General features: G+C 71.2%; 121 protein-coding genes and 2 tRNA genes (1 of these 123 cut by a window edge). 56 read left to right on the top strand and 67 right to left on the bottom strand.

Annotated features, from left to right (window positions below; all coding sequences use genetic code 11):
- Both ACIGO6_RS16370 and ACIGO6_RS16365 read left to right on the top strand, forming a co-directional pair.
- Positions 1-357: the 3' portion of a phage tail protein gene (locus ACIGO6_RS16370; protein WP_399876154.1), read on the top strand. It extends 216 nt beyond the left edge of the window; 357 of the gene's 573 nt are visible here — the last part of the coding sequence; its start codon lies off the left edge, out of view; it ends in the stop codon at positions 355-357.
- Entirely contained in the window at positions 354-1,676 is a 1,323-nt protein-coding gene (locus ACIGO6_RS16365) for an NADase-type glycan-binding domain-containing protein (RefSeq protein WP_399876151.1), read from the top strand. The genes ACIGO6_RS16370 and ACIGO6_RS16365 overlap by 4 nt, the downstream gene beginning before the upstream one ends.
- Positions 1,677-1,743: 67 nt before the next feature.
- On the opposite strand, the gene ACIGO6_RS16360 is transcribed toward ACIGO6_RS16365, so the two are convergent.
- Positions 1,744-1,817 (bottom strand) — tRNA-Thr (locus ACIGO6_RS16360).
- A 219-nt stretch (positions 1,818-2,036) separates the two neighbouring features.
- Here ACIGO6_RS16360 and msiK point away from each other — a divergent pair.
- The 3 genes from msiK (at position 2,037) to ACIGO6_RS16345 (ending at position 4,632) form a co-directional block, all read left to right on the top strand.
- A complete protein-coding gene (msiK, locus tag ACIGO6_RS16355) occupies positions 2,037-3,173 on the top strand; it encodes a diacetylchitobiose ABC transporter ATP-binding protein MsiK (RefSeq protein ID WP_399876149.1) in 1,137 nt (378 codons plus the stop codon).
- Positions 3,174-3,396: 223 nt separating this feature from the next.
- Positions 3,397-3,852 carry a hypothetical protein gene (locus ACIGO6_RS16350; protein WP_399876998.1) on the top strand — a complete coding sequence of 152 codons (456 nt, stop codon included), beginning with the start codon at positions 3,397-3,399 and terminating at the stop codon, positions 3,850-3,852.
- 42 nt (positions 3,853-3,894) lie between these two features.
- Positions 3,895-4,632 (top strand): NDP-sugar synthase, encoded by a 738-nt coding sequence (locus ACIGO6_RS16345; RefSeq protein WP_399876147.1) that lies wholly within the window; start codon positions 3,895-3,897, stop codon positions 4,630-4,632.
- Positions 4,633-4,742: 110 nt separating this feature from the next.
- On the opposite strand, the gene ACIGO6_RS16340 is transcribed toward ACIGO6_RS16345, so the two are convergent.
- From ACIGO6_RS16340 to ACIGO6_RS16315, 6 genes are all read right to left on the bottom strand, one after another.
- A complete protein-coding gene (locus ACIGO6_RS16340) occupies positions 4,743-6,461 on the bottom strand; it encodes a DoxX family protein (protein ID WP_399876145.1) in 1,719 nt (572 codons plus the stop codon).
- Positions 6,462-6,593: 132 nt separating this feature from the next.
- Positions 6,594-7,535, bottom strand: a complete 942-nt coding sequence (gene rlmB, locus ACIGO6_RS16335; RefSeq protein WP_399876142.1) for a 23S rRNA (guanosine(2251)-2'-O)-methyltransferase RlmB — start codon at positions 7,533-7,535, stop codon at positions 6,594-6,596.
- Positions 7,536-7,669: 134 nt separating this feature from the next.
- The gene (cysS, locus tag ACIGO6_RS16330; RefSeq protein WP_399876140.1) at positions 7,670-9,070 is read right to left on the bottom strand and encodes a cysteine--tRNA ligase; all 1,401 of its coding nucleotides are present in this window, start codon (positions 9,068-9,070) and stop codon (positions 7,670-7,672) included.
- A gap of 143 nt (positions 9,071-9,213) precedes the next feature.
- Positions 9,214-9,735: a 2-C-methyl-D-erythritol 2,4-cyclodiphosphate synthase gene (gene ispF / locus ACIGO6_RS16325; protein WP_399876137.1), complete on the bottom strand. Its 522-nt coding sequence runs from the start codon at positions 9,733-9,735 to the stop codon at positions 9,214-9,216.
- Positions 9,725-10,501 (bottom strand): 2-C-methyl-D-erythritol 4-phosphate cytidylyltransferase, encoded by a 777-nt coding sequence (gene ispD, locus ACIGO6_RS16320; protein WP_399876135.1) that lies wholly within the window; start codon positions 10,499-10,501, stop codon positions 9,725-9,727. Before ispD ends, ispF begins: the two co-directional genes overlap by 11 nt.
- Before the next feature lie 261 nt (positions 10,502-10,762).
- Complete coding sequence (locus ACIGO6_RS16315) at positions 10,763-11,245, bottom strand: CarD family transcriptional regulator (protein ID WP_003953493.1); 483 nt, start codon at positions 11,243-11,245, stop codon at positions 10,763-10,765.
- Positions 11,246-11,878: 633 nt separating this feature from the next.
- Between ACIGO6_RS16315 and ACIGO6_RS16310 the strand changes: the two genes are divergently transcribed.
- A complete protein-coding gene (locus tag ACIGO6_RS16310) occupies positions 11,879-12,631 on the top strand; it encodes a DUF461 domain-containing protein (RefSeq protein ID WP_399876132.1) in 753 nt (250 codons plus the stop codon).
- A 93-nt stretch (positions 12,632-12,724) separates the two neighbouring features.
- Here the strand turns inward: ACIGO6_RS16310 and ACIGO6_RS16305 are convergent, their stop codons facing one another.
- On the bottom strand, positions 12,725-13,408 hold the full coding sequence (locus ACIGO6_RS16305; protein WP_399876129.1) for a response regulator: 684 nt from the start codon (positions 13,406-13,408) through the stop codon (positions 12,725-12,727).
- Complete coding sequence (locus ACIGO6_RS16300; protein ID WP_399876127.1) at positions 13,405-14,676, bottom strand: sensor histidine kinase; 1,272 nt, start codon at positions 14,674-14,676, stop codon at positions 13,405-13,407. Before ACIGO6_RS16300 ends, ACIGO6_RS16305 begins: the two co-directional genes overlap by 4 nt.
- 222 nt (positions 14,677-14,898) lie before the next feature.
- Between ACIGO6_RS16300 and phoU the strand changes: the two genes are divergently transcribed.
- From phoU to ACIGO6_RS16280, 4 genes are all read left to right on the top strand, one after another.
- Entirely contained in the window at positions 14,899-15,588 is a 690-nt protein-coding gene (gene phoU, locus ACIGO6_RS16295; protein WP_399876124.1) for a phosphate signaling complex protein PhoU, read from the top strand.
- 125 nt (positions 15,589-15,713) lie between these two features.
- Positions 15,714-15,869 carry a hypothetical protein gene (locus tag ACIGO6_RS16290; RefSeq protein WP_399876122.1) on the top strand — a complete coding sequence of 52 codons (156 nt, stop codon included), beginning with the start codon at positions 15,714-15,716 and terminating at the stop codon, positions 15,867-15,869.
- Between the two features lie 129 nt (positions 15,870-15,998).
- On the top strand, positions 15,999-16,247 hold the full coding sequence (locus ACIGO6_RS16285) for an SCO4226 family nickel-binding protein (protein ID WP_399876119.1): 249 nt from the start codon (positions 15,999-16,001) through the stop codon (positions 16,245-16,247).
- Between the two features lie 120 nt (positions 16,248-16,367).
- Complete coding sequence (locus ACIGO6_RS16280) at positions 16,368-16,712, top strand: SCO4225 family membrane protein (RefSeq protein ID WP_399876116.1); 345 nt, start codon at positions 16,368-16,370, stop codon at positions 16,710-16,712.
- Between the two features lie 40 nt (positions 16,713-16,752).
- On the opposite strand, the gene ACIGO6_RS16275 is transcribed toward ACIGO6_RS16280, so the two are convergent.
- The 3 genes from ACIGO6_RS16275 to ACIGO6_RS16265 form a co-directional block, all read right to left on the bottom strand.
- Positions 16,753-17,079, bottom strand: coding sequence for a GYD domain-containing protein (locus ACIGO6_RS16275; protein ID WP_399876113.1), 327 nt, complete (start codon positions 17,077-17,079; stop codon positions 16,753-16,755).
- An 87-nt stretch (positions 17,080-17,166) separates the two neighbouring features.
- A complete protein-coding gene (locus tag ACIGO6_RS16270; RefSeq protein ID WP_399876111.1) occupies positions 17,167-17,994 on the bottom strand; it encodes an alpha/beta fold hydrolase in 828 nt (275 codons plus the stop codon).
- Positions 17,995-18,038: 44 nt separating this feature from the next.
- Positions 18,039-19,424, bottom strand: a complete 1,386-nt coding sequence (locus tag ACIGO6_RS16265) for an FAD-binding oxidoreductase (protein WP_399876109.1) — start codon at positions 19,422-19,424, stop codon at positions 18,039-18,041.
- 296 nt (positions 19,425-19,720) lie between these two features.
- Between ACIGO6_RS16265 and ACIGO6_RS16260 the strand changes: the two genes are divergently transcribed.
- Complete coding sequence (locus tag ACIGO6_RS16260; protein ID WP_399876106.1) at positions 19,721-20,590, top strand: GyrI-like domain-containing protein; 870 nt, start codon at positions 19,721-19,723, stop codon at positions 20,588-20,590.
- A gap of 13 nt (positions 20,591-20,603) precedes the next feature.
- On the opposite strand, the gene ACIGO6_RS16255 is transcribed toward ACIGO6_RS16260, so the two are convergent.
- Positions 20,604-20,678: transfer RNA gene (locus tag ACIGO6_RS16255), tRNA-Trp, on the bottom strand.
- A 146-nt stretch (positions 20,679-20,824) separates the two neighbouring features.
- Here ACIGO6_RS16255 and ACIGO6_RS16250 point away from each other — a divergent pair.
- Positions 20,825-21,382, top strand: coding sequence for a DinB family protein (locus tag ACIGO6_RS16250; protein WP_399876103.1), 558 nt, complete (start codon positions 20,825-20,827; stop codon positions 21,380-21,382).
- A gap of 26 nt (positions 21,383-21,408) precedes the next feature.
- Here the strand turns inward: ACIGO6_RS16250 and ACIGO6_RS16245 are convergent, their stop codons facing one another.
- Positions 21,409-21,783, bottom strand: a complete 375-nt coding sequence (locus ACIGO6_RS16245) for a DUF1330 domain-containing protein (RefSeq protein WP_399876101.1) — start codon at positions 21,781-21,783, stop codon at positions 21,409-21,411.
- Positions 21,784-21,934: 151 nt separating this feature from the next.
- Positions 21,935-22,696 (bottom strand): phosphoglyceromutase, encoded by a 762-nt coding sequence (locus tag ACIGO6_RS16240; RefSeq protein WP_043381926.1) that lies wholly within the window; start codon positions 22,694-22,696, stop codon positions 21,935-21,937.
- 154 nt (positions 22,697-22,850) lie between these two features.
- Here ACIGO6_RS16240 and ACIGO6_RS16235 point away from each other — a divergent pair, with 154 nt between their 5' ends.
- Entirely contained in the window at positions 22,851-24,131 is a 1,281-nt protein-coding gene (locus ACIGO6_RS16235) for an MDR family MFS transporter (protein ID WP_399876098.1), read from the top strand.
- Between the two features lie 27 nt (positions 24,132-24,158).
- Here ACIGO6_RS16235 and ACIGO6_RS16230 read toward each other — a convergent pair whose 3' ends face one another.
- Positions 24,159-24,608 carry a DUF2000 family protein gene (locus ACIGO6_RS16230; RefSeq protein WP_399876095.1) on the bottom strand — a complete coding sequence of 150 codons (450 nt, stop codon included), beginning with the start codon at positions 24,606-24,608 and terminating at the stop codon, positions 24,159-24,161.
- Between the two features lie 49 nt (positions 24,609-24,657).
- Between ACIGO6_RS16230 and ACIGO6_RS16225 the strand changes: the two genes are divergently transcribed.
- On the top strand, positions 24,658-25,485 hold the full coding sequence (locus ACIGO6_RS16225) for an AraC family transcriptional regulator (RefSeq protein WP_399876092.1): 828 nt from the start codon (positions 24,658-24,660) through the stop codon (positions 25,483-25,485).
- A 27-nt stretch (positions 25,486-25,512) separates the two neighbouring features.
- Here ACIGO6_RS16225 and ACIGO6_RS16220 read toward each other — a convergent pair whose 3' ends face one another.
- Positions 25,513-26,016 (bottom strand): YbjN domain-containing protein, encoded by a 504-nt coding sequence (locus ACIGO6_RS16220; RefSeq protein ID WP_399876090.1) that lies wholly within the window; start codon positions 26,014-26,016, stop codon positions 25,513-25,515.
- Positions 26,009-27,382 carry a D-inositol-3-phosphate glycosyltransferase gene (gene mshA / locus ACIGO6_RS16215; protein ID WP_399876087.1) on the bottom strand — a complete coding sequence of 458 codons (1,374 nt, stop codon included), beginning with the start codon at positions 27,380-27,382 and terminating at the stop codon, positions 26,009-26,011. The genes ACIGO6_RS16220 and mshA overlap by 8 nt, the downstream gene beginning before the upstream one ends.
- A 270-nt stretch (positions 27,383-27,652) precedes the next feature.
- Between mshA and ACIGO6_RS16210 the strand changes: the two genes are divergently transcribed.
- The 3 genes from ACIGO6_RS16210 to ACIGO6_RS16200 all read left to right on the top strand — a co-directional run bounded on the left by ACIGO6_RS16210 (position 27,653) and on the right by ACIGO6_RS16200 (position 31,468).
- Positions 27,653-28,438: a class I SAM-dependent methyltransferase gene (locus ACIGO6_RS16210; RefSeq protein ID WP_399876085.1), complete on the top strand. Its 786-nt coding sequence runs from the start codon at positions 27,653-27,655 to the stop codon at positions 28,436-28,438.
- Between the two features lie 235 nt (positions 28,439-28,673).
- Entirely contained in the window at positions 28,674-29,780 is a 1,107-nt protein-coding gene (locus ACIGO6_RS16205; RefSeq protein ID WP_399876083.1) for an NlpC/P60 family protein, read from the top strand.
- A gap of 269 nt (positions 29,781-30,049) precedes the next feature.
- On the top strand, positions 30,050-31,468 hold the full coding sequence (locus ACIGO6_RS16200) for a PP2C family protein-serine/threonine phosphatase (protein WP_399876080.1): 1,419 nt from the start codon (positions 30,050-30,052) through the stop codon (positions 31,466-31,468).
- A gap of 60 nt (positions 31,469-31,528) precedes the next feature.
- On the opposite strand, the gene ACIGO6_RS16195 is transcribed toward ACIGO6_RS16200, so the two are convergent.
- From ACIGO6_RS16195 to ACIGO6_RS16180, 4 genes are all read right to left on the bottom strand, one after another.
- Positions 31,529-31,864, bottom strand: a complete 336-nt coding sequence (locus tag ACIGO6_RS16195; protein WP_399876077.1) for a DUF2516 family protein — start codon at positions 31,862-31,864, stop codon at positions 31,529-31,531.
- A gap of 116 nt (positions 31,865-31,980) precedes the next feature.
- Positions 31,981-32,586, bottom strand: coding sequence for a hypothetical protein (locus tag ACIGO6_RS16190; RefSeq protein ID WP_399876074.1), 606 nt, complete (start codon positions 32,584-32,586; stop codon positions 31,981-31,983).
- Positions 32,587-32,678: 92 nt separating this feature from the next.
- Entirely contained in the window at positions 32,679-33,164 is a 486-nt protein-coding gene (locus ACIGO6_RS16185; RefSeq protein ID WP_399876072.1) for a helix-turn-helix domain-containing protein, read from the bottom strand.
- A 147-nt stretch (positions 33,165-33,311) separates the two neighbouring features.
- Entirely contained in the window at positions 33,312-33,677 is a 366-nt protein-coding gene (locus tag ACIGO6_RS16180; protein ID WP_399876069.1) for a winged helix-turn-helix transcriptional regulator, read from the bottom strand.
- 60 nt (positions 33,678-33,737) lie between these two features.
- Here ACIGO6_RS16180 and ACIGO6_RS16175 point away from each other — a divergent pair, with 60 nt between their 5' ends.
- Complete coding sequence (locus tag ACIGO6_RS16175; RefSeq protein WP_399876066.1) at positions 33,738-34,631, top strand: NAD(P)-dependent oxidoreductase; 894 nt, start codon at positions 33,738-33,740, stop codon at positions 34,629-34,631.
- A gap of 16 nt (positions 34,632-34,647) precedes the next feature.
- On the opposite strand, the gene ACIGO6_RS16170 is transcribed toward ACIGO6_RS16175, so the two are convergent.
- Genes ACIGO6_RS16170 through ACIGO6_RS16160 form a run of 3 tightly spaced genes read right to left on the bottom strand, consistent with a single transcriptional unit; the run spans position 34,648 to position 38,470 of the window.
- Positions 34,648-36,702 (bottom strand): HelD family protein, encoded by a 2,055-nt coding sequence (locus ACIGO6_RS16170; RefSeq protein ID WP_399876063.1) that lies wholly within the window; start codon positions 36,700-36,702, stop codon positions 34,648-34,650.
- Positions 36,703-36,743: 41 nt separating this feature from the next.
- A complete protein-coding gene (locus ACIGO6_RS16165; RefSeq protein WP_399876060.1) occupies positions 36,744-37,376 on the bottom strand; it encodes a TetR/AcrR family transcriptional regulator in 633 nt (210 codons plus the stop codon).
- Between the two features lie 17 nt (positions 37,377-37,393).
- Positions 37,394-38,470 (bottom strand): phosphotransferase, encoded by a 1,077-nt coding sequence (locus ACIGO6_RS16160; RefSeq protein ID WP_399876057.1) that lies wholly within the window; start codon positions 38,468-38,470, stop codon positions 37,394-37,396.
- 113 nt (positions 38,471-38,583) lie between these two features.
- On the opposite strand from ACIGO6_RS16160, the gene ACIGO6_RS16155 reads away from it, so the two are divergent.
- A complete protein-coding gene (locus ACIGO6_RS16155) occupies positions 38,584-39,339 on the top strand; it encodes an HAD family hydrolase (RefSeq protein ID WP_399876056.1) in 756 nt (251 codons plus the stop codon).
- Positions 39,340-39,405: 66 nt separating this feature from the next.
- Here ACIGO6_RS16155 and ACIGO6_RS16150 read toward each other — a convergent pair whose 3' ends face one another.
- Positions 39,406-40,152: an HAD family hydrolase gene (locus ACIGO6_RS16150; protein ID WP_399876054.1), complete on the bottom strand. Its 747-nt coding sequence runs from the start codon at positions 40,150-40,152 to the stop codon at positions 39,406-39,408.
- The gene (locus tag ACIGO6_RS16145) at positions 40,149-41,033 is read right to left on the bottom strand and encodes a winged helix-turn-helix domain-containing protein (RefSeq protein ID WP_399876052.1); all 885 of its coding nucleotides are present in this window, start codon (positions 41,031-41,033) and stop codon (positions 40,149-40,151) included. The genes ACIGO6_RS16150 and ACIGO6_RS16145 overlap by 4 nt, the downstream gene beginning before the upstream one ends.
- A 147-nt stretch (positions 41,034-41,180) precedes the next feature.
- Here ACIGO6_RS16145 and ACIGO6_RS16140 point away from each other — a divergent pair, with 147 nt between their 5' ends.
- Complete coding sequence (locus ACIGO6_RS16140) at positions 41,181-41,369, top strand: hypothetical protein (protein ID WP_399876049.1); 189 nt, start codon at positions 41,181-41,183, stop codon at positions 41,367-41,369.
- A gap of 180 nt (positions 41,370-41,549) precedes the next feature.
- Entirely contained in the window at positions 41,550-41,735 is a 186-nt protein-coding gene (locus ACIGO6_RS16135) for a hypothetical protein (protein WP_399876047.1), read from the top strand.
- A gap of 171 nt (positions 41,736-41,906) precedes the next feature.
- Here the strand turns inward: ACIGO6_RS16135 and ACIGO6_RS16130 are convergent, their stop codons facing one another.
- The 3 genes from ACIGO6_RS16130 to ACIGO6_RS16120 form a co-directional block, all read right to left on the bottom strand.
- Positions 41,907-43,163: a GNAT family N-acetyltransferase gene (locus ACIGO6_RS16130; protein WP_399876044.1), complete on the bottom strand. Its 1,257-nt coding sequence runs from the start codon at positions 43,161-43,163 to the stop codon at positions 41,907-41,909.
- Positions 43,164-43,214: 51 nt separating this feature from the next.
- Positions 43,215-44,222 (bottom strand): asparaginase, encoded by a 1,008-nt coding sequence (locus ACIGO6_RS16125; RefSeq protein WP_399876041.1) that lies wholly within the window; start codon positions 44,220-44,222, stop codon positions 43,215-43,217.
- A gap of 91 nt (positions 44,223-44,313) precedes the next feature.
- A complete protein-coding gene (locus tag ACIGO6_RS16120; protein WP_399876039.1) occupies positions 44,314-44,931 on the bottom strand; it encodes an aerial mycelium formation protein in 618 nt (205 codons plus the stop codon).
- Positions 44,932-45,101: 170 nt separating this feature from the next.
- Between ACIGO6_RS16120 and dtd the strand changes: the two genes are divergently transcribed.
- Positions 45,102-45,527 (top strand): D-aminoacyl-tRNA deacylase, encoded by a 426-nt coding sequence (dtd, locus tag ACIGO6_RS16115; RefSeq protein WP_399876037.1) that lies wholly within the window; start codon positions 45,102-45,104, stop codon positions 45,525-45,527.
- 18 nt (positions 45,528-45,545) lie between these two features.
- On the opposite strand, the gene ACIGO6_RS16110 is transcribed toward dtd, so the two are convergent.
- Both ACIGO6_RS16110 and ACIGO6_RS16105 read right to left on the bottom strand, forming a co-directional pair.
- Positions 45,546-46,511, bottom strand: coding sequence for a YgfZ/GcvT domain-containing protein (locus ACIGO6_RS16110; RefSeq protein ID WP_399876034.1), 966 nt, complete (start codon positions 46,509-46,511; stop codon positions 45,546-45,548).
- A gap of 9 nt (positions 46,512-46,520) precedes the next feature.
- Positions 46,521-46,958, bottom strand: coding sequence for a Fur family transcriptional regulator (locus tag ACIGO6_RS16105; RefSeq protein ID WP_399876032.1), 438 nt, complete (start codon positions 46,956-46,958; stop codon positions 46,521-46,523).
- 117 nt (positions 46,959-47,075) lie between these two features.
- Here ACIGO6_RS16105 and ACIGO6_RS16100 point away from each other — a divergent pair, with 117 nt between their 5' ends.
- Together ACIGO6_RS16100 and ACIGO6_RS16095 are read left to right on the top strand one after the other, a co-directional pair.
- Positions 47,076-47,426, top strand: coding sequence for a DUF6247 family protein (locus ACIGO6_RS16100; protein ID WP_399876030.1), 351 nt, complete (start codon positions 47,076-47,078; stop codon positions 47,424-47,426).
- Positions 47,423-47,686 carry a hypothetical protein gene (locus ACIGO6_RS16095; protein ID WP_399876027.1) on the top strand — a complete coding sequence of 88 codons (264 nt, stop codon included), beginning with the start codon at positions 47,423-47,425 and terminating at the stop codon, positions 47,684-47,686. Before ACIGO6_RS16100 ends, ACIGO6_RS16095 begins: the two co-directional genes overlap by 4 nt.
- A gap of 16 nt (positions 47,687-47,702) precedes the next feature.
- On the opposite strand, the gene ACIGO6_RS16090 is transcribed toward ACIGO6_RS16095, so the two are convergent.
- The 3 genes from ACIGO6_RS16090 to ACIGO6_RS16080 form a co-directional block, all read right to left on the bottom strand.
- Entirely contained in the window at positions 47,703-48,278 is a 576-nt protein-coding gene (locus ACIGO6_RS16090; RefSeq protein WP_399876025.1) for an FABP family protein, read from the bottom strand.
- 172 nt (positions 48,279-48,450) lie between these two features.
- On the bottom strand, positions 48,451-48,744 hold the full coding sequence (locus ACIGO6_RS16085; RefSeq protein ID WP_399876023.1) for a DUF397 domain-containing protein: 294 nt from the start codon (positions 48,742-48,744) through the stop codon (positions 48,451-48,453).
- On the bottom strand, positions 48,726-49,565 hold the full coding sequence (locus ACIGO6_RS16080) for a helix-turn-helix domain-containing protein (RefSeq protein ID WP_399876020.1): 840 nt from the start codon (positions 49,563-49,565) through the stop codon (positions 48,726-48,728). Before ACIGO6_RS16080 ends, ACIGO6_RS16085 begins: the two co-directional genes overlap by 19 nt.
- A gap of 172 nt (positions 49,566-49,737) precedes the next feature.
- Between ACIGO6_RS16080 and ACIGO6_RS16075 the strand changes: the two genes are divergently transcribed.
- The 3 genes from ACIGO6_RS16075 to ACIGO6_RS16065 are packed head-to-tail and all read left to right on the top strand — an operon-like array spanning position 49,738 to position 50,794.
- Positions 49,738-50,160, top strand: coding sequence for a hypothetical protein (locus ACIGO6_RS16075; protein ID WP_399876017.1), 423 nt, complete (start codon positions 49,738-49,740; stop codon positions 50,158-50,160).
- Positions 50,157-50,402, top strand: coding sequence for a hypothetical protein (locus ACIGO6_RS16070; RefSeq protein WP_399876015.1), 246 nt, complete (start codon positions 50,157-50,159; stop codon positions 50,400-50,402). The genes ACIGO6_RS16075 and ACIGO6_RS16070 overlap by 4 nt, the downstream gene beginning before the upstream one ends.
- A 29-nt stretch (positions 50,403-50,431) precedes the next feature.
- The gene (locus tag ACIGO6_RS16065; RefSeq protein WP_164419527.1) at positions 50,432-50,794 is read left to right on the top strand and encodes a DsrE family protein; all 363 of its coding nucleotides are present in this window, start codon (positions 50,432-50,434) and stop codon (positions 50,792-50,794) included.
- An 18-nt stretch (positions 50,795-50,812) separates the two neighbouring features.
- Here ACIGO6_RS16065 and ACIGO6_RS16060 read toward each other — a convergent pair whose 3' ends face one another.
- From ACIGO6_RS16060 to ACIGO6_RS16040, 5 genes are all read right to left on the bottom strand, one after another.
- The gene (locus ACIGO6_RS16060; protein ID WP_399876011.1) at positions 50,813-51,688 is read right to left on the bottom strand and encodes a hypothetical protein; all 876 of its coding nucleotides are present in this window, start codon (positions 51,686-51,688) and stop codon (positions 50,813-50,815) included.
- On the bottom strand, positions 51,685-52,455 hold the full coding sequence (locus ACIGO6_RS16055) for a hypothetical protein (RefSeq protein WP_399876008.1): 771 nt from the start codon (positions 52,453-52,455) through the stop codon (positions 51,685-51,687). Before ACIGO6_RS16055 ends, ACIGO6_RS16060 begins: the two co-directional genes overlap by 4 nt.
- Positions 52,452-53,288: a hypothetical protein gene (locus ACIGO6_RS16050; protein ID WP_399876006.1), complete on the bottom strand. Its 837-nt coding sequence runs from the start codon at positions 53,286-53,288 to the stop codon at positions 52,452-52,454. The genes ACIGO6_RS16055 and ACIGO6_RS16050 overlap by 4 nt, the downstream gene beginning before the upstream one ends.
- 113 nt (positions 53,289-53,401) lie before the next feature.
- Positions 53,402-54,199 (bottom strand): glucose 1-dehydrogenase, encoded by a 798-nt coding sequence (locus ACIGO6_RS16045; RefSeq protein WP_399876003.1) that lies wholly within the window; start codon positions 54,197-54,199, stop codon positions 53,402-53,404.
- 25 nt (positions 54,200-54,224) lie between these two features.
- A complete protein-coding gene (locus tag ACIGO6_RS16040; protein ID WP_399876996.1) occupies positions 54,225-55,010 on the bottom strand; it encodes an SDR family NAD(P)-dependent oxidoreductase in 786 nt (261 codons plus the stop codon).
- 172 nt (positions 55,011-55,182) lie between these two features.
- Between ACIGO6_RS16040 and ACIGO6_RS16035 the strand changes: the two genes are divergently transcribed.
- Complete coding sequence (locus ACIGO6_RS16035; protein ID WP_399876000.1) at positions 55,183-55,818, top strand: TetR/AcrR family transcriptional regulator; 636 nt, start codon at positions 55,183-55,185, stop codon at positions 55,816-55,818.
- 25 nt (positions 55,819-55,843) lie between these two features.
- Here ACIGO6_RS16035 and ACIGO6_RS16030 read toward each other — a convergent pair whose 3' ends face one another.
- The 8 genes from ACIGO6_RS16030 to ACIGO6_RS15995 all read right to left on the bottom strand — a co-directional run bounded on the left by ACIGO6_RS16030 (position 55,844) and on the right by ACIGO6_RS15995 (position 61,093).
- Positions 55,844-56,119, bottom strand: a complete 276-nt coding sequence (locus ACIGO6_RS16030) for a DUF3099 domain-containing protein (protein ID WP_399875997.1) — start codon at positions 56,117-56,119, stop codon at positions 55,844-55,846.
- 115 nt (positions 56,120-56,234) lie between these two features.
- A complete protein-coding gene (locus ACIGO6_RS16025) occupies positions 56,235-56,522 on the bottom strand; it encodes a DUF1416 domain-containing protein (protein ID WP_006139129.1) in 288 nt (95 codons plus the stop codon).
- A 33-nt stretch (positions 56,523-56,555) separates the two neighbouring features.
- The gene (locus ACIGO6_RS16020) at positions 56,556-57,401 is read right to left on the bottom strand and encodes a sulfurtransferase (protein ID WP_399875994.1); all 846 of its coding nucleotides are present in this window, start codon (positions 57,399-57,401) and stop codon (positions 56,556-56,558) included.
- A gap of 126 nt (positions 57,402-57,527) precedes the next feature.
- The gene (locus ACIGO6_RS16015; protein ID WP_350310325.1) at positions 57,528-57,608 is read right to left on the bottom strand and encodes a putative leader peptide; all 81 of its coding nucleotides are present in this window, start codon (positions 57,606-57,608) and stop codon (positions 57,528-57,530) included.
- Positions 57,609-57,807: 199 nt separating this feature from the next.
- Positions 57,808-58,545 (bottom strand): DUF2993 domain-containing protein, encoded by a 738-nt coding sequence (locus tag ACIGO6_RS16010; protein WP_399875991.1) that lies wholly within the window; start codon positions 58,543-58,545, stop codon positions 57,808-57,810.
- 167 nt (positions 58,546-58,712) lie between these two features.
- Positions 58,713-59,924, bottom strand: a complete 1,212-nt coding sequence (locus ACIGO6_RS16005) for a hypothetical protein (RefSeq protein WP_399875988.1) — start codon at positions 59,922-59,924, stop codon at positions 58,713-58,715.
- Between the two features lie 3 nt (positions 59,925-59,927).
- Positions 59,928-60,182 (bottom strand): MoaD/ThiS family protein, encoded by a 255-nt coding sequence (locus ACIGO6_RS16000; RefSeq protein WP_053133327.1) that lies wholly within the window; start codon positions 60,180-60,182, stop codon positions 59,928-59,930.
- 62 nt (positions 60,183-60,244) lie between these two features.
- On the bottom strand, positions 60,245-61,093 hold the full coding sequence (locus ACIGO6_RS15995) for an alpha/beta hydrolase (RefSeq protein ID WP_399875985.1): 849 nt from the start codon (positions 61,091-61,093) through the stop codon (positions 60,245-60,247).
- Between the two features lie 235 nt (positions 61,094-61,328).
- Between ACIGO6_RS15995 and ACIGO6_RS15990 the strand changes: the two genes are divergently transcribed.
- From ACIGO6_RS15990 to ACIGO6_RS15970, 5 genes are all read left to right on the top strand, one after another.
- A complete protein-coding gene (locus tag ACIGO6_RS15990; protein ID WP_399875982.1) occupies positions 61,329-62,120 on the top strand; it encodes a response regulator transcription factor in 792 nt (263 codons plus the stop codon).
- A gap of 66 nt (positions 62,121-62,186) precedes the next feature.
- On the top strand, positions 62,187-63,185 hold the full coding sequence (locus ACIGO6_RS15985; RefSeq protein WP_399876993.1) for a LacI family DNA-binding transcriptional regulator: 999 nt from the start codon (positions 62,187-62,189) through the stop codon (positions 63,183-63,185).
- 115 nt (positions 63,186-63,300) lie between these two features.
- Positions 63,301-64,353 carry a S1C family serine protease gene (locus ACIGO6_RS15980; RefSeq protein WP_399875979.1) on the top strand — a complete coding sequence of 351 codons (1,053 nt, stop codon included), beginning with the start codon at positions 63,301-63,303 and terminating at the stop codon, positions 64,351-64,353.
- Positions 64,354-64,430: 77 nt separating this feature from the next.
- Complete coding sequence (locus tag ACIGO6_RS15975; RefSeq protein ID WP_399875977.1) at positions 64,431-65,165, top strand: response regulator transcription factor; 735 nt, start codon at positions 64,431-64,433, stop codon at positions 65,163-65,165.
- Complete coding sequence (locus ACIGO6_RS15970) at positions 65,162-66,613, top strand: sensor histidine kinase (RefSeq protein ID WP_399875974.1); 1,452 nt, start codon at positions 65,162-65,164, stop codon at positions 66,611-66,613. The genes ACIGO6_RS15975 and ACIGO6_RS15970 overlap by 4 nt, the downstream gene beginning before the upstream one ends.
- On the opposite strand, the gene ACIGO6_RS15965 is transcribed toward ACIGO6_RS15970, so the two are convergent.
- From ACIGO6_RS15965 to ACIGO6_RS15950, 4 genes are read right to left on the bottom strand one after another with little or no spacing between them, the layout of a single operon-like run.
- Positions 66,604-67,002 (bottom strand): hypothetical protein, encoded by a 399-nt coding sequence (locus ACIGO6_RS15965; protein WP_399875972.1) that lies wholly within the window; start codon positions 67,000-67,002, stop codon positions 66,604-66,606. The genes ACIGO6_RS15970 and ACIGO6_RS15965 overlap by 10 nt on opposite strands.
- Positions 66,999-67,286, bottom strand: coding sequence for a hypothetical protein (locus tag ACIGO6_RS15960; RefSeq protein WP_399875969.1), 288 nt, complete (start codon positions 67,284-67,286; stop codon positions 66,999-67,001). Before ACIGO6_RS15960 ends, ACIGO6_RS15965 begins: the two co-directional genes overlap by 4 nt.
- A 51-nt stretch (positions 67,287-67,337) precedes the next feature.
- Positions 67,338-67,538, bottom strand: a complete 201-nt coding sequence (locus ACIGO6_RS15955; RefSeq protein ID WP_399875966.1) for a DUF397 domain-containing protein — start codon at positions 67,536-67,538, stop codon at positions 67,338-67,340.
- On the bottom strand, positions 67,535-68,362 hold the full coding sequence (locus ACIGO6_RS15950) for a helix-turn-helix domain-containing protein (protein ID WP_399875963.1): 828 nt from the start codon (positions 68,360-68,362) through the stop codon (positions 67,535-67,537). Before ACIGO6_RS15950 ends, ACIGO6_RS15955 begins: the two co-directional genes overlap by 4 nt.
- Positions 68,363-68,489: 127 nt before the next feature.
- Here ACIGO6_RS15950 and ACIGO6_RS15945 point away from each other — a divergent pair, with 127 nt between their 5' ends.
- Both ACIGO6_RS15945 and ACIGO6_RS15940 read left to right on the top strand, forming a co-directional pair.
- Positions 68,490-68,807, top strand: a complete 318-nt coding sequence (locus tag ACIGO6_RS15945; RefSeq protein WP_399875960.1) for a hypothetical protein — start codon at positions 68,490-68,492, stop codon at positions 68,805-68,807.
- 35 nt (positions 68,808-68,842) lie between these two features.
- Positions 68,843-70,939, top strand: a complete 2,097-nt coding sequence (locus tag ACIGO6_RS15940) for a pectinesterase family protein (RefSeq protein WP_399875957.1) — start codon at positions 68,843-68,845, stop codon at positions 70,937-70,939.
- 71 nt (positions 70,940-71,010) lie between these two features.
- On the opposite strand, the gene ACIGO6_RS15935 is transcribed toward ACIGO6_RS15940, so the two are convergent.
- Positions 71,011-72,852 (bottom strand): bifunctional metallophosphatase/5'-nucleotidase, encoded by a 1,842-nt coding sequence (locus ACIGO6_RS15935; RefSeq protein WP_399875955.1) that lies wholly within the window; start codon positions 72,850-72,852, stop codon positions 71,011-71,013.
- A 179-nt stretch (positions 72,853-73,031) separates the two neighbouring features.
- Between ACIGO6_RS15935 and mshD the strand changes: the two genes are divergently transcribed.
- A complete protein-coding gene (mshD, locus tag ACIGO6_RS15930; protein WP_399875953.1) occupies positions 73,032-73,958 on the top strand; it encodes a mycothiol synthase in 927 nt (308 codons plus the stop codon).
- Between the two features lie 157 nt (positions 73,959-74,115).
- Here mshD and ACIGO6_RS15925 read toward each other — a convergent pair whose 3' ends face one another.
- The 5 genes from ACIGO6_RS15925 to ACIGO6_RS15905 are packed head-to-tail and all read right to left on the bottom strand — an operon-like array spanning position 74,116 to position 78,616.
- A complete protein-coding gene (locus ACIGO6_RS15925) occupies positions 74,116-74,796 on the bottom strand; it encodes an ABC transporter (RefSeq protein ID WP_399875951.1) in 681 nt (226 codons plus the stop codon).
- The gene (locus ACIGO6_RS15920; protein WP_399875948.1) at positions 74,784-76,310 is read right to left on the bottom strand and encodes an ABC transporter permease; all 1,527 of its coding nucleotides are present in this window, start codon (positions 76,308-76,310) and stop codon (positions 74,784-74,786) included. The genes ACIGO6_RS15925 and ACIGO6_RS15920 overlap by 13 nt, the downstream gene beginning before the upstream one ends.
- Entirely contained in the window at positions 76,307-77,173 is an 867-nt protein-coding gene (locus ACIGO6_RS15915; RefSeq protein WP_399875945.1) for an ABC transporter ATP-binding protein, read from the bottom strand. The genes ACIGO6_RS15920 and ACIGO6_RS15915 overlap by 4 nt, the downstream gene beginning before the upstream one ends.
- Before the next feature lie 43 nt (positions 77,174-77,216).
- Positions 77,217-78,077, bottom strand: a complete 861-nt coding sequence (locus ACIGO6_RS15910) for a zf-HC2 domain-containing protein (RefSeq protein ID WP_399875942.1) — start codon at positions 78,075-78,077, stop codon at positions 77,217-77,219.
- Positions 78,074-78,616: an RNA polymerase sigma factor gene (locus ACIGO6_RS15905; RefSeq protein ID WP_399875940.1), complete on the bottom strand. Its 543-nt coding sequence runs from the start codon at positions 78,614-78,616 to the stop codon at positions 78,074-78,076. Before ACIGO6_RS15905 ends, ACIGO6_RS15910 begins: the two co-directional genes overlap by 4 nt.
- A gap of 295 nt (positions 78,617-78,911) precedes the next feature.
- Between ACIGO6_RS15905 and ACIGO6_RS15900 the strand changes: the two genes are divergently transcribed.
- The 7 genes from ACIGO6_RS15900 (at position 78,912) to pstB (ending at position 87,608) form a co-directional block, all read left to right on the top strand.
- Entirely contained in the window at positions 78,912-81,152 is a 2,241-nt protein-coding gene (locus ACIGO6_RS15900; RefSeq protein ID WP_399875937.1) for an RNA degradosome polyphosphate kinase, read from the top strand.
- A complete protein-coding gene (locus tag ACIGO6_RS15895; RefSeq protein ID WP_399875936.1) occupies positions 81,133-82,410 on the top strand; it encodes a CHAD domain-containing protein in 1,278 nt (425 codons plus the stop codon). The genes ACIGO6_RS15900 and ACIGO6_RS15895 overlap by 20 nt, the downstream gene beginning before the upstream one ends.
- A gap of 50 nt (positions 82,411-82,460) precedes the next feature.
- Positions 82,461-82,907, top strand: a complete 447-nt coding sequence (locus ACIGO6_RS15890) for an NUDIX hydrolase (RefSeq protein ID WP_399875934.1) — start codon at positions 82,461-82,463, stop codon at positions 82,905-82,907.
- Between the two features lie 591 nt (positions 82,908-83,498).
- Positions 83,499-84,623 (top strand): phosphate ABC transporter substrate-binding protein PstS, encoded by a 1,125-nt coding sequence (gene pstS, locus ACIGO6_RS15885; protein ID WP_399875932.1) that lies wholly within the window; start codon positions 83,499-83,501, stop codon positions 84,621-84,623.
- A 104-nt stretch (positions 84,624-84,727) separates the two neighbouring features.
- Entirely contained in the window at positions 84,728-85,726 is a 999-nt protein-coding gene (gene pstC / locus ACIGO6_RS15880; RefSeq protein ID WP_399875931.1) for a phosphate ABC transporter permease subunit PstC, read from the top strand.
- Positions 85,723-86,778 carry a phosphate ABC transporter permease PstA gene (gene pstA, locus ACIGO6_RS15875; RefSeq protein WP_399875929.1) on the top strand — a complete coding sequence of 352 codons (1,056 nt, stop codon included), beginning with the start codon at positions 85,723-85,725 and terminating at the stop codon, positions 86,776-86,778. Before pstC ends, pstA begins: the two co-directional genes overlap by 4 nt.
- A 53-nt stretch (positions 86,779-86,831) precedes the next feature.
- Positions 86,832-87,608 carry a phosphate ABC transporter ATP-binding protein PstB gene (gene pstB / locus ACIGO6_RS15870; RefSeq protein ID WP_399875928.1) on the top strand — a complete coding sequence of 259 codons (777 nt, stop codon included), beginning with the start codon at positions 86,832-86,834 and terminating at the stop codon, positions 87,606-87,608.
- A 115-nt stretch (positions 87,609-87,723) separates the two neighbouring features.
- On the opposite strand, the gene pitH is transcribed toward pstB, so the two are convergent.
- Complete coding sequence (gene pitH, locus ACIGO6_RS15865) at positions 87,724-88,722, bottom strand: low-affinity phosphate transporter PitH (protein ID WP_399875926.1); 999 nt, start codon at positions 88,720-88,722, stop codon at positions 87,724-87,726.
- 7 nt (positions 88,723-88,729) lie between these two features.
- Entirely contained in the window at positions 88,730-89,350 is a 621-nt protein-coding gene (locus ACIGO6_RS15860; protein ID WP_399875924.1) for a DUF47 domain-containing protein, read from the bottom strand.
- Between the two features lie 242 nt (positions 89,351-89,592).
- Here ACIGO6_RS15860 and ACIGO6_RS15855 point away from each other — a divergent pair, with 242 nt between their 5' ends.
- On the top strand, positions 89,593-89,958 hold the full coding sequence (locus tag ACIGO6_RS15855; RefSeq protein ID WP_399875922.1) for a metal-sensitive transcriptional regulator: 366 nt from the start codon (positions 89,593-89,595) through the stop codon (positions 89,956-89,958).
- Here ACIGO6_RS15855 and ACIGO6_RS15850 read toward each other — a convergent pair.
- Positions 89,944-90,108, bottom strand: coding sequence for a hypothetical protein (locus ACIGO6_RS15850; RefSeq protein WP_399877045.1), 165 nt, complete (start codon positions 90,106-90,108; stop codon positions 89,944-89,946). The two genes, ACIGO6_RS15855 and ACIGO6_RS15850, sit on opposite strands and share 15 nt — an antisense overlap.
- Positions 90,109-90,185: 77 nt before the next feature.
- Positions 90,186-91,055 carry a hypothetical protein gene (locus ACIGO6_RS15845; RefSeq protein ID WP_399875920.1) on the bottom strand — a complete coding sequence of 290 codons (870 nt, stop codon included), beginning with the start codon at positions 91,053-91,055 and terminating at the stop codon, positions 90,186-90,188.
- Between the two features lie 92 nt (positions 91,056-91,147).
- On the opposite strand from ACIGO6_RS15845, the gene ACIGO6_RS15840 reads away from it, so the two are divergent.
- Complete coding sequence (locus ACIGO6_RS15840; RefSeq protein ID WP_399875919.1) at positions 91,148-91,315, top strand: hypothetical protein; 168 nt, start codon at positions 91,148-91,150, stop codon at positions 91,313-91,315.
- A gap of 174 nt (positions 91,316-91,489) precedes the next feature.
- On the opposite strand, the gene ACIGO6_RS15835 is transcribed toward ACIGO6_RS15840, so the two are convergent.
- Positions 91,490-92,194, bottom strand: a complete 705-nt coding sequence (locus ACIGO6_RS15835) for a phosphatase PAP2 family protein (protein ID WP_399875917.1) — start codon at positions 92,192-92,194, stop codon at positions 91,490-91,492.
- Between the two features lie 250 nt (positions 92,195-92,444).
- A complete protein-coding gene (locus tag ACIGO6_RS15830) occupies positions 92,445-93,464 on the bottom strand; it encodes an NlpC/P60 family protein (protein ID WP_399875916.1) in 1,020 nt (339 codons plus the stop codon).
- Positions 93,465-94,272: 808 nt separating this feature from the next.
- Here ACIGO6_RS15830 and ACIGO6_RS15825 point away from each other — a divergent pair.
- Positions 94,273-94,764, top strand: a complete 492-nt coding sequence (locus tag ACIGO6_RS15825; RefSeq protein ID WP_399875914.1) for a hypothetical protein — start codon at positions 94,273-94,275, stop codon at positions 94,762-94,764.
- A gap of 186 nt (positions 94,765-94,950) precedes the next feature.
- Here the strand turns inward: ACIGO6_RS15825 and ACIGO6_RS15820 are convergent, their stop codons facing one another.
- The gene (locus ACIGO6_RS15820; protein WP_399875913.1) at positions 94,951-95,649 is read right to left on the bottom strand and encodes a Uma2 family endonuclease; all 699 of its coding nucleotides are present in this window, start codon (positions 95,647-95,649) and stop codon (positions 94,951-94,953) included.
- Positions 95,650-95,767: 118 nt separating this feature from the next.
- Complete coding sequence (locus ACIGO6_RS15815; protein ID WP_399875912.1) at positions 95,768-96,211, bottom strand: ATP-binding protein; 444 nt, start codon at positions 96,209-96,211, stop codon at positions 95,768-95,770.
- Between the two features lie 192 nt (positions 96,212-96,403).
- Between ACIGO6_RS15815 and ACIGO6_RS15810 the strand changes: the two genes are divergently transcribed.
- From ACIGO6_RS15810 to ACIGO6_RS15775, 8 genes are all read left to right on the top strand, one after another.
- A complete protein-coding gene (locus ACIGO6_RS15810; protein ID WP_399875910.1) occupies positions 96,404-97,246 on the top strand; it encodes a helix-turn-helix domain-containing protein in 843 nt (280 codons plus the stop codon).
- A gap of 11 nt (positions 97,247-97,257) precedes the next feature.
- Positions 97,258-97,656, top strand: coding sequence for a DUF397 domain-containing protein (locus tag ACIGO6_RS15805; RefSeq protein WP_399875908.1), 399 nt, complete (start codon positions 97,258-97,260; stop codon positions 97,654-97,656).
- Between the two features lie 218 nt (positions 97,657-97,874).
- A complete protein-coding gene (locus tag ACIGO6_RS15800) occupies positions 97,875-98,183 on the top strand; it encodes a hypothetical protein (protein ID WP_190204669.1) in 309 nt (102 codons plus the stop codon).
- A 171-nt stretch (positions 98,184-98,354) separates the two neighbouring features.
- The gene (locus ACIGO6_RS15795; protein WP_399875906.1) at positions 98,355-99,167 is read left to right on the top strand and encodes a hypothetical protein; all 813 of its coding nucleotides are present in this window, start codon (positions 98,355-98,357) and stop codon (positions 99,165-99,167) included.
- A complete protein-coding gene (locus ACIGO6_RS15790) occupies positions 99,157-100,509 on the top strand; it encodes a hypothetical protein (protein ID WP_399875904.1) in 1,353 nt (450 codons plus the stop codon). The genes ACIGO6_RS15795 and ACIGO6_RS15790 overlap by 11 nt, the downstream gene beginning before the upstream one ends.
- Complete coding sequence (locus tag ACIGO6_RS15785) at positions 100,506-102,065, top strand: SCO6880 family protein (protein WP_399875902.1); 1,560 nt, start codon at positions 100,506-100,508, stop codon at positions 102,063-102,065. Before ACIGO6_RS15790 ends, ACIGO6_RS15785 begins: the two co-directional genes overlap by 4 nt.
- A 12-nt stretch (positions 102,066-102,077) precedes the next feature.
- Positions 102,078-103,490, top strand: a complete 1,413-nt coding sequence (locus tag ACIGO6_RS15780; RefSeq protein ID WP_399875900.1) for an ATP-binding protein — start codon at positions 102,078-102,080, stop codon at positions 103,488-103,490.
- A gap of 22 nt (positions 103,491-103,512) precedes the next feature.
- A complete protein-coding gene (locus tag ACIGO6_RS15775) occupies positions 103,513-105,015 on the top strand; it encodes a type IV secretory system conjugative DNA transfer family protein (protein WP_399875898.1) in 1,503 nt (500 codons plus the stop codon).
- A gap of 14 nt (positions 105,016-105,029) precedes the next feature.
- On the opposite strand, the gene ACIGO6_RS15770 is transcribed toward ACIGO6_RS15775, so the two are convergent.
- Positions 105,030-105,590, bottom strand: a complete 561-nt coding sequence (locus ACIGO6_RS15770) for a GNAT family N-acetyltransferase (RefSeq protein ID WP_399875896.1) — start codon at positions 105,588-105,590, stop codon at positions 105,030-105,032.
- A 94-nt stretch (positions 105,591-105,684) separates the two neighbouring features.
- Between ACIGO6_RS15770 and ACIGO6_RS15765 the strand changes: the two genes are divergently transcribed.
- Together ACIGO6_RS15765 and ACIGO6_RS15760 are read left to right on the top strand one after the other, a co-directional pair.
- A complete protein-coding gene (locus ACIGO6_RS15765; RefSeq protein ID WP_399875894.1) occupies positions 105,685-106,947 on the top strand; it encodes a sensor histidine kinase in 1,263 nt (420 codons plus the stop codon).
- Positions 106,944-107,606, top strand: a complete 663-nt coding sequence (locus tag ACIGO6_RS15760) for a response regulator (protein WP_399875893.1) — start codon at positions 106,944-106,946, stop codon at positions 107,604-107,606. Before ACIGO6_RS15765 ends, ACIGO6_RS15760 begins: the two co-directional genes overlap by 4 nt.
- The last annotated feature ends 95 nt before the right edge of the window (positions 107,607-107,701 follow it).

Genomic DNA, 107,701 nt, shown 5'->3' with positions numbered 1-107,701 from the left:
ACCTGGGTCGGCGCCGAAACCGACGGCACCGAACCCGAGGCCCGACTGCGCGCCGCCGTCGCCGCCGCCGCGAGCCTCCACCGCGTACGCGGCACCCGACAGGGCCTGTCCGAAGCGGTACGGCTCGCGTTCGGCGTCGAACCCGTCATCACCGAGAGCGGCGGCGCCACCTGGAACGCCCGCCCCCTCGGCCCCTTCCCCGGCACCCCCCGCCCCCGCCTCCACGTCACCCTCCGGCTGCCCGACCCGACCCCGGCCGACACCCACCGCCTGGACACCCTCGTCGCCGCCGCCCGCCCCGCCCACATGCCCTACACGGTCGAAGTGACCGCCTCCGAAAGGACCCCGGAGAGATGACCACGAAGAACTGCGCCGAGTGCGGAACCCGCGCGGAACCGGGCCAGTCCTTCTGCGACGCGTGCGGCGCCGTACTCGGCTGGGACCGCTCCAGCAGGCGCGACACGCCCGCCCCGGCGTCCTCCACCGACCAGGACCGCGGCTGGGACGCCTTCTCCCGCCCCGGCCCCGGCGGCACCGGCGTACCCCCCACCCGCACCACCCGCCCCACCCCGGACACCACCGACGAACACCCCGACACCACCGCACCAACCCCCCACGTACCCCACCAACGCGGCCCGGCGGACACGGACCCCAGCCACCCCGACGACTACGACACCGACGAGATCCCCCCCGTCACCGCGGCCACCCCCCCGCCGGAAACCCCCCGCACCACCGCACCCGGCCACCCGGACACCCCACCCCGCGACACCCTGTCCGACCGCGCCCGCTCCCTCCTCGTCCCCGTCGCCGACCCCGAGGCCGCGACCCCCGCACCACCCCCCACCGTCGCCCCCGTCCTGCCCGGCCGCCCCGACGCCGACCGCCCCCAGGTACGCGCCCCCGGCCAGCCCGCCGACACCGGCTTCGGCCCGCCCTGCCCCTGGTGCTCCACCCCCAACCGCCCCGACCGCCACTACTGCGCCCGCTGCGCCATGCCCCTGACCGGCGAACGCGGCGACCAGAGCCGCGCCCCCCTCCCCTGGTGGCGCCGCCTCTTCGGCGGCCGCCGCCGCGAGACCCCCTGGGCCGGCGACCGTCCCCGCCTGCGCCGCGTCTTCGACCGCATCGGCACCTGGATCACCGTCGTCGTGGTCGTCACCCTGGCCGTCCTCGGCTTCATGTACATCCCCGACGGCTACCAGGCCACCCGCGACCACTTCGCCAAGCGCGCCCCGGTCTCCCCGGACCAGATCACCGCCTCGCGCTCCTTCGCCGGCCACAAGCCACAGCTCGTCATCGACCAGCTCAGCAACACCTGGTGGGGCCCCGGCATCTCGGAGTCCGGCAAGGGCGAATGGATCGAGGTCACCTTCACCGAGCCGACCCGCCTGCTGGACGTCATCATCACGCCCGGCGTCTCCACCCGCACCAACCTGATCAAGGAATCGGCGCTCCCCCACCGCGTCAAGGCGACCATCACCATGAAGGACGGCACCACCAAGACCCGCGATCTCACCCTGGACCAGGGCGCCGGCGGCCAGCGCCGCCCGTTCCGGGTCGGCGAGGTCACCAAGGTCCGCTTCACCATCGAGTCGTCCCACGCAGCCTCCGCGAACAAGCAGGTGGCCATCGCAGAAATCGAATTCTTCGGCCCCTCCAGCGCAAACCGCACCTGACCGACACACCCGCCCCACACAAAACGGTCCCCGCCTGCCACAGGCGGGGACCGTTCTCACTTCCCGGAGCCCCCTGTCGGATTCGAACCGACGACCTACGCATTACAAGTGCGTTGCTCTGGCCATCTGAGCTAAGGAGGCACTCGCGCGCTGCGCGCGCGGAGGCTGCTCCACTGTACACAGAGCCGGTGAACGATGGGGTTCGAAAATTTCGGCGAAGTTCACAGCTCCGCAGGTACTGACAGATCAGGTGAACGCCAGGTACCGTCCTGCCCAGCTTCACTCGTGTGGACTACACCACCACCTTCCTACAACGGATCGTCCGGCACGTTCCTGCCGGTAGAAGGGGGCCCATTCACCATGGCCACTGTTACGTTCGACAAGGCGACCCGCATCTACCCGGGTTCCACGAAGCCCGCCGTCGACGGTCTCGACATCGCGATCGAGGACGGCGAGTTCCTCGTCCTGGTCGGCCCGTCCGGTTGTGGCAAGTCCACCTCGCTCCGCATGCTCGCGGGGCTCGAGGACGTGAACGGCGGCGCCATCCGCATCGGTGACCGCGACGTCACGCACCTGCCGCCGAAGGACCGGGACATCGCCATGGTGTTCCAGAACTACGCGTTGTACCCGCACATGACGGTCGCCGACAACATGGGCTTCGCGCTCAAGATCGCCGGCGTCAACAAGACGGAGATCCGGCAGAAGGTCGAGGAGGCCGCGAAGATCCTCGACCTCACCGAGTACCTGGACCGCAAGCCGAAGGCGCTCTCCGGTGGTCAGCGTCAGCGTGTGGCGATGGGCCGCGCGATCGTGCGTGAGCCGCAGGTGTTCCTCATGGACGAGCCGCTGTCCAACCTGGACGCCAAGCTCCGCGTCTCCACCCGTACGCAGATCGCCTCGCTCCAGCGCCGCCTCGGCATCACCACCGTCTACGTCACCCACGACCAGGTCGAGGCCATGACGATGGGCGACCGCGTGGCGGTGCTCAAGGACGGTCTGCTCCAGCAGGTCGACTCGCCGCGCAACATGTACGACAAGCCCGCCAACCTCTTCGTGGCCGGCTTCATCGGCTCCCCGGCCATGAACCTGGTCGAGGTCCCGATCACCGACGGCGGCGTGAAGTTCGGCAACAGCGTGGTCCCGGTCAACCGGGACGCCCTGAAGGCCGCCTCCGACAAGGGCGACCGCACGGTCACCGTCGGCGTCCGCCCCGAGCACTTCGACGTGGTGGAGCTGAACGGCGGGGCGGCCAAGACCCTGGCCAAGGACTCCGAGGACGCCCCGGCGGGCCTCGCCGTGACGGTGAACGTCGTGGAGGAGACCGGCGCCGACGGCTACATCTACGGCACGGTCGAGGTCGGCGGCGAGACGAAGGACCTCGTGGTCCGCGTCAGCAGCCGTTCGGTGCCGGAGAAGGGCGCGACGGTGCACGTCGTCCCGCGGCCGGGCGAGAGCCACGTCTTCTCGTCCTCCACGGGCGAGCGCCTCTCCGACTGACGAAACCTCTCGGCCGGGTGGATTCACCCGCGTTGACGAAAAGAGCCCCGCAGCCTGCTGCGGGGCTCTTTTCGTTGTCGACAATTATCCCGACACAACGGACGTTTCGAGCAGTGTGCGTCAACCCACTACCCATTTCCGAACCCTTCCCCATCCCCCGAACCGGTGACCAAATGTCGCCAAATCATTACGGGGCGCTACCCTCACTCGCGTGAAGCACTCCGTGAAGCACTCCACCACCCGACAGACGCGACGCGGCCGGGGCCCCGCCCGCCGGATCGGCCGCTCTCTCGCCTTCGTCCTGCCCGTCGTCCTGGTGCTCTCCGGGACCCTCGCGGTCACCCGGGTCAACTGGTCGGGGGATCCCTCGGACTCGGTGCTCGCCGCGTCGCAGGCCTCCAACGCCAAGGCCTCCTCGCAGGCCGCCGCCCGCGCCCCGCACGAGGTGCTGCGCGACCGGCTGCTGACCGAGCTGCAGGAGGAGGACCCGGGCGTGGCCCTCACCCACCTCCAGCAGGCCGTGGACGAGCGTCCCTCGCTGGCCGGCCACTGCGCGTCCATCGCCCGCGCCCTCGGCCGCGCCGCGGTGAAGGTGTACGGCCCGACGCGTGCCCAGTCGTACGCCCGTCCCGTCTGCGACACCGCTTTCGCCTCGGGTGTCCTGGCCGCGCACGGCTGAGCACCCTGCGGGGGCCGGCGGGGCGCCGCGTACAGTTCGGGCATGACCGATCCGAACGCCGCGTCCCGCCGCCCCGTTCAAGCCGTCGTCCTGGCCGGCGGACAGGGTTCCCGGCTGCGCCCGTACACCGACGACCGGCCGAAGCCGATGGTGGAGATCCCGGGCACGGGGACTCCGATCATCGGCCATCAGCTCGCCTGGCTCGCCGAGGAGGGCGTGACGGACGTCGTGATCTCCTGCGGTCATCTGGCCGAGGTGCTGCAGAAGTGGCTGGAGACCGCCGATCTGCCGCTCTCGGTGACCACCGTCGTCGAGACCGAGCCGTTGGGCCGCGGCGGCGGCCTGAAGTACGCGGCCGCGCATCTCCCGCACCCGGACCGGCCCTGGTACGCCACGAACGGCGACATCTGGACGCGTTTCTCGCTGCGCGACATGGCCGACTTCCACGCCGAGCGGGACGCGGTGGCGACCCTCGCCCTGGCCCGTCCGCGGCTGCCGTGGGGCGCCGTGCAGACGGACGGCTTCGGTCACATCACCGACTTCATCGAGGCCCCGCCGTCGACCTTCGAGATCAACGCGGGCGTGTACGTCTTCTCGCCCGCCTTCGCTGCGATGCTGCCGGAGCGCGGTGACCACGAGCGGACCACGTTCCCGCGGCTGGCCCGGGAGCACCGGCTGGCCGGTTTCCCGATCCCGCAGGGCTCCTACTGGCGGGCGATCGACACCGCGAAGGACCTGACGGAGGCGGCGCGCGAGCTGGCCGCCCTGGCGGGCCGCTGACCCGCCCCGTCCACTCCCCCGGCACGTCACGCCGAAGGGCCCCACACGTCGTCCGTGCGGGGCCCTTCGGCATCTGTACGGCGGGCCGCTGAGGGTCCGCCCGACGGGCCCTAGCCGAGGAGGCCGCCCACGAGGCGGCTGCCCGGCTGTCCCGTGGAGGAGGAGCCGCCGTCCCCGCTGCCGCTCCCGGTGCCGCCGGTCGAGCCGCTGCCGCCGCTCGTGGCACCGCCGGAGGACGGTCCCGATGACGTGCTGGGGGCCTGGTCGGCCGGGGAGGACTGCCGCTGCGGCGGTGCCTGGCCCGTGGTGCCCTGGGTCTGGCTGGGGGTGCCGGCGGTGGTGGCGCCGCCGGTGGCGCGGGTCGCTCCCGGGGTCGTCGCGGCGTCGGTGGAGGGTGAGGCCGTGCCGCTGGTGGCGCCCTGGGTGGGTGAGGCGGAGGCCTCGGGGGTCTTCGGCTTCCGCGTGCCGGGCTCCTGCGGGAGCGGGCTGCCCGGCAGTTCGTTGCGCGGTGCCTCGCCGGGCCCGGGGACGGTCACACGGCTGGAGTCCCGTACGGCGCCGCCGAGCAGCGACCCGACGAGGAGGGTGACGCCGACGACGAGGAAGGTGACGAGGGCGCCGCGGCGCAGCACGTAGCGGCGCAGGTCCCAGATGTCGGCGCGGGGGCCGAGGCGGCGCCAGGCGCTGCCGGAGAGCCGGCCGTCCACGGAGTAGACGGGGGCACCGGCGATGATCAGCGGGGACCAGGCGGCGAGGTAGATGATGTCGGGCGCGTCGTAGACGGGGACGCTCTTCCAGCTGACGGTGACGAGGAGCGCGGCGGACAGGCCGGCGCCGATGACGGCGGAGACGCGCTGCCAGCAGCCCAGGACGGTCAGGACGCCCACGATCACCTGGAGGAAGGCGATGACGAGTCCGGCGCCCACGGGGTGGGCGAGGGCGAACTGGCGCAGCGGCTCGGCGACGTCCCAGGGGTGCAGGGTGTTGAGCCACTTGACCATGGAGCCGCGTTCGCCGCCGTCGAAGTAGACGGGGTCGCAGAGTTTGCCCATGCCGGCGTAGATGGAGATGCAGCCGAGGAAGACGCGCAGCGGGAGCAGGACGACGCCGAGGTTCATGCGGCGGCCGGGGAAGTAGGCGTGCCGCGCGGGGTCTTCGGCGTGGCGCCTGGAGCGCGGTCCGGTGCCGTCGGTGGCGTCGTCGGTGGTGTCGTCGTAGTAGTCGTAGTCGTAGTAGTCGTGCGCGGGGTCGGTGGTGGTGTCGAAGTCCTCGCCGGTGTAGGCGGGTTCGTCGTACGCGCTGCCGACGGTCCGCATGGCGGGCAGCAGTCGGGCCCCTCGGGGGGCGGAGCCGCGCTGGGGGCCGACGAGGGGGGTTTCGAGGGTTTCGGGGCCGTCGTCGTACCCGCCGTATCCGTCGTTGTGGACGCGGGGGATGACCTGGGTGGCTCCGGCGTCGGCGGTCGGGTCCTCGGCGTGGCGGCCGGCTCCGGCGCGCACCGCCTGGAGCAGTCGGTGGGCGCCGGTGTCGTCGGGGTCGGAGCGTCCGCTCCAGATCACGGCGCGGCGCCGGGGCGCGGCCGGGGTGGCGGAGCCCGCGACGCCCGCGACGGGCATGCGGGCGGTGTCCTGGGCGGTGGCGCTCAAGTGCCGAGCGATCCGCGGGGACCGGACAGGCCGCGCGGAGGCGCCGAGCTGCACGCGGAAGCTCGCGTGATTGACGATGACCTGGGCCGGATCGCTCGGCACCTTCACCATGCTCAGCGCGGGAGCGTCGTCGATTCCCGACGAGCGGTCCCCCGTGGGAGTGCGGGGTGTTCTGGTGTCCACGCTCAACTAACCGAGTGATGGGTCGTTAGGACACTGCCTTGACCGCCCGGATCTGTCCGGACCGCGTCAAGCTCCCCCGGACCCCCCGGAATACCCCGTCCGGGGGACCGAGCCGAACACCTGCCCGCCTGCTCAGGCCCGCCGACGGGCCGCCTCGTACAGCACGACCCCCGCCGCGACACCGGCGTTGAGCGACTCGGCGCCACCGGGCATCGGGATCCGCACCCGGACGTCGCACGTTTCGCCGACCAGCCGCGACAGCCCCTTGCCCTCGCTGCCGACCACGATGACCACCGGGCCGTCCAGGGCCTCCAGCTCGCCGAGTTCGACCTCGCCGTCGGCGGCGAGGCCGACGACCGTGATGCCGGCCTTCTGGTAGGCCTCCAGGGCGCGCGTGAGGTTGGTGGCGCGGGCCACCGGCGTACGGGCGGCCGTACCGGCGGAGGTCTTCCAGGCACCCGCCGTCATGCCGGCCGCGCGCCGCTCGGGCACGACGACGCCGTGGCCGCCGAAGGCGGAGACGGAGCGGACGACGGCGCCGAGGTTGCGCGGGTCGGTGACGCCGTCGAGGGCGACGATCAGCGGGTCCGCGCCCTCGTCGTGGGCGGCGGCGACCAGGTCCTCGGGGTGTGCGTACTCGTACGGCGGGACCTGGAGGACGAGCCCCTGGTGATTGAGCCCGTTGGTCATCCGGTCCAGCTCGGGGCGCGGCGCCTCCATGAGGTTGATCCCGCCGCGCTCGGCGGCGAGCTGCAGCGCCTCGCGCACCCGCTCGTCGTTGTCGATGAACTGCTGGACGTAGAGGGTCGAGGCGGGCACGCCTTCGCGCAGTGCCTCGTAGACGGGGTTGCGGCCGACGACGAGTTCGGACGCCGAGCGTCCGCCGCCGCGCCGCTGCTGCGGACGGCCCGTGGCGCGGCGCGCCTTCGCGTTTGCGGCGCGCTGCTTGGCGTGCCCCTTGCGCATCTCGGCGGGGGGCGTCGGCCCCTTGCCTTCCAGGCCCCGGCGTCGCTTGCCGCCGCTGCCGACCTGCGCGCCCTTCTTGCCGGACATGCGGCGGTTGTTCGCGGCCATGAGTTACCTGTCTCCGCTCTCTACGGGAGTGTGCGTGGTGCTTGCGTGTGGATGGTGCGTCTCATGCAGTGTGCCGCCCGGAGGGCCGGGCGGCACAATCGATCTACGGGACAGGACGTCGACGCCCCGCCGGGTCAGCGGGAGCCGAGGCTCCAGCGGGGCCCCTGCGGGCTGTCCTCGATGACGAGCCCGGACTCCTTGAGCTGGTCGCGGATGGCGTCCGCGGTGGACCAGTCCTTCCGCGCCCGCGCCGCCTCGCGCTGGTCCAGGACCAGGCGTACGAGGCTGTCGACGACGTGCCGCAGGTCCTCGCCCTGCTCCTGCTCCCCCGCCCAGTGCGGGGCGAGCGGGTCCAGGCCGAGTACGCCGAGCATGGCGCGCACCTCGGCGAGCCGCCCGACGGCGGCCTCCTTGTCGTCGGCCGCGAGCGCGCTGTTGCCCTGCCGGACGGTGGTGTGCACGACGGCGAGCGCCTGCGGGACGCCCAGGTCGTCGTCCATCGCCTCGGCGAAGGCGGGCGGCACCTCGGCGGCGGGCTCGACGGTCCGGCCGGCCAGTTCGGTGACGCGCTGCACGAAGCCCTCGATCCGCGCGTACGCCGACTCGGCCTCGCGCAGGGACTCCTCGCTGTACTCGATGGTGGAGCGGTAGTGCGGGGTGCCGAGGTAGTACCGGAGCACGACCGGCCGCCACTTCTTCACCATCTCGCTCACGAGCACGCTGTTGCCGAGCGACTTCGACATCTTCTCGCCGCTCATGGTGACCCAGGCGTTGTGCACCCAGTACCGGGCGAAGGCGTCGCCGAACCCCTTGGCCTGCGCGATCTCGTTCTCGTGGTGCGGGAAGATCAGGTCGATCCCGCCCCCGTGGATGTCGAACTCGGTCCCCAGGTACTTGTGCGCCATCGCGGAGCACTCCAGGTGCCAGCCGGGACGCCCCCGCCCCCACGGCGTCTCCCAGCTCGGCTCCCCGGGCTTGGCCGCCTTCCACATGGCGAAGTCCCGCGGGTCCCGCTTGCCGGTCTCGCCCTCGCCGGAGGGCTGGCGCAGCTCGTCGAGGTCCTGGTTGGACAGCGAGAGGTACCCGGGCAGGGACCGTACGTCGAAGTAGACGTTGCCCTCGGCCTCGTAGGCGTGGCCGCGCTCGATGAGGCCGCGCATCATCTCGACCATCTCGGTGATGTGGCCGGTGGCGCGGGGCTCGTAGGTGGGCGGCAGGCAGCCGAGGGCGTCGTAGGCGTCGTTGAACGCCCGCTCGTTCTCGTACCCGATGGACCACCAGGGGCGGTTCTGGTCGGCCGCCTTCTTGATGATCTTGTCGTCGATGTCGGTGACGTTGCGGATGAACGTGACGTCGTAGCCGCGGTACGCGAACCAGCGGCGCATGATGTCGAAGTTCAGCCCCGACCGGATGTGCCCGATGTGCGGGGCGGCCTGCACGGTGGCACCGCACAGGTAGATCGAGACACACCCGGGCGTGAGGGGGGCGAAGTCACGGATCTGCCGGGCGCTGGTGTCGTACAGGCGAATAGTCACGAGTCCAGGGTAGTAGGCGCCGACCAGTGCAACGGGCGCACATGCCCGCTTTCCGGCCGAGCGAGTCGGGTGGCGGGTGGGCACAGGCCGGGGTCCGGGGGCGGAGCCCCGCACGGCACCGCACCGCCCCGCGCCCCGCACGTCTACCCGACCCGGACCACCAACGCCGTAGCCACCGCCATCAGCCCTTCCCCCCGCCCGGGAAAGCCCAGCCCGTCCGTCGTCGCCCCCGACACCGACACCGGCGCCCCTGCCGCCGCGGACAGCACCCGCTGCGCCTCGTCGCGCCGCTTGCCGATCTTCGGCCGTGGCCCGACCACCTGCACGGCGACGTTCCCGATCCGGAACCCGGCCTCCCGCACGATCCGCGCCGCCTCCGTCAGCAGCGTCACCCCCGACGCCCCGGACCACTGGGGCCGCCCGGTGCCGAAGTGCTGCCCCAGGTCACCGAGCCCGGCCGCCGAGAACAGCGCGTTGCACGCCGCGTGCGCGACGACGTCCGCGTCGGAGTGCCCGGCCAGCCCGGTCCCCTCGCCCTCCCACTTCAGACCGGCGCACCACAGCTCACGCCCGTCCTCGAAGGCATGGATGTCCGTACCGATCCCGACCTGCGGCAGCACCACAAGCCCGTCAGTCCCAGCAGTCCCGTCCGTCTCAGAACCCATCGTTCAGCCTCCTGCGGGCCAGCACGGCCTCGGCGAGCACCAGGTCGAGTGGCCGCGTCACCTTGAACGCCTCCTCGTGCCCGGGCACGACCACCACGGCCGAGCCGAGCTGCTCGACCATGCTCGCGTCGTCGGTGACGTCGCCGGTCACCGTCTCGTGGGCGCGCACCAGCGTCCCCCGGTCGAACCCCTGCGGCGTCTGCACGGCACGCAACCGCGCCCGTTCCGGCGTCGCCACCACCGGCTCCGGCTCTCCCGGTACGGCGGCGGGCTCGACCTGCTTGACGGTGTCGGCGAGCGGCAGCGCCGGCACGACGGCGGGCGCGCCGTCCCGTACGGCCTCGATCACGGCGTCCACCGTGTCCACCGGCACCAGGGGCCGGGCCGCGTCGTGCACGAGGACGATGTCGTACTCGGGCGGCAGGGCCTCCAGGCCGAGCCGTACGGACTCCTGCCGCGACTCGCCGCCCGGCACGACGAGGAAGTCCGTCCGCTCGGGCAGGGCGTGCGCGTCGAGCAGGCTCTTGACCTCGGCCGCGCCGTCGGGCGGGGCGACGACGACGACCAGGGAGAGCGCGCGGGAGGCGGCCATCGCGCGGACCGCGTGGATGAGCATGGGCGTGCCGCCCAGCGCACGGAGTGCTTTGGGGGCGCCCGGTCCGAGGCGCACACCCCGGCCGGCGGCCGGAATGACGGCCGCGGTCCGGGCGTTCGTACGGGCGTCGGGGGACGTCCTTGCGGGCGAGGGACGCGATTCGTCAGACATCGGTTCCTGTCAGGTTTGTGTGCTCGACCTAGTTGGGTATGGCCTCACCGTGCCGGGCGCGACGCCTTGACCGGACCCTTCCGTGACCCCGGTCGAGCCTGCTGCCCGGGCCCGGCACGCCAGTACCCGGGAAGACGGTGGCGTCCCGGGGCGGTGATCCGGGTACGAACATGCCGCAGCGCCCGGCGACAGCAAGGATGTCATCGGGCACCGCGGCATTTCAGTGCGCTGAACCGAGCGGGCAGCGGGCTGCGCCTCGTCTCAGGAGGCGAGCACCTCGTCGAGCAGGGCCTCCGCCTTGTCCTCGTTGGTGTTCTCCGCGAGGGCCAGCTCGCTCACCAGGATCTGGCGGGCCTTGGCGAGCATGCGCTTCTCACCGGCGGAGAGTCCGCGCTCGCGCTCCCGGCGCCACAGATCGCGCACGACTTCCGCGACCTTGATGACGTCGCCGGAGGCGAGCTTCTCCAGGTTTGCCTTGTAACGACGCGACCAGTTCGTGGGCTCCTCGGCATACGGCGCGCGCAGCACCTCGAAGACCCGGTCCAGCCCGTCCTGACCGACCACATCACGCACGCCGACGAACTCCGCATTGTCCGCTGGCACACGTACCGTCAGGTCGCCCTGGGCGACCTTCAGCACCAAGTAGGTCTTGTCCACGCCTTTGATCTGGCGAGTTTCGATAGCCTCGATCAGCGCGGCCCCGTGATGGGGATAGACCACGGTGTCGCCAACCTTGAACGTCATGTGACAGGTACCCCTTCCGTGGCTATCCAGGGTAACACGGATACGGCGTCTTCTGAATGGCGTTTTCGCAGGTCAGGGCATATCTCGGGGCTTGACAACAGCAACAGGAACGTGCTGCGCCGGGCGCACGGAAGAAGGTATTCGCAGGTCGGACCGGCTCTTCCGGCCGGGCGAAACACGCACGTCACACACATCCGGAGGCCCTCCCACCTGTCCGAAGTTCCCCGTATGTCCGGTTCCACGCGTGCGACTTCCGCTACTCCGTTCGGTGCCCGGGGCGGGCTTCCGGACGAATCCGAAATTGATCACGGAGCACCCCCGACCGACCCTTCGGTGATCAATTTCCTGGCCGTCCGCGCATTCCTTCACGGAAATTTCGTGTACTGATGGGCAGCCCGTATCGCGGTGCTTCTTCTTATCCGAATGACCGACGAGTGGGCGCGCCGCAAAGCGACCGGGGCCGGCACCGCGGAGGTCCCGGCCTACCCCCTGCCGGGCGAAGCCGGGCCACTTGGGGGAGGGTCGGGTGCGGCGGCCCGCGAACGGCTCGGTAGCCTGAAGCCGCTGACAGCCACTTAGGGCGGCTTTATCCGACGCCGCCACCCCGCTCGAGTCCAAGGAGTTGCCGCCGCCGTGAGCAGCAGCCTTCGACGCGGCGCCCTCGCCGCCGCCGCCATCGCGTTCTCGATCGCCTCGCTCGCCGCGTGCGGCGCCGGCCACAACGCCCAGACGCTGGAGATCAAGCCGGACAACGCGGCGACGACCGTCGGCGACATCAAGGTCCAGAACGCCGTCGTCATCACGCAGCCCGACCTGGAGTCGACCGGCCCGGCCGTCATCTCCGCCACCCTCTTCAACAACGGCCGGACCGACCAGAAGCTCGAGTCCATCACCGTGGCCGGCACCGGCAAGTCCGCCGAACTGAAGCCCGCGAAGGGCGAGAAGGGCGACCTGACTGTCCCGGCCGGCGGTTCCCTGATCCTCGGCGGCGAGGGCAACGCCTCCGCCGTCCTGCCCAGCAGCCGCGAGGCCGTCAAGGACGGCAACGCGCAGGAGATCACCTTCACCTTCAGCAAGACCGGCGACGTGAGCCTGCGCGCGTTCGTCGTCCCCGCCGAGGGCTACTTCTCCGAGTGGGGCCCGACCGACGTCCCGGCGGCGCCCGGCGCGTCGGCGAAGCCGTCGCAGGAGGCCTCCGGCGAGCCGTCCGACGGCGAGACCTCCGGGCACGCCGAGTCCGGCACGGACGAGAGCGGTACGCACGAGTCCGGCACGGACGAGAGCGGTACGCACGAGTCCGGCACGGACGAGACCGGTACCGAAACGGGCACGGGCACGGACGAGGCCAACGGCGAGGGCACCGGCGAGGCCGAGGCCGGCCACTGAGCCCCGATCCCCGTGGCGCCATGACGAAGGGCGGGACCTCCCGGGAGGTCCCGCCCTTCGTCGTACGTCCCGGGCGCCGGCGCGCCGGCCGCTCTACGGCTCGAACTTGTACCCGAGCCCCCGCACCGTCACCAGGTACCGCGGCGCGCCGGGGTCGGGCTCGATCTTGGCGCGCAGCCGCTTGACGTGCACGTCGAGGGTCTTGGTGTCACCGACGTAGTCGGCACCCCACACCCGGTCGATCAGCTGCATGCGGGTCAGCACGCGGCCGGCGTTGCGCAGCAGCATCTCCAGGAGGTCGAACTCCTTCAGCGGCAGATCGATCTTGGTGCCGCCGACGGTGACCACGTGCCGGTCGACGTCCATGCGGACCGGGCCGGCCTCCAGCGCGGCGGGGGCGTCCGGCTCCGGGCCGTCGCCGCGGCGGCGCAGTACAGCGCGGATGCGGGCGACCAGCTCGCGGGAGGAGAAGGGCTTGGTGACGTAGTCGTCGGCCCCTATCTCCAGCCCGACCACCTTGTCGATCTCACTGTCCTTGGCGGTCACCATGATCACGGGGACGTTCGAGCGGCCGCGCAGCTGGCGGCACACCTCGGTGCCCGGCAGGCCGGGCAGCATCAGGTCGAGGAGGACGAGGTCGGCGCCGTTGCGCTCGAACTCGTCGAGTCCGTCGGGCCCCGTGGTCGCGACGGCGACCTCGAAGCCCTCCTTGCGGAGCATGTACGACAGGGCGTCGGAGAAGGACTCCTCGTCCTCGACGACGAGCACACGGGTCACGGAAGGACCTCCGGGGCGGGAAGCGTTTCGTACGGGGATGTATGGGGGGATGAGGGGGACCGCTCGGTCTCGGCGCTGAGTCCGGCGCGGTCGGGCCGCTGCTGTGCGCGGTCGCGGGACGGGCCCGACTCCGGCAGTCGCAGGGTGAAGGTGGAGCCCTGGCCTTCGGCGCTCCACACCGTGACCTCCCCGCCGTGCGAGGCGACCACGTGCTTGACGATCGCGAGCCCCAGCCCGGTGCCTCCGGTGGCCCGGGAGCGGGCGGGGTCGACGCGGTAGAAGCGCTCGAAGACGCGCTCCTTGTCCTTCTCGGAGATGCCGATGCCCTGGTCGGTCACGGCGATCTCGATCAGGTCGCCGCCGGGCGCGCCCACGCGCCGGGCGGCTATGCCGACGCGGGTGCGGGCGGGCGAGTAGTTGACGGCGTTCTCGACGAGGTTGCCGAGCGCGGCGGCGAGCTGGCCGCGGTTGCCGCGTACGTGCAGATCCGCCGTTCCTCCGGCGGCCATGGTGATCTGCTTGGTGCCGGCCGCCTGCCGGCAGCGGTCGATGGCCTCGGCGACCAGTTCGTCCACCCGGACGGGCTCGGCGTCGTCGAGGGGGTCGTCGTTCTGGACCCGGGAGAGGTCGATGAGCTCCTGCACGAGGTTGGTGAGCCGGGTCGCCTCGATCTGCATGCGCCCGGCGAACCGCTCCACCGCCTCCGGATCGTCCGAGGCGTCCATGACGGCCTCGGAGAGCAGGGAGAGCGCACCGACCGGGGTCTTCAGCTCGTGGCTCACATTGGCGACGAAGTCGCGCCGTACGGCCTCGATGCGGCGGGCCTCGGTGAGGTCCTCCACGAGCAGCAGCACCAGCCGGGACCCGAGGGGCGCGACGCGCGCGGACACGGCGAGGGCCTCGCCGCGCCCGGTCCCCCGCCTCGGCAGATCCAGCTCGACCTGACGTATCTCCCCGTCCCGCCGGGTGTCCCGGGCCATCTGGAGCATGGGCTCCACGGCGAGCTTGCCGCCCCGGACCAGGCCGAGGGCGTACGCCGCCGAGCTGGCCTTGACCACCGCGTCGGCCTCGTCGAGGACGACGGCGGAGGAGCGGAGCACGGACAGGACGGTGTCGACGCCGGGCGGGAGCACCGGGTCGGTGTGCAGGGAGGTCCGGGTGGGCCGCTTCTGGTCGCGCTCGCTCCAGCGGAACGCCAGCATGGCGATGACGCCGGTGAGTACTCCGGCGATCGCTGCCGCTGCGGCGACCGCCGCGTTCACGTCCATGAGTCCAGGTTAGGCATGGCGAACGGTCCCGCCCCAGCCATCGGGGTGCGAGCTCGAACACTCGTCGCCCAGAGTTCACCTTGGAGCCAGTGATGGTTCATGTGCGGTGCCGGAAACGGACGCGTACAGGCCGGAACGTGTAAGCGTGGGGGCACGGCGAGGGGTGCGAGCCGGTGTGAGCCACCACGAGCCCCCCTCATTGGACGTACGAGAGGATTCCTGATGCGGGACGCGTACCACGAGGAACTGGATTCGATCGGCGACGGTCTGGTGGAGATGGCCCGGCTGGTCGGGTCGGCGATCGGGCGCGCCACGACCGCCATCCTCGACTCCGACCTCAAGCTGGCCGAGGCCGTGATCGAGGGCGACCAGAAGGTCGACGAGCTCCACCACGACCTGGAGGCCCGGGCGATAGCCCTGCTGGCCCGGCAGCAGCCGGTGGCGACGGACCTGCGCATCGTCGTCACCTCGCTGCGCATGTCGGCCGACCTGGAGCGTTCGGGTGACCTGGCCCAGCACGTGGCCAAGCTGGCCCGGCTGCGCTACCCGGAGCGTGCGGTGCCGCACGACCTGCACGCCACCATCCTGGAGATGGGCCAGCTCGCGCAGCGCCTGATGGCGAAGGCGGCCGAGGTGATCATCACCAAGGACGTCGACCTGGCGCTCCAGCTGGAGCAGGACGACGACGCGATGGACCTGCTGCACCGCACCCTCTTCCAGCACCTGATGGACGACCGCTGGAAGCACGGCATCGAGACGGCCGTCGACGTGACGCTGCTGGGCCGGTACTACGAGCGCTACGCCGACCACGCCGTCGCGGTCGCCAAGCGGGTGGTGTATCTGGTCACCGGCGAGCACGCGGACGAGCTCCAGGCCGACATCCAGCCGGTGACGGGGGTCGAGGGCGCCTGACGCGCGCGGGGGCGGGAGCGCGACGGAGCGGGACGGGGGCGCGCACTGTCGCCCCAGTGCGCCGTTGATGCGACTGCCGTTCGGGGCGTGCAATGGGCCCAGGCACCAGCCCTCAGGAGGAACCCATGGCCGATTCCCCCAGCACGACACCCGACCCCGCACAGGAACGCCGGACCGAACAGCCCACCGACATCCGCAGCCTGCCCCTGATCGCCGCGTGCGGCTGCGGTGCGGGCTGCGGCTGCGGGTGCCAGTCGGGCAACCCCTGCCAGTGCGGCTGACGCCGTAGCGGCAGGCAGCAGGACCGGCAGCGCGACAGTAGAGCGACAGGCAGGGTACGGCGGTCGGGTTCGCCCCGGCCGCCGTATGGGCGCACCCTGGAAGGGAGACCCTGAAGGGGGTGCGAGGCCATGGCTCACTACATGGACGTGCACCGCGGAATGCACGGCATCACGTCGGACCAGCTCCACCAGGCCCACCAGGCGGACCTGGCCGTGGAGAAGGACGAGGACGTCCACTTCGAGCACGCGTGGGCGGACCCGGCCTCCGGCACGGTCTACTGCCTCTCCGAGGCCCCGTCGGCCGACGCGGTCCAGCGCGTCCACGAACGCGCGGGCCACAAGGCGGACGAGATCCACGAGGTACCGCTGTCGATCTGAGTCTCCCCACGGCGACCTGAGTACGGGTACTCAGGCCGGGGAACCCGTCTCCGTCCGACCCTGGAGACAGGAAGACGACGGTAGGACGACGGGACGACACCCCGGGGAGACCGAGAACCGATGAAGACCAGCCCGATACGCACCCTCACCCGCCTGACCTTCGCCAACCGCGCCTCGGCGGTCTACCTCGCCCTGGTCGGCGGCGCGATGGCCGTCGCCGCGGCGGAGCCGTTGTTCACGAGCAACCCGGACGCGTCGCTCATCTGGGTCTGGCCGGCCCTGTTCACCTTCCCGGCCTTCGGCTTCGTGGCGTGGCTCGGCGAGGCCGGGTGGGGCGGCGACGCCCCGGCCTGGTTCTTCGTCGGCGGCATCGTGCTCTCGGCCCTCGTCCAGTCCCTGGCCCTGGGTGCGGCCTGGCGGGCCCTGCGGGGGCACCGCCGGGGGCGGCTGACCACGGCCGGCTGAGTCCGGGGAAACGACAAGGCACCCCGCCGTCGAGGCATGCTCACGCGCCGGGAGCGCGGAAGGTGACCTGCCGGCGCGCGGCCTCGTCGATCTCGTCGATCGTGAGGAGCGGGGTGGCCCGGGTGTGGAGGGCGCCGCTGGCCTTGACGGTGAGACTGACGGCGGCCATGGAGATCGGATCGGGAAAGTCGACGACGAGCACGACGTCGTGCTCCCCGAAGGCGAAGTACATGGCCTCCACCTCCCCGCCGAGACCGGTCACGACCTGCTCGACCGCGGCGCGACGTCCGCTCGCGCCTTCTTTGAGCAGCCCCTTCGTGCCCTGGTGCGTGTAGGCGGCCTGGATGAGGTACTTCGGCACGGTCATGCCTCCTGCACATCGCTTGCCCGGTGTGATGTGCAAGGGCATTCCCTCTGCCGCGTCGGCGGCTACTCACGGACGGACCGGATTCACTCATAGGGACCCGCGCTCGCGGCGGACGCCGTCGACCTCGCGCCAGAAGGTCTCGACCCGTGCGTTGAACATGTCCGGGGACTCCTGGAACGGCTGGTGGGCCTCCCCCGCCATGACCTCGAAGCGTGCGCCGGGAACTGCGTCGGCCACCACCTGCCCGAGGCGCGGCGGCGTGGCGATGTCCTGTTCCCCGGCCAGGACGAGGGTCGGTGCGGTGATGCCGGGCAGCCGGTCGAGCGTGTCGTGCCGCGTGAACGGCTCCAGTTGGCGCTGGAAGGCCTCGGCGGACTGAGGGTACGGGAAGGCGAGCGTTTCGCCGATGATCCGCTGCACCGTGCCGTCGGCATGGGCTCGTCGCGTGTAGATCCAGAGGAAGAACGCCTCGAGCATGGCGCGCTCGTCGGGCGCGTTCGTCACCAGCCAGTGCCAGAAGCGGGTCATGGCGGTGAAGTAGGCGTCTGCCCGTGCCCAGGTACTCATGAGAACGAGGCTGCGGACGGCCTCCGGGTGACGGAGTGCCAACTCCTGCGCGATCGCGCTGCCGCCCGAAAAGCCGGCGATGTGCGCCTCCTCGACCCGGAGCAGCCGCAGTAGTTCCGCGGCGTCGTCGGCCATCATGGCCAAGGACATGGGCCCGTCGGGCAGCGGCGTCCGCCCCGCCCCCCGGTTGTCGAAGGCGATGACCCGGTACCGGTCGGACAGCCCGTCGAGTTGCGCCTGCCACGCCTCGGCGGCGTCGCTCAGCCCCGCGATCAGCAGGACGTCGGGCCCTTGGCCACGGCTCTCGGTCCAGATCGTGGTTCCGTTGGCTTCGACGTACTCACCCATGAACACACCTCGGTGACCGGGGCGCGGACGGCAAGGCCCGGTGGTCATCGCCGCTGGGCCGGCCTGATGTTCTGGTTGGCGTGGAAGATGTTGTCCGGGTCGTACGTCCGTTTGACCTGTGCGAGCCGGTCGTAGTGGTCCCGATAGGTGGCCCGGACCCGTTCCTGGCCTTCGCCCGCACCCATGAAGTTCACGTACGAGCCGCCCATGGAGTACGGGTGCAGCTCCTCCCAGAAGTCGACGCACCATTGCCTGATGACCTCGGCGTTGGCCGGGTCGGGGTCGATGCCGGCCAGGACGCCGGACCAGACGGCGTCGCGGTAGCTCCACGCGGTGTCGTCCCGGCCCACCCGGTGGGCGGCCGCGTCGACCGGGTAGAGGTGCATCAGCGAGAGCTGGGTGGGGATGTTCTGGCCGTACTTGAGGTGCACGTCCATGGCGGCATCCGGGATGCGGTCGAAGAAGTCGCCGCGCCAGTACCACTGGTACCCGGTGGGGATCACGTCGTCGAGCATGCCCTGCAACGCGGGGTAGGGCATCGGTGCCGTGAAGTGGAAGGCCGGCGGTCCGGGCTCCCGCACTGCCGTGAGTGTCTCTTCGAAGCGGCTCGGATCACCGGTGTAACACCACACGATGCCGCACATCTTCCGCCCGTGGAGTTCTTCGGGGAACGGCGGGCCGGGCGGAATGACGAAGAGCGAGAAGAAGCCGTACACGTCATCAGGTGCTTGCGGGAGGAAGTCGCGGTACCACGCCAGCACCTCGCGGGTGCGATCGACCGGCCATACGGTGATCGCGCCACCGACGGTGTCCACCGGGTGGAGCCGGTAGGTGAAGGAGGTCACGATGCCGAAGTTGCCGCCGCCACCGCGCAGCGCCCAGAACAGGTCCGGATGGTCGGTCTCGTTGGCGCTGACGAAACTGCCGTCGGCCAGCACGACGTCGGCGGCCAGCAGGTTGTCCACGGTCAGGCCGTACTTGCGGGTGAGGTAGCCGTGGCCGCCGCCGAGGGTCAGGCCCCCGACCCCGGTCATCGAAATGATGCCGGTGGGTGTGGCGAGCCCGAAGGCGTGGGTGGCGTGGTCGAGGTCGCTGAGCCGGCTTCCCCCGCCGACCTGGGCGGTCTTGGCGACGGGGTCGACACGTACCCAGCGCATCGGCGAGAGGTCGATGGTGACGCCACCGTCCACCAGACAGAGGCCGGGGCCGCTGTGTCCACCGCCCCGGACGGCGAGTTCCAGGCCGTCGTCCCGGATGAAAGTGAGGGCGGACATGACATCCGCGGCATCCCTGCACCGCACGATGGCGGCGGGACGCTTGTCGATCATCGCGTTGTAGATCTTGCGGGCCTGGGAGTATTCGGCGTCCTGCGGGCCTATGACCGGCCCGCGCAGCGCGGTCTGCATCGCTTCCAGGGTTGCATTCTGCATGGCAGTCTCCTTGGAGGAGGCGAGGCGCCTCATCCCCACCGGCCTCTGCCCCTCCGGTCGCAGCGTCGGCCGCCGATGCGCAATCGGCCGCCGCAAGGCTGACGTGACCAGCCTCCCGCCGATTGCCGAGCCGTGCAATTCGTGCCCCGGCCGGAAGAACGTCCAGGCAGAGGATGCCCCTCACTCGCGCCGAACGCGCAGGTGAGGTCTCCGGGCACCGACCGATCGGACCGGACAGCAGCGATCGGGCGGCGCAGGGGTGCCCTCTGCCACGGTTGAAGCCGAAAGGAGGTCTCGTGATCTCGGCACTGAACAAGCTCGTCGACCTGGTCGAGGACCACCTCGGCGAGGAGCTCGACGTCACCGCACTGGCCGGAACGCTCGGCACGACCGAGTACCACCTGCGCCGGATGTTCTCGTCGCTGGCGGGCATGCCGCTGTCGGAGTACGTCCGCCGGCGCCGCATGACCGTCGCCGCCGCCGACGTCGTACGGGGCGAGGACGATCTGCTGAGCATCGCCGTCCGGTACGGGTACGGCTCCACGGAGGCGTTCGGACGCGCGTTCCGGACGGTCCACGGCGCCGCCCCGCGCGACGTACGCCGCGACGGAGGCCCCCTTCGGACACAGCCGCAGCTCAGGTTCCGCCTGACCGTCGAAGGGAACACCCCCATGGACACCCGCTTCGCCGACCGCCCCGCCTTCCGCCTGGTCGGCCACGCGACCCGCGTACCCCTCATCCACGAGGGCGTCAACCCGCACATCCAGCAGCACATCGCCGCGCTGCCACAGGAGGAGCACGCCCGTCTGAAGTCCCTCGGCGACACCGACCCGGCGGGCCTGCTCCAGGTCAGCGACGACCTGGTCCCCGACAACTCGGAGGGCAGCGAACTGACCTACCTGCACGGCGTGGCCGTCTCCGGTGACACCTCGGTCCCCGACGACCTCGACGCCATCGAGGTGCCGGCCGGCACGTGGGCGGTCTTCCGCAGCGCGGGCCCCTACCCGGAAACCCTCCAGACGACCTGGGCGGCCACCGCGACCGAGTGGTTCCCCTCCAACCCCTGGCGCCTGCGCCCGGGCCCGTCGATCGTCGCCGTCCTGGACCGCGCGGACGACTTCTCCACCGCGACCTGCGAACTGTGGCTCCCGGTAGAGCCCGCCTGAATCCCGCGAGGGGGCGGGACGACCGGATTCGAACCGGCGTCCTCGCGGTTCTGGAGACCGCTCGCGTCGACCACTGCGCTACGTCCCGCCCTTGGCCGCGATCGTAACGGCTGAGGGCGGGACGGTCGCGCGAGAAACCGCGCGTGGCCCGCACCAACTAGGACACACTCTGACCTCGATCCCTCATAGCGTCTTCCTACACCGACGGAGCAGGAACACCGGAAGGCGGAGACCATGACCTCCAACGAGCAGACCACCCGCGATGCGGCCACCGCGACGACCGCCACCGGTGAGCGCGCCGACCTGCTGGAGGTGCTGGCCAAGCACCGGCACTTCCTGCGCTTCACCACCCGTGACCTCACCGACGAGCAGGCCGGGCTGCGGACCACTGCCGGCGAGCTGTGCCTCGGCGGCCTGATCAAGCACGTGACGTCGGTCGAGCGGGGCTGGGTCGACTTCATCCTGGAGGGCCCTTCGGCGATGGGCGACTTCACGGCCATGACCGAGGCCGACTGGGCCCGACGGGCGGACGAGTTCCGGATGCTGCCCGGCGAGACGCTGACCGGCGTACTGGCCGACTACGCCGAGGTGGCCCGCCGCACCGACGACCTGGTCGCGACCCTGCCCGACCTCGACGCCGCGTGGCCGCTCCCGAAGGCCCCGTGGTTCGAGGCCGACGCCCAGTGGTCGGCCCGCCGGGTGCTGATGCACATCGTCGCCGAGACCGCCCAGCACGCCGGCCACGCCGACATCGTCCGGGAGTCCCTGGACGGCGCGAAGAGCATGGGCTGACGCCCCGCCAGACGCCCCTCACCTGACTATGCGGCCGGCCGCCCCGCCTGCTCGGCCTCGGCCTCGGCCTCGGCGCGCAGCTTGCCGGCCCGCTCGGCCGGGTCGTAGTCCGGTCCGACGCCCTCGATCAGCAGCACATCGCCCTCGATGTGCTCGGTACGCAGCGGCAGGATGTCCCGGTAGGCGGGCGAGTCGTACCAGGCACGGGCCTCTGCCGGCCCGGGGAACTCGATCAGCACCATGCTGCCGGGCCACGTGCCCTCCACCACCTCGGCCGGCGGACCGTGGATGAGGAAGCGGCCCGCGAAGGGGTCGAGGGTGGCCTGGATGCGCTCCAGGTACTCGATGATGTCGGCGTGATGGCGCCGGCTGCGGAGATGGGCGAAGCCGTAGGCGGACACGGTCGGGCTCCTTCGTTCCGTTCACCCCAGGGGCGGGGCGACGACAGGAAACGTAGCCAGGAGCGACGGAAGAGGGCGATTACCTCCTGAGTAATCGTCAAAAACGCCCCGCCCCGCGCTGTTCACGCAGGACGGGGCACGATCACGTCTTCTACTTCTTCTTGCCCTGGTTCTTCACGGCCTCGATCGCCGCCGCAGCCGCGTCCGGGTCCAGGTACGTGCCGCCCGGGTTCAGCGGCTTGAACTCGGCGTCGAGCTCGTAGGACAGCGGAATGCCGGTCGGGATGTTCAGGCCCGCGATGTCGGCGTCGGAGATGCCGTCGAGGTGCTTGACGAGGGCGCGGAGCGAGTTGCCGTGGGCGGCGACCAGGACCGTGCGGCCGGTCAGGAGGTCGGGGACGATGCTGTCGAACCAGTACGGCAGCATGCGGCCGACGACGTCCTTGAGGCACTCCGTCTGCGGGCGCAGCTCCGGCGGGAGCATCGCGTAGCGGGCGTCGGAGAACTGGGAGTACTCGGCGTCGCGGTCCAGCGGCGGCGGCGGGGTGTCGTAGGAGCGGCGCCACAGCATGAACTGCTCCTCGCCGAACTCGGCGAGGGTCTGGGCCTTGTCCTTGCCCTGGAGGGCGCCGTAGTGGCGCTCGTTCAGGCGCCAGTGGCGGTGGACGGGGATCCAGTGGCGGTCGGCGGCCTCCAGCGCGAGCTGGGCCGTGCGGATCGCGCGCTTCTGGACGGACGTGTGGACCACGTCGGGCAGCAGGCCGGCGTCCTTGAGCAGCTCGCCACCGCGCGTCGCCTCCTTCTCGCCCTTGGGGGTGAGGTTGACGTCCACCCAGCCGGTGAACAGGTTCTTCTCGTTCCACTCGCTCTCGCCGTGGCGGAGGAGGATCAGCTTGTACGGTGCGTCGGCCATGGGTCCGAGCGTAATCGAACCCGTTGTCCCACCGCGCGGGGCGCCCGGTGGGCGGACGGTTGACGAGAAGTGTTAATTGAGTGGCTTCCGGATCGCCCCGTTCGTAAGTTGTGATCACCGCTCCAGCCGCTTACATCTGCTCTACGGGGGTCCCATGTCAGTCGCCGGACTGAGACGTGCCGCGCGCGAGACCGTCTCCGGGCTCCCCCGCGAGTTCTGGTGGCTGTGGACCAGCACGCTGGTCAACCGGCTCGGTGCCTTCGTCGCCACGTTCATGGCGCTGTACCTGACCATCGACCGCGGCTACTCCGCCGCGTACGCCGGTCTGGTCGCCGCCCTGCACGGGCTCGGCGGGGTCGTGTCCTCGCTGGGGGCCGGGGTGATGACCGACCGGCTCGGGCGGCGGCCGACGCTGCTGGTGGCGCAGGCCTCCACCGCGCTGTCCGTCGCGCTGCTCGGCTTCATGCGGGACCCGGTCGCCATCGCGGCCGTCGCCTTCCTGGTCGGCATGGCGAGCAACGCCTCCCGGCCCGCCGTGCAGGCGATGATGGCGGACATCGTGCGCCCCGAGGACCGTATCCGGGCCTTCTCGCTCAACTACTGGGCGATCAACCTCGGCTTCGCGATCTCCTCCATGGCGGCCGGTTTCATCGCCGAGGTCAGCTATCTCGCCGGGTTCCTGATCGAGGCCGGCATGACCATGGCCTGCGCCGTCCTCGTCTTCGTGAAGCTGCCCGAGTCGCGGCCGGAACAGGAGAAGGGCCCCGCCGACGTCTCCGACAAGGACACGGCCGTCTCCCTGGGGACCGTGCTGCGCGACGGGCGGTACATGAGTGTCGTCGGACTGTCCTTCCTCATCGCCCTGATCTTCCAGCAGGCCTACGTCGGGCTGCCGGTGGCCATGGGCGAGGCCGGGTTCACGCCCGCCGACTTCGGCATGGCGATCGCCGTCAACGGTGTGCTGATCGTCGTGCTCCAGATTCCCGTCACCCGGTTCATCGAGCACCGCGACCCGCGGCTGCTGCTCGTCGGCTCGGCGCTGCTGGCCGGGTACGGCTTCGGGCTCACCGCGTTCGCCGGGTCGGTCGGCGTGTTCGCGCTCACCGTGTGCGTGTGGACGCTGGCCGAGATCGTCAACGCGCCGACCCAGACCGGGCTCGTGGTCCGGCTCTCCCCGGTGCACGGGCGCGGGCGCTACCAGGGCATGTACACGATGTCCTGGGCGGTCGCCTCCCTCGTCGCCCCGCTGATGTCCGGCTTCGTCATCGACCGCTGGGGCGCCGAGTGGCTGTGGGGCGTGTGCGCCGTCGTCGGTACGGTGGCGGCGGCCGGGTACTGGGGGCTCATGCGCGGGCTGCCCGAGGACACCACGGAGGTGGCCTCCGACGGTGCCGCAGCGCCCGCTCCCGCGACGGCCGAGGCCACCAGCGCCTGACGGCCGCCGTCGGACGCCGGTACGCGCTCACGGATGCATCCGGGCCCCCTTGAGCACCTTGTCCACGGCGTTCTTCGGGCCGTACACCGCGAGGCCCACCAGGTCCAGTTCGGCCGTGGAGACGGCCCGTACCGCCGCCCGGTTGTCGCGGTCGTTGCCGGTGGTGAAGAGGTCGGACGTGAACACCGCGCGGGGCAGGGCCCGCGACAGCACGCGCGCGTGGGCGGTGGTCAGCGTCTCCTTCGTGCCCTCGAAGACCAGCACCGGCTGGCGGAACATCGGCAGGTAGGCGACGTCGTCGGCGTCCGCGTACGGCTCCCCGATCACCTCGGGGAACTGCGTGCTCAGGCCGCTGACCAGGAAGGCCGTGACATTGAGGCGCTGCCACGTCTCCAGGTCCTCGCGCAGCAGAACGGCGATCTTGGTGTCGAAGCGGACAGGGGCGGCGGCTGCGGAATCTGCGTCGTGCGTGCTCATACGGTGAGACTGCCGGTCGGCGCACAGCCGGGTCTTGTACGTTTTTTGCATGGCCGACCAGCGGAACGACCGGCGAGGCGACCAGCGGAGCGTCTCCGCCTGGCGGCCCCGCGTTCCGGGTGTCGTGGAGGTCTTCCACGCCCACTACACCGAGTACGCCTACCCGATGCACGTCCATGACGCGTGGACGCTGCTCATCGTCGACGACGGGGCCGTACGGTACGACCTGGACCGGCACGAGCACGGCACCCCGCACGACACGGTGTCCCTGCTGCCGCCGCACGTGCCGCACAACGGCTCCCCCGCCACCCCGGGCGGTTTCCGCAAGCGCGTCCTGTACCTGGACGCCTCCCGGCTGGGCGAGGAGCTGATCGGGCCGGCCGTCGACGCTCCCGACCTGCGCGACCCGGTGCTGCGGCGGCGGGTCGGGCAGGTGCATGCCGCGCTCGCCCGGCCCGGTGACGAACTGGAGGCGGAGAGCCGGCTGACGCTGATCGGCGAGCGCCTCCACGACCATCTGCGGCCCCGCCGCGACGCGGAGGGCGCGCGTCGGGACCCGGTGCTGGCACGCCGGTTGCGGGAGCTTCTCGACGAGCGGGTCGTCGAGGGGATCGGCCTGGAGGAGGCGGCCGGGCTCGTGCCCGCCCATCCGGCCCACCTGGTACGGGCGTTCAGCGGCGCCTACGGCATCGCCCCGCACCAGTACCTGATGTCGCGCCGCGTCGACCGGGCCCGGCGGCTGCTGCTGGCGGGGTGCGCCCCGGCCGAGGTGGCCACCGCGACCGGGTTCTACGACCAGGCCCATCTGACCCGGCACTTCAAGCGGTTGGTGGGGGTCACCCCGGGGCGCTACCGCGGCAGCACCGCAGGGCGCTGACGGGGCGGACGGGTCGGACGGGTCGGCTCAGTCCTGACCGCGCTCGATCAGGTGCTGGAACGCCTCCAGGTTCCGTGTCGGCTCCCCCCGCGCGGTCCGCCACTCGTACTCCTTGCGGATGGCGGACGCGAAGCCCAGCTCCAGCAGGGTGTTGAAGGCGCCGTCGGCGGCCTCCAGGACCTGGCCGAGGAGGCGGTCGATCGCGTCGGCGGTGACGGCGGCCAGGGGGAGTCTCGCGGTGACGTAGACGTCGCCGAGGCGGTCGACGGCGTAACTCACGCCGTACAGCTTGAGGTTGCGCTCCAGCAGCCAGCGGTGGACGGCCGGTTCGTTCTCGTCGGGGTGGCGGATGACGAAGGCGTTGAGGGAGAGGGAGTGCCGGCCGAGGATGAGCGAGACCGTCGTGGACAGCTTGCGGGTGCCCGGGAGCTTCACCACGTAGGTGCCGGGTTCGGGGCTCTCCCACTCCAGGTCGGCGTCCCTGAGGGCGCCTTCGAGGACCTGTGCCGCCTTCTGTGCTGCCTCAGCCATGGTGGGAGCGTACGCGACGGCGGTGGGTCTGGATCGCGGCCGTGTAGGCGTCGGCCGTCGCGGCGGCGGCGCTGTCCCAGCCGAAGGACTGGGCGTGCCGGGCGGCGGCGGCGCCCATGCGGATCGTCAGCTCCGGGTGGTCGGCGAAATCGCGCAGCACGCGCGCGTACGCGGCGGGATCGTGGCCCTCGACGAGGCGGCCGGTGTGCCCGTCGCGCACGGCGACCGGGAGTCCGCCGACCGCGGCGGCGAGTACGGGCGTACCGGCGGCCTGGGCCTCGATGGCGACCAGTCCGAAGGACTCGCTGTAGGACGGCATGACCAGCACGGACGCGGCCCGGAACCAGTCGGCGAGCTGTTCCTGCCCGACGGGCGGGTGGAACCGTACGACGTCGGCGATGCCGAGCCGTGCGGCAAGTTTCTGCAGGCCCTCCGGTTTGGCGAGGCCGCTGCCGCTGGGGCCGCCGACGACGGGGACGACGATGCGGGAGCGCAGCTCGGGGCGTTCGTCGAGCAGGACGGCGATCGCGCGGAGGAGTATGTCGGGGGCCTTGAGGGGCTGTATGCGGCCGGCGAAGAGCGGGATCAGCGCGTCCTGGGGCAGGCCGAGGCGGGCGCGGGCGGCGGCGCGGGCGGCCCTGAACCCACCGGGCTCGGGCCCGGAGCCCTTGGGGAAGGGGCGGAACCGTTCGAGGTTCACGCCCGGGTGGACGACGGCGACCTTGGCCGGGTCGGCGGCGTAGTGCCGGACCAGCTCGTCGGCCTCCTCGGCGGTGTTGGCGATCAGCCGGTCGGAGGCGGCGACGATCTGGGTCTCGCCGATGACGCGGGCGGCCGGTTCGGGCGTGTCGCCCTCGGCCAGGTTGGCGTTCTTGACCTTGGCCATGGTGTGCATGGCGTGCACCAGGGGGGCGCCCCAGCGCTGGGCGGCGAGCCAGCCGACGTGGCCGGAGAGCCAGTAGTGGGAGTGGACCAGGTCGTAGTAGCCGGGGCGGTGGCCTGCCCAGGCCTGCATGACGCCGTGGGTGAAGGCGCACAGCTGGGCCGGCAGCTCCTCCTTGGCCAGGCCCTCGTACGGTCCGGCGTCGACGTGGCGGACGAGGACGCCGGGGGCGAGCTGGACGGACGGCGGAAGCCCTCCGGCCGTCGCGCGCGTGAAGATCTCGACCTCGATGTTGATCGCGGCGAGGCGCTGTGCGAGTTCGACGATGTAGACGTTCATGCCGCCGGCGTCGCCGGTGCCGGGCTGGTGGAGCGGTGAGGTGTGCACGGAGAGCATGGCGACGCGGCGGGGCCTGCGCAGCAGCCTCAGCCGTGAGGGGGCCGCCGGTGAGCGACGCCCGAGCCTGCCGACGTACTGGCTCACGAGCCGTTCCTCCTCGCTGCGGACATGCCGGTCGGAGGACAGGTGCCGCCCTCCAAGGGAGGGAACACCGGATCGTGGTGCTCCATTTCCGGTTTCCCGGCCTTTGCCGAATCATTACCGCAGATCGCTCAACCGTTCGAGGGGACGCTGCGTCAACGCGGGAGACGCGTACGAGGACGGCGGGCCCGGCCGCATACCCTCGTACGCATGCCCTCCCGCGCCCCCGCCCTCCCCCACGCCCGGCCCCGGTCGAGGAGTGGGGCCCCCGTCGTGGGCACGGTCACGCGCGGGACGACGAATCCGAACCGGCTGCGCCGCATGGACCGCTGGATCGCCGCCACGCACGGCGCCGAGCTGCGGCGCGCCGCCGACCCCGTCGCCGTGGACCTCGGCTACGGCGCGGCCCCCTGGACGGCCGTCGAGCTGCTGCACCGTCTGCGCACGGTCACGCCGCACGCGCGTGTGGTGGGAGTCGAGATCGACCCGGCGCGCGTGGCGGCGGCCGAGCCGTACGCGCGCGCGGGGCTGGTCTTCCGGCACGGCGGCTTCGAGGTCCCCCTCTCCCGCCGGCCCCATCTCATCCGCGCGGCGAACGTGCTGCGCCAGTACGACGAGACGGAGGTCGCCGCCGTCTGGCAGCGGCTGTGCGCGCGGCTCGCGCCGGCGTCGGAGCACTCGCGCGGTGGGCTCCTGGTCGAGGGGACCTGCGACGAGATCGGGCGCCGGCACGTGTGGGTGGCGCTCGGGCCGGAGGGGCCGCGCACGGTGACCTTCGCGACCCGGCTGGGCTCCCTCGACCGCCCCTCCGACCTGGCCGAGCGCCTGCCCAAGGCACTCATCCACCGCAATGTCCCCGGCGAGCCGGTGCACGCCTTTCTGCGCGACTTCGACCGCGCCTGGGCCGCCGCCGCGCCCTACGCCTCCTACGGCGCCCGCCAGCGCTGGATTCGGGCGGTGCGGGACCTGGCGGCCGACTGGCCGGTGACGGACGGCCCGGCACGGTGGCGCCAGGGCGAAGTGACGGTGCGCTGGGAGGCGTTGGCTCCGCGCGGCTGAGCAAGTACCCGTCACGCGGCTGCGCCGGTGCCAGGCCCGGCGTGCCGGGAACGATCTCCGTGCGGCGTTCGTCACACAGCGGGGGAATCGTCGTGCCCGGAGGCAGACGGGGGAAAGCAGCAGAGAAGCGCGGGAAGGTGCGGGAAGGAGAACCTCTGTCGCTTTCCGCGCCGGCATGGCACGATCCCCCCGGACGGCCTAAGTTACTGACGGTTAATCAGTTTGGGGGCGAGGTATGCGTACGGGGATGCACGGCTGGACGACCGCTGCCGTGACCGTGGTCTGCGCGGTCACCGTGCTCGCGGCACCGGGCACGGCGTTCGCGGATCCCGGACCCACCCCCTCACCGGGCAGCTCCAGCGCCTCCCCGGCCCCGACCGCCACGCCCGGCAAGGACCTGGAAGCCGTCCGCAAGAAGCTCGACACGCTCTACCGCGCGGCGGCCTCGGCCACGGACGAGTACAACGCGGCGCAGGAGAAGGCGGAGAAGCAGTCCGCCGAGCTCGTCGAACTGGCCAAGAAGATCGTCAAGGGCCAGGAGAAGCTGGACGCCCTGAAGGACCGCGCGGGTGCCGCGGCCCGCGCCCAGTACCGCACCGGCGGCATGCCCGACGAGGCGAAGCTGATGCTGAGCGAGGACCCCGAGGACTTCCTCGCCGGCACCGACCGGGTGGTCCAGGGCCAGCGCGCCACCAAGGGCCTGCTCGGCGAGCTGACCCGCGCCCAGGAGGACCTGAAGACGTACCAGGCGGACGCCACCGCCCGCTTCCGCACGCTAGAGGAGAACCGCAAGGCCAAGGCCACCGCCCAGAAGAAGGTCGAGAAGCAGATCTCGGCGGCCGAGAAGCTGGAGTCCGAGCTGGAGAAGGAGGAGAAGGAGCGCCTCGCCCGGCTGGAACGGGAGGCGCAGGCCCGGGCCCAGACCGCCTGGCTCGGCTCCGGCATCCTCGAGGACCTCGACGCCAAGGCGACCGAGCAGGGCAAGAAGGCGGTCGCGTACGCCACCGCCCAGGTCGGAAAGCCGTACCAGTGGGGCGCCGAGGGCCCGGCGGCCTACGACTGCTCCGGCCTGACCTCACAGGCCTGGGTCGCGGCCGGGCAGGCCATCCCGCGCACCTCGCAGCAGCAGTGGAAGCAGCTGAAGCGCGTCGACGTCAAGGACATGCGCCCCGGCGACCTGATCATCTACTTCGACGACGCCAGCCATGTCGGCATGTACGTCGGCGACGGCAAGGTCGTGCACGCCCCGCGTCCGGGCCGCTCCATCACGATCGCGGGGGCCGGCTCGATGCCCATCCTCGGGGTGGTACGGCCGGACACCGGGACGGCGCCCCAGGGGTGACGCGGGCCACGCTCCCGGCGCCGGGGCGTGAAGCGGGCCACGTGACCCAGTCCACGCCGTCGGCATGCCCCGCGTGACGTTCGTCATCCCCGACGCCGGGGCGACGTGTCCAACTGCGGTACGGAACGCGGCATATGACAGTGGCCGATGGCAGCCCGGCGTGTTCTGGACCATTCCGCAGCGGCGCCGACACCCGCTATGGTCCCCGTCGGTGGGTCGAGGTCCCTCGCCCCGCCATGCCCTCGGGGGGAGGGAAGGAAACCAAGACGATGCCCGTACCCGTACCGCGGCAGAGGGCGATCCCGGCCGTGGAGTGTGGTCAGGCGCCCGCCGCGTCCTCCCCGGACCGCGGCCCTTCCACGGAACAGGCCCCGCCCGGGACCAACCCGGCCGTGCACCCCACCAGTCAGCGAGAGAACACCACGGAGAAGCGCGAGAACACCCCGGACCGCCGCGCGAGCATCACGTCCGCGGCCGCCCCCACGAACCTGACGCTGCTGCTCATCGAGGACGACCCGGCCGGCTCGCCGATCGTGCCCGACCTGCTCGACCAGGCGGGCAAGCCGATCCGCGTCCGCACCGCCCGCAACCTCACCGAGGCCGAGCGGCTGCTGACCGACGACGTCCACTGCATCCTGCTGGACCTCGCCCTGTCGGCGACGGCCCCGGCCCGCACCTCCGCCGACGCGGACGGGGCCGGCGAGGGGAACGGCCACGACGAGCTGGCGGCGCTCCGGCACGTGCTGGAGCTCGCGCCCCGGCACGCCGTGCTCGCGCTCACCTCGTCCAGCGACGCCGAGCGCGGCGCGGAGGCCGTGGCGGTCGGCGCCCAGGACTACCTGTTCCGCGACGAGCTGGACGGCCGGCTGCTCAGCCGGGCGATCCGCTACGCCGTCGAGCGCAAGCGGTCCGACACCGCGGAGCGGCGGCTGGCCGAGGGCCGGCTGCGCGCGCAGGAGAACGCGCGACTGGAGCGCGGCCTGCTGCCGACCCCGCTGCTGGAGGGCTCCCCGCTGCGTTTCGCCGCCCGCTACCGCCCGGGCCGCTCGCGCGCCCTGCTCGGCGGCGACTTCTACGACGTCGTCCGCACCCCGGACGGCACCGTGCACGCCATGATCGGCGACGTCTGCGGGCACGGCCCGGACGAGGCGGCGCTCGGCGTGGAGCTGCGGATCGCCTGGCGCGCGCTGACCCTGGCCGGGCTCTGCGGTGACGAGCTGCTGGGCACGCTCCAGCAGGTGCTGGAGCACGAGCGCTCGGACGACGAGATCTTCGCGACGCTGTGCGCCGTGGACATCGCCCCGGACGGCCGCCGCGCCGGCCTGTGCCTGGCCGGGCACCCCTCGCCCCTGGTCGCCGGTCCGGGCAGGCCCGCACGGCTGCTGCCCTACGACAACAACGGCCCGGCGCTCGGTCTGCTGCCGGGCGCCCGCTGGCCGCGCATGCAGGTGGAGCTGGGCGCCGAGTGGAGCCTGATGCTCTACACCGACGGCCTGATCGAGGGCCACATCGGCGCGGGCCGGGAGCGGCTGGGCCAGGACGGCATGGTGGAGCTGGTCCGCCGCCAGCTCTCCGAGGGACTGCAGGGCGAGGAGCTGCTGCGGGCGACGGTCAACGAGGTCCGCGAGCTCAACGGCGGCGAACTGGCGGACGACGTGGCAGTGGTCCTGCTGGACCGGACGCCCTGAGCCGCAGGGTCCGAGCCGGACGGCCCAGGGCCTGTCCGGCTCCGGAGACAACCGTCCGTCTCAGCGTCCGCCGTTGTACGGACCGTACGGGCCGTCGCTGCTGGAGCCGCGGCGGCTGCTGCGGCCGCCGCCCGGCAGGCCGCGCAGCGCGGGCCGTACGTCGACCATGTACACGATCGTCGCGATGAGCCCGATGATCGGCAGGAACGACAGGATGTTGAAGATCAGGTTCACCACGAAGGCGAGCCCGAGGATGATCAGCCAGAACGGCTTGGTCTTCTTGTCGGCCGCGCGGTAGGCGTCCTCGCGGCGCGTGGCGGCGTCGATCAACGCGAAGCCGCTGAAAACGATCAGGGCCATGCTCAGCAGCCACATGAAGCCTGCGAACCCCTGCATCAGCACAACGTCCACCACCAGACTCGGGTCGTCCTTACGCGGTCACCGTACCCGGAGAACGGGCCGGACACCCTCAGGGTGCCCGGCCCGTGACGTACCCCCGCATCAGTCGCCGGTCACTTGGCGGGCGGCGTCGTCTTCTTGGCGGTGGTGGGGGTGGTGCTCTTCTTGGCCGGGGCCTTGCGGGGGGCGGGGGTCTTCTTCGCCGCGGCGGACTTGTCCTCCGAGACGCGGACCGGCTCCGGCTTGGCCGGCTCGACGGCCACGGCGAGCTCCTCCACCTCCTCGGCGATGTCCTCGATGCCCTCGGCGGCCTGGCCGCGCCAGGTGCGCACCGCCTGCTCGCCGCGCTCGGCGACCTTCTCGTAGGTCTCCCGCGCCTTCACGGCGTACTCGGCGGCGACGCCGACCGAGCGCAGAGCCAGGTCCTGGGCGGTCTCACCGAGCTTCTTGAAGTCGGCGTCGAGGGAGCCGAAGAGCTCGTTGGCCTTGGCCTGGAGGGTGCCCTGCGTCTCCTTGACGCGGGCGGTCGCCTTCTCCTGGACGGCCTTCGGGTCGGTGTTGCGCACGGCCTCGATACGGGACGGGGCCTCGGCGCGCAGCTGCTCCACCAGCACCGGGACCTTCTTGGCCTGCTGGAACGCCAGGTCGGCGGTGCCCGCGGCGAAGTAGAGCGGGGTGGGGTCGCTGAGGGTCTTGCGCAGATCGTCGGTGATGGCCATGGCGATGGTCCTCCGGAAATACGTTCGTCTGAGGGTGGTGGCTGAGGCTCTGTGGTGGTCCCGCGTCCCGGCCGGTACTGGCCCGCTCCCGCTCATCCGGCCGTCTGCTGCGGGCCGGCGTCACTGCCGCCGGCCGTCGGGGAGCGGTGCCCGGATATGGAGGCACCGCCGTCGGGGGCGTCGGCCGCCGGTCTGTCCGGTGCCGTCGCCGGGTCGTCCGCGTCGCCGCCGAACCCGTTCTCCTTGCGGAAGGACTCGTAGATCTGGAGCAGCACCTGCTTCTGCCGCTCGTTCAGCGAGGGGTCGGCGAGGACGACCGCACGCGTCTCCACGTCCTCCCGGTCCCGCTCGGCGTCGAGGATCCCGGCGCGCACGTACAGCGTCTCGGCGGAGATCCGGAGCGCCTTGGCGACCTGCTGGAGCACCTCCGCGCTCGGCTTGCGCAGCCCGCGCTCGATCTGGCTCAGGTACGGATTGGACACCCCGGCGGCATCGGCGAGCTGCCGCAGCGACAGCTGCGCGTTGCGCCGCTGCTCGCGCAGGTACTCACCGAGATTGCCGACGTTGAGCGAGGCCATGCCTCCACGATGCACCACGCCGCTAACTCTTGCAAGCACCGCGCTTGCAAGAGTGCACCTGCCCCTGTCCACCTCCCCCTACCCACCTTTTTGTGCGTACTGGGCAACGCGCCGCCGTCGGCCGAGACTGATGAGGGCGGGCAGGCGTCAGGAGGCGGTGGCCGCGCGGGCGTCGGCGTCGTCGGCGGCCATCCTGTCCAGACGCCGGTAGCCCCAGTCGGAGAGGGGGGAGAGGGCCTCGGCGAGGTCGCGGCCGAACGCGGTCAGGGAGTACTCGGTCTTCAGCGGAAGAACGTCGTACACCCGCCGGTCCACCAGTCCGTCCGCCTCCATCTCGCGCAGGGCCTGGGTCAGCACCTTCTCGGTGAGGCCGGGCACCCGTCGGCGCAGCTCGGCCGGGCGGTGCGGGCCGGACTCCAGCAGCCACAGCAGCGTGGTCTTCCACTTGCCCTCGATCACCGCGATCGCCGCGGTCACTCCACAGACGTCCGGATCCTGACGCCGGTGCACCATACCGCGCCCCTTTCCTTGGCAATTGCCAACAAATAATCATCAGATTACGGGAGTTGAAGCATGTCCGTGCACACCGACCAGTCCACCGCCGCCGTCACCGTCCTCGGGCTCGGTCCGATGGGCCGGTCCCTGGCCGCAGCGTTCCTGGCCGCCGGGCTGCGCACCACCGTGTGGAACCGCACCCCGGGCCGCGACGGCGACCTCGTCGCCCGGGGCGCGGTCCCGGCGGCGTCGGCCGAGGAGGCGGTCGCCGCCGCCCCGCTGACCGTCGTCTGCGTGGTCAACTACGACGCCTCGGACGCCGTACTGCGCCAGGACGCCGTCACCACCGCGCTCAAGGGCCGTACGGTCGTCAATCTGAGCGCCGACACCCCCGAGCGGGCCCGGGACACGGCCGCCTGGGCCGAGCGGCACGGCATCCGCTACCTGGACGGCGCGATCATGACCCCCACCCCCACCATCGGCACGGACGACGCGGTGTTCCTGCACAGCGGCCCCACGGAGCTGTACGAGGAGCACCGGCCCGTGCTGGCGGCGCTCGGCGGCAGCCACACCCACCTCGGCGAGGACGTCGGGCGGGCCGCGACGTACGACGTCGCGCTGCTCGACATCTTCTGGACGGCGATGGCGGGCTACACGCACGCCCTCGCGGTGGCCCGCGCGGAGGGCGTCACCGCCGGGGAACTCGCCCCCTTCGCCCAGGGCATCGCCGCGATCCTGCCGCCGCTGTTCACCGAGTTCGCGGGCGACATCGACGCCGGCACCTACTCGGGCGAGCTGAACCCGATCACCTCGGCCGCGTCGACCATGGCGCACATCGTCCACGCCTCCGAGGCGCACGGCATCGACGCGAGCGTGATGCGGGTGATCGAGGGGCAGGCCCGGCGGGTCATCGCACTCGGGCACGGCTCGGACGGGTTCTCGCGCGTCACCGAGGTGATCGGCCGGAGCTGACCCGCCGCGCGGGGCGTCAGAAGGGCAGGGGCCGCCCGTGCACCACGTCCAGCCGGGACACCGCACGGGTGAGCACCACGTACAGCCGGTGCAGGCCCCGCCCTCCGGGCCCCTCGACCTCCGCGATCGCCGCCGGTTCGACGGCGACGACGTGGTCGTACTCCAGCCCCTTGACGACACTCGCGGGCACCACGGCGACGCGGGCGCCCAGCGCCTCCGCTCCCGCCGCCCCGATGCCGGCCGCGGCGAGGGCCTCCCGCAGCCGGGGTACGTCCGCGTCGGCGGCGACGACACCGACGGAGCCCTCCCGGACGAGCGCCCCGCGCACGGCCTCGACGACCGCGTCCCCGACCTTCCCGGGCGCGGTCGCACGCATCGTCAGTTCACCGTCGCCGCGCAGGGAACGGGCCGCCGGCACGTCCACGTCCAGCCGCGCCAGCAGCCGGTTGGCGAGGCCGACGACCGCCTGCGGCACCCGGAACCCGGTGGTCAGCGGCGTCACGGCCGCGTCCGGCCGGCCCAGGTGGGTGAGGACCGTGCGCCAGGACCGCGCGGCCCACGGCGTGGTCCCCTGCGCCAGGTCGCCGAGGACGGTGAGCGAACCGAAGGCGGCCCGGCGGGCGATGGCCCGGCACTCCATCGGGGAGAGGTCCTGCGCCTCGTCGACGACGATGTGCCCGTAGCCCTCGGGGTGTTCGAGGAGCCCGGCGACCTCGTCGAGGAGGACCAGGTCGGCGGCGGACCAGCGGGCCGACTTCCACGACCGCGGCGTGCGGCCCGTCCACAGCACCGCCTTCTGTTCCTCGTCGTCCAGCACCCCGTCGGCAGCCCGCGCCAGCGCGTCCGGATCGCCGAGCAGCCGCGCGAGGACCTCCTCCGGGCGCACCCGGGGCCAGACGGCGTCAAGGTACGCGCCGACCGGCCGCGCCCGTTCGATCCGGCGCACCCAGGTGTCGGTCCGCGGCCCGCTCCGTCGCTCGGCCTGCTCCTGGACGGACCGCACGATCCGGGCCCGCACCCGCTCCCTCCCCACGGTGTACGGCGGTTCCTCGCCCCGTACGTCCGCCACGACCCGGGCCAGCTCGTCGGCCGGGACCCGCCAGCGGTAGGAGCCGTCCGGTACGGCGAGGGAGTCGGTGGCGCCGGCGGCCACACGGGCGTACAGGGCGCGGCGCAGCACCTCGGCCATCCGGGCGTCGTGCTTGACGGCGGCGGCCCGCTCGCCGTCGGTGCCGGTGACGGGGTGCCGGGCGATCTCCCGGGGGAGCGTGGACTGCCGTACGCCGGTCTCGCCGAGGGCGGGCAGTACCTCGGCGATGTAGGAGAGGAAGGTGGGGTTGGGCCCGAGGATCAGCAGTCCGCCCCGCTGGATGCGCTGCGGGTGGGTGTAGAGCAGGTACGCGGCCCGGTGCAGGCCGACCGCGGTCTTGCCCGTCCCCGGGGCGCCCTGGACGCAGAGCGTGGTGGCGAGGTCCGCGCGGACGAGGTCGTCCTGCTCGGGCTGGATGGTGGCGGCGATGTCCCGCATGGGGCCGACGCGGGGGCGTGCGATCTCCCGGGCGACGATGTCGCCGGCCCGGGACTCGCCCCGGCCGAGGTGCTCGTCCTCCAGCCCGGTGAGGTCGGCCGAGTCCCCGCGGCTGCCGGGCGCCCACCCGAACCGGCGGCGGACGGCGACACCGCCCGGGTCGCCGGCGGTGGCCTGGTAGAAGGCGCGGGAGACGGGTGCGCGCCAGTCGACGACGAGGGGCGGGGCGGCGGGATCCTCGGTGATCCGCAGCCGCCCCAGGTGGTACGTCTGGCCCGCGTGATCGCCTCCGGCGTCCGTCCCGGCGAAGTCCAGCCGTCCGAAGAACAGCGGACCCTCGGGCAGTTCGCGCAGCGCCTTGGCCCGGCTGCGCAGCCGGTGGCCGAGCACTTCGGCGTCGGCACCGGAGGCGGAGACGTCCTCGCCGGTGACGACGTGGTCCTGGGCGCCCTCGACCATGGCGGCGAGGGCGGCGCGGCAGTGGTCGTGGTGGGCGCGTTCGTGGTCGAGGGCGTGCTGGAGGGCAGGGTCGGTCGACGTCATTTCATCGAGCGTACCCGAATATCGTTACCGAGTTACATTCTTTACTCAGTCACCCGCACAGAGCTTGGCCGGGCGAGCCGCGGCAACCCCGCCGCCAGCATCCCGAACGCCCGCTCCGCAGCCGCCACGGCGTCCCTCCGTACGTCCGCCACCCGCTCCCCGGCCGCGATCCGCCGCCAGTTCTCCTGGGCGAGGACCCGCTGTACGGCGATGATCTGCCCGGCGGCCAGCCTGGCCTCCAGGTCGCCGCCGAGGGCGTCGGCGAGCGCGGCCTCCGACCGCTCCAGGTGCGAGTGCAGCCGGGCGACGAGGGCGGGAGTGCCGTAGAGCAGCGTGTGGAAGGCGAGGACGTCGGGGTGGTCGCTGAGCCCGGTCACCGGGTCGTCCCGCTCCAGCCCCGCCAGGAAGTGCCGGCGCAGCGCCTCGAGCGGCGTCGGCCCCTGTCCCGCCACCCGTGCCGCCTCGCCCTCGTGGTCGGCGATGCGGTGCAGGACGAGGTCCTCCTTGGCCGGGAAGTACCGGAAGAGCGTCGGCTTGGACACCTCGGCCGCGGCGGCCACCTCCGCGACGGACACCGCGTCGAACCCCTTCTCCAGGAAGAGCCCGACGGCGGTGTCCGACAGCAACCGGATCGTCCGCTGCTTCTTGCGCTCACGCAGGCCGGGGTCGCTCATGGGGCGAGCCTAGCCAGCTACGCACCGGCGGCGTACTCCCGGTGCCGGTGGGCCAGCGCGGCCATGATCTCCCGGCGGCCCGGCACATCCTCCAGGCCGAGCGGCCCGGCGGCGGCGGTCAGGACGTCGTGCAGCTTGCCGGCCACCCGCGGAAGCGCCGCCCAGCGCAGCCCCGTCTCGTCGTGCAGCGACAGCGCCGCACGGATGGTGTCCGTGTAGACGGACTGCGCCCTCTTGAAGTCGGTGATCACCCGCAGGTCCCGCTGCCAGCCGCGGGAACTGCCGGGGCGGACCGACTCCACGGCCTCGCACCATTCCCGGATCATGCGGTCCTCCTGATCGGCCGGGTACCGCATCAGATAGAGGTGGGTGGCCAGGTCGTAGAGCGGGTCGCCGACCATCGCCAGCTCCCAGTCGATGGTCCACAGGCCCCGCCGCCGGTCCAGGATGAAGTTCTCTCGGTGCAGGTCCGCGTGGAGCAGGCAGAAGGGCCGTTCGGTGAGCCCGGCCACGCTCCTGCCCAGCCGGACGAGCGACGCGTCCCGGACGCCCAGTTCCTCGAACAGCCCACCGAACCGCGCCCGGTTGGCCGCGTAGACCTGTTCCTCGACGAAGACGACTAGGCGCTTCAGGAAGCCGTCGGTGTCTCCGTCCTCCGGGGCGTCCTGGGGCGAGCAGCGCCGCTCCACGTGCAGGGTCTCGGCCGTGATCGGCACCATCTGCCGGAACAGGGCGACGATCTGCTCGAACACCGCGTCCGGCACCCTGCGGCCCCACCGCCACCGGTGGGCGCCGAGCGTCCGGCCCTCGATGAACGTCTGCAGCCCCATGCCCTCGACGTCGACGACGTCGGGCACCCGGTCGATGCGCCCCTTCAGGCCGCGGAGCAGTTCCTCCTCCGACTGGAAGCACCTGCGGTCGAACCACAGGCTCGTGGAGCGCGGCTCCCGCAGCTTGACCGGTCCCATCCCACTCGGGGGTGACAGCACGTACGTCTCGTGGTGGTACGCCTTGAGCGGGCCGACGACCGCACTCTCGCCGCCGCTGATCTCCCTCGCTCGCAAGCGGGTGGTGGACTCCTGCAACAGTGTCATTCTCTGTGCTCCGCTCGCCTTGAAGAAGCCGGTGCGGTGACGGGGTGGGGCACCCTACTTCACAAGCCCGTGTCGTGATGACGCGTCCGCGCCCCGTGCGGGAGACTGCCGCCGTGATCGACACAGGCATCGGACGGGAAACCGTCGACGACCCGGCCGCGCTGCTGCGCGCGTTCGGGTCCGTCCGCGCGGTACTGTTCGACTTCGACGGTCCCGTCTGCGATCTGTTCGCAGGTTCCACCACGATGGACGTGGCGGAGCAGGTCAAGCGGATGGCCCGGCAGTACTGGGGGCCACTCGACCCCTCGGTCGATAAGTGCACCGACTCCCACGGAATCCTCGGCCCCCTCAGGGAGATGTACGAACGATCCGTCCGCAGGCCCAGCGCCCTCCCGCTGAAACTCGCCGAGGTCGCCGTCACCGCCCTGGAGCGGCGTGCCGTGCGCACCGCGGTCCCCACGCCTCACCTGCACGCCTTCGTGGACCTGTTGCTCGCCCGCGGCAAACGCCTGGTCGTCGTCAGCAACAACGCGGAGGGACCGATCCGGGACTGCCTCGGCCGTCTCGGACTGGGACCGAAGTTCGACGGGGTCTTCGGCCGGTCACCCCACGACGCGCGGCTCATGAAGCCGCATCCGGACTGCGTGCACCGAGCCCTGCGCCACCTGGCCCTGCCCGCCGCCGACTGCCTGCTCGTCGGTGACCAGCTCACCGACCTCGGTGCCGCCCGGTCGGCAGGGACCGGCTTCCTCGGACTGACCCACCACGCGGGACGCGCGCTGCAGATGGCGGAGGGGGGCGCGGACGCGGTGATCTCCTCGTACCTCCCGGTCCTACGGGCCGCCGACGAGTTGTCGGCCTGCGAGTAGCGGTGCCGGTGGCGGGCTTCATGGGAGACGGTCTCGGGCCCGAGCCGCCGGCCCGGGCGCCGGGACCTACTCCCCCAGGACCCGCAGTACCGCTTCGAGGGAGCCGACGAGCGTCGGCGCGCCGGCGACCCGCAGTTGCTCCGCCTTGCGGGCGTTCCGCGCGTAGCCCAGGAAGGGTACGCCGGCCTTCCTGGCCGCGGCCACGTCGGCGGGGGAGTCCCCGACCATCAGGGCCTGCGCGGGGGCGACACCCATCGCACCGAGGGCGCGGTCGAGGCAGTACGGGTCAGGCTTGAGCAGACGCAGGTCCTGGGTGCGGCCGTAGATGTGGGGGGCGAAGCAAGCCAGCAGGCCCCGGCTCGCCAGGTACGCGCGCACCACGCGGGGCGAGTTGTTGGTCGTGATCGCGAGGCCGGCGCCGAGCGCGGCCCAGGTGCGGAGCAGGGGGTCCGCGTACGCGGTCGGCCACGCGGTCGGCACGGCGCGCAGTTCCTCGTGGGTCAGCCGTTCCTCGAACTCCGCGACCAGGTCCTTCCGATGGCTGCGGTCGACCGCGCCCAGCAGGACGTGCGGGTCCGGGTGGACCTGCTCCTCGGGGGTCAGCAGGTCCTTCAGACCCAGGCTCTCCAGCCAGTCCACGAGTTCGCCCGCCACCCGGTGGGCCGAGTAGCCCGCGAACAGTCTGCAGACGGGGCCGTCGAAGTCCCACAGGACGACGCGGGCACCCATGACCAGGTCCCGCAGGCTCTCAGACTGCTCGGATCCCCCGGTCCGCCCGCTCACCGGTTCCACCTGATCCATGTCGGACGTCACTCGGAGAGTGCCATGTCCGTGGTGATGGTTTCCCAGAGGGCGTCGAACCACTTCTGCGATTCCTCCACGAACGCCGTGTCCCGGTGGCCCATCCCCTTCAGGGAGGAGAACAACAGCGACTGCGAGCCGAGAGCGTCGTACATCTCCAGCACCCGGCCCTCGTACTCCTCCTCGCGGCGGGTCAGCATGTAGTAGCCGAGGAGGGCCTCTTCGCCGTTGAGCAGGTAGAGCTTCATCGGCGGGGTGAACGGCAGCGCGCGGAAGGCCACCCGCACGTCAATGTGAGGGTGGACCTTCCGCACGCCGCGCAGATTGTTCTGGAGCACGCGGGCCTGGGCGTTGCGCATCTGGAGCCAGCGTTGGTGGACCGGGTCGCCGGCCTCCTCCTCGACCAGGACGGGGAAGGCGAGGGCGATGTCCCGGGACGGCATCAGCACCCGGAAGTCGATCGACTCCGGAAGGACACGGCCCTCGTGGATCAGGCGGAGCGGCTCGCTGAGGGCCATCATCAGCGTCTCCGAGGTGTGGCACACGACGTCGATCTTCACGCGCGGCGCCGAGAACGCCTCCGTCAGCCGCGGGCCGAGCGCCACCATCGTCGGCTGCGGCTGGTCGCCCCGGGCCGGGGTGTGCTCGGCGATGCGGGGCGGACTGCCCTTGCTGACGTTGGTGAGTAGACCGTCCTCCTGGAGCGCGCGCAGGGACTGGCGGACCGCGCCGCGCTCCACGCCGAACTCCTCGGCCAGCTCGGCCTGGGTGGGCAGGCGGTCGCCCGCCTTGAGCTCTCCGCCGCGGATCCGTTCCCGCAGGATGTCAGCGATCTCCTGGGACGAGAGCCTTCTGCTGCGGTTCACCGACACGTTCTCCTGGGTCACGACCAAACGCTACAACTTCGGCCTACCTACAGATAGTTGTTTGAAACTTGTTTACAGGTAGCCGCCAAGTGGGGACAACATAGCAAAGTTGGTTGCCAACTTACCTCAGTTGGCGGACGTTCCCTCTTCCAGGCTTCCGAAAGGGAAAGAGAAATGCCCGTCCTCGCCCTTCTCTCCGCAGTCTGCGTCGTCACCTTCGAGCAGATCACCCAGTGGCGGTACGGCACCACCGGCATCATCGGCCTGCTCCTGCTCACCATCGGCATCAAGGTCAAGAGCTCGTTCCTCAGCTCCGTCGGGGGCGTGATGCTGGCACTCCTGGTCGCGCGGCCCGCACCGTGACCAGCCGCCCCCTCTTGCACCTGCGAGCCTCCCACAACTTCCCGCCATCTTCAGGTAGTTCACCAAAAGATGGTTACGAGGTGTTCCATCCGGACATAACTAAGACTAAGTTGGCAACCAACTTGAGCAACGTGGTCGGACCTCCAAGAGGTTGGCCACCACGGTGACAGGGGGACCACCATGCCGCTCATCGCCATCGTCGTCGCCGCTCTGGCCATCGGGTTGGAGCAGCTCGTGCAATGGAAGTACGGGCCGATGGGCATCATCGCGTTCGTCGCGCTGTCCATCGGGATCAGGGCGAAGAACACCATGATCGGCGGTGTGGGCGCGGTGATCCTCGTGATGCTGCTTGCCCAGTCCGGCTGAACCGACGTACTGCTGTCCGGGCCCCCTTCCGGAGGGGAGCCGGGAGCCGGGACAGTCAGTCAGCACCACGCACGACAACCACAACCACAATCGAACAACGGCACAACAACCACAACTGAAGAGCACGCGCTACGGATGCGCACCCACCGTCACCGGCAGAAGGGAGCCACCTCAGAACAGGTCCGGGCACCAAGGCCGCCTGGACGTACGCAGCAGGGCGTCGGCCACACGGGCGGCGCCCGCTCGTTCTTCCCGGACCCGCCCGAGCGCGGCCAGCCGCACCGCCGACTCGTCGCCCAGCCACAGCGCCGCCAGCTCGGCCACGTCGAGCACGAGGTGGGCGCTCTCGGTGGTCGCCACGCAGGACGCCCCGTCCGCTCCCGCCTCCAGCCGCCACCGCCCGCCGGTGAGCCCTCCCCGGTCCACGACCTCCAGCACCAGCGACCCCTGCCCCTCGTACGACCGCGCCTGAAGCGCCCGCACGACGTCCAGGATCCGCACCCACAGCCAGTCCGCCTGCGTGGTGATCCTCGCCGCGCGCGGGTCGGGCAGGAGGTGCGGGAGCAGGTCGTCGGGGGCCCGCCAGCCGCTCTTCACGGTCGTGATCCAGTCGATCGAGCACAGGTAGCGCCACAGGGCGCGCTCGGCGGCCGGCGTCACGGCCAGCAGCCACTCGACGGTCGCCGTGTTCAGCGGCTGCTTGGCGTCGCCCCAGTGGTCGTCGGCCCGGTAGGCGACCAGGCCCTCGACCTCGCCGTCCGCCGAGCGGTACAGGGCGTAGAAGGGCTCGGTCCACGGGGTGCCGTTCCAGTTGACGACGCCGGTCCGTATCTGCCACCACAGCTCGGGCCGGCTGACCGCGCCCGGCTGGGCCCGGCGCAGCCGCTCGTGCAGCTCGGGGCCGAGCTTGCGGACGTCCTCGCCGTCCACGAGGTCGATCCGGCCGCCGTCCTCCGGGACCGGCCGGCGCGGGTCGAGACCGGCGCGGGGGACGTCGACCGTCCACTCGGTCATGGTGGTGGCGGGGCCGAAGCCGTACCGCCCGTAGATCGGGTACTCGGCCGCGATCAGGGTCGCGACGACGTCCCCGCGGTCCTTCGCCGCCGCCAGGTCCTGCGCCATCATGCGGGTGAGCAGGCCGCGGCGGCGGTGGGTCGGCGTGACGGTGACGTTGGAGATCGCGTCGGCGGGCACGACGGCGCCGCCCACGGCCGTGACCTCCTGGTCGAAGGACCGGAAGGTCGCCACACAGCGGTCGCCGTCGAAGGCGCCGAGCAGCCGGCCCGGCACGAACTCGGCGCGGCGGGCCTCCAGCTGCTCCGCGCGGACGACGGGCGGCCGCAGGAACCCGGTGTTCAGGGCGCGGCTCCAGTCGGGGAACTCGGCCTCGGTGAGGGGGCGTACGTCGATCTCGGTGCGGCGGGTCATGCGCTCACGGTAGGTCGACGACCGCGCCGGCGTCGCGCGGATTTCCGCCGCTCAGAAGGCCGCCCGGATCTCCCCCACCTCGTGGCCGCCGCCCAGCAGGGGCGTACGCCCGATGCGCTCGACCACGGGAGACTCCACGCCCAGCAGCGTCAGCGCGCGGGCCAGGACCGGGCCCAGGGCGCGGGTCGCGCCGTCCTCCACCTTGAAGGCCAGCGCGCGGCCGTCGGGCAGGGCCACCGCCTGGACGGCCTCGGCGCCCATCTTGGAGAGGGTGCCGGGCACCTCCCGCATCAGCCAGGTGTCGGCGCGCCGCGTGCCCGCGACGTACTCGGGGTGCGCGCGCATCGCGTCGGCCACCCGGCGCTCCGCCGAGCCCGGCTCGGCACCGGCGAAGGTGCGGAAGGCGCGGGCCAGCCCGACCAGGCTGATCGCCATCAGCGGCGCCCCGCACCCGTCGGTGCCGACGGCGGCGACCGGCTCGCCCGCCGCGTCCTCCACAACCCTGTGGATGGTTCGCTGGAGCGGGTGGTCCGCATCGAGGTAGGTCTCCAGCGGCCAGCTCCGCTGCGCGCAGACGGCGAGCATCGCGGTGTGCTTGCCGGAGCAGTTCATGGTGACCCGGTCGGGCACCGCGCCCGACGCGAGGTACGTGTCCCGCTCCTCGGGGTCCAGCGGCAGGTCGGCCGGGCACTGGAGCTGGGCCGCGTCCAGGCCGTACTCGGCGAGCATCTTGCGGACCAGGTCGCGGTGAAACGGTTCTCCGGAGTGGCTCGCGGCGGCCAGCGCCAGCCGCTCCCCCGCGAGGTCGAGACCGGCCCGCAGGACACCCGCCGCCTGCATCGGCTTGTTGGACGAGCGCGGGAAGACCGGCGCCGTCACCTCGCCCAGCGCCAGCTCCACGGCCCCGTCGGCGCCCAGGACGACCAGACTGCCCCGGTGCCGCCCCTCGACGAAGCCGGACCGGACGACCTCGGCGAGGACGGGCGGCACGACGGGCGAGAGGGCGGACGTGGGCGCGGACGGGGCCGGCTGTGACGGCTGGGGCGTGGGCGCGGGCATCGGCGGTGGGCCTTCCGGACGGGTGACCCGCCCGGCGACGGCCCGGGGTCACCGGGCCCCCGGGGGCGGGCTCAAGAAACCGCCCCCGGTGTCACACGAGCAGGTCGTCGACTTGTGCTTCCCCCTCACGGTACCGGCGTGCGATTTCCGCGCTGCAGTCGTCGGCCGTGCGCTGGAGCCGCTGCCTGCGCCGGGACACCTGCTGCTCGTACCGCACGAGCCGTCCCATTGCGGTGGTCAGCTCGGCGTCGGTGCGGGCCGTCAGGTCGGACAGCTCCACCTCGCCGAGCATCTCCGCGGCCAGCCGCCGCCCCTCCTCGCTGCGCGGCGTGCCCAGCGTCACATGCCGGGCGGAGGAACGCTGCCGGGCCGGGGCGTCGGTCAGGATCTCCGACAGCCGCTCGACCACGGACGCCTCCACCGCGTCCACCAGGGACGCCGACCCGCGTCGTGTCAGCTCCGCCCGCAGGATGTCGATCCGCCCCTGCAGCAGCCGCCGTACATAGCTGAGGTCGGCCTCCTCCCGCTGGGCGTCCCGGCGCAGCGTGCGCAGCTCCGGCAGGCTCAGCGCGGGCAGGCCGTGCTCGGGCGGCCCCGCGGGCAGCTCCGGGCTGTCCGTGCGCTGCACGGGTGGCCGGGGCGCCTCCAGGCCACCCGGACATGTCAACGCGACAGTCCCCAGCGGCTGCCCCGTACTCGGTGTGCTCATGTGCCTCAACCGTCCCCTCGACCGGCGTCTGGAAGCATCGTGCCACCCCAAGTGGCCGCTATGTGACCGAGTGCCCACGATCGGCCCCAGATGGGGGGTTAGGTAGAGAAACGAATCCCCCACACGGGCCCCCGTACCGACGCCAGGGGGGCGCACGGCATCATGACGGGATGCGTGCAGTGGTGCAGAGGGTTGACGGCGCGAGCGTCGTCGTGGAGGGCGAGACCGTGGGGGCGATCGACGGCGAGGGCCTGTGCGTCCTGGTCGGCGTCACGCACGACGACACCAAGGAGAAGGCGGCGCAGCTGGCCCGCAAGCTGTGGTCGGTGCGGGTGCTGCACGACGAGAAGTCGTGCAGCGACGTCGACGCACCGCTCCTGGTGATCAGCCAGTTCACCCTTTACGGCGACGCCCGCAAGGGCCGCCGCCCCACCTGGAACGCCGCCGCGCCCGGTGACGTGGCCGAGCCGCTCGTCGACGAGGTCGTCGCGCAGCTGCGCGCGCTGGGCGCGACCGTGGCGACGGGCCGCTTCGGCGCGCAGATGCGGGTGTCACTGACGAACGACGGCCCGTTCACGGTGCTGGTCGAGGTCTGAGCCCCGTCCGGACAGCCCCTAGGGCTCGACGACCGTCTCCTGGGCCGCGGCCGTGCTCTCCGCCATCAGCCGGGCGTCCACCGGCACGTTCCGCTTGACCAGGGCGAGGGCGACCGGGCCGAGCTCGTGGTGGCGTACGGACGTGGTGACGAAACCGATCTTCCGGCCGTCGGGGCCGTCGTCCGCGAGGCGGATCTCCGCGCCCGGTCCCGGCAGGTGGACCTCGCTGCCGTCCAGGTGCAGGAAGACCAGGCGGCGCGGCGGCTTGCCGAGGTTCTGCACGCGGGCGACGGTCTCCTGCCCCCGGTAGCAGCCCTTCTGCAGATGGACGGCGCTGCCGATCCAGCCCAGCTCGTGGGGAATGGTCCGGTGGTCGGTCTCGAAGCCGAGCCGCGGCCGGTGCTGCTCGACGCGCAGCGCCTCGTGGGCGAGGACTCCGGCCGGCGGACCGGCCTGCCCGGCGAAGGCCTCCAGCTCGTCGCGCGGCAGGAAGAGATCACGGCCGTACGGCGTCTCGCGGACGACGGCGGACGCGGGGGCCGGTGCGATGGATCCGGCCGGCAGGTGCACGAGGGCGATGTCGGCGGTGCGGTCGGCGACCTCGACCCGGTAGAAGAACTTCATCGACTCCAGGTAGGCGATCAGCGCCTCCTGGCTGCCCGGCTCCACGTGGGCCCAGACGGTCGTGCCGTCGTCGACGAGATACAGGGCGTGCTCGATGTGGCCGTGGGCGGAGAGGACCAGCGCCTCGGTGGCCTGGCCGGCCGGAAGGTCGCTGACGTGCTGGGTGAGCAGCAGGTGCAGCCAGCTCAGCCGGTCGTCGCCGGTCACGGTGACGACCCCGCGGTGCGAGAGGTCGACGAAGCCGGTGCCGTCGGCGAGGGCACGCTGCTCGCGGAACAGGTCGCCGTAGTGGGCGGCGACGCCTTCGTCCACACCCTCGGCGGGGACCGCGCCGGGCAGGGACAGCAGGGGGCTCTTCATACGCCTAGCCTACGACTCGGTAGTTGAAGCCTTCAGGGAGCAGTCCCGGCACCGTCCGAAGATCGCGAAGTGCTTCATGTCGGTGTCGAACCCGAACTGCTCGCGCAGCTTGTCGGTGAACTCGGCGGCCACCGACAGATCGGCCTCGATCACGTTGGTGCAGTCCCGGCAGACCAGGTGGATGTGGTGGTGCCGGTCGGCCAGGTGGTAGGTGGGCGCCCCGTGCCCGAGATGGGCGTGGCTGACCAGCCCGAGCTCCTCCAGGAGCTCCAGCGTCCGGTAGACGGTGGAAATGTTGACCCCCGACGCCGTCTTCCTCACTTCGCCGAGGATGTCGTCGGGGGTCGCGTGTTCCAGGGTGTCCACGGCTTCGAGCACCAGCTGCCGCTGCGGGGTCAGCCGGTAGCCGCGCTGCCTGAGGTCGCTCTTCCAGTCGGTGCTCACCACACCACGAGTCTAGGCCCGGCGGGCCCGCGTCATGTTGTGACGCCGAAGAAGCGCCCCAGCCCCTCGCCGTGGTCGGTACCGTCGACACCAGCACCGGCCCTCGATCCGGAGGACTTCATGACCGCTCACCGCCCGGAACCACTCACCGAGCCCCTCATCCCCATGCCCGCCCTCACCCCTGAGGCGCTCCGTACCGCGGTCGAGAGGCTGACGCCGAGCCGGGTGCCCGCCTTCGTTCAGGATCTCGTCGAGGCGACCACCAACGCGCAGCAGACTCAGTCCCTCGCGCCCCTGCGTACTTTCGTCCACACCTGGGGGGTCTTCGTGGCGATCCAGCGCCGCCCGTCCCGCGCCGCACGCCTGCGCCACCTGGAGGACGTGGTGAGCGCAGGCGCCGAGGACCCGGCGGACGCCATCGCCGAGATTCGGGGGATCCACGCCGAGGCGGAGGCGGAGGCGGGTCTGTGAGCGACTGGAAGTGGGACTACAACCCGAGCGAGGAGTACGTCACGGCAGGGCTGCCCGTGGGCGTCGTGGCCGAGGTGGAGCGCATCGCCACCGAGATCGCCGCCCTCGGGCGTGATGCCGAGGTCGCGGGCAGTCGGCCGGAGGGGAAGCCCGGCGGGTTACGGAACTTCCCCATCTTCGGCGGACGCGGCTTCATCCAATTCCTCGCGGTTCCGCGGCACGAGTGCGTCTACATCTGCACCGTCGTCTGGAACGGGTGAACAGACGAACGGGCGACTACTTGAAGAAAGCGATCCCGTCGTCCGGCATGTCGTCCGGCAGGGCCTTGGCCCAGCGCTCGACGTCCTCCGGGGTGACGACCTTCTTCAGGTGCGCCGACATGTAGGGGCGCAGCTCGACCTCGGGGGTCTGCTTCTCGCCGACCCACATCAGGTCGCTCTTGACGTAGCCGTACAGCCGCTTGCCGCCGGTGTAGGGCCGCGAGGCGGCCGTGCGGGCCACCGCGTCCGTGACCAGGTCGATCTGGGGCTTCTGGTCGGCCATCTCGCCGTACCAGATCTCGATGACGCCGTCGTCGCGGGTCATCGTGACCTCGACCTTGCGGTTCGCGTCGATGCGCCAGAAGCCGTGCTCGGACTCCAGCGGACGGACCTTGTTGCCGTCGTTGTCCAGGACCCAGGTGTGGGACTGGTACTCCAGGAAGTCACGGCCGTCGTGGGCGAAGGAGACCTCCTGGCCGAAGTTGCACTTCTCGGCGCCGGGGAAGTCGTGCACGCCCGCGCCGGCCCAGTTGCCGAGCAGGAAGGCGAGCGGGACGAGGTCCTTGTGGAGGTCGGACGGGATCTCGATCATGAGCGGACTTACTTCCTGGCGTCGGTGATCAGCGCTGGCCCTGGTACAGCTTCTTCACGGTCAGACCGGCGAAGGCGAGAACGCCGACGCAGACCAGGACCAGCAGGGCTTCGAAGAAGATCTCCACGGGGTGCTCCTTGAGCGGGGGGCATACGACAGGGCCGCCCCCAGCTTACGCGGCCCCTCCGGCCACTTTCCGCCGGACTCCGCCCACGAATGCGGCCCACGCGGGCGCGGTGAAGAGGAGCGCGCCGCGGGAGGGGTCCTTGCTGTCGCGGACGGGGACGAGGGAGGGGAGGTCGGGGGCGACCTCGACGCAGGCGCCGCCGTCTTGGTTGCTGTAGCTGCTCTTGCGCCAGTCGGCGGCGCGGAGGAGGTCGTCGGAGACCTCGAGGCAATTGCCCCCGTCCTGGTTGCTGTAGCTGCTCTTGCGCCAGGTGACCGTGCTCAGATCGATGGCTCGCATGGCGCTTCCTCCAGCATCCGCTCGATGAACTCCCGCGACTCGCCCGGAGACAGGGCCATATCGCGCACTCGATCGTATCGAAGCTGAAGCTGGTCGACCGCCGTTGTTTCCTGGACCAGTTCGCCCGAGTAGCCGGTCTCGACCCAGGCGACGATCCGGCCCGCCCCGTGCAGAAACATGGCGTCGGTGTTGGTCAGCTGGTGCAGCCCCGCCGCCCAGGGGACCACCTGGACGCTGATATTCGGGCGCTCCCCCATCGCGACGAGATGACGCAATTGCGCATGCCACTCAACCGTGCTCCGCAACGAACTGTGCAGCACCGTCTCGGAGAGGATGGCCCGGAATTGCGGCCCGCCCGCGGCCAGCAGCGGTTCACGGCGACCCATGCGCGCCGCCACCTGCTTTTCCAGCTCAACGCCCGTCAGTCCGCCCTGACTGAGCAGCTCCGCCGCGTACTCCGGCGTCTGGAGCAGGCCCGGCACGATGCTCGGCGAGTACTGCCACATACTCACCGCCTCGGCCTCCAGGACCATGTAGCGCCGGTACCGCTCCTTGAACTGCGTCGGGTCGGCCACCGCCAGCTCCCACAGGGTGAGCAGCATTCCGGCCGTGCCGTAGTACTGGTCCAGCGCCTCCACGATCTCCGGGCCGCCCAGTGTGTGGCCGTTCTCCATCTTTCCGAACTGGGACGCGTCCCAGCCCACCACCTCCGCGACGCCCCGCAGGGACACGCCCCGCCCCTGGCGGAGCAGCCGCAGCTCCTCCGCGAACCGTGCCCTCGGTTCCTGACTGCGCCCCGTGATCGCCCTCCGCTGCGGCACCGCACCCCTCCCGGCTGTGGAATTTGTGGAATTTGCAGCGCCCGTTGTGGCACTAGCGGCCGTTCCGGGCTTGGCGACCCCCGCCGTGGGTCATGCTCGTAACTGCCCACCGCTACGCAGAGTAGGGCAACTGTCGCATTCCGTACATTCGTTGACGTAAGGGAGCGGACCCGTGAGAACAGAACCGGCCACCTTCGAGCCCGGCACCGTGCTCTACGACACCGCCGCCACCAAGGTCGGTGAGTACCGCGGGCGCAGCGGGGCACGCGTGATGCTCCGCCCCCTGGGTGGCGGGCGCGAGTGGGAGGCGGAGCCGGCCGCGCTGCGCCCGGCGACCGACCGCGAACGCCTCGGGGCAAGCCTGCGCGCCGCGAACGAGCGCACCCTCGCCACGCCGCCGACTCCGGCCCCCGGCGCCACCCCGCACCCGGCCCCCGGTGACCCCGGCCTGCCGCCCGCACCGTTCCCGGACTGCGCGGCCTGCGCCTGGCTGGCCGACCGGCGGGAGGCCGCACGCGCGGCGTTCGACCACAGCGCGGTGACGGACGCGAACGTCCTGCTGCGCCAGCACCAGCGCAAGGAGCACGAGGCGTGACGTACGACGGCGGACTGCCCTACGAGGAGTGCAGGCGGGCGCAGCGGCTCTCGCCCCGGCGGGACCGGACCCCCCTCTCCCCCGGCTTCGCGATGCCCCCGTTCCACCCGGACCACCCGCCCAAGCCCGCGCCGGGGCGGCGGGCCCGGCCGTACGTCAGGCTGGACGGCGCCACGGTCAGCGGCCTGCTCACCGTCCTGTGCGTCGCGACGCTGCTGGTGACGATCACCGTCGCCGTCTGACGTCGGCCCGCGCGGGCTACGCTTCCGGCATGGCAAAGAAGCTCGTGATCAAGGTGACGGCGGGGGCCGATGCCCCGGAGCGCTGCTCGCAGGCGTTCACCGTGGCGGCGGTGGCCGTGGCCAGTGGGGTCGACGTGTCGCTGTGGCTGACCGGTGAGTCCTCCTGGTTCGCGGTGCCGGGACGCGCGGCCGAGTTCGAGCTGCCGCACGCCGCGCCGCTGCCCGACCTGCTCGACTCGCTCCTGGCGGGCGGCCGGGTGACGCTGTGCACCCAGTGCGCGGCCCGCCGCGACCTCACCGAGAAGGACGTCATCGAGGGCGTACGGATCGCGGGTGCGCAGGTGTTCGTGCAAGAGGCGCTGGCCGACGACACCCAGGCCCTCGTCTACTGAGCGGTCCGCGCTACCGGATCAGCCGAGGAGTCTGCCCTGCAGGGCGACCGTCTGCTGAAAGGGCACGGCCGCGGCCCCGCCCTTGCGGCTCTGCAGCACGACGGCCAGCACGTCCCCGGCTCCGAGGTACGCCTGCCTCGCCTGCTCGGCGCCGTACGGCTCGGGCTCGACATAGACCGAGTAGTCCAGGTCGTCGCTCAGGGCCTCCGCCGGGAACCCCTCGTCGGGAACACTCTGGTCCGTACCGCGGACAACGTAGGCAGGCCCGCTGTACGACGCGAGGTGGCTGTTGCGCAGTTCGTCCACAACAGCCGCGGTGTCGAACTGCAGCAGGTAGATCCGTGTGTGAGTGCCGTCGGACGTGGTCCAGCCGCGAGCGGCGATGTGGCGCAGTCCGTAGTCCACAAACAGTTGCCGCAGCTCGCCCTGTTCCGACGCGTCCCGGTACTCCTTGAGCAACTCGTCCGTCGCCAGCCAGCCGTCCTTGCCTCGCAGGGCTTTGTCGGGCTTGGCACCCTCGGGCGCGGGCAGCACGAGCTCCCGCAGATCCGCATAGTGGGCGCCGGCCGGATTGCTCTGTGCGAACGGTCGGGGACTGCCCTCCGGCAGCGCCGGCATCGTCAGCTCGGGGTACGCCCAGCGCCCGTCCGTCCGGGTCGCCAAGCCCGGTACGTCCGTCCGCTCCATACGCGTGACGCCGTACGCCGTGGCCGATCCGACCGCGGCGAAGACGGCGACGGCCGCGGTCCAGCGCAGCACGCCGCGAAGGACCCGACGGTCCTTCCTCACCGTGGGAGGTGCCGCAGCGGCGGCGGGCTCCGCAACCGGCGGCACGTCCTCGGGCGTGATGGGCGGCTGGGCAGGCTGTTCGGCCTGTGCGGTCTGCTCGGTCACACCGCCTCCCCGGTCCCGCCGAGGCGGTCGAGCTGCTCGGTCAGCAGCGCGGCGACGTCCTTGGCACCGAACGGCCGCACTCCTTCGGCGGTGGCGGAGACCAGCACGTCTCCCTGGTACGCGGTACAGAACATGATGTCGAGTTCCTCGTCCGATTCGCCCGGAAGACGGTAGCAGCGGGCGTTTTTGTGGCCCTTGATGCTCGGTCCCGCTTCGAAGACGTCCAGGTCCTCGAAGATCTCGTTCCGGCTGATCGCGCCGGAACGGGCTGCGCCCTGGTTCATCCGGGTCAGCACAACGCTCAGCGTGGCCGCACCGGTCTGCTCACCGTTGTGGAAGCCCCCCGTCGTGGCGTAGCTGCGCATGGCCACGCCCGTGATGTGCAGGCGGTCGATCTTCTTCTCCAGCTCTCTGCGCTGCGAACGGGGCAGGTCGCTCAGCGACTCCTTGGTCAGGGCAGCCGCATGAGCGCCGCTCAGCGCGACGTCCGCTCCGAATTCTCCGAGGTCGGGACCCCGCGTCCACCCGTCGGTCCGGTACGGCACCAGGGCTCCGGACAGCCCGGTCGCCGGAGTCTCCTTCTCGCCGTCCGTCGCGACACGGGGCAGTGTCCAGACGGGTGCGCCGGCGGTCCGATCGGCGTCCTTGACGGTGTCGACCGTGTACCCGATGGCACCGGCGACCGCGGCGACCAGCACCACCCCGATCGTCACGGGAGCGACCCACCTCCGGCGTCCCACGGGGGCGGTCTGTTCGTTCTCGGTCACAGCCGCTCCATCTGTCGCTTCGCCAGATCTGCAATCAGCTTCTTGCTGACCCGCTTGGTGCCGCTGATCAGGATTGCCATCTGGATGTCGCCCCGCCACGCGTACGCCTCAGCGACATACACCTCCTGCCCATAGCCCGTTTCGGGCTCCGGCTGGTTGCGGACGAACACCTCGCCGTCGCCGGTTCCGGGAATCGGCCATCTGCTGGTGTCCCACGCCCACCCCGCCCAGTCCCGACCGGCGTCACTGGCCTCAACCGCCGCCAGGACCTCCTCCTGATGGAACTGGATCAAATGGATCTCGACGTTGTAGGAGTCGCCGACGCCCCAGCCGACGACCGCCGCACGACGGAACTCGTCCTGGATGTACTGCGAGAACTTCTCGCCCGTCTTTCGGTACCTCTCGGCGTAGCTCGCGAGGTCCATCCAACCGTCGGAGCCCTCTAGCCACTCGGCGTCCCGGGCCCCGCGCGGCTTCTTCAGCAGGAGTTTGCGCAGGTCGCCGTCCGTGCGTACGCGACGGTCCTCAGCCGCAGAAAGCGGCTTCGGCGCCTTGTCGGCCGCCGGCGGTGACAGGGGCTGGGCCAGTGAGGGCAGCTTGGTCGGCCGGCGTTCGGCCTGTACGAGGTATCCACCGCAGGTGCCGGCGACCAGCCCCAGCACGGCGGCGACGGTGACGAGCAGGGCCGTACGCCCGCGCCGTCGGCGTCGTCCGGCCCCCTCGGTGGGCGCGGACGCATCGTCGACCGCCGGCGCGGGTTCGTCCGTCGCCTGGGGCCCCTCCGATGTCGTCGGCGCGGCCGGTGCCGCGGGTCTCGCCGGTTCCTCTTCCATGACGCCCCCTCCACAGAACGTGAAGCGCGCGTTCCGTATGCGCGCACTCAGGAGACCCACGGCGGGGGTTCGGGGTTGCGGCGGTGCTGATCACGATTCGGCCGCGTCGGGGCTCACTGCCCCATGACGTACGCGACCGTCGGTCCGGTGGTCCAGCCGCCGTCCACCGCGAGTTCCGCGCCGGTGACATAGGACGCGGCGTCCGAGAGCAGGAAGACGACCGCGCCGGCGATCTCGTGGGGCTCGCCGACCCGGCCCATCGGGGTGTTCGGGTACTTGCCCTCGCCCTGCTCGATGCCGACGGCCGCGGTCATCGGCGTGTACGTCATCCCGGGGTGCACGGAGTTCACGCGGATGCGGGCGGTGCCCAGCTCCACGGCGCCGATCTTCGTGAGCCCCCGGACGCCCCACTTGGAGGCGCCGTAGCCGGCCGTGAGGGCGAGGCCCATCAGGCCGGCCGCGGAGGAGATGTTGACGATCGAGCCGCCGCCGGCCTCCTTCAGCGCGGGGATCACGGTCTTCATGCCGATGAAGACGCCCGTGAGGTTGATGTCGAGCACCTTCCGGAAGTGCGCGACGGACTCCGACTCCAGCAGGGTGCCGGTCGAGATGCCGGCGTTGTTCACCAGGCCGTGCAGCGATCCGAACTCGGTGACGGCGAGGTCGGCGGCGCGGCGCCAGTCCTCCTCCGAGGTCACATCGTGGTGCAGGAAACGGGCGCGGTCGCCGAGTGCGCGGGCCGTGGCCTCTCCCTCGTCGTCCAGGACGTCGGTGATCAGGACGTGCGCCCCGGCGGCGACCGCCTGACGGGCGGCCTCCGCGCCCAGGCCGCGGGCGGCGCCGGTGATGATCAGGCTCTTGCCGGTCAGGTCGTGGGGTGTGTGCACGTCGTGAGGGGGGTGGTCCTGCATGGTGCGCTCCTCTCCAGGGGCGGGGTCAGAAGTGGGTGCCGCCGTCGACGCGGATCTCCGTGCCCGTGATGAACCGGCCGTCCTCGGAGCCCAGCATCGCGACGACCGACGCCACCGTCTCCGGGCCGGCGAATCCCTGGCCGAGCGCGGGCGAGAGCTTCGCGAAGAGGCGCATGTCGGCGTCCTCGGGCAGCCCGGGACCGGCGCTCTGTCCGCTGGCCCCGCTGCCGTCCGTCATGCCGGAGGAGATGGAGCCCGGCTGTACGGCGGTGAAGCGGATGCCGCGCCCCGCGTACTCGCCGGCCAGGGCGTGGGTCATGGACTGGATGCCGCCCTTGCTCGCCGCGTAGGCCGCCATGTACGGGTGGGCGAACGCCGCCGAGGTCGAGCTGAAGTTGACCACGGCCGCGTCCCGGCCCGCCAGGAGCGCCGGGATCGCCTCGCGGATCACCAGGAACGTGCCGACGAGGTTCACCGTCAGGACGCGGGTGAAGTCCGCGAGGCTGGTCTGCTCGGTGTGCGAGGAGCGCAGGATGCCGGCGGCGTTGACGAGGACGTCCAGCCCGCCCAGCGCGTCCGTCGCGGCCTTGACGCCCTCGCGCACGGAGGTCTCGTCGGCGATGTCGACGACGAGGGTGGTGAGCCGGTCCGCGTGGGCCGCCGCCTTCTGAACCGTGTCCTTCAGGCCTGTCTCGCTGACGTCCGCGGCCACGACGGTGCCGCCCTCCGCGAGGATGCGCAGCGCGGTGGCCTGGCCTATGCCCGAGCCACCACCGGTGACCAGGACGCGACGGCCTTCGTAGCGGTTCATGTGGTTCATGTGTGCTCCCACCCGGTCCGCGGCTGTCCGCCGGCCGGGCCCTTGCGGCGCCTGTTCTCTTTCGCCGGGCGCCTCGATTCGACTTCACGGTACGCCTGGATGGCACGTTTTGCCACTACGTCACGGCATGCCACATCGCCGTCGCGCGTCGTACTCTTCTGGGGTGAGCACCGAGCCACCCCCGTCCCTGACCGAGCGCCGCAAGGCCGCCACCCAGCTCGACATCGCACATGCGGCGGCGGAACTCTTCGCCGCCCAGGGCCCGCACGCCACGACGGCCGAGGAGATCGCCCAGCGCGCGGGGGTCGCGCTGCGCACCTTCTACCGGTACTTCCGCTCCAAGCAGGACGCGGTCAGCCCCCTGCTCACGGTCGGCGCCGACCGCTGGCGCGGGCTGCTGGAGAGCACCGAGCCGGGCACACCGCTCGGCCCGGCGCTACGGGCGGCCGTCGAGGAGGCGCTGGCGGCGCCGGACGCCCGGGCCGAAGAGGCGATGCTGCGCACGCGCGGGCTGCTGCGGGCCGGCGCGGACGACCCCGCGCTGCGCGCCGTGTGGTACCGCGTGAACCAGGAGTCCGAGGAGCGGCTCGTCCCGGTGATCGCGCGGCTGTTGGGTCCCACGGACGGGGCCGCCGATCCGCTGGAGGTGCGGCTGGTGGCCGCCGCCGCCACCGACGCCATCCGGATCGCCCTGGAGACCTGGGCCGGCACCGAGGCGGGGGCGAAGGGACCCGGCTCGCCCGCCGATCTGGCGGTGCGCTGCCTGGAACGCCTCGTCGGGGGGCTGGACAGGGCTTAGGACCGGGGCCGCAACGGCGTGGGGCTCAGGGCCGGTCCTCGTGGCGCGGGCCCTTCTTGCCGTCCAGTTCGTCCCACCACTCGTCGGACCTGGGGTCGCCGGACGGGTCGTCCCACCAGCGGTCGTCGGGGCCCCGGCGGTTGGCGACCATCGCGGCGAGCGGCGGGATGACCATGGCGACCACGCACATGCCGACGGCAGCGGGCACCGACCAGAGGCGGACGACGCCCCAGGCCAGGACGAACAGCGCGATGCAGATGCCCATCATCACGAAGTAGCGATGCCGCCGCCGCGCGTACATACGTCCAGCGTAGGTCCGCGTACGCGGCCCGGACATGCCGAAGGGCCGCACCCCGGGAGTCCAACCCGTGGGGTGCGGCCCTTCGACCGTCACTCGCCCTGCTCGCCGCGTGCCGTCAGACGGCGATCGCGACCTCCGCCAGTCCGCCCTGCTGGGCGACGACCGTGCGGTCGGCGCTGCCGCCCGGGACGAGCGCGCGGACGGTCCAGGTGCCCTCGGCCGCGTAGAAGCGGAACTGGCCCGTCGCGGAGGTCGGGACCTCCGCCGTGAACTCGCCGGTGGAGTCCAGCAGACGGACGTAGCCCGTCACCGGCTCGCCGTCACGGGTCACCTGACCCTGGATGGTGGTCTCACCGGGCTTGATCGTCGAGGCGTCGGGGCCGCCGGCCTTCGCTCCGCACATGTCGTACTCCTGAGGGGTTGAGAGGGGGCGGACTTACTTGTTGGCGCCGAGCTCGATCGGCACGCCGACCAGGGAGCCGTACTCGGTCCAGGAGCCGTCGTAGTTCTTGACGTTCTCCACACCGAGCAGCTCGTGCAGGACGAACCAGGTCAGGGCCGAGCGCTCACCGATGCGGCAGTAGGCGATGGTGTCCTTCGCCAGGTCGACCTGCTCGTCGACGTAGAGCTGCTTGAGCTCGTCGTCCGACTTGAAGGTGCCGTCGTCGTTGGCGTTCTTCGACCACGGGATGTTGCGGGCGGACGGGACGTGGCCCGGGCGCTGCGACTGCTCCTGCGGGAGGTGGGCCGGGGCGAGCAGCTTGCCCGAGAACTCGTCGGGCGAGCGCACGTCGACCAGGTTCTGCGCGCCGATGGCGGCGACCACGTCGTCGCGGAAGGCACGGATGGACGTGTCCTGCGCCTTGGCCTTGTAGTCGGTCGCGGCGCGCTCGGGCACCTCGTCGCCGGCGACGAGCTCGCGGGCGTCCAGCTCCCACTTCTTGCGGCCGCCGTCGAGGAGCTTGACGTTCTCGTGGCCGTAGAGCTTGAAGTACCAGTAGGCGTAGGAGGCGAACCAGTTGTTGTTGCCGCCGTAGAGGATCACCAGCGTGTCGTTGGCGATGCCCTTGGCGGAGAGGAGCTTCTCGAAGCCCTCCTGGTCGATGAAGTCGCGGCGGACCGGGTCCTGGAGGTCCTGGGTCCAGTCGATCCGGATCGCGTTCTTGATGTGGTTCTTGTCGTACGCGGACGTGTCCTCGTCCACCTCGACGATCGCGATGTTCGGGTCGTCCAGGTGGTCCTGCAGCCAGTCGGCGTCGACCAGGACGTCGCTGCGGCTCATGTTTTCTCCTCCGGGGCAGGTGCGGCGGGGCGTGCGATGAGAGGGTGGGCGCGCTCATGCCGGAGCGGCGCGCCGGTGCCCTGGGCAGGGCGGTGAGGGGACACGGACGGCGGCGTCGCCGTTCGCTCAGAAGGTGCGACAGAGCATGGCGGCAACGCGGCACAGGTCCACTGCCCGCCGCTTCGTGAGGTCCGCCTGTCGCTTCATAGGGCCGATCGTAGGGACGGACAGCGGGGCATGTCACCGGTGTGTCGCATCCTGAGACGGGATCGTCCGGGATATGGGATCCAAGCGGCTTCCGGGGCGTCGTGGAGGGGCGTCCGGACCAGGGCGTTCACCGTCGCATCTGCGGTGCGGACGACGCCGTCTCACTTTTCGGACGCGCGCCCGCCGCGCACTGCCCTGCCTACCCGGCCAGCCTGACGTTCGAACCCTTCACCGTGATCTCGACGCCGTTCTTCGCGGCCTGGACCTTGTCGAGCTCGATGCCGCCCGGCAGCTCGTCGATCGTCTGCTGGAAGTCGGTGATGGCCCGGATCCGGGACTCGGCGAGCTGCGTGCCGCCAACCTCGGGCAGGCCGTCGGCGACGACCTCGACGTTGTTGTCCTTGACCTTGACCGAGCTGAGCACCTCGACCGGCTCGGGCACCTGGACGCCGAAGGCCGTGGCCTGGAGCGACACCTTGATCTTGCCGTTGCCGCCGTCGGAGAGGCCGATGACCTTGGCGGTGATGCCGGGCGCGACGGTCGTCGGCTCGGACTTGGCGGCCTTCATCAGCTCGTCGTAGCCGACGGTCGCGGTGCCGGTGGCGGTGGCCGCGGTGGCGGAGCCGAAGTCGCTCGAGAACTCGACGCCCTTCATGTTCGCCCGCAGGCCGTCGATACGGATCTTCTCGCCGCCGTTGCCGGTGGAGGCCTCGTAGTCGTCGATGCCGACCTCGACGTCGTCCAGCTCCCCGCCGACGACCTGGGTGAGGAAGGGGAAGCCGTTGATCGAGACGTCGGGGGTCGAGGCCAGGTTCTCGGTACTGCGCAGCTTGTCCGCCGCCTCGCCCTCCGCGAAGTTGACCGCGACGCGGTCGGCGATCACGAAGAGCCCGCCCAGGATCACGACGACGATCAGCAGTATTCGCAGTGCACGCATACGGTGTTTCCCCAACCCTGTGCTGTCAACGACGGCGGTCCCCCGACGACCGACGGCCGTCCAGCGCGAGGGTAACGCGGACGCGCGGGGCCGCCGGAATTTTGTCGATCACCTGTGACAGGTGGCCCGGGGCGTGGGCGCCGGGGCGGCGCCCACGCCGGGGTGGCTCAGCCGAGGAGGCGTCCGAGCACGTACACCGCCGGTGCCGCCGCCGCGAGGGGAAGCGCCACGCCCGCCGTGAAGTGGACGAACCGGGAGGGGTAGTCGTACGCCGCCACCCGGTGACCGATCAGCGCGCACACCGCCGCGCCCGCGCCGAGCAGCGCCCCCGAGGTCCCGAGGTCCGTCATCGCGCCGACCGCGATCCCCGCCCCGGCCGCCGCGAGGAGCGCGACGACCACCGACGCCGGCGTCGGCAGCGGCAGGGCGCGGGCCACGGCGGCGACGGCCACCGCGACCGCACCGACCGTCACCGCGTCCGCGTCGGCGGCGAGGTATCCGCCCGCGGCGATGGCCAGGGCCGCCGCGGCGACGGTCGCCATCAGGCCGTACATCCGCTCGTCGGGGTCCGCGTGCGAGCGCAGTTGCAGGACGAGGGAGAGCAGCACCCACACGCCGAGGGTGCCGAGGATGGCTGCCGGGGAGCGGTCCGACACCAGCAGCGCCGCGTCGGCGGCGAGCGCGCCCGCGAAGCCCAGGGCGATGCCCTGCCGGGCGGGCCACATCCCGTTCAGCCGGAACCAGCCCGCCGCGGTGACGGCCTGGAGGACGACGAGCGGGACGAGCAGCGCGTAAGTGCCGAGCGCCGCCGCTCCGGCCAGCAGCAGCCCGAGCAGCGCGGTGAGCCCGGCCGGCTGCATGCCCGGGTCGATGATCGGCGAACGGCCCTCGGCACGGGCGCGCTGCGCGTCGGTGATCCGCGTGTTGCCGGCGATGGTGGCGGGGCCGTAGTCCGGGGCGGCGGAGGCTGCCGGGGCGCCGGGGGCTGGTGTGGGAGTGGGGGTGGGAGTCGGTGGCGCGGGGGGTTCGTACGGCTGTGACTGGTACGGCTGAGGATGGGGCTGGGGCTGTGGCTGTGACGGGTACGTCGGCGGCTGTGCGTAGCCGCCGGTCGTCGTTCCGTGCGGTGTGGGCGGCAGGTACGCCGTCTCCTCCGCCGAGACCGGCGGCTGCACCTGGGTCTCCCAGGTCTGGCCCTGCCACTGCTGCGTGTACTGGGCGGCGTCCTGGTCCCCGTACCCCTGATGGCCCTGGTACGGCTGCTGGCCCTGGGGCTGCTGATACCCGGGCCACGCCTGGGGGTCGTAACCCGTCTCCGCTGCGTGTCCCCCGTACGACTGATGTTGTTGCTGATGCGGCTGATGCGGCTGGTTGGTCATCGCTCACCCTCCTGCGAACGGCGGGAGCACCTCGACCGTGCCGCCGTCGGCCAGCCGTACCGTCTCATGCCCGCGGGTGCCGACGGGGTCGCCGTCGACGAGGAACGAGCAGCGCAGCAGCACGCGGGTGAGTTCGCCGGGGTGCCGCTCGCGCACCGCGCCGAGCGCGTCGGCGAGCGTGGCCGCCTCGTACGGCTCCTCGGCCACCCCTGCCGCGGCCTTCGCGGCGGCCCAGTAGCGCACCGTGACCTTTGCCATCTGGATCCTTCGTCGCCGGTGCCGGTCGGCGTCCGTGCCGACCGGCGGTGAACACCGTCAGGCTAGCCCGCCCGCGTCACGGCCCAGTCGCCGATCCGGCGCAGCAGCTCCTCGCCGGACGCGTGCTCGGCGTGGCCCATGCCGGGCTCCAGCCAGAGTTCGGCGTGGTCACCGGCCGCCTCGGCCAGCATCCGGGGGTGGTCGAGGGGAAAGTAGCCGTCCCGGTCGCCGTGCACCACGAGCAGCGGCGTCGGCGCGATCCGCGGCACCGCGTCCACCGGCGACAGCGGCACCGGGTCCCAGGCCAGGTGGTGGATGCGGGTACGGAAGCCGTAGCGGCCGACGACGCGGCCCTCGGGGCGCGTCACCAGCCAGTGCAGCCGGCGCATCGGCGCCGTACCCCGGTAGTACCAGCGGGCGGGCGCGCTCACCGACACCACGGCGTCCGTGCGCGCGGCGCTGTCCGGGCCGTACAGCGCGGCGTGCCGCAGTACCACCGAGCCCCCCATGGAGAAACCGACGGTCACCACGCGCGCGTGCCCGAAGCCGCGTGCCCAGGCAACGGCCGCCGCGAGGTCCAGCACCTCGCGGTCGCCGACCGTCGACCGTCCGCCGGAGGCCCCGTGGCCCCGGAAGGAGAAGGTGACCACCGCCCCGTACCGGGCGAACGTCCGCGCGATGCGTCGCACGTGCGGACGGTCCGCACCGGCGGTGAAGCCGTGCGCGATGACGAACACCAGGTCAGAGGCGTTGCTGTCGGTCTCCGCCGGCTTGTAGACCGCGTCGATCCGGATGCCGTCGGCGGTGCGCAGGAAGGTGCGTGCGGGCGTGCGGTGCGGCGCTTTCCCGGGCGTCTCGCGATGCGGACGAATGGTGGAACGCGCCACATGACCTGCCGGACCGTTGCTCATGTCGGCTATTCTGCTGGGCAGAGGACTCGGGCGATGTAGCCCCCGGGTCCTTTCGTGCTTTCGGGAGCGTCAACGAGCGTTCACCTCCCGGACGTGCGGCGGGCCCCACGGGCACGGGATCCGCACCCGTACGAAGCAGTGCCGTAAACGTCCTCGCAGGGACCGAGGAGGAACCAGACGTTATGGGCGAGCGAACCGTGCACGACCGTGAGACGACCCAGGCAGGTGGGGCGCGATGAGTTCTCTGCTGCTCCTGACCAACGCCCTCCAGCCGTCGACGGAGGTGCTCCCCGCCCTCGGCCTGCTGCTGCACAACGTCCGCGTGGCCCCGGCGGAGGGCCCGGCCCTGGTCGACACCCCCGGCGCCGACGTGATCCTCGTCGACGGGCGCCGTGATCTGCCCCAGGTGCGCAGCCTGTGCCAGCTGCTGCGCTCGACGGGGCTCGGCTGTCCGCTGATCCTCGTCGTCACCGAGGGCGGCCTCGCCGCCGTCACCGCGGACTGGGGCATCGACGACGTCCTGCTCGACACCGCCGGTCCGGCGGAGGTCGAGGCCCGGCTGCGGCTGGCCATGGGCCGCCAGCAGATCGTCAGCGACGACTCCCCCATGGAGATCCGCAACGGCGACCTGTCGGTGGACGAGGCGACGTACTCCGCGAAACTCAAGGGCCGGGTCCTCGACCTGACCTTCAAGGAGTTCGAGCTGCTCAAATACCTCGCCCAGCATCCGGGCCGGGTCTTCACCCGCGCCCAGCTGCTCCAGGAGGTGTGGGGCTACGACTACTTCGGCGGCACCCGCACGGTCGACGTCCACGTACGGCGGCTGCGCGCCAAGCTCGGCCCCGAGCACGAGGCGCTGATCGGCACCGTCCGCAACGTCGGCTACCGCTTCGTGACGCCGGAGAAGCCGGAGAAGGCCGAGAAGGCGGAAAAGGGCGAGAAGGCGGGGCGTGCCGCGGACGGCGCCGAGGCCGAGACGTCCGCATCCGTACCGGACACCGCGGAAGCAACGTCATCCAAGGTCTGATACGCCCTGCCCAGGGCGGTTCCATCCGCGTAGACTCCGCGCGTGGCCAAGGTGACTCGGGATGATGTGGCGCGACTGGCGGGGACTTCCACCGCCGTCGTCAGCTATGTCATCAACAACGGACCCCGGCCGGTCGCCCCGGCCACGCGCGAGCGTGTCCTCGCCGCGATCAAGGAACTGGGGTACCGGCCGGACCGGGTCGCCCAGGCGATGGCGTCGCGGCGCACCGACCTCATAGGCCTGATCATCCCGGACGCCCGCCAGCCCTTCTTCGGGGAGATGGCGCACGCGGTCGAGCAGGCCGCCTCCGAGCGCGGAAAGATGGTCCTGGTCGGCAACACGGACTACGTGGGCGAACGCGAGGTCCACTACCTGCGGGCCTTCCTGGGCATGCGGGTCTCCGGCCTGATCCTGGTCAGCCACGCGCTGAACGACCTGGCCGCCGCCGAGATCGACGCCTGGGACGCCCGGGTCGTCCTGCTGCACGAGCGCCCCGAGGCCATCGACGACGTCGCCGTGGTCACCGACGACCTCGGCGGCGCCCAGCTCGCCGTACGCCACCTGCTGGAGCACGGGTACGAGTACGTCGCCTGTGTGGGCGGCACCGCCGAGACCCCGTCCGTCGGCGACCCGGTCTCCGACCACGTCGAGGGCTGGAAGCGCGCGATGAAGGAGGCCGGGCTCTCCACCGAGGGCCGGCTCTTCGAGGCGCCGTACAACCGGTACGACGCCTACCGGGTGGGCCTGGAGCTCCTCTCCGGGCCGCAGCGGCCGCCCGCGATCTTCTGCTCCACCGACGACCAGGCGATCGGCCTGCTGCGCGCGGCCCGCGAGCTGCGCATCGACGTGCCGGGCGAGCTGGCGGTCGCCGGCTTCGACGACATCAAGGAGGCGGACCTGGCGGACCCGCCGCTGACGACGGTCGCCTCGGACCGGTCGGCGATGGCGCGGGCCGCCGTGGACCTGGTCCTCGACGACGGTCTGCGGGTGGCGGGCTCGCGCCGGGAGCGGCTGAAGGTCTTCCCGTCGCGGCTGGTCGTACGGCAGTCCTGCGGCTGCGAGTGACCTCCTGAGCCTCTTCGCCAAGTAGCCTCCCGCACCTCTTTACATCGGGCATACGAGGTTCTGCCGGGCTTCTCAGGCAGCACTAAGCCCGCTCTCATACGGGGGCGGGAGGCTCATGAACATGACCGAGAGCCTCCGCCGGAACGGCGAGTACGAGCACGCGAACCCGTATCAGGGAAGCCACCAGCACGCCTCCTCTCCCGTCAACCCCGAGTGGCCGCCCCCGCCGACCCAGCCGCCCGCGGAGCCCTTCCAGGAGGGGCAGTCCATACACCCCGAGCCGGTGCGCAGGAAGCGCACGGCCCGGCGCGGGCCGGTGGCCCTGCTCGCGGCCGTGGCGATCGTCGCGGCGGCCGTCGGCGGCGGCACGGCGTACGGCATCCAGGAGCTGACCGGCAGCGACACCGTCGCCTCCAGCACCACCAGCACCAATGTGGTGCCCTCCAGCCAGAAGGGCACGGTCGCCGGGGTCGCCCAGGCCGTCAGCCCGAGCATCGTCGAGATCAGCGCCACCTCGAACGCCGGTTCCTCCACCGGCTCCGGCGTGATCATCACCAGCGACGGCGAGATCATCACCAACAACCACGTCGTCTCCGGCGCCTCGTCCGTCAAGGTGACGACGAGCGACGGCAAGCAGTACACCGCGCAGGTCGTCGGCACCGACAGCAGCAAGGACCTCGCGCTGATCAAGCTGGAGGACGCCTCCGGCCTCAAGGCCGCGACCCTCGGCGACTCCGACGGCGTCCAGGTGGGCGACCAGGTCGTGGCGATCGGCTCCCCCGAGGGCCTGACCGGCACCGTGACCAGCGGCATCGTCTCGGCCCTGAACCGTGACGTGACCGTCGCGACGGACGAGGGCCAGGAGCAGCAACAGCAGCAGCGGCAGGGCGGCGGCTGGCCGTTCGAGTTCGGCGGCCAGGAGTTCAACGGCGACACCGGCTCGTCCACGACGACGTACAAGGCCATCCAGACCGACGCGTCCCTCAACCCGGGCAACTCCGGCGGCGCGCTGATCGACATGAACGGCAACATCGTCGGCATCAACTCCGCGATGTACTCGGCGACCGAGTCCTCCGCCAGCGCGGGCAGCGTCGGCCTGGGCTTCGCCATCCCGGTCAACACCGTCAAGGCCGACCTGGCGAAGCTGCGCGCGGGCGCCGACGGCTGATGCCGGGCGGGCACGAGAACGTGCGACGCTGAAGGCGTTGGCAGCCGTATCCCACCGCATCCGAGGTATCCGAACCCATGAGCCCCGCAGAAGGCGACCGTGACACCCAGCGGATCCTGATCGTCGACGACGAGCCGGCCGTCCGCGAAGCCCTCCAGCGCAGTCTCGCCTTCGAGGGGTACGACACCGAGGTCGCCGTCGACGGCGCGGACGCCCTGGAGAAGGCGGCGGCGTACCGGCCCGACCTCGTCGTCCTCGACATCCAGATGCCCCGCATGGACGGCCTGACCGCCGCCCGCCGCATCCGCGGCGCCGGCGACACGACCCCGATCCTCATGCTCACGGCCCGCGACACGGTCGGCGACCGGGTGACCGGCCTGGACGCCGGCGCCGACGACTACCTGGTCAAGCCCTTCGAACTGGACGAGCTGTTCGCCCGCATCCGCGCGCTGCTGCGCCGCAGCTCCTACGCGGCGGCCGTCGAGGCCACCGCCGAGGACGACGACTCCCTCACCTTCGCCGACCTGACCATGGACCTGGCGACGCGGGAGGTCACCCGGGGCGGGCGGCGCGTGGAGCTGACCCGCACGGAGTTCACGCTGCTGGAGATGTTCATGGCGCACCCGCGCCAGGTCCTCACGCGGGAGCAGATCCTGAAGGCGGTCTGGGGCTTCGACTTCGAGCCGTCGTCCAACTCCCTCGACGTGTACGTCATGTACCTGCGCCGCAAGACCGAGGCGGGCGGCGAACCGCGTCTCGTGCACACGGTGCGCGGCGTGGGGTACGTCCTGCGGCAGGGCGGCGCGGAGTGAGAGGCCTGCTCCGGCGGTTCCGTGCGCTGCCCATCCGGGCCCGGCTGTCGTTGCTGGTGGCGGCGGCGGTGGCGTTCGCGGTGGCGGCGGTTTCGGTGACGTGCTGGTTCCTGGTGCGTGAGCAGCTGTACAACCAGCTGGACGACCAGTTGCGTGGCGAGCAGGTGTCGAGGGGGCTGTTGAACAGCATGCTGCGCAACTGCCAGTCGGGGGCCCCGGAGGAACTCCCCCAGGTGCCCAACGCCCCCGTCGTCACCATCCTCTACTCGGACGGCTCGACCTGCGTCCATCCCGGCGACGAGGAGGTCCGCGTAGAGCAGGAGGACCTGGACGTCGCGGACGGACGGGCGAAGAACGCCCTGCACACCGCGCGGACCACCGACGGGGCCACCATGCGGGTCTTCACCGGGCGAGTCCTGGACGCGGCCACCGGCCAGGTGCAGCCCGGCATCGCCGTCTCCATCGCCAAGCCGCTCGAGGACGTCACCAAGCCCCTGTCCTCCCTGGTCTGGGTCCTTCTCGTCGTCTCCGGCATCGGAGTCATCGGCGCGGGTGCCGCCGGTCTCGCCGTGGCCCGCGCCGGTCTACGCCCCGTCGACGAACTCACCAAGGCCGTCGAGCACGTGGCCCGCACCGAGGACCTGGCTGTCCGCATCCCCGTAGAAGAAGACAGCGAGGACGAGATCGCCCGTCTCTCCCGTTCCTTCAACAGCATGACCTCGTCCCTGGCCAGCTCCCGCGACCTGCAACAGCAGCTCATCGCCGACGCCGGCCACGAACTGCGCACCCCCCTCACCTCCCTGCGCACCAACATCGAGCTCCTCACCCGCAGCGAGGAGACCGGCCGCCCGATCCCGGAGGCGGACCGCAAGGCGCTGCTCGCCTCGGTGAAGGCGCAGATGACGGAGCTGGCGGCGTTGATCGGCGACCTCCAGGAACTGTCCCGCCCCGACACCGGCCAGCACACCGGCCGCACCCGGATCCTCGCCTGGCACGACGTCGTCGAGTCGGCCCTGCGCCGCGCCCGCCTGCGCGGCCCGGAACTGACGATCACGGCGGACGTGCAGCCCTGGTACGTACGGGCGGAACCGGCCGCGCTGGAGCGGGCGGTGGTCAACATCCTGGACAACGCGGTGAAGTTCAGCCCGGAGGCCGGCACGATCGACGTACGGCTGACCGACGGCGCCCTCACGGTCCGCGACCACGGCCCCGGCATCCCCGCCGACGAGCTCCCCCACGTCTTCGACCGTTTCTGGCGCTCCCCGAGCGCGCGCGCCCTGCCCGGCTCGGGCCTCGGCCTGTCCATCGTGGCCCGCACGGTGCAGCAGGCGGGAGGCGAAGTGACCCTCACCCCGGCGCAGGACGGCGGCACCACCGCGACCGTACGGCTGCCGGGGGCGCCGGTACCCCCACCGGAGTCGACCGGGGCCGACGGGGGTCAGTGGTAGCCGAGCATGCCGGGGGAGTCGATGTCGACGGTGACGACGCCGGGCGGGTAGGCGTCCTCCCGGTCCGTGAGGAGGATGGACATGCCCGTGAACTCGGGGCGTGGCAGCGCGCAGTACAAGGCGTGACAGGTGTCCGCGCCTCCGTACCCGTCGCGGATCATGGTCCCGACGGTGACCGACCCGGCCGTGTCCAGGTCGTCGACGACCACCGACGAGAACGCCAGTACCCGTCCGGCCGCCCCCGCTTCCTCCGACTCCGCCTGTACGAGGCAGAGGGCGGGAATGCGGAGCAGATCGCCCGGCGTACGGGCCATGTTTCCGGCGAGCAGGTTCAGCGTCTTGTGACCGTCCGCGAGGGCACGGGTCGCGCCGGTGTCCAGAATGATCACGCGGCGGCACCCCGGGCCATACGGACCTTCTCGGCGGCGATCCGGTAGATGTTTCCGAGCAGGTCGGTCGCCCGGTCGAATTCCTCGTCGCTGATGTCCACGCCGACGACGTCACGGACGACCTGCCGGTCGGCCGCCACCCGCTCCGCGATCTGCTCCGCCGTCGGCTGCTCCGAGGCCAGCTGCTCGACCAGCTGGCCGAGGGTCATGCCACGCTCCTTGGCCACCTGCGCGAGGTGGTCGCGGGTCTGGCGGGACACCTGAATGGTCGTGTTCTCTGCCATGGCTCCACCATAGTCACATCACGGCCAGGAGCCGCCGCCCGTTCGCTCCCTTCAGTGACCTTTCATCCCCGCCACGAACGCGTCCCAGGAGCCCCCGCCGAACACGAGCACCCGCCCCTCCGGCACCTTGCTGTCCCGCACGGGGACAAGGCCGGGGCACCCGTCGGCGACCTCGACGCAGTTGTTGGCTCCCCCGTCGCTGTAGCTCGACTTGCGCCAGGCGGCGGTGCGGAGGTCGGGGATGTGCTTCATGATCGGTGCTCCTCCAGTACGTTCCTCATGAACGCCAGCGAGTCCGACGGCAACAGCGCCAGATCCCGCAGCCGATCGTAGGACAACCGGTGGCACAGGACGTCCTCCGGATCCTCCATCAGCACACCGCTGCTCCCGCCCTCCGTGTACGCCGCGGAACGTCCGTCCGCCTGCCACAAAAGGGTCAATGACCCCTTCCCCATGAGGTGATGGACCCCTGCAGAGAACGGCAGCACCTGCACGACCACGTTCGGCCACTGTGCGACGGCCACGATGTGTGTCAGCTGGTCTGCCCAGGTCTCCGTGCTGGCCGAAGTACGGCGAAGGGCCAGCTCGTCGATGATGAAGCGGACGCTGGGCGCCGGGTTCTTGCGCAGCAGCAACTGCCGGCCCAGACGTGCGGCCACCTGCTCCTCAACTGCTTCGCGGTCCTGGCCCGTTGCCTGAGGCGCAGACAACACCTCGCGGGCGAACTCCTCGATCTGCAACAGCCCGGGGATGTTCGGCGCGTACACGCGGATGATCCGTGCCGCCGCCTCCAGGCGCATGTACTCCTTGTACTTGTCCTTGAACGCGTCGATCCGCGCCATCTTCCAGAGGCTTACCAGCAGGTCACCGGCCCCGTAATACCCGTCAAGGTCCTCCATGACCGTCACCTTGGACAGCCGCTCGCCCGACTCCAGACGGCTCAAGTAGCTCTTGTCGTAACCGGACTCGTCAGCCAGCTGCCCCAGCGACTTGCCCTCCTTCTCCCGCAGGAAACGAAGCGTCCGCCCCAGCACCGCGCGCCCCGACTCCGGCTGTCCGTCAACCCGTTCGGCCACGTCACCCCTCCCTGTTGCCGGGGAGTTCGGGCAACGCCCACCCCCTTCCGCAGCGTACGCGCAGCCAGTGACGATCGAGGCACAACGAGTAATCACCCCTGTTCGTCATCACGAAGGGCCAACCCCCATGCACACTCCCCCACTCCGCCTCCTCCCCTGGACCACCCCCGAAGGCAAGCCCTGCTACCTCAGCACCGACAGCGGCCACAGCCGACTCTCCCGACTCGCCGACGACATCGAGGCGGCCCAACTGGACTCGGGGGAACAGGTGCTCGCGGGAGCCAGGGCCGTGCTCGGTGACCGGAAGGCCGGTGAGCCGGCCGTACGGTTCGCGTTGGCCAGGGCCACGGAGGCGCTGGAGGAGGTGCTGCGCGTCGCGGTCAGCCGGGGCCGGCGTCTCCCCCGTCCGGCGGGCGGCAACCTTTGCGCGCGGGGTGGCGACTGAGCAGCGGACCATCCCCACGTGGAACGGAACGCCGTATGAGTGAGCAGCACCGCAGCAAACCCCGACACCGCAAGGGCAGGAAGACCCTGGCCGTCGGGGTCCCGCTGGCCCTGACCGCCGCGGGGTACCTGGCGTACGGAGCCGACCTCGGTGTGCTCGGCTCCGGCGCACAGCGGGCCTCCGCCGCGTCGGCCGCCGCACCGGCCTGGGCGACCGCCACCGCCGACGGCTTCGCCTCGGTCGACGCCCTCGGGCAGAACGGCACGTACGGCGGCCGGGACGGCAGGACCGTGACCGTGCGGACGCAGGCCGAACTGGAGAAGTACGCGACGGCCGAGGAGCCCTACGTCATCGTCGTTGCCGGGACCATCGACATGGCGCCCGTCGGCAAGGAGATCAAGGTCCGGTCGGACAAGACCATCATCGGCGCCGGCACCTCCGGGCAGATCGTCGGCGGCGGCTTCTTCCTCGGCGCCGGCGTGCACAACGTGATCATCCGCAACCTGACGATCCGGGACTCCTACCAGGGCGTCTGGAACGACAAGGAGCACGACTTCGACGCGATCCAGATGGACGGCGCGCACCACGTCTGGATCGACCACAACGACCTGCGGCACATGGCCGACGGACTGATCGACGTCCGCAAGGACAGCACGTACGTGACGGTCTCCTGGAACAAGCTGAGCGACAACAACAAGACGTTCGGCATCGGCTGGACGGACAACGTCACCACGGACATCACCATCCACCACAACTGGTTCCGCGAGACCGAGCAGCGCAACCCGTCCACCGACAACGCCGCCCACGCCCACCTCTACAACAACTTCCTGGAGGACGCGCCGGGCACCGACATCACCTCCTCGTACGGCAACTACGCGCGCGGCAGGACCTCGATGGTCCTGGAGAACAGTTACTTCCAGGGCATGCGCAACCCCGTCACCAAGGACGCCACCGCGACGCTCGTCCAGCGCGGCAACGTCTTCTCCGGCACCTCGGGCCGCAACGAGAGCGGCGGAACGGCCTTCGACCCGAAGAAGTTCTACGCCTACACGCCCGACCGGGCCGCGGACGTGCCGGCGCTGCTCAGGTCGGGCACGGGCCCGCGCCCCTCTATCGGCGTCGCGAGCGCCACGAGCGGGACGAGCGGTACGAGCGGTGCGAGTACCAAGGCCGCGACCACGCTCACGGTCGCCAAGGACGGCAGCGGCCAGTACCGGACCGTCCAGGCCGCCGTGAACGCCGTCCCCGCGAACAGCACGTCCCGGGTCGTCATCTCCGTGAAGCCGGGGACGTACCGCGAGACGGTGAAGGTGCCGTCCAACAAGCCGCACGTGACCATCCAGGGCACGGGTGGCAGCCGCAAGGACACCGTGATCACCTACAACAACGCGGCCGGGACGCCCAAGCCCGACGGCTCGGGCACCTACGGCACGTCCGGCAGCGCGACCGTCGCCGTCGAGGCCGACGACTTCCAGGCCCGCAACCTGACCATCGCCAACGACTTCGACGAGGCCGCGCACCAGTCCCTGTCCGGGCACCAGGCGGTGGCGCTGCGCACTGCGGCCGACAAGGTCTTCCTGGACGGCGTGATCGTCACCGGCGACCAGGACACCCTGCTGCTGGACACGGCTGCCAAGGACAAGCTCGGCCGCGTCTACATGACCAACTCCTACGTCGTCGGCAACGTCGACTTCATCTTCGGCCGGGCGACGGCCGTGATCGACTGGTCGGTCATCACCCTGAAGAAGCGCTGGAACGGCACCTCGGCCGGTTACGTCACCGCCCCCAGCACCCCGGCCGACCGCAAGGGCATCCTGATCAACCGCTCCGCGGTCGACGGCGACGTCTCGGCCGGTACCTTCCACCTCGGCCGCCCCTGGCACGCGGGCGGTGACGCGAGCCTCGACCCGCAGACCACGGTCCGCGACACCACCCTGAGCGCCGCGGTCAAGTCCGCCCCCTGGACCGACATGAGCGGCTTCTCCTGGAAGGACGACCGCTTCGCCGAGTACCGCAACACGGGCCCGGGTGCGGGTCCCGCGAGCACCGACCGCCCCCAGCTGACCGCCGACCAGGCGGCCGGCCAGGAGGTCGCGGACTGGCTGGGCGGCTGGGTGCCCACGGCGTCGTAGGACGGGAGGGGCCGAGTGAAAAGCGGGCCCATGACGGACGAGGTCATGGGCCCGCTGGAAACCGCGGAGCGCTACTGCACGAGGGTGATCCGGTCCGCCGCCGGCGGTGCGATCGGGTTCGCCGACGACGAGTTGGCCGTCAGGTACTGCTCCAGTGCCGTCAGGTCGTCCGCGCCGACGAGTTCGTTCGTGCCCTCGCCCAGCGTGGGGAATCCGTCGCCGCCGCCCGCGAGGAAGCTGTTCGACGCGACGCGGTAGGTGGCCGCCGGGTCGATCGGCGCGCCGCCCAGGCGGATGGAGTCCGTGACGACGCGCTCGGCGCCCGTCTTCGTCAGGTCCAGCGTGTACGTCAGGCCGGAGGAGATCTGGAGGATCTTCGGCGCCGCCTCGTTCGGGCCGCTCACCTGCTCCCTGAGGACCTGGATCAGCTGGGCGCCGGTGTAGTCCTTGAGGTTGACCGTGTTGGCGAAGGGCTGGACGGCGAAGCCCTCGGCGTACGTGACGACGCCGTCGCCCTCGCTGCCCGTGGCCGCGTACGTCAGCGGTGCGCGGATGCCGCCGGGGTTCATCAGGGCCAGGTCGGTCTCCGGGTCCTGCTCCTTGCCGTACGCGAGCTGCGCGTCGGCGATCAGGTCGCCGAGCGGGGACTCGGTGCCGTCGCGGTTGATGTCGCCGGAGACGTAGCCGATGGCGCGGTTGCCGATCGGGGCGGCGAGGGTGCTCCACTCGTCGATCAGCCGGGTCATGTCCGGCGCCTTCGGGACGTCCCGCGTCACCACGTGGTTCGCCGACTTCACGGCCGTACGGGCTATGTCACCGGTGCGGCGGTCGTAGGTCAGCGTCGTGTCCGTGTAGAGGCGGCCGAAGGACGCGGCCGACGTGACCGTGCGGGGCTTGCCCGCCGGGTCGGGGATCGTGCAGACGTACGCCGCGTGGGTGTGGCCGGTGACCAGCGCGTCCACCTGCGGCGTGACGTTCTTGGCGATGTCGGCGATCGGGCCGGAGATGCCGTCGCCGGCGCCCGGGGAGTCGCAGTCGTAGTTGTAGGAGGACGAGGCCGGGAAGCCGCCCTCGTGGACGAGGGCCACGATCGACTTCACGCCCTGGCGCTGGAGCTCCTTGGCGTACTTGTTGATCGTCTCGACCTCGTCCTTGAACTTCAGGCCCTTCACGCCCTCCGCCGAGACGATGTCCGGGGTGCCCTCCAGGGTCACGCCGATGAAGCCGACCTTCACGCCGTTCTGCTTCCACACCCAGTACGGCTTCAGGAGGGGCTTCATCGTCTTCTCGTCCAGGACGTTCGCCGCCAGGTACGGGAAGTCGGCGCCCTCGAACTCCTCGTCCGTGTAGCAGCCCTCGGTGGGGTGGCAGCCGCCGTTCTGGAGGCGGGCCAGTTCCTTGGCCCCCTCGTCGAACTCGTGGTTGCCGACGCTCGTCACATCGAGGTCGAGCTTGTTCAGCGCCTCGATGGTCGGCTCGTCGTGGAAGAGGCCGGACAGGAGCGGGGACGCGCCCACCATGTCGCCGCCGGCCGCCGTGATGGAGTACCGGTTGCCCTCGCGGGCCTCGCGCAGGTGGGTGGCGAGGTACTCCACGCCGCCCGCGTCCACCGTCTTCGTCGTACCGTCCGGCTGGAGTTCGGTGACCCGGCCGGAGGAGCCGGCCGGCGGCTCCAGGTTGCCGTGCAGGTCGTTGAAGGACAGGAGCTGGACGTCCTGGTAGCGGCCCGGGCGGTGGTCGGGCTGGTGACCGCCGTGGCCGCGGTCGCTCGTGCCCGCGGTCGCCGACGCCGGCAGCGCGGCCGCGGCGAGTGCCCCGGCGGTGACGACGGTGGCGGCGACGGCGAGGAGACGGCTCGTCCGGTTCGTACGGCGTCTGCGGCGCGGTTGGTGCGACGGTGTTGTGGCTGGCATGCGCCCCCCTGTGGGTGTGCGTGGCGTGAGCCGCAGGGAAGACGGCTCGTCGGCGCAGCCTAGAGTCAACGCGCGTAGCGCGACAGGGGGTTCCGGGTTACATCCTGGTTGAGCTTCCTGGTCCGCCGCCCTTCTCGTCTACCGGCGCATTACCGCGCCCGCCCCTTACCCTCGTACGCATGACCAGCGACGACACCGTGCGGCCCGGCCGCCCCCGCTCGATCGAGACCCTCGCCGAACTCACCCCGGAGCAGACCGACGCCGTCCTCTCCCTGCTCGCCGAGGCCGCCCGGAACGACGGGCAGCAGGCCGTGTCCGAGCAGGGGCGGCTGCAGCTGCGCGGCGCCGCGCGGGAGGGCATCGCGCATCTGCTGCTCACCGTGGACGGCGAACTCGTCGGCTACGCCCAGCTGGAGGACACCGACCCGGTGGAGCCGCCGGCTGCCGAACTGGTCGTCCACCCCTCGCAGCGGGGGCAGGGACACGGACGGGCGCTGGGCTCCGCGCTGCTCGCCGCCTCCGGCAAGCGGCTGCGCATCTGGGCGCACGGCGGTCACTCCGCCGCCCGGCATCTCGCACAGGTGCTCGGGCTGACCCTGTTCCGCGAACTGCGGCAGCTGCGGCGCCCGTTGGCCGGCCTCGACCTGCCCGACCCGCGGCTGCCCGAGGGCGTCACCGTCCGCGCCTTCGTGCCGGGGCAGGACGACGCGGCCTGGTTCGCGGTGAACGCCGCCGCCTTCGCGCACCACCCCGAGCAGGGCGCCCTCACCCAGCGGGACCTCGACGACCGCAAGGCCGAGGCGTGGTTCGACCCGGCCGGGTTCTTCCTGGCCGAGCGGGGCGGCGAGCTGATCGGCTTCCACTGGACCAAGGTGCACGCGGCCGAGAGGCTGGGTGAGGTGTACGTCCTCGGTATCCGTCCCGACGCCCAGGGCGGCGGCCTGGGCAAGGCCCTGACCACCATCGGCCTGCGCCATCTGGCGGGGCTGGGGCTGCCCACGGCGATGCTGTACGTCGACGCGGACAACGAGGCGGCGGTGTCCGTCTACGAGCGTCTGGGCTTCGTCACGCACGAGACGGACCTGATGTACCGCACGGAGACGTGAGCCTTGCCGACGCCTCTCCGTTACGGCGCGCCGGCTCCTGGCCGCTCCGTCACGCCGGTCCGCCGGCGACCGGGGCACGCCCATCCGCGTCCGCCGGCCTCCGGGGCGCGTCGGCCCGCAGGCGCCTCCGGAGCGCACCGATCCGCAGGCCCCCGTGTCACGCCGGTCCGGCGGCCCCGCGCATCCGCCGCACCCACCGCCCCCGCTGCCCCAACGGCTCCGGCCCGCACGCCCCCCACGCCACGACCACCGCCGCCAGCAGCACCGCCCACCGGTCGTGCGCCGTCGGCCACCGTGGGTCGTCGGGCGGCACGAACAGGGCCCAGCCGTCCGGGGTCAGCAGGGGCGCGAGGACGGCCGTGAGGAGCAGCGTCGCCGCGACGGTCGGGCCCGGGCGTGCCTCGTCCGTCAGCCGCACCACCGCCGCGGCACCGGCGAGCGCCAGCACGCCCATCACCCCCGCCTCCAGGGTGATGCCGCCCGCCGGGGGCCGGGACTCCGAGGGGGCGACCAGCAGCACCGCCGTCCACCACAGCGCGGCGAGCGGTGCGACCAGGGCCACCCGCAGCGCCTGCCGCAGCGGGCGCGGGGCCGGGACGGGCGCGGTGAGGTGCCGGGCCGGGTCGTCCAGCAGGAACGCCAGCCCGAGCGCGCCGATCAGGGCGACGCCCCGCAGCAGGGTGAGCGTCTGCCAGCGGGCCGGCTCCCCACCCGTCAGGGCCGGCGCCCCGGCGACCAGCAGCCCGAGCACCCCGGCGGAGCCCAGGGCCCGCCGCGGCAGCGTGCGCCACACCGGACCGATCAGGGCACCGACCAGAGCCCCCGTCACTCCTCGCACGAGTCCGCCTTCTCCGGCCCGGCCACGCCCAGCAGTTCGGCGGCCCGTGCGGTCGTGACGCCCGGCGCGGTCAGCTCGGCCCAGTGCGCCTTCACCCGCTCCCCGACCCCGGCGGGCGGCTTCTCCAGCAGGCGCCGTACGACGTCCGTCTGTCCCTCCGTCATGCTCAGCGGGTCGGTGGGCGACAGGACGATCGCGGAACCCTCCACGCTGTCGTCGAGGCGGACCCGGCGCAGGGCGTCCATCGGGTCGTCCTGCCAGCTCAGGGAGAGCCACATGAGGGTGACCATCCGCCCGTCGCAGAGCTCGCTCCCGGCCTCCTCGGTGCCCGTGACCAGTACGGCGGCGACGGCGCTGGAGAACTCCGGGACCCGGTTGCCGCCCCAGGCGGTGCCCACGGTCACCAGGTGCGGGGCGGTCTGCGCGGGTATCGCGGGGTCGCCGTCCAGCCCGTACCGGGCGTCGATCCGCTGCCGTACGACGAGCCGCTGGTCGTGGGCGGAACCACCGGTGAGGGACTGGACCCGGTCCACGACGCCGGCCCAGGTGCCGGTGCGGGGCACCCACTCGGGGAAGGCGCAGTACGTCGACCGGCCGTGCTCGACGCAGGTCTGCTCCTTCTCGGGGCTCACGGAGGCGCGCTCGCGGGCCGCGGTCAGCTCCGGCGACGGCGCCACGCCCCCGGCCTGCAGGACCCCGCCCGTCACCGCCAGCGCGAGGGTCAGGGCGGCGCCCGCCTGCACCACCGCGTTCCGCCCGCCGGCGACGAGCACGGCGAGGAAGCCCATGCACAGCGCCGCCCCCGCCAGGTACAGGGCGTGCCAGGCGGCGGGGCGGCCCAGCAGGTCGGAGGGCAGGGTGTTGGAGCCCAGCCCGGCGACCACCGGGGAGAGCCACGACAGGCCGTCCGAGCCGCCGGGTCCCGTACCGAGCACGAGCGTGAACAGCAGGAGGACCATCAGCAGCGGCCCGGCGAGCGCCGACCGCACCATGCGGGCCAACAGCACGCCGAGCGCCCCGAACAGCAGCACCGTCAGCGGCCCGACGAGCAGCTCGGCAGGCGAACCGTGCCCGATCGCACCCGGCTTGAGCGCCTCCCAGGTGAACTGCCCGGCCACGCACACGGCGGTGAGCAGGACGGTCGGCACGACGGCCAGCGCGTGCGCCACCGTGCGGCGCCAGGGCGTGAGCACCAGCACCGCGAAGTGGTCCTCGGTGCCGCGCCGCACGGAGCGCAGCACGGCGTGGTTGGTGGAGAGCAGGACGGCCAGGCCGATGAACAGGGGCCCGCCCTGGGTGGCGCGGTCGGCGTCCTGGAGGGCCGGGTGGTCGTCCCACGCGTGCCGCGTACGCCACACGATCCAGGCGACGTAGCCCACGAACGCGATGACGACGGGGACGCTCAGCAGCAGCCTGCGCGCCTCGAACCGGGCCAGGGCGAGCACGGCCCGGGTGCCGCCGCCGCGCGCTCCGGCGTCCACGGCGGGCGGGGCCTCCTCCAGCACGGCGCTCATGCGGCCACCTCCGCGTCGGCGCCGTCGAGGGCCAGCAGGTAGCCGTCCTCGAGGGTGGGCTCCAGCAGCTCGGCACCGGCGGGTGGATCGCCCACGTTCCGGAAGGTACCCGTCCCCGTGCGCCACCCGGCCTTCGCGTCCGGCGCGCGCTCGGCGCTGCTCCACACCCGCCCGTCCGCGCGCGCGGTCAGCTCGGCCGGAGTCCCGTCGAACCGCACCGTCCCGGCGGCCATGACGACCACCCGGTGGCAGAGCATCGCCACGTCCTCGGTCTGATGGGTGGACAGCAGCACGGTCCGTCCCTCGCCCGCCCCGGCGATCAGCTCCCGGAACCGCATCCGCTGCTCGGGGTCCAGCCCGACGGTCGGCTCGTCGAGTACCAGGAACCCCGGGTCGCCCACCAGCGCGGCCGCGAGCGCGACCCGCTGGCGCATCCCGCCGGACAGCTTCTTGATCCTCCGTCCGCGCACCTCCCCCAGATCGACCTGCTCCAGCACCCGCCGCACCTCACGGTGGCGAGCGGAGCGGTCCGTCAACTCCTTCAGGATCGCGACGTAGTCGACGAACTCGAAGGCGGTGAAGTCCGGGTGGAAGCCGGGCGTCTGCGGCAGATACCCGAGCCGCCGCCGTACCTCCTGCCGCCCTCGCGCGGTCGCCGGATCGTGCCCGAGGACGGTGAAGGAGCCCCGGTCGGCGGGCACGGCGGTGGCGAGCACGCGCAGCAGCGTGGTCTTCCCTGCCCCGTTGGGCCCGAGCAGCCCGGTGACGCCCGGGGTCAGCCGCAGCGACACGTCGACGAGGGCACGGGTGCGGCCGTAGTGGAGGCTGAGCCCTGAGGCGGAGACGGAGACGGTGGGGGTCATACGGCACTCCCGTGCAGGAAAGGGACAAGGAAAGAAGCGGTACTCACGCTGCACCCCGCGCAGAGACGTCGAACCGGTCGCGGAACAGGAACAGCAGCCCGGCCCCCAGGAGGGCCACCACCGCGGACACGCCCTGCCCGGCCGCGGTGAACGGCGCCAGCACACTGTCCTCGGCCGCGCGACCCGCGTCGGCGGCCAGCAGTACGGCCACCCAGGCCCCCGCGGCCACGGACGGCGCGGCCACCGGGCCCAGCCGCGGCGTCAGCGCGAGCCCGGTCGCGGTGAGGGCGAGCCCGGGCAGCAGCCAGGCCAGGGCACGCAGCCCGTATTCCGGCAGGGCGAGGGTCGCCAGGCCGTTGACGCCGAGCGCCACGGCCAGCACGGCGATCGTGCGGATCATCAGCAGCCGGAAGCCGTGCATCGGTGAGACGACCGCCATCTCGTACGTCGGGTCCAGCACGGGCCCGTAGGCGAGCGCCACCCCGGCCAGCGGCAGCAGCGGAGCGAGGGCGAGGAACGGCGTGGGCGTGCCGGCGGCACCGGCCGCGAGGGCGACGCCGAAGGTCGTCAGCAGCACGGCGACGACCGCGCCGAGCCACGAGCGGCGCAGGACGGGCGTGGCAGCGAGCAGCCGCGCGGTGCCGTCGGCGACGCCGCACCGCACCAGCAGCCCCTCCAGCAGGCCCGGCCGGGGCGCGTCCAGCTCGGCGTCGAGCCGCTCCCACCCCCGGTCCAGGGCGGCGACGTCACTCACCTCGGTGAGGACGCCGCGGCAGTGCGCGCAGGCGGTCAGATGGGCATCGGCGGACCACAGCGCGGGCGCGGTCAGCACGCCCCGGGCGTACGCCCGCAGGTCGTCCTCGTCCACGTGCCAGGTGTCCCGGCGGTTGTCTTCGCTTCTCATGCCAGCGCCTCCCGCAACTGCCGACGGGCCCGCATCGCCCGCGTCTTGACCGTGCCCGGCGGGATGCCGAGCAGGACCGCCGCCTCGCGGGTGCTCAGCCCGTCGACGACCGTGGCCTGGAGCACCGCGCGCAGCTCCGGCGAGAGCCGGACGAGCGCGCCGGCGAGGTCCCCGTGCTCGACACCGGCGAGCACGCGCTCCTCGGCGGAGACCTCGTCCCGGTGCCGCAGCCGGGCCAGCGCCTGCCGCAGCCGGCCCCGCGCCCCGTCGCCGCGCAACGCGTCGATGAGCCGCCGGGAGCCGATCCGCCACAGCCAGCCCGCCACGTCCCCGTCCTCCCGGTAGCGCGCGCTGCCGCGCCACACCGCGAGGAAGGTCTCCTGCACGACGTCGTCGACGACGCCGGCGTCGGCGCAGCGGCTGCGCATGCGGGCGGTCAGCCAGGGGGCGTACCGGCGGTACAGCTCCTCGAAGGCACGGCGGTCGCCGTCGTCTGCGACGGCTCGCAGCAGCGCGCCGTCGCTTTTCGTTTCGCTCACATCTCCTCATCGGACGAGGTCGGCCAAGCGGTTCACGATCTCCCAGCCGGAGTTTCGGGGGCACCCGGCATGGGTGCGGGCCGTTCAGGCACTGGGGGAGGCACGACTGCCCGCCGCTACAGGCCCCCGCTACGGCAGCCCCCCGCTATCCCACACGTCATGTCCCCGTAACCATCGATTCAGACAGCCTTGCGACCCTCACCGAATGACGCCGACCGTGCCAGAGCCACCAGGAGCAGAGCATCCCGCGCCTTCCGACGCGCCTGTCCTGCGCGCGGCGCGGAAGAATGGGTTCATGAGGCAGCCGAACACCCAGGCAGAGGTCCAGCACACCCAGCCCTCCGTGGGCTCCATCGCCGCGCACCGTTCGCACACCGTGGCCGCCACGGTCTCCGACCTGGAACCCGACATCGACGCCGATCTCGACGGGTACGAGGAGTCGGAGGAGTCCCAGGCCGGCGGTGCCCAGCTCCCCCAGGGCCGCTTCCTGGACCGCGAGCGCAGCTGGCTCGCGTTCAACGAGCGCGTGCTCGAGCTCGCCGAGGACCCGAACACCCCGCTCCTCGAGCGTGCCAACTTCCTCGCGATCTTCGCCAGCAACCTGGACGAGTTCTTCATGGTCCGCGTCGCCGGCCTCAAGCGCCGCATCGCGACCGGCGTCGCCACCCGCTCCGCGTCCGGCCTCCAGCCCCGCGAGGTGCTGGACATGATCTGGGCCCGCTCACGCGAGCTCATGGCCCGTCACGCCGCCTGCTTCCACGAGGACGTCGCCCCCGCCCTCGCCGAGGAGGGCATCCACCTGGTCCGCTGGAACGAGCTGGCGGAGAAGGAGCAGGCCCGCCTCTTCACCCTGTTCCGGCACCAGATCTTCCCGGTCCTCACCCCCCTCGCGGTCGACCCGGCCCATCCCTTCCCGTACATCTCGGGCCTCTCCCTCAACCTCGCGGTCGTCGTCCGCAACCCCGTCACGGGCCACCGCCACTTCGCCCGCGTCAAGGTCCCCCCGCTGCTCTCCCGCTTCCTGGAGGCCGCCCCGGGCCGCTACGTGCCCATCGAGGACGTCATCGCCGCCCACCTCGAAGAACTCTTCCCCGGCATGGAGGTCCTGGAGCACCACGCGTTCCGCCTCACCCGCAACGAGGACCTCGAGGTCGAGGAGGACGACGCCGAGAACCTCCTCCAGGCCCTCGAGAAGGAGCTCATGCGGCGCCGCTTCGGGCCGCCCGTCCGCCTGGAGGTCGAGGAGTCGATCGACCGCGAGGTCCTGGACCTCCTCGTCCGCGAGCTCAAGATCAGCGAGGCGGAGGTCTACCCGCTCCCCGGCCCCCTCGACCTCACCGGCCTCTTCCGCATCCACAGCCTCGACCGCCCCGAGCTGAAGTACGCGAAGTTCGTCGCCGGCACCCACCGCGACCTGGCCGAGGTCGAATCGGCCTCCGCGCCGGACATCTTCGCCGCCCTCCGCAGCAGGGACGTCCTCCTCCACCACCCGTACGACTCCTTCTCCACCTCCGTACAGGCCTTCCTGGAGCAGGCGGCGGCGGACCCCGACGTCCTCGCGATCAAGCAGACGCTGTACCGCACCTCCGGCGACTCCCCGATAGTCGACGCGCTCATCGACGCGGCCGAGTCCGGCAAGCAGGTCCTCGTCCTGGTCGAGATCAAGGCCCGCTTCGACGAGCACGCCAACATCAAGTGGGCCCGCAAGCTGGAGGAGTCCGGCTGCCACGTCGTCTACGGCCTGGTCGGCCTGAAGACGCACTGCAAGCTGTCCCTGGTCGTCCGCCAGGAGGGCGAGACGCTGCGCCGCTACAGCCACGTCGGCACCGGCAACTACCACCCGAAGACGGCCCGCCTCTATGAGGACCTCGGCCTGCTCACCGCGGACCCGCAGGTCGGCGCGGACCTCTCCGACCTGTTCAACCGCCTCTCCGGCTACTCCCGCCGCGAGACCTACCGCCGCCTGCTCGTCGCGCCCAAGTCCCTGCGCGACGGCCTGGTCTCCCGTATCCACAAGGAGATCCAGCACCACCGCGCCGGCCGCCCCGCGCACATCCGCATCAAGGTCAACTCGATGGTCGACGAGGCCGTCGTCGACGCCTGCTACCGCGCCTCCCAGGCCGGTGTCCCGGTCGACGTGTGGGTGCGCGGCATCTGCGCGCTGCGTCCGGGCGTGACGGGCCTGTCGGAGAACATCCGGGTCCGTTCGATCCTCGGCCGCTTCCTCGAACACTCACGTGTCTTCGCCTTCGGCAACGGCGGCGAGCCCGAGGTCTGGTTCGGCAGCGCCGACATGATGCACCGCAACCTCGACCGCCGGATAGAGGCCCTGGTACGGGTCACCGACCCGGCCCACCGGGCGGCCCTCAACCGGATGCTCGAGACCGGCATGTCCGACGGCACCGCCTCCTGGCACCTCGGCCCGGACGGCGAGTGGACCCGGCACGCGACCGACGCGGACGGCCACCCCCTGCGCAACATCCAGGAGATGCTCATAGACGCCCGGAGGCGCCGGCGTGGCACAGCAGCACCTTGACCCGACGAACCGCACGACCGCCGGTCCGCCGATCCCCGCGCCCGCGCCCACGGCCCGGGGCGCGGACACAACCGCGAACGCAAACGCGCCCGCACACACGAACGCAAACGCGCACGCGAACACGGCAAAGGACACGGCGGGGGACACGGACGTCCTCGCGAACTACCTGCGCGCCCAGGCCACGGAGTTCCTCCGCGCCCTGCGCCTGCACCGGGAGTCGGGCGGAAACGGGGGCGGCGGCGCGACCCCCCACCCGGCCCCCGGCCCGGACGGAGCGCATCCGCCCGAGGGCCCGGTGGACGCGGCCCGCGCCCTGCGCAGGGCGGCCCGCCGGCTCAGCGGCACCCTGCACACGTACCAGCCCCTGCTGGACGCCGACTGGGCGGAGGCCATGCGCCCCGAGCTGGCCTGGCTGTCCGGCACGCTGGCGCTGGAGCACGCGTACGCGTCCCGCCTGGAACGCCTGCTCCAGGCCCTGCACCGGCTGTCCGGCTCGTCGGCGTTCCCGGACCGGCCGCCGGTGGGCCGGGCCACAGCGACCTCGACCGTGACCGTCACCGTGCCGACCGCCCACCGCCCGGCGGCCCCGAACCGCGGCAACCTCACCGTGGGCGCGGCCAAGGCGGGTGCGCTGCTCGACCGCCAGCTGACCCTGGCCCGTACCCGGGCGCACTCCACCGCGCTCCAGGCGCTGGGCAGCAGCCGCTTCCACGCGGTCGCCGACAAGGTCGCCCTCCTGGCCAGCGAGGTCCCCCTACGCCCCACCACCGCCACCATCCCCGCACCCCCGACCACCGACGCCACCCACACCGCCCTCCGCCCCCTGGCCGCCGCGGCGGCGGACCGTCTCACCGACGCCGTGGCGGCACTCCCCCTCGTCACGGCGGGCAATCCGTACAACGCCCAGGCGCTGATCCACGGCCTCTCCCCGGACCCGGCGCCCCACCCCCAGGACGCCCAGTGGCACCAGGTACGCCTGCTGCTGCGCCTGCACCGGTACGCCCTCGAAGTGCTGGCCGGCGACGAGGGCGCGGGCGCCGAGGACGTACGCCTCCTGGCGGCCGCCGAGGCCCTGGACCGCCACCGCGACGCCTCGGAGGCCGCCGCGGCCGCCGCCCAGGCCGCCCGCACCCCGCGGATCGCCCCGGCGACGGCGTACGCGCTCGGCGTGCTCCACGCCGACCAGCGGCATGAGGTGGAGGCGGCGAGGTACGCGTTTCAGCACAGCTGGCGCAAGGAACCCATCAAGCTGCCTTAAGAGCCGCGAACACCGGCCACCGGCCACCGGACAGGAGGCACGAGCACACCGTGACCCCGGCCGAGGACACCACCGCCCCCACCATCCACGCGGCCGGCTGCGTCCTGTGGCGCCCCGCGGCGCCCACCGCCTCAGCCACAGAGAGCACCCTGCACCTCTGCCTCGTCCACCGCCCCAAATACGACGACTGGTCGCACCCGAAGGGCAAGCTCAAGCCCGGCGAGGACCCCCTCGAGGGCGCCCTGCGCGAGGTCGCGGAGGAGACGGGGTACGCCGCGACGCCGGGCGACGAGCTGTCCACCGTGCGCTACCTCGCGAACGGCCGCCCCAAGCAGGTCCGCTACTGGGCGGCCGAGGCCGGCCCCGGCGCCTTCGTGCCGACCACCGAGGTCGACCGCATCCTCTGGCTCTCCCCCGACGAGGCCCGACGGCGCCTCACCGAGGCCCGTGACCAGGCCCTCGTCGACGAGCTGATGCGATCGTTCGAACACACGTAGCGGAATGGTGACGCCGGACGTCGACCCGCGCGTTCCGGCCAATACCCGCGAGGAGAGCGAGGCGGAGCGGCATCCGACGGTCCGCGAGGTCGTCGGGGACTGGTCGTCGTGCATGGCCGCCGCGGGGTACGCGTACGACAGCCCGCTGGACGCCGGCACCGATCTGCCGACCGCCCGGAAGCCGAGCGCCGACGCGCACGAGAAGACGGTCGCCCTGGCTGACAGAGGAGGCCGTCGCAGCGGAGACGAAGCGCAAGACCGCGATGGTCCGGCGGGCGCTCGAGGTCCTGGGCCGCACGGAGGGCGCGGCGAAGTAGGCCGCACAGGCCGCGTGCGCCACGGGCCTCCGGGACGGGACCGACCCGTGTCCTTGACGTAAGCGTTCCGTGACCTCACCGCACCGTCCACAGGGGTTCACCCCCCGTTCATTTACGGCCATCGGCGGCTTCACCTGTTCTGCCTAATTTCAGCCTTACCGGTACGGGGCGCATCCCGAAAGCGCGTCCGTATCACCCAGACCTGCTCGTCCTCAACGCCACTCCTCGCACGCCGCCGAATTCAGGACGGCGGCTCCTGGAAGGAACTCCCTCAGTGAAGCTTCAGCGCAAGAACCGGCGGGCCCTCGCTCTCGGTGCTCTCGCCGTCTCCGGCGCCCTGGCCCTCACGGCGTGCGGCTCCGACGACACTGGTGACACCGGCAGCGGCGACGCCTCCACGAGCACGCAGGCCGGCAACATCAAGTGCGACGACGCCAAGGGCCAGCTCCTCGCCGACGGCTCGTCCGCGCAGAAGAACGCGATCGACGCGTGGGTGAAGCAGTTCACCGCCGCGTGCAAGGGCGTCCAGATCAACTACAAGGGTGGCGGCTCCGGCGCCGGTATCACCGCGTTCACCCAGGGCACGGTCGGCTTCGCCGGCTCGGACTCCGCGCTGGACCCCGAGGAGATCACCGCCACCAAGGAGGTCTGCTCCGGTGGCCAGGGCATCGACCTGCCGATGGTCGGCGGCCCGATCGCCGTCGCGTACAACCTCGAGGGCGTCGACAACCTCGTCCTGGACGCGCCGACCCTGGCGAAGATCTTCAGCGACAAGATCAAGAAGTGGAACGACCCGGCGATCGCGAAGCTGAACCCCGACGCCGACCTGCCCGACCTCAAGATCCAGGCGTTCCACCGCTCCGAGGACTCCGGCACCACGGACAACTTCACCAAGTACCTGATCGAGACCACCCCGGAGAACTGGAAGTACGAGGGCGGCAAGGCCTGGACGGCCCCCGGCGGCCAGTCCGCGTCCGGCTCCTCCGGTGTCGCCCAGCAGGTCAAGCAGACCCCCGGCGCGATCAGCTACATGGAGCTCTCCTACGCCAAGGGCTCCTCCGTGGTCGCCATCGACACGGGCGCCTCCCAGCCCGTCAAGGCCTCGGTCGACGGTGCCACCAAGGCCATCGCCGACGCCAAGGTCGTCGGCACCGGCAAGGACCTGGCCCTGGAGCTGAACTACGCGACCAAGGCCGAGGGCGCCTACCCGATCACCCTGGTCACCTACGAGATCGTCTGCGACAAGGGCAACAAGGCGGAGAGCCTGCCGACCGTCAAGGCGTTCCTGAACTACATCGCCAGCGAGGACGGCCAGCAGCTCCTCGCCGACAACGACTACGCCCCGATGCCCGCGGACATCATCACCAAGGTCCGCAGCACCATCGCGGGCCTGAGCTGACCTGAGTGTGCGGCCCGGTCCCCCGGCGGGGCCGGGCCGCACCGTCCGGTGCACCGCCGCCAGGAGCCCCGCGCACAGCAGGGCACCGCAGACCGGAGAACCCGATGGACATAACGACGAAGACACCTCCTCCCCCACCACAGCCGACCGTGGCCGAGCACAAGAGCAACGTGCGCGGCGCCACCCGCCCCGGAGACCGCGTCTTCCGCGGTCTCGCCCGTGGCTCGGGCATCTTCCTGCTGGTGATCATGGCCGCCATCGCGGTCTTCCTCACCTGGCGTGCCGCCATCGCCATCGGCAAGAACGAGGGCAACTTCCTCACGACCTTCGAGTGGAACACCGGCGCCACCGAGCCGGTCTTCGGCATCGCGGTCCTGGCCTACGGCACGGTCATCTCCTCGATCATCGCCATGGTCATCGCGGTCCCGATCGCCGTCGCCATCGCGCTGTTCCTCACCCACTACGCCCCGCGCAGGCTGAGCGGCCCGATCGCCTACGTGATCGACCTGCTCGCCGCCGTACCGTCCATCGTGTACGGCCTGTGGGGCGCGCTGATCCTCGTTCCGCACATGAACGGCCTCTTCGGCTGGCTGAACGACTACTTCCGCTGGACCGGCATCTTCTCGTGGGAGGAAGGCCCGGCCCGCTCGATGCTCACCGTCGGCATCCTGCTCGCGATCATGATCCTGCCGATCATCACCAACGTGAGCCGCGAGGTGTTCAAGCAGGTCCCGCGGATGAACGAGGAGGCCGCGCTGGCCCTCGGCGCCACGCGCTGGGAGGTCATCCGGATGTCGGTGCTGCCCTTCGGGCGCTCCGGCGTGATCTCCGCCTCGATGCTCGGCCTCGGCCGCGCCCTCGGCGAGACGATGGCCGTCGCCACCGTGCTCTCCCCGGACTTCCTGATCCACGGCAGCCTGCTCAACCCGGGCGGCGGCACCTTCGCCCAGAACATCGCCAGCAAGTTCGGTGAGGCGAACGAGTTCGGCCGTGACGCGCTGATCGCCTCCGGTCTCGTCCTGTTCGTCATCACCCTGCTGGTCAACGGCGCGGCCCGCATGATCATCGCCCGCCGCAAGGAGTACTCGGGGGCCAACGCATGAGCACCACGACCGTCCAGCGCCCGAGCTCGCTCCAGGGCGCCCGGCTGCCGAAGTGGTCCCCCTGGGCCATCGCCGCGGGTTCGCTCGCCGTCTCCGTCGGCCTCGGCCTGGCCACCGGCATCGACAGCAGGGTCCAGTGGGGCCTGATCGCCGCGCTGCTCTTCGTCTTCGGTACGTACGTCATCGCCGCCGGCGTCGAGGGCAAGCGCCAGGCCAAGGACCGCGTCGCGACCTCGCTGGTCTGGGTCGCCTTCCTGCTCGCCGTGGTGCCGCTGGTCTCCCTGGTGTGGACGACCGTCAGCCGCGGTGTGAAGGTCCTCGACGGCTACTTCCTGAGCCACTCCATGGGCGTCGTCGCCGACACCGAGCCCGGCGGCGGTATCTACCACGCCATCATCGGCACCCTGGAGCAGGTCGGCATCGCCACCCTGATCGCCGCGCCGATCGGTGTGCTCACCGCGATCTACCTGGTCGAGTACGGCAGCGGCCACCTGGCCCGCGCCGTCACCTTCTTCGTCGACGTGATGACCGGCATCCCGTCGATCGTCGCCGGTCTGTTCATCCTCAGCCTTCTGCTCATCTTCGACATGGGCTTCTCCGGCTTCGCGGGCGCCCTCGCCCTCGCGATCCTGATGATGCCGGTCGTGGTCCGCTCCACGGAGGAGATGCTCAAGCTCGTCCCGAACGAGCTGCGTGAGGCATCCCTGGCACTGGGCGTGCCCAAGTGGCGCACCATCCTGAAGGTGGTCCTGCCGACGGCCATCGGCGGTATCACCACCGGTGTGATGCTGGCGGTCGCCCGTATCGCCGGTGAGACCGCACCCGTCCTGCTGCTGGTGTTCGGCAACCCGTTCATCAACAACAACCCCTTCGAAGGGGCGCAGGCGTCGCTGCCGCTGTACGTCTACCAGCAGTACTCGAACAGCGCGGGCTCGGAGGCGGCGTACGACCGCGCCTGGGCCGCGGCTCTCACCCTGATCGCCTTCGTGATGATCCTCAACCTGGCGGCCCGCGGTATCGCCCGCTGGAAGGCCCCGAAGACCGGTCGCTGACGCGCGGCCACAAGCGAATTCCCGTCAGCGACCCGAAAGAAGCAGTGATTCCCATGGCCAAGCGCATAGATGTCAGCGGCCTCAACGCCTACTACGGCTCCTTCCTGGCCATCGAGGACATCTCGATGACCGTCGAGCCCCGCTCCGTGACGGCCTTCATCGGCCCCTCCGGCTGCGGCAAGTCCACCTTCCTGCGCACGCTCAACCGCATGCACGAGGTCACGCCCGGTGGCCGGGTGGACGGCAAGGTCATGCTCGACGACGAGAACCTCTACGGCGCCGGCATCGACCCGGTGTCCGTGCGCCGCGAGGTCGGCATGGTCTTCCAGCGCCCGAACCCGTTCCCGACCATGTCGGTCTACGACAACGTGGCGGCGGGCCTGCGCCTGAACGGCAAGTACAAGAAGTCCCAGCTGGACGACGTCGTCGAGAAGTCCCTCAAGGGCGCGAACCTCTGGAACGAGGTCAAGGACCGCCTGAACAAGCCGGGCTCCGGCCTCTCCGGCGGTCAGCAGCAGCGCCTGTGCATCGCCCGCGCGATCGCGGTCGAGCCGAACGTCCTGCTCATGGACGAGCCCTGCTCCGCCCTGGACCCGATCTCCACGCTCGCCATCGAGGACCTGATCGGCGAGCTGAAGGAGCGCTTCACGATCGTCATCGTGACGCACAACATGCAGCAGGCGGCGCGTGTCTCCGACCGTACGGCGTTCTTCAACCTGGCGGCGGTCGGCCAGCCCGGCAAGCTGATCGAGATCGACGACACGGAGCGGATCTTCTCCAACCCGTCGGTCCAGGCCACGGAGGACTACATCTCGGGCCGCTTCGGCTAGACCCGACCCGATCCCCTCGCGGTGCTGCATGGCGGTGCCACCGCGAGGAGCACAAGGGCCCGCCCCCGGAATCCGGGGGCGGGCCCATCTGCGTAGGCACCGTCTACAGAACCGCCTACAGAACCACCAGGTCCACCAGCCAGAAGGAACACGCGGCCACCACCGCAGCCGCCGGCATCGTGATGAACCACCCCATGATGATGTTCTTCGCGACGCCCCACCGCACGGCGTTCACCCGCTTCGTCGCCCCCACACCCATGATCGCCGAAGTGATCACGTGCGTGGTCGAGATCGGCGCGTGGAACAGGAACGCCGACCCGAACATGATCGACGCGCCAGTCGTCTCCGCGGCAAACCCCTGCGGCGGATCAAGCTCGATGATCTTCCGCCCCAGCGTCCGCATGATCCGCCAGCCACCCGCGTACGTCCCCGCGGACAGCATCAGCGCGCAGGCGATCTTCACCCACACCGGAATCGGGTCGCCGTAGTCCTCGACGTCGGCGATGACCAGCGCCATCACCACGATGCCCATCGTCTTCTGCGCGTCCTGCAGACCGTGACCCAGCGCCATACCCGCCGCCGACACCGTCTGCGCGATGCGGAAGCCCCGCTTCGCCTTGTGCGGGTTGGCCCGCCGGAAGATCCACATGATGGCCGTCATCACCAGGTAACCGGCGATCAGACCGACGACCGGGGACACGAACATCGGAATGACGATCTTGTCGACGACCCCGTGCCAGTACACGGTCGTGCTCCCGGCCAGCGCCGCGCCCACCATGCCGCCGAACAACGCGTGCGAGGACGACGACGGCAGCCCGAAGTACCAGGTGATCAGGTTCCAGACGATCGCGCCCACGAGCGCCGCGAAGAGGATGCCCATCCCCTTCGAGCCCTCGGGCGTCTCGATCAGCCCCTCGCTGACGGTCTTGGCGACCCCGGAGCCGAGGAACGCGCCGGCGAGGTTCATGACGGCGGCCATCGCGAGCGCCGCCCGCGGCGTCAGCGCACGCGTCGACACGGAGGTCGCGATCGCGTTGGCCGAGTCGTGGAAACCGTTGGTGTACGTGAAGAAGAGCGCGACCCCGATGGTCACGACCAGAGCAAAGGTGTCCATGAAGTGCTCAGGACTCCTTGACGGCGATGGTCTCCACCGTGTTCGCCACGTGCTCGAACGCGTCGGCCGCTTCCTCCAGCACGTCCACGATCTGCTTGAGCTTCAGCACCTCGATGGCGTCGTACTTGCCGTTGAAGAGGTGCGCGAGCAGCTTGCGGTGGATCTGGTCGGCCTGGTTCTCCAGCCGGTTGACCTCGATCCAGTACTCGGTGAGGTTGTCCATGGTGCGCAGGTTCGGCATCGCCTCGGCGGTCAGCTCGGCGGCCCGCGCCAGCACCTCGATCTGCTGCTCGACGCCCTTGGGCAGCTGCTCCACGTTGTAGAGGACGACCAGGTCGACGGCCTCCTCCATGAAGTCCATGATGTCGTCGAGGGAGGAGGCGAGGGAGTAGATGTCCTCGCGGTCGAACGGCGTGATGAACGAGGAGTTCAGCTGGTGGAAGATCGCGTGCGTGGCGTCGTCACCCGCGTGTTCGGCGGCCCGCATACGCTCTGCGATCTCGGCCCGGGCGGATGCGTCCGCCCCGAGCAGTTCCATCAGGAGCTTGGAGCCCGTGACGATGTTGTCCGCGGAAGCGGCGAACATGTCGTAGAAGCTCGTCTCCCTGGGGGTCAGACGAAAGCGCACGTGGGGTCCTCGGGGTGCATCGGTTTCGGTCAGGCTGATGCTAGGCGCATCATCCGGCCACGGCTAACGGGCCGTCCCCCAGTGTCGCCCATCGGGCACGGTGATGAGCAGGGGGGCGACCTCGGCGGCTTCGGCAAGGGCCCCTTACCCCGCAAAGTTCGTTACCATATACCCGGCAGGGGTATATGTCCGTTATCCGCCCCATGTCCGCCCGCAGCCCGCACGCACACCAGGAGGACGCGATGACGACCACCGAGGCCGGCGCAGGTGCGCCCTCCACCACCACAGCCGACGCGGTCGCGCCCGTGACCGACCACGACCGCGGTGTGCACGGGTACCACAAGCAGAAGGACGAGCACCTCAAGCGCCTGCGCCGCATCGAGGGCCAGATCCGCGGCCTGCAGCGGATGGTCGACGAGGACGTCTACTGCATCGACATACTCACCCAGGTCTCCGCCTCCACCAAGGCCCTGCAGTCCTTCGCCCTGCAGCTCCTGGAGGAGCACCTGCGCCACTGCGTCGCCGACGCCGCCGTCAAGGGCGGCGCCGAGATCGACGCGAAGGTGGAGGAGGCGACGAAGGCGATCGGCCGCCTACTGCGTACGTGACCGCTCCTCGGTGACCCGCAGCACCTCGTCGATGCTCTCCAGGCTGAGCCGCTCCCGGGCGGCCGACGCCGCGATGATCAGCTCCCCGCACAGCTCGATCTCGGCGAGGGCCACGTGGTCCTGAACCGCCGTACCGCCGACCGGAGCCACGCGCGTCACCTCGTCTCTGCCGTCACCGGCTTCCTAGAGTAGGGAGCGGTCTACACACCGCGCATGGCACGGAAGGGCTAGTTCTTGCCGTCCGACGGCTCCGCGATCCGGCCGGCGTAGATGTCCGAGTCCGCGGGCAGCCGTACGCGGACGGCGGCGCCGAAGTCGTGGAGCAGCGTCGTCGAGGCGACGGTGACGGTGCCCGCGTGCCGCCCGTTGGAGAAGCTGAAGCGGTGCCGGATCTTGCGGATGCGGCCCTCGTCGTCGAGGTAGACGTCGAAGGGCACGTCGGCGGTGGCGAAGCCCTCGGCCGCCGCGGCCAGCGCCTGCCGGTTGGCGTCCGAGGCGTCGCGCGCCGCCCGCGCCAGATCGGCGGTCCCCCGGTAGTGCCGCACCGCGGTCCCCGCGACCCGCGTCCGCCCCAGGTACGTCGCCGTCTCCGTCCCCCGCAGCACCTCGGCGGCGGCGAGGGGGTCCGTCGCCCCGCCGGTCACCAGGTTCCCGTCGGCCAGCGAGGCGGTCTCCACCCGCACCCACTTGTCGTCGGGCACACCGGCACCCCGGTTCTTCATGAACAGCGCGCCCGGCGTGAGCAGTTCGGTGATCGGCCGGCGGACGCTCGTCCCCGCCGGATCCTGCGGCAGACGGACCTTCAGCCGCCCGAGGCGCTCCTGGAAGTCGTACACACCCTCGCCCCGGACGGTCACCCGCGTCCCGCCGCTGGCCATCTCCACCGCGGTATGCGCCTTGGCGCTTCCGGCGGCCACGAGCCGGTCGGCGGCCCGGTGCAGCACGGCGACCGGCTCACCGGTGCCGGAACCCTGAACGGCGGTGGTCCCCTCCCCGGAACACGCCCCGCCCGCGAGACACACACAGACGAGGCCCCCGATGACGGCAAGCCCTTCGGCCGCCCCCTTGCCCCGCCGCTCCCTCTCCCGCCCGATCATCGCCACGTGCACCTACCCCAGCCGTCCCGCCCGTTCCGGGCCCCCTGCCGTCCCGGTTAACGAGGGCCGGTGACCCCGGTAACGTTGGCGGCGTGGCACAGCAGGACGGTCTCGAAGTCCCTCAGGAAGTCCCGGAACACCTCACGACGACGGTCGAGCAGGGCCCCTTCTGCCTGGCCCGCTGCACCTGCGGCTGGCGCGGCCCGGCCCGAAGAGCCAGAAGCCAGGCCCGCACCGACGCCAAATCCCACACCTCGTAACCCGCGGGCAGCCTGCGGGCATTCGTGCCGCCGCAGCCCGCGGGCACGCGCGGCCGCCGCAGCCCGCGGGCATTCGTGCCGCCCAGGGCGGCACGGGTGGGCGCAGGCGGCACCCCGCAAGCGCCGGGCCGCGCACCCACCCCCGGCCCACACCACCCCGGCCGCGCCCTACACCTACGCGGCGAGATCCCGCTCCTCCACCCCGGCCCGCTCCTCACGCGCCCGAGGAATCACAGCCCCCCGCCCCCCGGCACCACCCCGCGCACTGATCAGCCACCCCACCCGCGGCGACCGCTCCACAGCCCGCGCCAGCGGCGTCAGCAACGCCATGGCAACCGGCGAAAGCAGCAACGCAACCGCCGTACCGAGCGCAAACCCACCGATGACGTCCGTCGGATAGTGCACACCCATATAAACCCGCGCGAACCCCCCGAGCACGGCCAGCACAATCGCGACCAGCCCGAACTTCCGGTTCGCGACGAACAGGGCAACGGCCAACGCCATGACGAGCGTCGCGTGATCACTCACAAAGGAGAAGTCGTTCTTCCCGTCGACGAGCACTTCCAGCCCGTCATGCGTCTTGAACGGCCGGGGCCGCTCGACGAACCCCCGTATCGGCACGTTGACCAGGACCGCGACGCCGGCCGCGAGCGGCGCCCACACCAGCGCGGCGACGTTCGAGGCCGCGTCCTCGGCGCCCCGCTTCCGCCCGGACCACCAGCACCACAGCACCAGCAGCACGATCGCGAACAGCAGTCCGTACTCACCCACGAACTCCATGACCCGGTCGAACCAGTGCGGTGCGGCCTTGGCCAGTCCGTTGATGTCATAGAGCAGCTCGACGTCGGGGTTCGACCCGGATTCGGCGAGTCCAGCCATGGTGCAGCGGCCCCTTCGTCATGTCCTCCGGCGCACCGGTCGCACGCCTCTTCTGCCACCCCCGTGGTCGTAGATCCGACGGCTCCCCTGGGTCCCCGCACACCTACACGTCAACAGGAACGCACGGTCCCCGTTGATACGTTCCACACTCCACCGAATGATCACGCAGACGTTATCGAAGAGAGACACGCCGTAGCCCACATCGCCGCAGCTCAGGGCACAAGTTCACGTTCCGTGCCCACCCTGGCATTCACACCGTGGTGGGCAGTGCTTTTGCGCCATCCTCGGTGACCCGGGTGGCACCGAAGTAATCAGGGGTGTCGATCGGGTCGAACCGGATCACAGCCCCCGGCCGCGGCGCGTCGATCATGTACCCGCCACCCACATAGATCCCCACATGCCGGATCGCCCGCGAGTTGGTGAGATCGTCCGAGAAGAACACCAGGTCGCCGGGGAGCAGCTCGTCCCTCCCCGGATGCGGCCCCGCGTTGTACTGATCGTTCGCGACCCGGGGCAGCTTGATCCCCACGCTCTCGTACGCGGCCTTGGTCAGCCCCGAACAGTCGAACCGCCCACCCTGATCCGCCGTCCCGTTCCCACCCCACAGATAGGGCGTCCCGAGCTTCTTCTGCGCGTAGGCGATGGCCCCGGCGGCCTGCTCGGAGGGGTCGACGCGAGTCGTTGGCGCGGCGAAGCTCTTCTCCAGAGTCGTGATCACCTTGACGTAGTTCTGGGTCTCCTTGTACGGCGGCACGCCCTGGTACTTGATGACCGCGTAGGCGCCCGCGTTGTAGGAGGCCAGCATGTTCTCGGTCGGGTCGCCGGGCACGTCCTTCACGTACGACGCGAGGGAGCAGTCGTACGACGCGGCCGACGGAATGGCATCCGCCGGATCCCAGACATCCCGGTCCCCATCCCCGTCACCATCGATCCCGTGGGTGGCCCACGTCCCGGGGATGAACTGCGCAATCCCCTGCGCCGCCGCGTGACTCTGCGCCTTCGGGTTGAAGCCACTCTCCTGGTAGAGCTGGGCGGCGAGCAACGCCGGGTTGATGGCGGGGCAGAGATTGCCCCACTTCTGCACGAGCGGCTGGTAGGCAGCGGGAACCGTCCCCTTGGCGAGCTTCTTCGACCCGCCCCCGGCACCGCCCGCGAGGTTCCCGGCGACGACGTAGACGCCCACGACGAGCAGCATCACGAAGCTGACGCCCAGTCCGACTGCGGCGCCTCCGATGAACCACACTTTGCGCACGGCCCAACCTTTCCCCATCCAGCCGCTTCCCAGGCCAGGTCCAGCAAGTGTGACGGTATTTCACCGGATCCCATGAAGCGGTATACCACTGCGGGCGCGCCTTCCGGCCAGGTCGCTCAGCCCCAAGAGGACGTACGCCTGGGAAGCCACACCGGGAACTCGGCCGGTTCTGGGCAACGCCCATCGCCTGACGCAGCCCAGCACCGGTGACTCGCCCCTCTCCGATCACGCGAGCCTCGGCCACGAGGGAGTGCAGACCAGGCGACTCGCCTCGCCCGGACCGGCCAATTAAGCACGGTGCCGCCACCAACCTGGCGGTGCTAGCCGCGTGTTGCATGGTTTCGAGGGACGGCCAGACTGCTGGCAGACAAGTTCACGGCCAAGGCCACCCGTGCTCACCAGGAGCCTCGCGTGCTTGTCTACCCGACAGCGATCCTGGCACGTCTGAGGTGGGGTGACACCTTGCCCAGTTCGCCGCAGGGTCCGGCATCGGAATCGCCACCGCGTACCACTACACCCCGGGAGCCAACGAGGTCCTGGCTGCGCTCGGCCGAGCAGCCGGATCCGTTCCCAGGCCGGCCCGTTCCCTGCCGGTGAGTCCGCCCCCATACGCGTCTATCACACCACACTCAGATAGCGCACCCAGCCGTCGACTGTCAGCCGAACCAGGAGGGCAATCCCCGTTCAAGTTCAGCACGAAACACCCAAGCGAACCAAAAACCTCTTAAAGGGTGAATGAATGGAAAAGGAAAAATCCAGAAACGCCTGACAGTCTGAATGCAATACCTTAAAATCACAGCGCCATACTTCAGGGATTCAAGATTGGATGCACGTCTTGCAGGCTGCACTTAGGCGCAATATCTCAAAAATCGCTACCAGGCTCTCGATTATATTTGCCGTAACGCTCGGCACCCTATCGATATCACCAGCGGCGCATGCGGGCGGCTACGGTTGCACCGGCAGCTTGATCGACACCTACAACGTTATCGCCTATAGTGACGGCAAAAAAGTATACGGCTACCACTACCTCTACTACAACTCTTCTACCGGCGTTAACTGTGGCGTCACTGTAGCGAATCAAACTGGCGGATACGGAACATCAAAGCCGATGGCCGCCGAAATATCTGCCTGCACGTCCAACAGGCCTGGGGACCTGTGCCAGAGCGTCGTGAGTACCGACTCGGACAGGGGCTACTACAAAAGCTACGCCGGCCCTGTGTCCGTTAAGGCTGCCGGGAGGTGTATCGCCATATTTGGGTACATCGAGTGGAAAGGCCACACTGCCTTTGTGGAGACGAACGCCACCCATTGCGGCTAATTACCCCATCTACGGGCTTCACGCACATGAGTCTTCGAACGCCTTCGTCGTCGCGCCAGCGTCATCACCTTCGCGTCCGACGCGGCGTCAGCTCCGTTGCCCACCCCGGCCCGCCGCACCTTCTCCGGCAGTGCGTACCGCTCAGCCAAGCGAACCACCACGGCCACTCCGCCATGAGCCAGCAGGTTAGGACCATCGGACGTGGCGAATACCGTCGCAAGACTCCGATGACAGGCCCGGGGATTTCCATGGCTTATAAGCGACGTGCCGTCGACTGCGGCCCGACTCCTGCGTGTCGCCGTACAACGGGAAATCGTCTGTGGCGATTTCCCCGGCCAGCGGCCGGGGCAGCCTCACAGACTCACCAAACTTGCCGGACTGCACATTCTGGTAGGCGCCGTTGTCCGGCCGAGTATTAAGATCCCACGTGCCCTTACGGGGTCGATAACGAAAAGAGCGGGGACTCGGGCAACGGCGTACGAGTCGGCCTTGCCCCCTGATCTCCCTGGACTTCTCGGACGGCGAGATGGCTTCCACGGCGAGGGCGCAGTCTCGTGGGTCGGCGAGCCAATCGTCGTCGTCCGCCCACTCCATGGGCAGGACGATCAAGTCCGGGGTTACGTAGTCGTCGGGGTCATCGGGCAGGGCGATGGAGGACACCTCAAAGGCGGCAAGCCCTTCGGGCAGCACACCATCGAGCTGCCGTCGAACCTTCCATACAACGCCCGCGTGCTTTCCCTGTGGGGCCGGTGACATCACGGGCTTTCCTCCCATGATCTGCGCCCGCAGACCCGTCAGCCTCTCGACTCTCTCGCCGACCTCACGGAGCCTGCCGGGGCGAGGGCGCAGGGGTGGCCCGGTGCCAGCGTCCGATTCCGCGCCCATCACCTCCGTTCCTCTGCCTCATCGGCGTCTTCGCTCACGCGAGCGGGTTCGGTGGGAGGCCCGGTATCCCGCTCGGAGCATTCACCGTACTTCCTGAACCGCTGCCCGGCCCCGACCGTCACGGCAGGTCGCTCCGCCGGCACTCGGCCCACAGCAGCTTCCCGCCCTTCGACGCACCGAGCTCGCGCAATACGGAGACCCCGAAGGCATCCGCGCAGGCCCGCACCAGATGCAGACCCCGACCACTCTCGGCGTCTTCCGGAGCCACGGCACCGGGCTGCTCCCCGTCCCGGAAGCCGGGCGGCACCCTCCAGTCGCTGTCCCACACACCGACCCGCAACCGCCCCGGCTCCCTCGACAGGATGCGGAGGGCGTAGGGGCCAGCGGTGTGGAGGTGGGCGTTGGCGAGGAGTTCGGCGGCCACCAGCTCGGCGGTCGGCGTCAGTTCAGCGAGGCCGTGCGCGGCCAGGGCGGCACGGAGGGTTGTGCGGGCGATCCCCGGTGCGCGTGGATCGTGCGGGAGGTGGAGGGTGTAGCCCCAGGACGGGTTTACCGTGGCCATGGAAGTCTCCGGTCAGTACGGGTAGTTGGACGATGGATGGAGATGCCCAGTGGCCTGCCGATCCGTCGACCGGTGCACTTCTGAGCGGGGCGCCACTTGTAAGGTAGCGGCGACTAGTGAATGTATTTACTGAATCTGGAGAATCGCATTCACTAGCACCCGTGTGGGTGACAACGAGGAGGCTGCACACCCGTGAGGAACCCGACGGGTCGCCAGTTGCGCTTTGGCGCTGAACTGCGCAAGCTCCGCGAGCGCGCCGGCCTGACCGCCACGGAGGCCGGTCAACTCCTGGGCATCAAGCAGGCTCAGATCAGCAACATGGAGGCCGGACGGGTAGGCGTGAGCCCCGAACGGGTACGCGCTCTGGCCTGTCACTACGACTGCGCCGACCAGCCGCTCGTCCAGGCACTGGGCGACATGACCAGCGAAAGATCCCGCGGGTGGTGGGAGGAGTACCGCGAGACCCTGCCCAGCACGCTGCTGGACCTCGCCGAGATGGAACACCACGCGGTGCGGCTTCGTGCGGGTATCACCGCGCACATCCCAGGACTGCTCCAGATCCACGACCACGCGCGCGAGGTGTTCCGTCAGGTCGTACCAGAGCTGACGCCCCCAGATGTCGAGCACCGGCTGTCCTTCCGCATCAAGCGGCAAACAGTGCTGTTCAGCGACTCACCGACGCCCTACCACGTACTCATCCACGAAGCCGCGCTCCGGATGCAGTTCGGTGGCCGTGAAGTCACCAAGCGGCAGCTGCAACACGTCATCAGCATGAGCGAGCGCAGCCACATCACCGTGCAGGTCATTCCGTTCACGGCCGGCGCCTACCCCGGCTCGGGGCAGTCGATCCTGTACGCACACGGCCCCGTACCCCAGCTCGACACAGTGCACCTCGACCAGTCCCACGGCTCGGCACTCATCGACGCCGAGGCCCAGCTCGACAAGTACCGGGTCCTCCTCGACCGCATGGCGGCCACGGCTCTACCGCCCGAAGAGTCCCGCGAGCTCATCCACGTCATCGCCCAGAGTCTGTGAAAGGGATTCAGATGCCCACCGTCACCTGGCAAAAGTCCTCCTACTGCGGCGAAGGCGAGGCATGCCTCCACGTCACCGCAACCCCCACCGGCATCCATCTCACCGAGAGCAGCGACCCCACCGGATCCATACTCACCACCACCCCGACCGCCTTCGGCGCCCTGCTCACCGCGCTGAAGGCGAACACGCGGCCGACGTCCATCCAGGTCGCGTTCACTCAGGGGAATGACCCCAAGACCCCCGTCCGCGTCCACGCCACCGGCACCCCGGGAACGGTCGTCACGACCGATCGTCAGAAGTGGGAGGCCTTCGTGCTCGGCGTGAAGGCGGGCGAGTTCGATCACTTCGCAGAAGGGCTCAACGACGCGACCGCGCGGCAGGTTGCGCCTCGGCATCATTGCTTGGCGTAACCTGACGTGATACACAGAGTGACCATACGACTCTTCACCCACCGGTCCACGCCACCCTGCTAGGGGCCGGCGCGGACCGGTGGCAAGCTATTCGTACGAAACCCGCCAATCAATGACGCCAAGGCGACATACGAGGGCGCCATCGTCGGCGACAATGAGGCCTGACCTCTGCACAACCGCAGAGGGCGCGGAACTACCCACCAGGGGCGGTGACTTACATGCTCTTTGCGGCCGACAAGGGAGACATCAACACCATCATCGGCGGGATCGCTCCGGACTGGGGCCCCTTCGGTGCGCTGGGGACCGAGGCGAAGACGATGGTCCAGGTCGTCATGGCCGTAGCCATCCTGCTCTGTCTCGGCATCGCCATCTGGGGCGCCGCCAAGCAGCGCATCGGTGCCACCGCGCTCCGCGACACGTTCAGCGCGGAGCAGGGCAAGGGCCTCATCATCGCCGGTCTGACGGGCGTGTTCATCATCGGCTCGCTCGGCACGCTGTTCACCATCGTGTACGGGATGGCTGTCTAGCCCGACGCGTATCGTCCCTTGCCTTTCCTCCAACCCCACCCGCCCGTCGTGCCAACCTGGCTGAGGTTGCGTTTCCCTGATGTCGAGTCATAACACCGCGCCCGCGCGGGAACCAGCACGGCTACCGTCGTACTCGTACGGCAGGTACGACGTCGAGGGGGCGTACGCGGCATGAGTCTCGGAGACGATCACCAGTCCTCCGGCGGTTACGGCGGTACGGGCCAGACCCGGACCCGGCTGCCCGACGCGGGCGGCGACGGCTACGGCGGGCCCCGGCGCACCGGTCGCTCCTCGTCGCGGAGCCTGGTCACCGTGGTCGGCGTCGTGGTCCTCCTCATCGCGGCGATCGCCTTCGCGAACCGTGGAGGAGACGATTCCGCATCCTCGGACGACGCCGCCGACAAGCCCAAGACGTCGGCGACGACGCCCTCTGGAACGCAGCCGGTCCAGTCGGGCTTCGCCCACGACCAGCAGGGGGCGCAGAGCGCGGCGGCGAACTACGCGGTGGCTCTGGGCTCGGCCGACATGTTCGACAAGGCCAGACGGCACGCGATCGTCGACACCGTCTATGCGCCGGATGTCGCTGCCTCCCGGCAGGCAGATCTGGACGGTGCGTACTCGAACCAGGAGTTCCTGGCGAACATCGGCCTGGACAAGAACGGCAAGGCACCGGCCGGTCAGACCTTTGTCTCGCGGGTGATCCCCGTGGGCACCAAGGTGACCGCATCCAGCACGGAGAAGGCCACGGTCGAGGTTTGGTACACGTCCCTCTTCGGCCTCTCGGGCGGCAAGTCCACCAACCCGGTCACCGAGAGCTGGTACACCACGACGTACCAGCTGACGTGGACCAATGACGACTGGAAAGTCGCCGACTTCCAGCAGAAGGACGGACCCGTGCCGGTCGGCCGCGATCAGAGGGCCTCCACCGCCGACGACATGACGAAGGCCGTCGAGGAGTACGGAGGGTTCACGTATGCGCGCTAACCACCGCATCCTCAAGGCCACGACCGCCGTTGCCGCGGTACAGGCTGCCATGGTGCTGCTGGCCACCCGGGCCGTTGCCGCACCCACGCCCACACCCACGCCGACGGACACCGAAGACCCCTGCGACCTCATCCGCGGCCCCGCCAAGGACTACTGCGAACGCGGAGAATCCGGCGGCGGATCCACCGGCGGAGGCACCAGCACCCCCGAGGGCGTCACCTCCACCCTCGACCCCCTCTCCTCCCTCGCCAAGGGCTGTGCCGACGCCGCGGCCTGGACCGTCGACAAGCTCAGCGCCGCCGTGCAGGACACCGCCAACGTCGACTTCACGAACCCGCAGTTCCTCCAGCAGTACGCCGTCGTCTTCGCGGCGTCGACGATCCTCACGCTCGTCCTGTGGCTCCTGGCGGTGACCAAGCGTGCCGTGCGCGGCGTCCCCCTCGCCACCGCGCTCTCCGAGGCCATCGGGTTCCTCTGGCTCACCGTCCTGGCGTCGGCGTTCACGCCGCTGATCCTGTACACGGTCGTCTCGGCGACCGACGGCGTCACCGACGTCCTCGCGAAGGCGACCGGCGACCAGACGGACACGTTCTTCGGCACGTTCTCCGGCGCCCTGGAGAAGGGCGAGGACATCGGCGGCGGCCCGATCATGCTGGTCGTCGTCTCGCTGGTGTCGATCCTCGCCGCCGGCGTCCTGTGGCTGGAGCTCGTCATCCGCGCCGCCCTGCTCTACGTCGGCGCCCTGCTCGGCACGGTCGTGTACGCGGGGCTGGTCGACAAGAACCTGTGGGGCCACGTCCGCCGCTGGGCGGGCATCATGATCGCCGTGATCCTGGTCAAGCCCGTCATCGTCATCGTCCTCGGGCTGGCCGGCGCGCTCTCCACGGACGACGGGCCCGACGCCTTCTCGGCCGTCGTCTCCGGCCTCGCCATCATCCTGCTCGCGATCTTCGCCTCGGCGATGATCTACCGCTTCGTCCCCGGCTTCGGCGACGAGATCGCGAACAGCCGCAACAACCGCATCATGCAGGGTGCCGAAGGCAAGGCCGCCGCCGTCATCAGCTCCCCGGCGAACCTGGTCGCCCAGGGCATCAGAACCCACAGCAGCCGGCACAACGGCGACGGCGGAGGCGGCCAGGCCGGCTCCTCCGCCGCGGCCCGGCCCTCGAACCCCGCCTCCGGCGGAGTCGCCGCGCACAGCTCGCGCCCCTCGAACGGCGGTGGCGGAAGTGTCCCCTCCGCCGCGCCCGCACCGCGCTCCGGCAGCCCGGTGAACACGCCCCACGCCAGCAACAACCGCTCCAACCGCGGTAGCAACAGCACAGGAGGTGACGGGCGTTGACGACCGAGTCCCACGTGTCCCATCCGGTCACGCCCCGCCGTACGTATCTCATCGGCCGTGCCCGGCCGAACGCGATCGTCGGCCGCAACCGCGAGACCGGTGAGATCGCGCTGATCATCGTCGGCGCGTTCCTCGGCATGATGTGCGGGCTTCTCGTCCCCGTCCTGTCCCTGCGCATCGTGCTGCTCGTCGGCTTCCCCCTGCTCGCGCTGGCCGCCGTCTACGTGCCGTACAAGCACCGGACGTTCTACAAGTGGTTCGAGATCAACCGCAGCTACAAGCGCACGCTGCGCAGCGGCACCACCTACCGCTCCGGCGCCATCGAGGCCGGCACCCGGCTCGACGGCCGGGAGGTCGAGGTCGGCCCGCCCCCCGGCATCGGCCGCATCACGTGGCTGGCCGCGCCCTTCGGCCCGGACGAGATCGCCGTACTGCTGCACGCCGACCGCAAGACGGTGACGGCCGCGATCGAGATCGAGGGCCCCGGCGTCGGCCTTCGCGACTCCGAGGACCAGGAAGCCCTCGTCGACCGCTTCGGCACCCTGCTCAAGCACGTGGCCAACGGCGACGGCTTCGTCACCCGCATCCAGATGCTCGCCCGCACCCTCCCGGCCGACCCCGACGCGCACGCCAAGGACGTCGCCGTACGCGGCGACGACAGGGCGCTGCCATGGCTCCAGCAGTCGTACGACCAGCTGCAGTCCATGGTGTCCACCAGCAGCGAGCAGCACCGCGCCTACCTCGTCGCCTGCATGCACTACACCCGCGAACTGGCCGCCGAGGCCAACGCCATGGCCCGGGCCTCCCGGTCGCAGAACGGGCGCAAGCTGGACCGGGACGCGGGCCTGGCCGTCGTCATGGCGCGTGAGCTGACCGACATCTGCTCCCGCCTCCAGGAGGCCGACATCCGCGTCCGGCAGCCGCTCGGCCAGGGCCGGCTCGCCTCGCTCATCCACTCCATGTACGACCCGGACCACCCCATCGACCACATCCAGGCGATGACCAAGCGCAACGCCTGGCCGGCCGAGCTGGACGCCATGGAGCCCACCTACCTCCAGGCCAAGACCCGCGAATCCTCCACCCGCGCGCCCTGGTGCCACGCCACCGCCTGGGTCAAGGAGTGGCCGATGACCCCGGTCGGCGTGAACTTCCTCGCGCCGCTCCTCGTCCACACCCCCGACGTCATCCGCACCGTCGCCGTGACGATGGACCTCGAACCCACCGAGGTCGCCATCGAACGCATGCTGACCGAGAAGACGAACGACGACGCCGAGGCGTCCCGCGCCGCCAAGATGAACCGCACCGTCGACCCGCGCGACATCGCCGCCCACTCGCGTCTCGACCAGCGCGGCGAGGACCTCGCCAGCGGCGCGGCCGGCGTCAACCTGGTCGGCTACATCACCGTGTCCTCCCGCACCCCCGAGGCGCTGGGCCGCGACAAGCGGACGATAAGGGCCTCGGCCGGAAAGTCGTACCTGAAGCTGGAGTGGTGCGACCGCGAGCACCACCGCGCCTTCGTGAACACACTTCCGTTCGCCACCGGCATCCGAAGGTAGGGGCTGAGCCTGATGCGGGACCCGCTGTCCGTCCTCACCGAAGCCTTCACCTCCTTCCTCTTCGGGAAGGTGGAGACGACCCGCCTCCCCGTCCGCACCTCGACCGGCCAGGCGCAGGCCGTCTACCTGCCGACCGCCGCGCCCGGCCTCGGCGACTCCGGTGTGATCATCGGCCGCGAGGTCTACTCCGGCAAGGGCTACATCTACGACCCCTTCCAGCTCTACGGCCAGCAGCTCCCCGCCCCGCACTGGCTGGTGCTCGGCGAGTCGGGCAACGGCAAGTCGGCGCTGGAGAAGACGTACGTCCTGCGCCAGCTCCGCTTCCGCGACCGCCAGGTCGTCGTCCTGGACGCCCAGGGCGAGGACGGCGTCGGCGAGTGGAACCTCATCGCCGAAGAGCTGGGGATAACTCCCATCCGCCTCGACCCGATGGCCGCCCTGGACCACGGCATCCGGCTCAACCCGCTCGACCCGGCGATCACGACGACCGGGCAGCTGGCCCTGCTCCGGACGATCATCGAGGTCGCCATGGGCCACGGCCTGGACGAACGCTCCGGCTTCGCCCTCAAGGTCGCGCACGCCTACGTCAACGAGACCATCGTCGAACGCCAGCCGGTCCTCACCGACATCGTCGAGCAGCTGCGCCACCCCGAGCCGGAGTCGGCCGAGGCGATGAACGTCGCCATAGACGACGTACGGGCGTGGGGCCTGGACGTGGCGCTGGTCCTGGACCGGCTCGTCGACGGTGACCTGCGCGGCATGTTCGACGGTCCGACGACGGTCGGCATCGACCTCGACGCCCCGCTCATCGTCTTCGACCTCTCCCACATCGACCGCAACTCCATCGCCATGCCCATCCTGATGGCCATCGTCGGCGTGTGGCTGGAGCACACCTGGATCCGCCCCGACCGGAAGAAACGCATCTTCCTGGTCGAGGAGGCCTGGCACATCATCAACAGCCCGTTCGTGGCGCAGCTGTTCCAGCGGCTGCTGAAGTTCGGGCGCCGGCTGGGCCTGTCGTTCGTGGCGGTGGTGCACCACCTGTCGGACGTCGTCGACGGCGCGGCGGCGCGGGAGGCCGCGGCCATCCTCAAGATGGCCTCGACCCGGACGATCTACGCCCAGAAGGCCGACGAGGCGAGGTCTACGGGCCGCGTCCTGGGGCTCCCCCGCTGGGCTGTGGAGATCATCCCCACCCTCACCCCCGGCATCGCGGTGTGGGACGTCAACGGCAATGTGCAGGTGGTCAAGCACCTGATCACCGAGACCGAACGCCCCCTGGTCTTCACCGACCGCGCGATGACCGAGTCCTCCTCCGACCTGGCCGACGACGCCCTGCGCGCCGCCGAACTGGAGGCGGAGGAACGCGCCGCGGCCTTCATGGAGCAGCACCTCGGCGACGCGTCCGAATCGACGGTGGCCTAGGCGCAGGGGGAGGGACGGACCGATGAGACCGGACGACCAGCGGCGGGACGGCCAGGGCGGCGGCATCCCGGACGGCCTGCTGATCGGCATACTCGCCTTCCTCCTCGGCATGACCCTGCTGGTGTGGACGGCGACCGGTCTCGCTGGCCTGTTCGCCCACGGCGCCTGGCCCACCGGCGTCACCTTCACCAGCACCCCCCTGGCCATGCGCCACCTGATCGCCGAACCCCACGACATCACCGGCGCCTGGCCGGACACCCCCGAGGCGGCGCTCTCCGGCTACGGCCTCTTCTGGGGGCTGTTCATCGGCCAACTGATGGTGCTGGTGGTGCTGACGGTGTTCGTCATGGGCACGGTGGCCCGCTGGCGCGCGCTACGACAGCGACGGCGCGCGCAGCTGCCGACGGAGGACGTACGGAGCCCGGCGCGGGAGCACGTACGGAACCCGGAGCCGACGCCGGAGCCCGCCCCGGAACCGACGCCGGTGCACGAGGTGCCGACCCCGAGGGCGCCGCAACAGGAGCCGCCCGCGCAGGCAGCACCGCCCCCGGCCCCCGCAGCCGAGAACAAACGGCCGGGCGGCTGGGCCACACCCCGCACCGAAGGAACCGTCCACTACGGCTCACCGGACACCCGCCACGCGACCGCGGTCCACGCGGTGCGCGACGCGGAGGGCCCCGCGCTCGTCATCACCTCGAACCCGGCCCTGTGGTCGGACACCAAGGACGCCCGCGCCAAACTCGGCCCCACCCACCTCTACGACCCCAACCACCTCTGCGACACCCCCGCCCGCCTCCACTGGTCCCCCACCACCGGCTGCGAGGACAGACAGACGGCCACGACCAGAGCGGCGGCCCTCCTCACCCCGGTCCGCCCCACCGCCCGCCTCGACCAGGCGGTCGCCGACACCGCCGAGCTGCTCATGCGCAGCTACCTCCACGCCGCCGCGATCGACGGCCGCACCGTCCGCCACATCCACCGCTGGTCCCAGGGCGCACAGATCCAGGACGCCGTACGCATCCTGCGTACCCACCCCAAAGCCGCACCCGGTTCGGCGGGCGAGCTCGAGGGCGCCCTCACCGCCCACCCCGAACGCCGGGACATGGCCCAGCAGCTGACCACCCGGGCCCTCGCCGCCCTGTCGATGGTCAACATCCGTGAGGCGTGCACTTCCAACCGAACTGATGCCCTCGCCTTGGATTCCTTCGTCCACGAACAGGGAACCCTTTACGTGGTGGGTGAATCCATTGAGGACCCCCGTACGAGCCCGGGCGCGATGCCGCTGCTGACGGCGCTCGTCTCCAGCGTGGTCGAGCGCGGCCGGCGCATGGCCGAACGGTCATCCTCCGGTCGCCTCGACCCACCACTGACGCTCGTCCTGGACGACGTCGCGGCCGTCGCGCCGCTGCCCCAGCTCCCGGAGCTGCTGGCCACCGGGGCGGACCGGGGCATGCCGTCCCTGGCCCTGCTCCGGTCCCGCGAACAGGGCCGGGCCCGCTGGCCGCACGACGAGCTGCCGGTGTAGCGGCAGCCGGCCCGTCAGCGTTCGAGCACGAACTCCAGCTCGTGGTCACCGGGCCCACCCGCCAGCGGCACCGTCCGCCCGCTCGGCACGAACCCCGCCTTGCGGTAGGCGCCCTGCGCCCGCCCGTTGTCCGGGTGCACGATGAGCCGCACGCGCTCCAGACCATGCGCCCAGGCCCACTCCAGCCCGGCGTCGAACAGCGCCTTGGTCAGCCCGCTCCCCCGCCACTCGGGCCGCACGAACACACCGACGACATGCCCCTGACGCCGCTCCACGGGCGACCCGTACCAGTCCGTCGTCCCGGCCTCCTCGACCAGCACGGTCAGCGTGCCGAGCCACAGGCCCCCCGGCCCCACCGCGACGACCTGCCGGGCCCCGGACGCGCCCTCGGAAGCCCGGGCCGCCCGCTCCTGCCAGTACGTGTCCGGCCGGGTCGCGGCATCGTCGTACGTCTCCAGGTAGGCGAGGTGCGCCAGCGGGTCCCGCAGCGCGCGCAACCGCAACTCCTTCACGGCGGGCCACTCTTCGGCGCGTATGGAGCGGATCACGTAGTCACCGGGGACCGAGGCACTCATGCGGGTCACCGTAATACCCGGGTACTACGCACCTCACCTGATATACGACCCCCCGGCGGACGCCCACCGCCGCCGCACCCCGGACCATGGTCGGATGGAGCCCGCGAAGCCCGCGCCGGAAGACCGAGCGGCCGAACCCCTCACCGAGTACGTCCAGCGCGTCAACCGACGCGTCCGCGCCTTCGACCGGCGCCGCCCCCTCGTGTGGGACCTCCACATCACCGGCTTCTGGGTCACGGCCGCCCTGATCGACGCCTCCGGTGGCTGGCGCAACGTCGCTCACAACCCCGACGTCCCCGTCAGCCTGGTCGTCACCCTGAGCCTCGCCCTCTCCTTTCCCCTCCTCCAGCGCCGCAGCCATCCCCGGGCCGCCCTCCTCATCACCGTGCCGGCGGCCCTGGTGAGTGCGTGGTCGGGCGCCGCCCTCCAAGCGGCCCTGCTCCAGCTGCTCCTCGTCCACCACATCGCCCTGCGGCGACCGCTGCGCAACCTGTGGTGGGCGGTGGCCCTCGTGTCGGCCCCGACCTGCCTCACCGTGGCCCGCTACGGGGACAGCGCGGGCTCCTGGAACCAGCAGCTCGGCTCGCAGCTCCTCTCCATCGGTGTGGCCGCCCTCATCGGCGTCACCGTCCGCACCCGGCGCAACTACACCGAGGCCCTGGAGGACCGCGCCCACCGCCTGGAAGTGGAACGCGACCAGCAGCTCCGGCTCGCCGCCGCCGCCGAACGCGCCCGCATAGCCCGCGAGATGCACGACATCATCGGCCACAACCTCGCCGTCATCACCGGCCTCGCCGACGGCGGCCGCTACGCCGCCGCGAAGTCCCCCGAACGCGCCGCCCAGGCCCTGGACGCCATCGGCACCACCAGCCGCCAGGCCCTGCACGAACTACGCCGCCTGCTCGACGTCCTGCGCGACGACGAGCAGGACGGCACCCAGGCGGCCGAGCTGAACCCCCAACCCGCGCTCACCGACCTCGACCACCTCCTCGACGGAGTCCGCAAGGCGGGCCTCCCCGTCCGCACGACCGTCAAGGGCCGCCCCACGCTTCCGGAAGGCCGCCAGCTCACGCTCTACCGCGTCATCCAGGAAGCCCTCACCAACACCCTCAAGCACGCCGGCCCCGACGTCACCGCCCACATCGACCTCTCCTACGAGCCCGGCGGCGCCGTCGCCCTCACCATCACCGACACCGGCCACGGCGGCCCGGCCCCCGCTCCCTCCGGCGGTCGGGGCCTGGCCGGAATGCGCGAGCGAACGTCCCTGTACGGCGGCACACTTGAGGCCGGCCCACGCCCCCACCCCGAGCGGGGCTGGCGCGTCCACCTGCACCTACCGGAGGAAACCCCGCAGTGACCACCGTCCTCATCGCCGACGACCAGCCACTCCAGCGCTTCGGCTTCCGCATGCTCCTGGAGAGCCAGGACGACATGACGGTCGTGGGCGAGGCGGCCAACGGCGCCGAAGCGGCCCGTATGACGGCCGAACTCCACCCCGACGTCGTGCTCATGGACGTCCGCATGCCAGGCCTGGACGGCATCGAGGCGACCCGCCGCATCGTCGCGTCCGGCGGCCGCACCCGCGTCCTCATCCTCACGACCTTCGACCTCGACGAGTACGCCTACTCCGGTCTGCGCGCCGGTGCTTCCGGCTTCCTCGTCAAGGACGCCCAGCCGGAGGAGCTGCTCTCCGGCATCCGCGCCGTGGCGACCGGCGATGCGGTGGTGGCCCCGAGCCTGACCCGCCGCCTGCTCGACGCGTACGTCCACCATCTGCCGGCCGCCACCGCCCCGGAGGCCTCCTCCCCCGATCCGCGCCTGGCCGTGCTCACGGACCGCGAGACCGAGATCCTGCGGGTGATGGGCCAGGGCTGGACCAACACGGAGATAGCGGAGCGCCTCCACCTCGCCGAGTCGACGGTCAAGACCCACGTGGGACGCATCCTGGCCAAGACAGGCTCGAGGGACCGCGTCCAGGCGGTCATCCTGGCGTACGACACGAAATTGGTGGGGTAGAACGCAGAAAACCCCGCACCGTGACGGTGCGGGGTTTTCTCGCAATATTTGTTCGGCGGCGTCCTACTCTCCCACAGGGTCCCCCCTGCAGTACC

The organism is Streptomyces sp. NPDC053750 (assembly GCF_044544295.1).
Lineage (GTDB): Bacteria > Actinomycetota > Actinomycetes > Streptomycetales > Streptomycetaceae > Streptomyces.
The sequence above is the reverse complement of the archived record's forward strand: the minus strand, read 5'-3'. Positions and strand labels throughout refer to the sequence as shown.

What these genes read in the sequence shown, in the direction of transcription:
- ACIGO6_RS16365 (WP_399876151.1), top strand. Translation starts at nt 354, where the DNA reads ATGACCACGAAGAACTGCGCCGAGTGCGGAACCCGCGCGGAACCGGGC.
- msiK (WP_399876149.1), top strand. Translation starts at nt 2,037, where the DNA reads ATGGCCACTGTTACGTTCGACAAGGCGACCCGCATCTACCCGGGTTCC.
- ACIGO6_RS16345 (WP_399876147.1), top strand. Translation starts at nt 3,895, where the DNA reads ATGACCGATCCGAACGCCGCGTCCCGCCGCCCCGTTCAAGCCGTCGTC.
- rlmB (WP_399876142.1), bottom strand. Translation starts at nt 7,535, where the DNA reads ATGGCCGCGAACAACCGCCGCATGTCCGGCAAGAAGGGCGCGCAGGTC.
- ispF (WP_399876137.1), bottom strand. Translation starts at nt 9,735, where the DNA reads ATGGGTTCTGAGACGGACGGGACTGCTGGGACTGACGGGCTTGTGGTG.
- ispD (WP_399876135.1), bottom strand. Translation starts at nt 10,501, where the DNA reads ATGTCTGACGAATCGCGTCCCTCGCCCGCAAGGACGTCCCCCGACGCC.
- ACIGO6_RS16315 (WP_003953493.1), bottom strand. Translation starts at nt 11,245, where the DNA reads ATGACGTTCAAGGTTGGCGACACCGTGGTCTATCCCCATCACGGGGCC.
- ACIGO6_RS16300 (WP_399876127.1), bottom strand. Translation starts at nt 14,676, where the DNA reads ATGGACGTGAACGCGGCGGTCGCCGCAGCGGCAGCGATCGCCGGAGTA.
- phoU (WP_399876124.1), top strand. Translation starts at nt 14,899, where the DNA reads ATGCGGGACGCGTACCACGAGGAACTGGATTCGATCGGCGACGGTCTG.
- ACIGO6_RS16290 (WP_399876122.1), top strand. Translation starts at nt 15,714, where the DNA reads ATGGCCGATTCCCCCAGCACGACACCCGACCCCGCACAGGAACGCCGG.
- ACIGO6_RS16285 (WP_399876119.1), top strand. Translation starts at nt 15,999, where the DNA reads ATGGCTCACTACATGGACGTGCACCGCGGAATGCACGGCATCACGTCG.
- ACIGO6_RS16280 (WP_399876116.1), top strand. Translation starts at nt 16,368, where the DNA reads ATGAAGACCAGCCCGATACGCACCCTCACCCGCCTGACCTTCGCCAAC.
- ACIGO6_RS16275 (WP_399876113.1), bottom strand. Translation starts at nt 17,079, where the DNA reads ATGACCGTGCCGAAGTACCTCATCCAGGCCGCCTACACGCACCAGGGC.
- ACIGO6_RS16270 (WP_399876111.1), bottom strand. Translation starts at nt 17,994, where the DNA reads ATGGGTGAGTACGTCGAAGCCAACGGAACCACGATCTGGACCGAGAGC.
- ACIGO6_RS16265 (WP_399876109.1), bottom strand. Translation starts at nt 19,424, where the DNA reads ATGCAGAATGCAACCCTGGAAGCGATGCAGACCGCGCTGCGCGGGCCG.
- ACIGO6_RS16250 (WP_399876103.1), top strand. Translation starts at nt 20,825, where the DNA reads ATGACCTCCAACGAGCAGACCACCCGCGATGCGGCCACCGCGACGACC.
- ACIGO6_RS16240 (WP_043381926.1), bottom strand. Translation starts at nt 22,696, where the DNA reads ATGGCCGACGCACCGTACAAGCTGATCCTCCTCCGCCACGGCGAGAGC.
- ACIGO6_RS16235 (WP_399876098.1), top strand. Translation starts at nt 22,851, where the DNA reads ATGTCAGTCGCCGGACTGAGACGTGCCGCGCGCGAGACCGTCTCCGGG.
- ACIGO6_RS16230 (WP_399876095.1), bottom strand. Translation starts at nt 24,608, where the DNA reads ATGAGCACGCACGACGCAGATTCCGCAGCCGCCGCCCCTGTCCGCTTC.
- ACIGO6_RS16225 (WP_399876092.1), top strand. Translation starts at nt 24,658, where the DNA reads ATGGCCGACCAGCGGAACGACCGGCGAGGCGACCAGCGGAGCGTCTCC.
- ACIGO6_RS16220 (WP_399876090.1), bottom strand. Translation starts at nt 26,016, where the DNA reads ATGGCTGAGGCAGCACAGAAGGCGGCACAGGTCCTCGAAGGCGCCCTC.
- ACIGO6_RS16205 (WP_399876083.1), top strand. Translation starts at nt 28,674, where the DNA reads ATGCGTACGGGGATGCACGGCTGGACGACCGCTGCCGTGACCGTGGTC.
- ACIGO6_RS16200 (WP_399876080.1), top strand. Translation starts at nt 30,050, where the DNA reads ATGCCCGTACCCGTACCGCGGCAGAGGGCGATCCCGGCCGTGGAGTGT.
- ACIGO6_RS16195 (WP_399876077.1), bottom strand. Translation starts at nt 31,864, where the DNA reads ATGCAGGGGTTCGCAGGCTTCATGTGGCTGCTGAGCATGGCCCTGATC.
- ACIGO6_RS16190 (WP_399876074.1), bottom strand. Translation starts at nt 32,586, where the DNA reads ATGGCCATCACCGACGATCTGCGCAAGACCCTCAGCGACCCCACCCCG.
- ACIGO6_RS16185 (WP_399876072.1), bottom strand. Translation starts at nt 33,164, where the DNA reads ATGGCCTCGCTCAACGTCGGCAATCTCGGTGAGTACCTGCGCGAGCAG.
- ACIGO6_RS16180 (WP_399876069.1), bottom strand. Translation starts at nt 33,677, where the DNA reads ATGGTGCACCGGCGTCAGGATCCGGACGTCTGTGGAGTGACCGCGGCG.
- ACIGO6_RS16175 (WP_399876066.1), top strand. Translation starts at nt 33,738, where the DNA reads ATGTCCGTGCACACCGACCAGTCCACCGCCGCCGTCACCGTCCTCGGG.
- ACIGO6_RS16170 (WP_399876063.1), bottom strand. Translation starts at nt 36,702, where the DNA reads ATGACGTCGACCGACCCTGCCCTCCAGCACGCCCTCGACCACGAACGC.
- ACIGO6_RS16165 (WP_399876060.1), bottom strand. Translation starts at nt 37,376, where the DNA reads ATGAGCGACCCCGGCCTGCGTGAGCGCAAGAAGCAGCGGACGATCCGG.
- ACIGO6_RS16160 (WP_399876057.1), bottom strand. Translation starts at nt 38,470, where the DNA reads ATGACACTGTTGCAGGAGTCCACCACCCGCTTGCGAGCGAGGGAGATC.
- ACIGO6_RS16140 (WP_399876049.1), top strand. Translation starts at nt 41,181, where the DNA reads ATGCCCGTCCTCGCCCTTCTCTCCGCAGTCTGCGTCGTCACCTTCGAG.
- ACIGO6_RS16135 (WP_399876047.1), top strand. Translation starts at nt 41,550, where the DNA reads ATGCCGCTCATCGCCATCGTCGTCGCCGCTCTGGCCATCGGGTTGGAG.
- ACIGO6_RS16130 (WP_399876044.1), bottom strand. Translation starts at nt 43,163, where the DNA reads ATGACCCGCCGCACCGAGATCGACGTACGCCCCCTCACCGAGGCCGAG.
- ACIGO6_RS16125 (WP_399876041.1), bottom strand. Translation starts at nt 44,222, where the DNA reads ATGCCCGCGCCCACGCCCCAGCCGTCACAGCCGGCCCCGTCCGCGCCC.
- ACIGO6_RS16120 (WP_399876039.1), bottom strand. Translation starts at nt 44,931, where the DNA reads ATGAGCACACCGAGTACGGGGCAGCCGCTGGGGACTGTCGCGTTGACA.
- dtd (WP_399876037.1), top strand. Translation starts at nt 45,102, where the DNA reads ATGCGTGCAGTGGTGCAGAGGGTTGACGGCGCGAGCGTCGTCGTGGAG.
- ACIGO6_RS16110 (WP_399876034.1), bottom strand. Translation starts at nt 46,511, where the DNA reads ATGAAGAGCCCCCTGCTGTCCCTGCCCGGCGCGGTCCCCGCCGAGGGT.
- ACIGO6_RS16100 (WP_399876030.1), top strand. Translation starts at nt 47,076, where the DNA reads ATGACCGCTCACCGCCCGGAACCACTCACCGAGCCCCTCATCCCCATG.
- ACIGO6_RS16090 (WP_399876025.1), bottom strand. Translation starts at nt 48,278, where the DNA reads ATGATCGAGATCCCGTCCGACCTCCACAAGGACCTCGTCCCGCTCGCC.
- ACIGO6_RS16085 (WP_399876023.1), bottom strand. Translation starts at nt 48,744, where the DNA reads ATGCGAGCCATCGATCTGAGCACGGTCACCTGGCGCAAGAGCAGCTAC.
- ACIGO6_RS16065 (WP_164419527.1), top strand. Translation starts at nt 50,432, where the DNA reads ATGGCAAAGAAGCTCGTGATCAAGGTGACGGCGGGGGCCGATGCCCCG.
- ACIGO6_RS16050 (WP_399876006.1), bottom strand. Translation starts at nt 53,288, where the DNA reads ATGGAAGAGGAACCGGCGAGACCCGCGGCACCGGCCGCGCCGACGACA.
- ACIGO6_RS16045 (WP_399876003.1), bottom strand. Translation starts at nt 54,199, where the DNA reads ATGCAGGACCACCCCCCTCACGACGTGCACACACCCCACGACCTGACC.
- ACIGO6_RS16040 (WP_399876996.1), bottom strand. Translation starts at nt 55,010, where the DNA reads ATGAACCGCTACGAAGGCCGTCGCGTCCTGGTCACCGGTGGTGGCTCG.
- ACIGO6_RS16030 (WP_399875997.1), bottom strand. Translation starts at nt 56,119, where the DNA reads ATGTACGCGCGGCGGCGGCATCGCTACTTCGTGATGATGGGCATCTGC.
- ACIGO6_RS16025 (WP_006139129.1), bottom strand. Translation starts at nt 56,522, where the DNA reads ATGTGCGGAGCGAAGGCCGGCGGCCCCGACGCCTCGACGATCAAGCCC.
- ACIGO6_RS16020 (WP_399875994.1), bottom strand. Translation starts at nt 57,401, where the DNA reads ATGAGCCGCAGCGACGTCCTGGTCGACGCCGACTGGCTGCAGGACCAC.
- ACIGO6_RS16015 (WP_350310325.1), bottom strand. Translation starts at nt 57,608, where the DNA reads ATGAAGCGACAGGCGGACCTCACGAAGCGGCGGGCAGTGGACCTGTGC.
- ACIGO6_RS16010 (WP_399875991.1), bottom strand. Translation starts at nt 58,545, where the DNA reads ATGCGTGCACTGCGAATACTGCTGATCGTCGTCGTGATCCTGGGCGGG.
- ACIGO6_RS16005 (WP_399875988.1), bottom strand. Translation starts at nt 59,924, where the DNA reads ATGACCAACCAGCCGCATCAGCCGCATCAGCAACAACATCAGTCGTAC.
- ACIGO6_RS16000 (WP_053133327.1), bottom strand. Translation starts at nt 60,182, where the DNA reads ATGGCAAAGGTCACGGTGCGCTACTGGGCCGCCGCGAAGGCCGCGGCA.
- ACIGO6_RS15995 (WP_399875985.1), bottom strand. Translation starts at nt 61,093, where the DNA reads ATGAGCAACGGTCCGGCAGGTCATGTGGCGCGTTCCACCATTCGTCCG.
- ACIGO6_RS15990 (WP_399875982.1), top strand. Translation starts at nt 61,329, where the DNA reads ATGAGTTCTCTGCTGCTCCTGACCAACGCCCTCCAGCCGTCGACGGAG.
- ACIGO6_RS15980 (WP_399875979.1), top strand. Translation starts at nt 63,301, where the DNA reads ATGAACATGACCGAGAGCCTCCGCCGGAACGGCGAGTACGAGCACGCG.
- ACIGO6_RS15975 (WP_399875977.1), top strand. Translation starts at nt 64,431, where the DNA reads ATGAGCCCCGCAGAAGGCGACCGTGACACCCAGCGGATCCTGATCGTC.
- ACIGO6_RS15960 (WP_399875969.1), bottom strand. Translation starts at nt 67,286, where the DNA reads ATGGCAGAGAACACGACCATTCAGGTGTCCCGCCAGACCCGCGACCAC.
- ACIGO6_RS15955 (WP_399875966.1), bottom strand. Translation starts at nt 67,538, where the DNA reads ATGAAGCACATCCCCGACCTCCGCACCGCCGCCTGGCGCAAGTCGAGC.
- ACIGO6_RS15945 (WP_399875960.1), top strand. Translation starts at nt 68,490, where the DNA reads ATGCACACTCCCCCACTCCGCCTCCTCCCCTGGACCACCCCCGAAGGC.
- ACIGO6_RS15940 (WP_399875957.1), top strand. Translation starts at nt 68,843, where the DNA reads ATGAGTGAGCAGCACCGCAGCAAACCCCGACACCGCAAGGGCAGGAAG.
- ACIGO6_RS15935 (WP_399875955.1), bottom strand. Translation starts at nt 72,852, where the DNA reads ATGCCAGCCACAACACCGTCGCACCAACCGCGCCGCAGACGCCGTACG.
- mshD (WP_399875953.1), top strand. Translation starts at nt 73,032, where the DNA reads ATGACCAGCGACGACACCGTGCGGCCCGGCCGCCCCCGCTCGATCGAG.
- ACIGO6_RS15920 (WP_399875948.1), bottom strand. Translation starts at nt 76,310, where the DNA reads ATGAGCGCCGTGCTGGAGGAGGCCCCGCCCGCCGTGGACGCCGGAGCG.
- ACIGO6_RS15915 (WP_399875945.1), bottom strand. Translation starts at nt 77,173, where the DNA reads ATGACCCCCACCGTCTCCGTCTCCGCCTCAGGGCTCAGCCTCCACTAC.
- ACIGO6_RS15910 (WP_399875942.1), bottom strand. Translation starts at nt 78,077, where the DNA reads ATGAGAAGCGAAGACAACCGCCGGGACACCTGGCACGTGGACGAGGAC.
- ACIGO6_RS15900 (WP_399875937.1), top strand. Translation starts at nt 78,912, where the DNA reads ATGAGGCAGCCGAACACCCAGGCAGAGGTCCAGCACACCCAGCCCTCC.
- pstC (WP_399875931.1), top strand. Translation starts at nt 84,728, where the DNA reads ATGGACATAACGACGAAGACACCTCCTCCCCCACCACAGCCGACCGTG.
- pstA (WP_399875929.1), top strand. Translation starts at nt 85,723, where the DNA reads ATGAGCACCACGACCGTCCAGCGCCCGAGCTCGCTCCAGGGCGCCCGG.
- pstB (WP_399875928.1), top strand. Translation starts at nt 86,832, where the DNA reads ATGGCCAAGCGCATAGATGTCAGCGGCCTCAACGCCTACTACGGCTCC.
- pitH (WP_399875926.1), bottom strand. Translation starts at nt 88,722, where the DNA reads ATGGACACCTTTGCTCTGGTCGTGACCATCGGGGTCGCGCTCTTCTTC.
- ACIGO6_RS15855 (WP_399875922.1), top strand. Translation starts at nt 89,593, where the DNA reads ATGACGACCACCGAGGCCGGCGCAGGTGCGCCCTCCACCACCACAGCC.
- ACIGO6_RS15845 (WP_399875920.1), bottom strand. Translation starts at nt 91,055, where the DNA reads ATGATCGGGCGGGAGAGGGAGCGGCGGGGCAAGGGGGCGGCCGAAGGG.
- ACIGO6_RS15835 (WP_399875917.1), bottom strand. Translation starts at nt 92,194, where the DNA reads ATGGCTGGACTCGCCGAATCCGGGTCGAACCCCGACGTCGAGCTGCTC.
- ACIGO6_RS15830 (WP_399875916.1), bottom strand. Translation starts at nt 93,464, where the DNA reads ATGGGGAAAGGTTGGGCCGTGCGCAAAGTGTGGTTCATCGGAGGCGCC.
- ACIGO6_RS15825 (WP_399875914.1), top strand. Translation starts at nt 94,273, where the DNA reads ATGCACGTCTTGCAGGCTGCACTTAGGCGCAATATCTCAAAAATCGCT.
- ACIGO6_RS15820 (WP_399875913.1), bottom strand. Translation starts at nt 95,649, where the DNA reads ATGGGCGCGGAATCGGACGCTGGCACCGGGCCACCCCTGCGCCCTCGC.
- ACIGO6_RS15815 (WP_399875912.1), bottom strand. Translation starts at nt 96,211, where the DNA reads ATGGCCACGGTAAACCCGTCCTGGGGCTACACCCTCCACCTCCCGCAC.
- ACIGO6_RS15805 (WP_399875908.1), top strand. Translation starts at nt 97,258, where the DNA reads ATGCCCACCGTCACCTGGCAAAAGTCCTCCTACTGCGGCGAAGGCGAG.
- ACIGO6_RS15800 (WP_190204669.1), top strand. Translation starts at nt 97,875, where the DNA reads ATGCTCTTTGCGGCCGACAAGGGAGACATCAACACCATCATCGGCGGG.
- ACIGO6_RS15795 (WP_399875906.1), top strand. Translation starts at nt 98,355, where the DNA reads ATGAGTCTCGGAGACGATCACCAGTCCTCCGGCGGTTACGGCGGTACG.
- ACIGO6_RS15790 (WP_399875904.1), top strand. Translation starts at nt 99,157, where the DNA reads ATGCGCGCTAACCACCGCATCCTCAAGGCCACGACCGCCGTTGCCGCG.
- ACIGO6_RS15780 (WP_399875900.1), top strand. Translation starts at nt 102,078, where the DNA reads ATGCGGGACCCGCTGTCCGTCCTCACCGAAGCCTTCACCTCCTTCCTC.
- ACIGO6_RS15775 (WP_399875898.1), top strand. Translation starts at nt 103,513, where the DNA reads ATGAGACCGGACGACCAGCGGCGGGACGGCCAGGGCGGCGGCATCCCG.
- ACIGO6_RS15770 (WP_399875896.1), bottom strand. Translation starts at nt 105,590, where the DNA reads ATGAGTGCCTCGGTCCCCGGTGACTACGTGATCCGCTCCATACGCGCC.
- ACIGO6_RS15765 (WP_399875894.1), top strand. Translation starts at nt 105,685, where the DNA reads ATGGAGCCCGCGAAGCCCGCGCCGGAAGACCGAGCGGCCGAACCCCTC.